Raw genomic sequence first — 115,343 nt, 5'->3', positions numbered from 1 at the left:
GTTGACAGATTCAACGTCACCTGTAGTCCATTTTGTAAACGTGTACAAATTTCTTCCTATAAAATAAAATCGGGTACTTTCAATTTGCTTGATGGGGGATTTTAGTGTGTAACCCAGTGAAACATTATCTAACTTAACAAAATCTCCTTTTTCCAAAAAGTAATCTGAAAGAAGTGTATAAGTTTCCGGATTAGTAAGTGCGGCATATTTCCCATTTCCATAAGCAGAGGCCAATACATTAGCGCCTCCCTGGGTAACTGGCGTGCCGGCATAAAATGCTTTGGTATTAAATATATCATATCCAAAAGCGCCTCTAAAATATACGCTCAGGTCAAAGTTTTTATAATTAACTGAATGTCCTAAACTTCCGGTAAATTTAGGAAGTCCATTTCCAACAAATTGCTTGTCCGCTGATGAAGCCTGATTCCCAGGAATGATATTTCCGGTTTTATCATATACCATCAATCTTCCGGTGGCATCGATACCTGCTGATTTCAGCATGTAGAAACTACCTACCCGCTTTCCTTCCTGAAGCCTTTGTGCTGTTCCTGGAGATCCGGGGCCAGGCATATCAACTAGGTCATTATAATTCAACCCTTGGTAAATATCGTTGGAAAAGGAAACAAACTTGTTGTTATTGGTAGCACCTGCAAAACTGACCTTATAATTAAGATCTTTAGTACTTAAAATAGTGGCATTCAATTGAAGCTCCAACCCTGAATTTTTCATGGTTCCCACATTCACAAAAGTACTATTCTGAACGTTAGGGGGTATAGGTACATTATAATAACCCAATAAATCTTTATTAGTTCTGTTATAATAGTTAATGCTGCCCTCCACTTTATTATTGAAGAATTCAAAGTCTAAACCGGCATTGAAATTCTGTGCTTTTTCCCATCTTAAATTATAGTTTGTATTTTGGTTAGGGCCCCAAACCTGATAATTGGTTCCATTATAGGAATAATATCCAAAACCGGAATAAACCGCTAAAGAAAGATAGTTGGCAAAATCCTGGTTGCCGGTTTCACCATAGTCAACCCTTAGCTTCAAATCATTAATCCATTTAACATTTGATAAAAATTGTTCATTTGAAATTCTCCATCCGGCAGATACCGCTGGAAAATTACCCCATTTATTATGTGGACCCATTTTTGAAGAACCTTCATGACGAATGCTGGCAGAAAAATAATACTTACCGTCAAAATCATAGTTTACACGACTAAAGAAGGCAATCAATTTTGAATCGTTTTTAAAACTGCCCACCGTTCTAAATGTGTAGTCGCCAGAAGATCCGTTTGTGGGAAGAGGAAGATTATAGGTGCCAGTTCCCAAATTATTATAAGTTAGTGCGTCTGAAGGGAAATTCTGATTTCCACCATTTAAACCAGCAGTATTAAAATAATTATAAGTATATCCACCCAATAATTTAAAGGTATGTTTTTCCATTCGCAAGGAATAATTGCCTATCCAGTCGAAGAATCTCTGGTCTCCATAATAATAATCTTGATTGGCAGAATTTCTCCCATTATTTCCATTGATGGCATTGGAATTATAAGAGGGTCTGAAATAATGATTATAGAATGTACTGGCCTGCTCACCCACAGTAACCTTGGTATCCAAATTTTTAAGAATATTCAATTTGAAAGATCCGCTCCAGTCAACATACCTGCCTTCACCCCCACTTAAAATTGTTGTCTGATCCTCAACCGGATTATAAGCACCGGCAAATCCATTATTAATATATAAATAATTGTTAGGATTTACAGGGTCTTTAACGGGCAGTGTCGGATTCAGGGTAATTGCCTGTTTAAAGGCATCCCAGCTGGCACTATTATAAAGGAGTTTCCGGGGAGCGATGTTTACAGATACGGAATACAAATCATTGGCTGACGTGTGGTTCAGGCTTATGCGGGCACCATATTCTTGTTTGGTGGAGCGCAGGTCAAGGCCGTTAGCATCCCGGTAATCAAATGAAGCATAATAGTTTGATTTTGCATTACCACCTGAGAAACTCAAAAAATGTTTGTGTTGATAGGCTACGTCTCTTCTTACTTCTTTAAACCAATCGGTTTTATAACCATAGTCCGTACCCCTGTTGTGGGCAACAAATTGGTCAGGGCTTAGCACTTTTATTTCGTTAGTTGGCGTATCAATACTAAAGTATCCATCATAGAAAGTTTTGGACTGAGCGGATCCTTTTTTAGTAGTGATAATGATAACCCCATTTCCACCACGGGTTCCATAAATAGCAGAGGCAGCGCCTCCTTTCAGTACATCTATTGATTCAATGTCACTTGGGTTAATATTATCCACATTTCCTCCGGGAATGCCATTAATTACATATAAGGGACCTAAACCTGCATTGCGCGAGGAAACACCACGAAGCTGCAGACTAGGGCTGGAATTTGGATCGGCAGGAGCTGTATTCACGACACTTAACCCGGCAACTTTTCCCTGGATGGCATTGAGCGCTCCATTGCCTGCAATCTGGAGTAAATCCTTTGAACCAATGTGGGTTATGGCGCTGGTAACCTCCTTTTTGTCAAGTGTTCCATACCCAATTACGACAACTTCACCAAGAGCCTCAAGGCTTTCTTTTAAGGTTATTGTAATGCTACTCTTTCCATTTATTGGTGTCTCAATGTTGGCATAGCCAATATAGCTTATTACCAAAACACCATTAGAAGGCGCTTTAATTTGGAATTTACCATCAAAATCAGTTATGGTTCCTTTGGTAGTGTTTTTAAGTAACACGGTTACCCCTGGCAAGGACTTTCCGCTTTCATCTTTTATCAAACCATTAACACTTATATCTTGCGCTTGAGCCAAGAATGAAAACAGTAATGATGAAAAACAAACAAAAAATAGTTTTGTTAATTTCATTTTTATAAAAATTTTGGTTAGTAATTCAAAGCAATATTAAAATATGTCCCGTTCTGAAATTACGGACACACAAAACAGATTGTTATGGAAGAAAACACCAATTATGTAAATAATACTAAACCAAATCTCAGGTGTAGTGTTATTATTTCTTTTTCTTAGATAATTAAGTTACTTCTTCTTCTTCTTCTTTTCAGTGGAATTTACAATTGGTATATAACAGCTTCATAGGGTCTTAAAAACCCATCTTTGGCAACACTTCCATAATTGTCAATTAAGACTTTTGCCTTTTTGATATTGAAACCGGTATTGGCTTTGGCGTTTTTGGCAGAAAAATTTAGTAAGACCAATACTTTTTTACCATCTAATTCTCGGGTATACGCATAAATATTTGGATTGTCTTTGTCCAGTAAGCTGTATTTTCCATAAATCAGAATGGGATTTGTTTTACGCAATTTTGTCATTTTTCTAAAATAATTCAAAACCGAATTAGGGTCTTTTTCCTGCGCTTCGGCATTGAGGTTAACGTGGTTGTCATTTACTTTTAGCCAGGGAGTCCCTGTTGTAAATCCGCCATTTTTTGAGCTGTTCCATTGAAAAGGAGTTCTTCCGTTATCTCTGGCTCCTCCTGTTTTTTGATTTTCAATAAATTCTTTTAAGTTTCCGCCGGCGATTTTTACTTTTTCATATTCTGCCAGCGTTTCAATGTCACGGTAGTCTTCGATTCGGTTAAATTTAGCATTTACCATTCCTATCTCGTCACCATTATAATAATAGGGTGTTCCTCTCATAGAAAGCAGAAAAGTGGTCAGTAATTTTGAAGAAACGGCTCTGAATTCCGGCACGTCATTTCCCCAACGGGAAGTCATTCGGGGCTGGTCGTGATTTCCTAAATAGATGGTTCCCCAGCCTTTCTTTTCATAGACTTTATCCCAATCAGAATAGATTTTTTTGAACTTAACTAATGAATAAGGACCCATTTTTTTGAAATAACCTGGGACATAACCCAAATCAGTCCCTTCAAAATGATACCCCATATTGAGTTCTTTACGGTCTTCATCTACAAAGTTTAAAGCGGTAGAAGTCAGCATTCCGGCTCCTTCGGCCAATGACATACAATCGTATTTGCTCAATACTTCGCGATTCATTTCTTGAAGGTAATCATGTAAATGTGGCCCGCTGGCCATATAAACACCCCAACTGCCATGGTAGTTTTTATTCAGTTCTTCCTGTGTAATCACCGGGAAAGTAGTGTCTTTTGAAATAAACGGAATTACGTCCATTCTAAATCCGTCGATTCCTTTTTGGAACCACCAATTCATCATACTGTAAATTTCCTGACGCAATTTTGGGTTTTCCCAGTTCAAGTCCGGTTGTTTGAAGTTGAAATAATGCAGGTAATAAGAATCGGTTTGTTTATCATAACGCCAACCGCTTCCATCGGCTTCAAAAGACCCTGGACGAAAAGCCGGTTTTCCCTTTTCGGCAGGCCACCAATGGTAATAATCTCTATACGGATTATCCCTTGATTTTCTACTTTCCTGAAACCATTGGTGTTCATCACTACTGTGATTGACTACCAAATCCATGACCAGTTTCAGCCCTCTTTCGTGCATTCCTTTTAATAATGCATCAAAATCTTCCATGGTTCCAAACTCCTTCATTATGGCTTTATAATCTGAAATATCATATCCATTGTCAGCATTGGGAGAGCCATAAATAGGATTGAGCCAAACGACATCAACCCCTAAACTTTTGATATAATCTAATTTCTGAATGATTCCCTTTAAATCTCCTACGCCATCACCATCGGTGTCTTTAAAACTACGTGGATAGATTTGATACACTACGGCTTCTTTCCACCATTTACGGTCTATGGTTGATTTGTTTTCTTGTGCTGTGGTTGAGTTTGTCAACAGTAATCCCAGGCAAAGAGAAGCGAGGGCAATGCACTTTGGAAAATGTAATTTCATTTGGTTGGTTTTTAGTTCTCGTTTTTAAATGAAATCGATTCATAAAAAAACAAAAAACAGGTTAGTGATGTTTTTCAATTTCGAACAAGTAAAATTAGGGGCTTTACATGCTCCAGATTTTTCTCATTATAAAAAAGTAGATTAAAACCCTGTTATTTAAACTACAATCATAAGTAAATCAATGTGTTACAAAAAAATAGTTGGTAAAAAAAAGTGGTGGTTTCAGAACGCAAAAAAAGGTCTTCAGGCTTATTTTTATCCTGAAGACCTTATTTATAAGTAATTTTTATTATTTTAAATTGGTTCCAATTTGCATTACTCTGGCCTCAAACTCTTCCCGGGATCCAACAGCCTTATTTTTGAGTTGGGAGCGATAGTTATAGATTGTCGATACAGAATAACGTAGAAAAACAGCTATTTTAGCACTGTCTTTGATGCCTAACCGGATCAATGCGAAGATTCTTAATTCGGTATTAAGCAATTCCCCTTCCTTCAATTGGGTTACTTCATCATCTACGAGTAAAGCAGAAAACTCTTTGATAAAGCCAGGAAAAAGGGATAAAAACGTTTTGTCAAAATTAGTGTAAAACTCCTTGAGTTCATTCTCGATAAATTCTTTTGATTTTACGGCACTCACCAGATCATTTATCTTCCCGGTTGTCGCCATAAGATTCAGTTTCCGGCGGTAGCCTTCTAATTTTCCTATATAGTCAGAGCACTGATCCATATAACGGCCTATATAAATTTCTTTTACCAGATTGGCTTCCGTAAGGGTGTTGTTGGCGGCATTCAACTTCTCATTAATGAGCTGCAATTCTTTGTTGAGTTCAGAAAGCTGGCCATTGGCCTGGCTGATTTCCTGTTTCGCTTTAGATAATTTTTTCATCTGTTTGAAAAGCAACAATAAAACTGACAACAGAAACAGCGATAAGATACTGGTACTTACCAAAAACAGGATCAGTTGGAATCGATTGGTCTCGTTTTGTTTTTCATACGCTTCGTTAATGATAGGAATCATCTTAGAAATTTCGTAGGTTCTCAGACGGGCATTACAGAAAATAGCGTCTTCCAGAGATCGTTTCATGTATTTATAGGCACGGTCTATATCTCCTTCTTCATACATTAGAAAAGCTAGAGAACGAAGAGAGATATATTCTTTTTTGGCTAACTGTAAGTCGGATATAGCCGAAATAGTCAGCCATTTTTTTTCCTCTTTTCGGTCTTTTTTTCCGTGATAGGATAGTGAAATAATATAAGCTATAATCGCCCGGTCTGGATTTTCAGGGGCAATTTCAGGGAAATAATCAAGCAATAAATTAAGTGTTTCATCATATTTTCCGCTTTCGACAAGTTTACTGGATTGGAAAATGAGATTTGATTTGGATGAAGCAGGAAAAGACAATAAGCAAGAATCCCGATATTGTTTACAAAGTAAAATATAGTTCTTTTTTTCTTGAAGCGAAGCAGTATAATCAGACATTAAATCATAGATGGTACTGTTTACTCCAAAATAAAAACCTTTAAGCTCGGGGGAAGATGCAATGTCAATATTATGGAGGATATCCGTAGCTTCCTTATACATTCCTAAAGTTCCCATGATGGAAGCCAGATTTAATTTTGCAGATTTAATTTTTGAGATATCCTTTAGTGTGCCTGCAATTTGTAAATTTCTTTTAGCATAATTTAATGCTGAATCCGATTGATACAATTTGTACTCTTCATATAACTTTCCGCAAATTTCATATTTTTGGAGATCTGTCGAAGTATATTTCAGCAGTCCCTTGAATGTATTGATTTTGCTTTCTTTCTTTTTAGAATATAGTTGGTAATTGTCAATAGTTTTGTCCAGATCATTCAACAGGGAATCAATAGTGTTTTGGGCAAAAAGAAGTAGCGGAAACAGTAAGACGATAAATGTCAAAAATCGATTCATTCTATTTGGATTTAGTTCCTGTAAAAATAATTAAAAATCCATTTGAACTTTTAGAACACGAATCTTATTCCTGTTTTTCATTTTATAAACTGATATCGATATTAGTAGCGTGCAAATGATTAAATTTGCAGCTTATTATATGATATGTTAGAAAAAGAAGTAATAAATTTTGAAAAAACGGTCATTGTTGGTGTTGTTACTCAAAATCAGAGTGAAGAAAAACTCAATGAGTATCTTGACGAATTAGAGTTTTTGACCTTTACTGCAGGTGGTCAGGTGGTAAAACGTTTTTTTCAAAAAGTAGATAAACCCAATCCTAAAACTTTTTTGGGAACAGGAAAAATAGATGAGATAAACCTTTATGTGAAAGAAAACGGAATTTCGACCATCATATTTGATGACGAATTAACGCCTTCGCAACAAAAAAATATCTCCAAAATTATCGATTGTAAAATCCTGGATAGAACCAATCTTATCTTGGATATTTTTGCACAACGTGCCGAAACTTCTTATGCAAGAACTCAGGTAGAATTGGCTCAATGTATCTATTTATTGCCGAGACTTTCAGGATTGTGGACACACTTAGAACGTCAAAAAGGGGGTATTGGGATGCGTGGTCCCGGAGAAACTGAGATTGAGACCGATAGACGTATTGTGCGGGACAGAATTTCGTTGTTGAAAGAAAAAATCAAGCTTATCGATAAGCAAATGGGAACCCAACGCAGCAATCGAGGTGCGATGGTTCGTGTGGCTTTAGTAGGTTATACCAATGTGGGAAAATCAACTTTGATGAACGCCATTGGGAAAAGTGATGTTTTTGTTGAAAACAAATTGTTTGCTACACTGGATACTACCGTTCGAAAAGTGGTGATTAAGAACTTGCCTTTCTTGCTTTCGGATACCGTAGGTTTCATTCGAAAACTACCAACACAATTGGTGGATTCATTCAAGAGTACTTTGGATGAGGTTCGCGAAGCCGATTTGTTGTTGCATGTGGTTGATATTTCGCATCCTGATTTTGAAGATCACATTGCTTCGGTAAACCAAATTTTATTAGACATTAAAGCAGGGGACAAACCCGTAATTATGGTCTTTAATAAAATTGATGCTTACCAATATTTGACCATTGACGAAGACGATTTAATGACCGAAAAAACTACCAAACATTATACACTTGAAGAGTGGAAATCTACTTGGATGAGTCGTGTAGGTGAGGAGAATGCCTTGTTTATTTCGGCAACCAATAAACAAAATTTTGAGGAATTTAGAGAAAGAGTCTATGAAGCTGTAAGGCAAATTCATATTACCCGTTTCCCATACAATAAGTTTCTGTATCCTGATTACAAGGATGCGATTGAAAAAGAAGAAAAAGAATAATTTTCTCAAAATAAAACTACTTAATCCCTTTTGAATTTTTCAGGAGGGATTTTTTTTTGGCATGCCCCAGCTTCCACTGCGTTCCAGCTGGGTCGGGCTGTTCGCTTTATCTTTTGTTTCGTTAGCACTCCACAAAAGGATACCGCTACCATCCCTCATGCAGTCGTTTTAATGTTGCAATTGATTTCTTGAGTATTGCTATTGAAATTTAATTAACAGCCGTATATTTGGCGTACTCAAAAACCTACTATGAGAAAATTGTCCCAATCTATTTTGCTTTTTAGTCTTATTGTTTTATCATCTTGTAAATCGTCTAATTATAAGTATTTTGCACCCACAGTGAATCCTGTATTGTTCAATAATAAAGGTGAAGTGCATGTGTCAGCTGAAGTAAGTTCTTCGGGTTTCACTTCCAAAGGGGCTGTGTCTCTTACAGAACATTTTGGTGTTATGGGAATGTATAATGCTGGAGGGATGAATAATTATCGTTCTCATGAAGGGGAAGTTGCCGCAGGATATTTTGCAAAAAACGTATATGTATCAGGAGGAATTGGCTTTGGCTCTAACTTTGCTTATACAGATACTACACATGTAGCTAAGCGATATGAAGGAAACTTTCGCCGCCCTTTTGTACAGCTCAATGCAGGTATCAGTGGAGGTGAAATTATTGGAGGAATCAAGGGAGATGCTATATTTTGCTTAAAAAACAGTTATTTGTTTTATGAGGGAAACCATTTAAACACAACTAAAGATCGTATTCATTCCGAATATTTTGTAGTAGAACCTGGATTTCTGTTGGGCTTAGGTTCTAGGGCTTTTCGTTTTGATTTTCTTCTAGGATTTCCTATTCATTTTACGGATAATCCGCTTTCGCCTTATTCCAATGCAAGGACTTATCCGTTGAATGTTGGTTTTGGTATTCGTTTTGTATTTGGACAGAAAAAGAATGTAATTTGATACTATAAAAAATCCCTTTTGAAAAATTTCTCAAAAGGGATTTTTAAGTGATTAGATTGGAAACTAAAAACCGTAGTTAATGCCTAATCCAAAAACTTCTTTTACCTGAACGGCTTTTATTGAATTGTCATCGTAGATGGTTTGTACAGCAATGTTTGCCGATAGGTATTTGTTGATTTTCATAACCACGTTCATTTGGTAATTGACGTCAACATTTTGTGGGTTATCTAAATAGTTTGAATATAAATTCAAGATATTTTCGATAGAAACATTAGTAATGGCATTGAATTTATAATAGGCCGAAATGCTGGCTCCAAATTCCACACGAGAATTGTCTCCTTGTAAAACTCCAAAAGAAGGTACTAATTCGGTAAAATGTTTGTGAACCAAAATTAATTTTGCTGCCGCAGGAGCAAAGTTAACACTTGCATTATTGTCTTTTTTCCATAAGAAACCAGGGCCAAATTGGAAATAAGCAGGAGAGAAAAAATGAGATATTTTTACATTGTTTTTGTCAAGACCAGTATCCATTTGCGATTTGAAGTTAAAATACATCGAATAGTACCAGTTTTTAGTCCCAGATTGTTTACCCCAAAGTGAGTTCAATTCGAGGCGGTCATCAGTTTTAGCTGTTCTTTCGTTGCCTTTTATTTTACTTAATCCGTAGGCTAGAATGAATTTGTTGTCCCAAACCACATCTCCTTTTTTATAATTGAAGTCGTAGTTTAAACCAAAATTCCCGGCAACGTTTGAGGTACCGCCACCAAGCCATTCTTTGTTATAAGCCGATTGACTTAATAATAGAGACATATTGCCTTTTTTTGTCCAGACTTTTGTAGTGTCTTTTAGGTCTTCTTGGGCTTTTAACGAAAAAATAGAAAATGTAAATACGAATATTAGAAGTAGCTTTTTCATATTTAAAGTAGTTTTTGAATAGTAAATATAAAAAAAATGCTACTTGTAAAGTAGCATTTGATTCAATAAATATAGTATTTAGGCTTTTTTAGGCGCTTTGTATAGTGGAACTGCCGAGCAGGCTTCTCCATACATAATACTTCTGGCAAAAGGTTGTAAATGATGTGCTGCCAAAACATAAGCACGCATGGGCACCGGTTTTTTAGAACAACCTTTAATAATCACCGATTTGTTGTCATAAGCGGTATAATCCAGTTTAGGAAGCAATTCTTCATACAAGGCAGCGTCCAAATCTTCGCTGTTTCCATTGATGATTTTTTTTGCAAAAGGAGCCAATTGTATTGCAACTAAGATGGAAGCCCAGGCCGGAACTATAGCGTCAGTACTGCAATAAATGGCAACATAGTGGTCTTGGTATTGCGACCAATCATGATTTTTTAAATCTTCTCTGAAATCTTTTTCTTTTAATAAAAACCCTTCCAGTAACCATTGCGAAATATCAATTTGCGTACGAATGCCCTTTGGATAGTAATCTTCTAAATCGAATACTTCCAAGGCACTATTAGCCACTTTGTTAATGATCTCTTCCATTTTAAAAGTTTATAGTTTGTAGTTTATAGTTTGAGGTTCAAAACAACAAACCATAAACAAAAAACAAATTAACGGATTATAGCATTCCTAGTTCTAGTTTCGCTTCTTCACTCATTAAATCTTTGCTCCAAGGCGGATCGAAAGTGATTTCTACTTCGGCACCTCTTACATGCTCAATCGATTTTATTTTTTCTTCTACTTCTCTAGGTAAACTCTCGGCTACCGGACAGTTTGGAGAAGTAAGTGTCATAAGGATTTTTACTTCGTAATCCGTATTTACCATTACGTCATAAATCAATCCTAGTTCGTAAATGTCTACAGGAATCTCAGGATCGTAAATGGTTTTTAACTTCTTTACAATTGCTTCCCCTAGTTCGTTGGTGTCTATTTCTTGTTCCATTTTATGTCTATTTTTTGAACCATATAAGTTCATTTGTGTTTTTGTTTTATCCTCTAGTGTTGAATGCCAAAGCATACATTTTAATATTCTTTATCATTGATACAAGACCATTTGCTCTTGTAGGTGATAAATGTTCTTTTAAGCCTATTTCGTCAATGAAACCCATTTCGGCATCAATGATGTCTTTTGGAGTTTGATTTGAAAAAACACGAATTAATATAGCAATTATTCCTTTGGTTAAAATTGCATCACTATCGGCAGTGAAGACTATTTTATCTTCATTTTGTTCTCCTTGTAACCAAACTTTTGATTGACAACCTTTAATTAAATTTTCATCAACTTTGAATTCTTCTTTGATTAACGGAAGATTTTTTCCTAACTCGATGATGTATTCATAACGCTGCATCCAATCATCAAACATCGAGAATTCGTCAACAATTTCTTCTTGTATATCTTTAATTTTCATTATTTTGTTTTGCAAATGAATTTATTTTAGTCACTATTCTTTTTATTTCATAAGGAGGGAACCCATGGTCAAAACTTTGTGATTCATAGTTTTTTCCTTTGTAATTTATTTTCAAATTAGCAATCGCCGCACCATCATAAAAGCGTTTTTCAGTAGGTGATTTTAGGTCTTTTATTTCTTCTAAATCGACTTCTTGAAAAAGTTTAACCAGCTCTTTCCAGTCTGCATCTGATATTTTAGTTTGAACGGCTTTTCCTTTTCTATTGTTTTTTACGCTAGCAATATGATTTTTGATGATTATTTCCTGATAATAACCTCTAGTGTTCGCTGTGTATATAATTTCTGCTGTTGCAATATTTTGTTTTACATTATCTTCACAGCCTTTCCCTAGAAAAATGGTCAATATTAATAGCGATAGTAATTTCATATTTTAGTTTTAGGATAACATTAATTGGGCTTTTTTAACGGCATCAACTAAGGCATCAATTTCTTCTTTGGTGTTGTAAAACGAGAAAGAAGCTCTTATGGTTCCTGGGATTCCAAAGAAATTCATAATGGGTTGTGCACAATGGTGACCTGTTCTTACTGCGATTCCTAATTTATCAATAATACTACCAATATCATAAGGGTGAATTCCTTCGATATTAAATGAAATAACCGAAGTTTTTGCTTCGGAATTACCGTAAATACGCAAGCCTTCAATTTCTGACAAACGTTCGGTTGCGTAAGCTAATAATTCTAATTCTTGTTGTTGAATGTTTTCAAAACCTACTTCATTCAAATAATCAATTGCTGTTCCCAAAACAATTCCTCCTGCAATATGTGGTGTTCCCGCTTCAAATTTATGAGGCAATTCGGCATAAGTAGTTTTCTCGAAAGTAACTTCCTTAATCATTTCGCCACCACCCTGATAAGGAGGTAATTTATTTAACCAAGCTTCTTTTCCGTACAAGATTCCGGTTCCTGTTGGTCCACACATTTTGTGTCCCGAAAAAGCATAAAAATCGCAATCTAAAGCCTGAACATCGGGTTTTAAATGCGGCACTGATTGTGCTCCGTCTATCAAGATTGCAGCTCCTACTTCGTGCGCTTTATCAATCATGTATTTGATTGGGTTGATAGTTCCCAAAGCGTTCGAGATGTGATTTACCGTTACAATTTTGGTTTTATCCGAAAGCAATTTATCATATTCAGCCATAACCAACTCTCCGTTTTCATTCATCGGAATGACTTTTAGAGTAGCTCCGGTTTTCTCGCATAACATTTGCCAAGGCACAATATTACTATGGTGCTCTAAATGCGAAACAATCACTTCATCACCTGGTTTTAAAATCGAAGCAAAACCATTGGCAACCAAATTGATCCCAAAAGTAGTTCCTGAAGTAAAAAGTACTTCATGAGCGTGTTTGGCATTAATGTGATTTTGAACTTTGCCACGGGCAATTTCGTAGGCATCAGTTGCCAACTGACTTAAGGTATGAACGCCACGGTGAATATTGGCATTAATTTCCTGATAATATTTTGAAATGGCATCTATAACCACCTGAGGTTTTTGCGAAGTAGCTCCGTTATCGAAATATACTAAAGGTTTTCCGTTTACTTTTTGTTGTAAGATGGGAAAATCAGCTCTTATTTTTTGAATGTCTAACATAATTATTTAGAAAAAATCTTAATACAAAAGTACTAAAACTAAAATTGTTTTCTACTGCAATTATTTGTTTTGATTGATTGTAGTATCATTTAAATCTATAGCAAGAGAATGATGTCTTTTTTTAGCTTTAAGTTTTAATGAAAAAAAACGCAAAGCTTAAATAAATTAAACTTTGCGTTTGTTGTGTCTGTTTTTTCAAAACAATTATAAGTCAAATCCTAATTTCACGCCTAATTTATTGGCGATAATAGTAGTGATTCTTTGTTTTAATTCTGGTATTTTGATGTTTTCGATAACGGCATTAGAGAAAGCATACATCAACAAAGCTTTGGCTTCTTTTTTAGGAATACCTCTTTGTTGCATGTAGAATAAAGCGGTTTCGTCTAATTGTCCAACGGTACAACCGTGAGAACATTTTACATCATCGGCAAAAATTTCCAATTGTGGTTTTGCGTTGATGGTAGCTTTATCACTCAATAAAATGTTGTTGCTTTTTTGGAAAGCATTGGTTTTTTGAGCTTCTTTCTCTACATATACTTTTCCGTTGAAAACACCTGTTGAACGATCAGAGAAGATTCCTTTGTAATCCTGAAAACTCTCACAATTTGGCTCAGCATGATTTACTAAGGTGTAATGATCTACGTGTTGGTTTTCGCCAATAATCGTAATTCCGTTTAACGTACTCGTCAATCTTTCACCGTAATGGTAGAAATTCAAGTTGTTTCTTGTTAGGTTTCCACCAAAAGAAAAAGTATGAACATAAACATGACTTTCTTTTTGTTGTGAAACGTAAGTATTGTCAATTAAATTAGCTTCGAGACTGTCGTTTTGGATTTTATAATAATCCACAATAGCACGTTTTTGAGCAAAAATTTCTGTAACCGAATTAGTTAAAACTGGATTCTCGCTTAAACTTTGGTGACGCTCAATGATTTGTACATGAGAATTCTCACCTACAATAACTAGGTTTCTAGGTTGAACCATTAATGCTGATTCATTTCCTGTTGAGAAATACATAATCTCAATAGGTTTGTCTGCAACCTTGCTTTTTGGAATATTGATGTAAGCTCCTTCATTGGCGAAAGCCGTATTTAATGAAGTCAGGCTGTCGTCTTTGCTCGCAATTTTGTTAAAATAGTTATCAATAACCATTTTGTATTTTGGTTTTGTCAATGCCGAAGACATTAAACAAACATCGATTCCATCGTGTGTGGTTGAAGATAGGTGAGAGCTAAAAATGCCGTCAATAAAAACAACTTTGTACGTATCGATTTCGTGAATAAAGTATTTTTTTACCTGGTTGAATTCTATAGCGCTGTCTTTTTTAGGAAAAACGGTAAAGTCATTTTTTAGAATGGCATTTAGCGAAGTGTATTTCCAAGCTTCCTCTTTTTTAGTAGGGAAGCCTTTGTTTTCAAAGTTTTTTATTGCCGAAGTTCTCACGTCATGAAGTTGTGATTGGACATCAACACGCTCTTCAAAAGCCATAAAAGACGATAATAATTTTTCTTTTAATTCCATTTTTATAATGTTTATGGTTTACGGTTTTTTGTTTGTTGCCCAAGTAGGAACAACAAGCTATAAACTATAAACAAATTTTAATTTTCTCCTTTAATCCAGTCGTATCCTTTATCTTCTAACTCATGTGCTAATTCAGCTCCACCAGATTTTACAATTTTCCCATTGTATAATACGTGAACAAAATCAGGAACGATATAATCTAATAATCTTTGGTAGTGCGTGATTAGGATGATAGCGTTTTTGTCGCTTTTCAATTTGTTAACACCATTGGCAACAATTCTTAAAGCATCGATATCTAAACCAGAATCGGTTTCGTCAAGGATCGCTAATTTAGGTTCCAACATAGCCATTTGGAAAATCTCGTTACGTTTTTTCTCTCCACCAGAGAAACCTTCGTTAAGAGAACGAGATAAAAACTTACGGTCGATTTCTAATAATTCTGATTTTTCACGAATTACTTTCAGCATTTCGTTAGCTGGCATCTCTTCCTGACCGTTAGCTTTACGTGTTTCGTTGATAGCAGTTTTCATGAAGTTTGTTACCGAAACACCAGGGATTTCAACCGGGTATTGGAATGAAAGAAACACTCCTTTGTGTGCTCTTTCTTCAGGAGCTAATTCAGAGATGTCTTCGTTTTCTAATAGGATTTCACCTTGAGTTACCTCATAATTTTCGTTTCCTGCAATAATTGCCGAAAGAGTACTTTTTCCAGCTCCATTTGGTCCCATTATCGCATGGATTTCTCCTGCTTTTACTTCTAAATCGATTCCTTTAAGAATTTCTTTATCACCTATTGAGGCGTGTAGATTTTTTATTGATAACATTCTTTAATGTGTTTTTCTTTATTTAATAATGTCCTTTTAATGAAAATATGCTTAAAATATCAATCGTATTCTCGTCTATAATTTCATATATAATTCTATGTTCTTTATCAATTCTTCTTGACCATTTTCCTGAAAGCTCGTGTTTTAAAGCTTCGGGCTTTCCAATTCCATCATAAGGATGAAGTTGTATATCTTCAATTAATGTATTAATTTTTCGTAAAATGGTTTTATTACCAGATTTGACCCAAAAATCTAAATCTTTTTTAGCTTTTGGAGTAAATACTATTTGCATAAAGCTTGTATTTCCTCCAGGGTCATTTTTATACCTCTTCCTTCCTGAAGATCTTTTTGACCTTGTAAAATTTCTTTCACAAATTCTTCATTGTATGGCTTTTCTTCTTCAATTGTAATTTCAAATCCAAGCGATTTTGCCAGTGATTTCAATACTGGAAAATCTTTTTTCTTTACATTTTTTAAAACAAGATCCATGACTATTCAGATTTAAAAATTATCCTACTGATCCTTCAAGAGAAATTTCTAATAATTTTTGTGCTTCAACAGCAAATTCCATTGGCAACTTGTTTAATACATCTTTACTGAAACCGTTTACAATTAAGGCAATGGCTTTCTCAGTTGGTATTCCACGTTGGTTGCAATAGAAAACTTGGTCTTCACCAATTTTAGAAGTGGTTGCTTCGTGTTCTATTTTAGCAGTTGGATTTTTACTTTCGATATAAGGGAAAGTATGTGCTCCACAATTGTTACCCATCAATAATGAGTCACATTGAGAAAAGTTACGGGCGTTATCAGCTCTTGGACTAATTTGTACCAATCCTCTATAACTGTTTTGCGATTTCCCAGCCGAAATACCTTTAGAAATAATGGTCGATTTAGTGTTTTTACCTAAATGAATCATTTTTGTTCCTGTATCGGCTTGTTGATAATTATTTGTAACGGCAATCGAATAGAATTCTCCTATTGAGTTGTCTCCTTTTAAAATAACAGAAGGATATTTCCAGGTTATCGCAGATCCTGTTTCAACCTGTGTCCAGGAAATTTTAGCGTTAGTTTCGCAGAATCCTCTTTTGGTCACAAAATTGAAAACTCCACCTTTACCCTCCTTGTTTCCAGGATACCAGTTTTGAACGGTAGAATATTTAATTTCGGCATTGTCCAAAGCGATTAGCTCAACTACAGCAGCGTGCAATTGGTTTTCATCACGACTTGGAGCCGTACAACCTTCTAAGTATGATACATAACTTCCTTCGTCAGCAATAACCAGTGTTCTTTCGAACTGTCCAGTTCCTGCTTGATTAATACGGAAATAAGTAGATAATTCCATTGGACATTTTACGCCTTTTGGAATATAACAAAACGAACCATCAGAGAAAACAGCCGAATTTAAAGCGGCATAAAAGTTGTCTCTTTGAGGAACAACGGTACCGAGATATTTACGAACTAATTCAGGATGTTCTTTGATGGCTTCAGAAATACTCATAAAGATAATTCCTTTTTCGCCTAATGTTTTTTTGAATGTTGTAGCTACAGAAACAGAGTCTACTACAATATCCATCGCCACATTATTCATCATTTTTTGCTCATCGACAGAGATACCCAACTTTTTGTACATTTCCAAAAGTTCAGGATCTACATCGTCCAAGGTTTTGTTTGGGTCTGCTTTTTTTGGAGCTGAGTAATAAGATATAGCTTGAAAATCCGGTTTTTCATATTTTACATTGGCCCAATTTGGCTCAATCATTTCCTCCCAAGCTCTGAAAGCTTCGATACGCCAATCGGTCATCCATTGTGGTTCACCTTTTTTCTGTGAAATGGCACGAACAATGTCTTCATTTAACCCAATAGGAAACGTCTCCGATTCTAGATTGGTGTAAAATCCGTACTCGTACTCTTTCGTTTCGAGTTCGATTTTTAAATCGTCTTCTGTGTATTTGCTCATTTTTTTAATTTAAAGATTACTTCGTCCGTCCGCCCATCAGGCTTGGGATAAAAATTTAAAGATTGAGAACCTCTTTAAATATTTTTTTAATCATTTATTTTCGATTCTAATTTCAGGATTTGATTCTTTTAATAATGGGTTTCAAATTCCTTAAAAAAGATTTAGTTTTTTATCAAAGATTTAAAGAGAAAAACTTTCTCCACATCCACAAGTTCTAGTTGCATTTGGGTTATTGAAAACAAATCCTTTTCCGTTTAATCCGCCTGAGAATTCTAAAATAGTTCCAGCTAAATATAAGAATGATTTTTTTTCTACGGCAATAGTTATGTCGTTGTCTATGAAAATTTTATCGTCTTCACCTTTGTTTTTGTCGAACTTTAAATCATAAGATAAGCCCGAGCACCCACCGCTTTTAACACCTACTCTTACATAATCTGTGGCGGCATCAAAACCATCATCTTTCATTAAGTCGATGATTTTCTTTTTGGCAGTATCAGAAACCTTTATCATTGTGTATTGATTTTGTCTAAATTAACTGCAAAGATAAGGCATAAAAACGGTAATGCACAATAGATAACATTTTTATAACTAATAAGCAAATAGATAATAGTTATTTATCCTACTTATTTAGAATGAATATATCTTATTTTGATTTATTAGTTAATAAATGATTTATTTTGTTTTACAAATACTTTCATTTTACATAAATTGCCATTGCTAATTATTTTAGAATTTTTAAATAAAAAATATGAAGTTATATCCCATAGAAACAGGAAATTTTAAATTGGACGGAGGTGCTATGTTTGGCGTTGTGCCAAAAACGATTTGGAGTAAAACCAATCCTGCCGACACTAATAATTTAATTGATATTGCTGCCCGTTGTTTATTGATAGAAGGCGACAATCGATTGATTTTAATTGACACCGGAATGGGTAATAAGCAATCGGAGAAGTTTTTTGGTTATTATTCTCTTTGGGGAACGCATTCTATGGATAAATCCTTGGCACAATTTGGTTTTCATCGTGATGATATTACCGATGTATTTCTAACGCACTTGCATTTTGATCATTGTGGAGGTTCTATTCAATGGAATGCCGATAAAACGGGCTACGAACCTGCTTTTAAAAACGCTAAGTTTTGGTCGAATGAAAATCATTGGCAATGGGCTACGAAGCCTAATTCCCGTGAAAAAGCCTCTTTCCTGTCGGAAAATATTTTGCCTATGCAAGAAAGCGGTCAGCTCAATTTTATCAAAAGAAATGAAACCGATTTTCTGGAAAAATCCGAATTGGATTTTGGAATTTTCTTTGTCGATGGACATACCGAAAAACAGATGATTCCGCATATTCAATACAAGGGGAAAACCATCGTTTTTTGTGCCGATTTATTGCCAACAGCAGGACACATTCCTATTCCGTATGTCATGGGATATGATACCAGACCGCTTTTGACAATAGATGAAAAAACAAAATTCATGAATGCTGCTGCCGATAATAATTACTATTTGTTTATGGAACACGATGCACACAATCCAATAATCACTGTGAAACATACTGAAAAAGGAGTACGTTTGAATGAAGTTTTTACTTGTGAGGATATCTTGTAAGCTGTGGTTATTTTAAACGAAAAAACTCCATTTTATATTAATTTTAAAATGGAGTTTTTTCGTTTTTAGATGTTTCACTTTTCATAAAAAGCGTATAATAAAAAGGCAAATTTATGTTAGTGATTGTGTATTAATTTGTTTTAAATTTCCATGTTTGTCCCATCGTTTCCCCTCCTTTGTTGTCTTTAACTACTACTTTCCAAAAATATTCTTTTGAAGGATTTAAAGTTACGTCAACTGATGTTACTGCAATATTTTCACTTATTTTTGATGTTGGAGGATTGGCGGTACCAAAATAAACATCGTAAGTAAGAATGTCGGTTTTATCTACATCAATGGCAGTCCAGCTTAATTTTGCAGTTGTTGTATTTAATACGGAATTTATTGTTGGTTGTACCAATTCTGGCAAAAAAGGCAAATGATTGATTACCGCTTCGCCGGCAGTGTAAAATTTGAATGTTGTAGAATATTCGCTTAATAAACTTTGATTATCTGTTGCTTTTATTCTCCAATAGTAAGCAGTATTTTTTTCTAATGCGATAGTTTGCGAATTAGAAGTTCCCTCAGCACTTTTTACAATTTGCGAAAATTGACTGTCTTTTGCAATCTGTATTTGATAGCTTGTGGTATTTTTATTTGCATCTACAGGTATATTCCACTGAAAGCTAACCGAATTATCAATACATAATATATTATTTGCAGGAGCAATTAAAGTAGGGGCTATTGGTGCTGTATCAGTTGAATCATCACCGCCGCTACTGCAAGAAATGAATAAAAAACTAATGAGTGTATAGTATATAAAATTCTTCATTTTTATTTTTTTATGATTTTTAGATATTTGGGTTGAGTCAGGTATATTTTTGCAATATAAACTCCTGAAGCTTGATTTTCAAGATTGAGAAGAACACGTCCATTAACAGGAGTATAGGTTTCTTTCGAAATAATTTTAGAATCCATGGTGTACAAATCGATAACAATCTCTTTGATTGAAATTGGTATTTCAATCTCAAACTTTCCGCTTGTGGGATTTGGATGAGCCAAAACGGATTCGAATACATCGGTATCTATTTCTTTTAAATAAATTCTTTCACAGGCTTTAGCTGTTTTTATTTCTAAAAAATCTCCTTTGTTAACTCCTACCGAAAAAGTATCCGAAGCGGTTTCGAATTGTTCTTCCCCATTTACAAAAACGGTATAAGGAGCTGTACCTTCTGTTATTTCAACAGCAGCCATGCGGGAAGAAACAGTTGATTTTGCTGTAATAGTAGCTCCTTTTGGAATTGTAACAGTGAAATTTTGTTCGAAAAGTTCTCCCGTAATTGTAATGGATACATTGTAGACAGCCGGTGCCAAACTGGAAACTTTTAAACTATTATTTACTAAGGGATATTTCGTTCCGTTTATATTAGCTACATAGTTATAGCTGGCTTTGGCAGAAATGTTTATTTCTCCGTTGTTTTGATTTAAACAGCTTTCTCCTTTTGATTCGATGGTGAAGTTGTTTGAAGGAAGTGATATAAAGACAGTAATCATATTGGTAACTGTCTTTGTATTGCTACCCGCACCGTTTGTAGCGGTGAGTTTTACAGTATAAGTTCCAGCATCCACAAAGGTGAATGTAGGGTTTTGTAAGGATGATGTAAGTGTAGTAGAACCTGTTCTGGTAATTTCCCAAGCCCAAGAGGTAGGTGTATTTGTAGAATTGTCCTTAAAATTAATGCTTTCATTAGTGTTTATAGCAGTGGTAGATGCCGTAAAATTGGCTAAAGGGATTAGTGTTGGTGGAGTCACCGTAATCATATTAGTAACTGTCTTTGTATTACTACCCGCACCGTTTGTAGCGGTAAGTTTTACAGTATAAGTCCCAGCATCCACAAAGGTGAATGTAGGGTTTTGTAAGGAGGATGTAAGTGTAGTCGAACCTGATCTGGTAATTTCCCAAGCCCAAGAGGTAGGTGTATTTGTAGAATTGTCTTTAAAATTAATGCTTCCATTACTGTTTACAGCAGTGGTTGCTGCCATAAAATTAGCTACAGGGATTAGTGTTGGTGGAGTTGCATCTTTTACGGTTACTATTTGTGTAGCTGTTGCGATATTGTTGCTTGCATCTTTTACAGTCCAGGTTACAGAGGTGTTTCCTAGTGGAAAAGTGGTTGGGGCATTATTAGTTACAGAAGTTACAGAACAATTATCAGCCGTTACAGGTGTTCCTAATATAACTCCTGTGGCTGTACCATTCGAATCTGCATTTATAATTACAGTTGGCGGAGCAGTAATCGTAGGTTTAGTTGCATCTGATACAACAATTGTTTGAATCGCTGTTACAGTATTACCACTAGTATCTTTTACTGTCCAGGTCACCTTGGTGATTCCTAAAGGGAAAGTCGTTGGAGCGTCATTGCTTATTGAAGCAACGGAACAATTATCCGCTGTTACTGGTGTACCTAATACGACTCCTGTTGCTGTGCAGTTTGAATTTGTGTATGCTGCTTTTGTTGCCAGAGTTGAGATAGTTGGTAAAGTAATATCTTTTACGGTTACTATTTGTGTAGCTGTTGCGATGTTGTTGCTAGCATCTGTTACAGTCCAAGTTACGGTGGTGTTTCCTATAGGGTAACTAGAAGGGGCATTATTCTTTACTGAATAAACTGTACAGTTGTCCGCAGTAATTGGAGTCCCCAATGCAACTCCGTAGGCTTTACAATCTGAAACAGCATTCACTATTTTGTCTGCTGGAGCAGTGATGGTTGGCAAAGTAACATCTTTTACAGTAACTATTTGAGTAGCCGTTGCGGTGTTATTATTTGCGTCTTTTACTGTCCAGGTTACCGTAGTATTTCCTACAGGGTAAGTTGTTGGGGCGTTATTAGTTACCGAAACAACGGAACAGTTATCAGCGGTTACCGGAGTTCCTAATACAACGTCTGTGGCTGAGCAATTTGAGGTTGTATTTACTGTTATTGCTGCAGGAGCAGTGATAATAGGGTTTTGAGTGTCGGTATTTGTACTTACAATAAGACTCTTGCTTATGGTTGCTGAATTGGCATCTGTTACTTTGCAAGAATAAGTGCCGGTACTTAATCCGGTAATTGTTTCCGTAGTAGCCCCATTTGACCAAAGATAAGAATACGGACTTTTGCCATTAGAAACCGAGATTGAGGCTGAACCGTCAAAACTGTCAGGACAAGATGTGTTTGTCGGAGTAGCTGTTGCATTTAATGCTGTCTCATTGTATTCTCCTTTTAAACGTATTAAAAATGCAGAATTATTATCTCCTTTATACCCAGTAAAGCCTCCTCCCACAATTAATTTGCCATCGGGTTGTAGATTTAGAGAATATACTGCAGGAATATAGTCACCAGAATAAATAAACTCTTCCAAAAAATTTAAAGTAAACAGGGCACCTACATTAAATGACAGATCTTTACTTCCATCAGAATTCAATCGGGCTAAACGATCATAAGTGTAAATTTCTTGGAAACGGACAAAGCCCCCAGCCACTATTATTTTTCCGTCTTCTTGTAAAACAATGGAATAAATATAATAATCAAATCCTGTTCCGATGTTAAAGGATGTATCTTTGCTGCCATCTGAATTTAAACGAATCAAGTAATTGTTGCTATTTCCCTGATAGTATTTAAATTGCCCACCAACTAGTATTTTTCCATCAGGCTGTAAGACAATAGTTTGGATGGTTCCTAGTGTGTATTGACTACCAAATCCAGTTCCTATATTAAAGGAAGTATCTTTGGTGCCATCTGGATTTAAACGAATCAAATAGTTTTGACTAGCGCCCTGATAGTTTTTAAAGTTTCCGCCTACAATTAATCTTCCGTCAGGCTGCAAGGCAACTGCTAAAACAGAACCATCAAACCCTGTTCCTATATTAAATGAACTGTCCTTACTCCCATCCTTATTCAGGCGGATCAAACGATTTTGGCTGCTCCCTTGATAGGTAGTAAATTCTCCATTTACTATTATTTTATCATCGGATTGTATTGTTAAACCTCGAACATTTCCGTTAAATCCTGTTTTTATGTCAAAAGAGACATCTCTGCCTCCATCGGCATTTAAACGAGTCAAATAATTTTGAGTCACATCTTGATAGGTAGTAAATAGTCCTCCTACAACTATTTTTCCGTCGGATTGTTGAGCGGTTGAATAAACAGAATCATTAAATCCCTTTCCTATATTAAAGGAGCTGTCTTTGCTTCCATCAGTATTAAAACGAATTAAATGTTTTTGAGGATTTTCTAGATAAGTAGTAAATTTTCCTCCAACCAGTATTTTTCCGTCAGTTTGAAGAGAAGTAGTATAAACTTTGTTGTTAAATCCGCTTCCTTTGTGAAAGGTAGTATCCTTGCTGCCATCGGGATTTATACGAATGAAATATCTTTCCATAATTTCTTGGTAAAAAGCAAAATTTCCACCAACTAATATTTTTCCATCGGATTGGATGGCTATAGAATTTACGTGAATACCATTTGAACCACCAAATCCAGTTCCTGCGGCGAAGGTTGAATCTAAGCTCCCATCAGCATTTAGACGAAGTAAATTAGATGGAAAAAATGTCCCTCCTATAAGTATTTTTCCATCAGATTGAACAGCTACTGTTTCAACTCCACCAGGATAGAAGTTACTTTTAAAAACATTAAAAGATGTGTCTTTGCTCCCATCTATATTTAAACGGATTAAACTATCTTGAGTTTTTCCATCATAATTATCAAACCATCCTGCTACCAATATTTTTCCATTATTTTGTAGAGTTATAGTAAAGACTCGAGAATCAAATCCCATTCCAATCCTAAAGGAAGTGTCTTCACTTCCATCTGGATTTAAACGAATAATATAATTTTGAACTAATCCTTGGTATTTTGAAAAATCTCCACCGACTAATATTTTTCCATCGGTTTGAAGGGTAACAGTATAAACAGTGCTATTAAATCCACTACCTATATTAAATGTGGTATCTTTACTTCCATCTGGATTTAAACGAATCAGATGATTTTCAGTGGCTCCCTGAAAACCAATAAAGTCGCCTCCTACTATAATTTTCCCATCACTTTGTATTGTTATTGAACGAACAGTTGCGTCACTAGGAAAATTTGCTTTATCCTCAATAAATCCAGTTCCTATGTTAAAAGATGTATCTTTGCTGCCATCAGAATTTAATCGGATTAATCCATTTTGATTAGCTCCTTGAAATTTAGTAAAATAACCGCCAACTAATATTTTTCCGTCAGCTTGTAAGGCTACTGCATAGAGACTCGCATCAAATCCAGTTCCTGTATTAAAGGTAGTATCTTTGCTCCCGTCAGTATTTAAACGGATTATCCCGTTTTCTATAGCCCCCTTGTATGATTGGAAGCTACCAACAACTATTATTTTTCCATCAGATTGAATAGCTATAGATTTAATATCTTCATTACTAAATCCTGGAAATGGACCAAACTTGCTTTCAATATTCGTAGGATTTTGTGAAAGGAGTATGAAAGATTGTAAAATACAAATTAATAGTAAAATTTTCCTCATATTATAAGGTTTAGAGCTTGTTATGATTTTGATTATACGTGTAATTTTTTTATTACACAATATTACAATAAATATTACTTTTCCTATGAATTTTTGTAAGAATTCATTCTTTTTTAATTTGATTAAACTTTATAAAAAGAAATAGAGGCTGTGAGTATTATACATAAGCCCACAATTACCCTGGAAACATACCGAAAAAGAAGTGAGGATATCTTAATCTAGTGTTAATCCTGATGTTTTTCGAATAGAAAAATTATTTTTAATCTATATTTGAAATGGACTAAATAATTAATGTACATGAATACGATAAAACCCATCTGTCTTTCTGTTTTCTCTGCTTTGGTTTTAGCAGGATGTGGAGCGCAAAAACTGCCTAATTATAAATCGCTAACGGAAATAACAGCACCGGTAAACATAAAGAAAAATAAGGCTTTGACTGAAACCCAATTGAAACATTGGAATCAATACGATATTGTTAAAGATACGGTTCCGGGGATGAGTGTGGACAGGGCTTATGCTGAATTATTGAAAAACAGAAAGAGTAAGAAAGTTATTGTTGGAATTGTTGATTCGGGAGTAGATATAGAACACGAAGATTTGAAATCGGTGATTTGGACGAATCCTAAAGAAATTCCCGGAAACGGAATTGACGATGATAAAAACGGCTATGTAGATGATATTCATGGCTGGAATTTTCTGGGTGATATTGTTAAAGAGCATTTAGAATACGAAAGAATTATTAAGGATAAGAGTTTGGTAGACGAGGCTACTTATCAGGAAGCAAAAAAACAATACGATAAGAAAATAGCCGATGCGGAGGGAGAAAAAAGTTATTTTACTAAAATGATTACCGATGTAACTAATGCTGATAAAACGATTCAGAAGCAATTAGGAAAAGGAGTGTATACTGTTGACGAATTGAAAACGGTAGAATCTAAAGATACTTTGGTTCAAAAAAGTAAGGCAATTGTAGAGAGAATGTTCTCGTATGGAATGCCTGTTGTCGATTTTAAAAATGAGGTTCAAAAACAAATAGATGCTAAAGACGAACTGTTAAAAGAACAGGACAAGTTTGATGTTGATTATAGAAAAGTTCTTGGCGATAATCCCAACGATATTACAGCTACCAATTATGGTAACAATAACGTGACAGGACCAGATAAGGAAGAGGCACTTCACGGAACTCACGTGGCTGGAATTGTTGCTCAGCTAAGAAATAACAATATTGGGGGTGACGGGATTGCCGATAATGTAGCTATTCTTACCGTTCGTGCCGTTCCTGATGGCGACGAATACGACAAAGATATTGCTCTGGCTATTCGATATGCTGTGGATAATGGAGCAAAAGTAATTAATGGAAGTTTTGGAAAAGCATTTTCACCACATAAAAATTGGGTTTTTGATGCCATTAAATACGCCGCTAAAAAAGATGTGCTAATCGTTCATGCAGCAGGAAATGATGCTAAAAACATCGATTATTATGATAATTTTCCAAATGATTCAGAGGATAAGAAAACAGAGATTTCAGATAATTTAATTACTGTTGGTGCTCTGAATTTTGAGTATGACAAAAATATTGCCGCTCGTTTTTCAAACATTGGTAAAATCAATGTGGATGTTTTTGCACCTGGGGTGAAAATTTATGCTTCTATTCCTGATAATAAATATCGATTTTTGCAAGGAACTTCTATGGCTGCGCCAAATGTGGCTGGAGTTGCAGCATTGATTCGTTCCTATTATCCAAAATTAACCGCTTCACAAGTAAAACATATTTTGATGGATTCGGGAGTAGCAATTAATATGGATGTTGTTGTGGGAGGAAATCCGAAAGATATGCGTGCTTTTAGCGAATTATCAAAAACAGGAAAAATAGTAAACGCCTACAATGCTATTTTGATGGCCAATAAAATGGCTAAAAAATAATTTGACAAGTCATTAATCTAATGGAAGGACAAACATCCTTCCATTTTTTTATTATAAACGAATGAGAAAAATCCTTTTACTGTCGTTGATTTTATCAAACACTTTTTTTCTATTTGCCCAAAGTTCCTCTTATTGGCAACAAGAAGTTGATTATAAAATGGAAGTGTTTATGGATGTTAAACATTTTCAATACAAAGGAACACAGGAGTTGGTTTATACTAATAACTCATTGGATACTTTGAAGAAAGTATATTATCATTTGTATAATAATGCTTTTCAACCGGGTAGCGAGATGGATGCCAGATCGCAAAGCATTAAAGATCCTGATGCCAGAATGGTGAAAAAAACCAAAGTAGATGGCGTAGAGGTAAAAGAAAACCGAATTCAAAATTTGAAACCCAACGAAATCGGTTATTTAAAAATCAGCAATTTTAAGCAAGATGGTGCTGAGGCAAGAACAAAAACGATTGGAACTATTTTAGAAGTTGTTTTGGCAAAGCCAATTCTGCCCAATTCTAAAACTACTTTTACCTTAGATTTTGACGGACAGGTTCCAGTGCAAATTCGTCGTTCGGGCAGGAATAATTCAGAAGGAGTGGCATTGTCCATGGCGGAATGGTATCCAAAAATAGCCGAATTTGATTTTGAAGGTTGGCATGCCGATCCGTATATAGCCAGAGAATTTTATGGAGTTTGGGGCAATTTTGATGTAAAAATTACGATTGATAAAGACTATACACTTGGCGGTACAGGCTATTTGCAAAATCCTAACGAAATAGGTCATGGCTATCAGGAAAATGGAGTTGAGATTGTGTATCCAAGAAAAACGAAGAATCTAACTTGGCATTTTGTTGCGCCAAAAGTTCATGATTTTACCTGGGCTGCCGATAAAGAATATTTGCATGATGTAGTCAAAGGACCAAATGATGTCGATTTACATTTTTTATATAAAAACAATCCAAAAATACTTGAAAACTGGAAAAATGTCCAACCTTTAATGGTTAAGGCAATGGATTTGTACAATAAAAATATTGGCAATTATCCATACAAACAATATTCTTTTATTCAGGGTGGCGATGGCGGAATGGAGTATGCCATGTGTACGCTGATTTTAGGAAACGGAACGCTTCAAGGGATTTGCGGTACGGCAACGCATGAGTTGGGGCATTCCTGGTTTCAGCATGTTTTGGCTTCCAATGAGTCGAAACACGCTTGGATGGATGAAGGTTTTACAACCTATGTTGAGAATTTGGTTAAGAATGAAATGGCGGTTAAAAAAGTAGAAAATCCGTTTAAGCTGAATTATACAGCCTACGTTGATTTAGTAAATACAGGTAAGGAACAGCCGCAAACCACCCATAGCGATCGATACGATGAGAACCGTTCGTATAGTGTTTCGTCTTACCTCAAGGGAAGTATTTTCTTGTCGCAATTGGGGTATTTAATTGGTCAGGATAAAGTAGCCCAAACCATTAAAAGGTATTATCAGGATTTTAAATTCAAACATCCTACACCAAATGACATTAAGCGAACTGCCGAACGCATTTCGGGAGCGGAACTCGATTGGTATTTGAACGAGTGGACCGAAACCACAAATACCATTGATTACGGAATTGCAGCGGTTAAAGATAATGGAGAAAATACGACCGTGAGTTTAGAACGAATGGGCAGAATGCCAATGCCTATTGATTTGCAAGTGGAATATGTGGATGGAACAGTGGAGAGTTTTTACATTCCGTTGCGAATGATGTATTTTGAAAAAGAAAATCCAAATTCGGATGTTAAAAGAACGGTTTTAGGAGATTGGGCTTGGGCAAATCCAAAATATGAATTCAGTATTCCAAAACCTAAAAACAAGATCAAAAAAATAACCATTGATCCAAGTAGTTTAATGGCTGATGTAAAACCAGTGAATAATACATATGAAGTGAAATAGTTTTTATTTCTTACTTTAAGTCAAAAACCCGACAGCTTTCGAAAGTTGTCGGGTTTTTTATCCTAAATGCAGTAATGTTAGAAACGTTGATTACTTCCCCTCCTTTGGAGGGGTGCCTGAAAGGCGGGGTGGTTAATTATTTGCTTAAAGACAACAGGTGTGATAACCAAAAGTAGTTTGTTTTTATGACTATACTTTTTTGGAATTTCTTTGTGGGCACAGGCAAATGCCTGCGCTAAAGTTTGCCTATATCTGAGCGGTCGGGTTCTAAAAGTCTACGATAATGGGAAGTCTGCACCATCAGGGTTGCTATTTATAAAATTGGTATCCAAAATTATAGCTTTGTAAACATCCGAAATTAGTAGATTTTTAATATAAGAATTAAATCGTGGCATCATCTTAAAAATTACCTATTATTACATACTCTTTTGTTTTATTCTTTTTCTCTACCACTGATTTTAAAAACTGTTTCAACTCATTAGTTAGTGGTAATTGATTTTGACTACTCCAAAATTCTTCAGAATATGAAAAATTAGCTTTGAATAAATCTTTGTTTTCTGGGAAATTTTTTTTGACAATCTTATTAGTAAAACTATTGGTAGTCACCAAGTCATAGGTAGCTTCATAATTTGATTTTACTTGGTCAGTAACGATTTCAAAGCTGTTTTTTAGATATGAATTCCCAATATAATATTTGTTTTTTTGAATGTCTTTATTAAACATAATAAATAGTGTTAAGCCAGTTGTTTTCAACTTAGAAGAACCTCCTCGAGAATAGGGACTATTCTTATAATATTCTACGATTTCATAAGCTACTTCTTTTATAGCTTTTTCATTTTTGTCAATAAGATAATAACCTTTTTCAGGTAAACAATCTTTATTCTCATCATTTTTTACAAATTCAATTTTTCGATATTGCAAATCGTTTGATGGGACTTCTGTAAATACATATTCTTTTGGCTTCAAGATGATAGCTGAAAACCATAAGAATAAGGTTTTGTAACTTGGAAATTGAATGTATGGAATTTTGTTTCTCTCAGAAAGTTCTACTTTTCTTAAATTTAGAATTTCTAATCCATATTTGATTTCATCTATTGATTTTTTTGGATAAAAAGTATTTCTCCAAATTTTTCCGGAAATATCCTGTACTCTTACAATTTTATCTTCTTTTTTTAACAGGCATCTTAAGAAAAAATCCTCATTGTAAGGCTCTAAAGGATAAATTTTCCATACATTTTTATAGACTTCTTTAAGAAAACTTGTGGGATTATTTACTGTAATTTCATCTAAATTTATTGCATTTGCAATCATGAAAATAGTGTCTTTTTTTTCAATTTCTTCAAAAGTGGTATGTATGGTTTCATATCCAACATAACTAATAGTAATATCTTTTTCTTTTGAAAAGAAGAGGAATTGACCGTCTTTATTTGTTATTGTATTGTCTGTTTTATTACTGATATTGGCATATTCCAAAGGGGTCTTTGTTTTGCTGTCAATAATCGTATTTTTTGTTTTTAAAGTTTGTCCTTTTGCAGTATTAATAATAAATAATACTATTACTATTTTAGAATATTTTATTAGCATAATTTTAGGATGAATAAAACAGTGTAAACTTTATAAAGAGATTTTATTTTTTTTCATCTAATTGCCTTTCTAAAGTTTCGGAATTCCTTTGTTCATTAATATATTTTCCAACAAATCTAATAAAAAACTTCTTACATACATCTGTTGTTATTCTTTACTTAAAGAAGTATAAGGAATATGATTTACTTTGTAACTTTGCGCTTTAATGAAAAAATGGATGAAAAATAAAATAACATACTTTCTTTTTTTGCTGGTTCTGCTTGCTTCATGCAAAGAGGACAATCAAAAAAGAATTGCCGAGAATGCAAAAGACACCCAAAAGAAGGAACTTATTTTTGCCAATATCAAAAAAGGCTGGGATTTCTATGACGAGCCTATTAATGAGGCTACCGAGGAGAGTGTGAAAATTTGGAGCGATTTGCGTGCATTTATGCAGGAATTGGGGCAAAAGCCCAAGAAAACAATTGGTGCTTTTCAGCAAAAAGCAGCGGCTATTTCTAAAAAAGCGATGGCATTAAATAACAATATTCCAGAGCTATTTAATAAACCACAAATAAAAAGCAGAGTTTCTGTCTTGATTACTAAGGTAAGATTGTTCGATATGTATATTCATTTGGACAATATTCCTGATAAAAAAGTGGTGCAATTAGTGGGAGAAATCAACAAGGAATTAGCGACTTTACAACGCCAAATGGATATTCTTACCGAAAAAAGCAAGATTCCTGTTGAGGAAGGGGAAGACGAAATGAGAAAAATGTTGTTGGATTCGGCAAGAGCGATTCCTAATAATCCAATGATGCCCAATCAAACGGTTATTCCGGCTAGTACAAGAGCAATAATTAACCCAAACGACGCAAGAGTTGAGTAAATCTGCCTTATATACCATCTACGATACTTCGCCAAAAGTTATACAAATTACGGCTGCTTTACAGGAAAAAAACACAGCAAAATTGCATCTTAGCGGTTTGCTTGCTTCGTCGATTTCCTTTGTTATTCGTTCGTTGTTTAAAAAATCCGAACTTCCTTTTTTGGTCATTTTAAATAATAAAGAAGAGGCAGCTTATTATTTGAATGATTTGGAGCAGATGGTAGGCGAGCAGGATGTGTTGTTTTATCCAAGTTCCTATCGTCGTCCGTACCAAATTGAAGAAACCGATAATGCTAATGTTTTGCTTCGTGCCGAAGTATTAAACCGCATCAATTCCCGTAAAAAACCAGCTGTAATTGTTAGTTATCCCGAAGCGTTATTCGAAAAAGTGGTGACGCGTCGCGATTTGGATAAAAATACTTTGAAAGTAAGCGTTGGTGATAAGATTTCGATTGATTTTATAAATGAAGTCTTATTCGAATATGAATTCAAAAGAGTTGATTTTATTACTGAACCAGGAGAATTTTCGGTTCGTGGAGGAATTGTCGATGTATTTTCTTTTTCGAATGATAATCCGTACCGAATTGAGTTTTTTGGTGATGAGGTCGAAAGTATTCGAACTTTTGATGTGGCCACACAATTGTCATTGGCACAACAAAAGAAAATCACGATTATTCCCAATGTAGAAAACAAGGTTTTTCAGGAAAATAGAGAGAGTTTCTTAGATTATATTTCGGAGCAAACGGTTATTTTTATTCAGAATACCGAAGATTTATTATCGCAATTAGACAAGCAATTTGCTCGAGCCGAAGAAGCTTTCGAGAAATTGTCTAAGGATATTAAACACGCTACTCCGGAACAATTATTCTTGGATCAAAAGGCTTTTGTAAAACGAGCTTTGGATTTTTCAATTGTCGAATGGAGTTCGAAAGCTATTTTCAGAACAACCAAGAAATTTGAATTTCACATTCAGCCGCAGCCTTCGTTCAACAAACAGTTTGATTTGTTGTTGAATAATTTGAGTGAGAATCATTTTAATGGTTATAAAAATTATTTGTTTTGTTCGAATGAAGCGCAGGCAAAGCGTTTTCATGATATTTTTGAAACTTTGGATGAAGCCAATTCGGAGAATATTCGCAAGCAATACAACACCATAGTTTTGCCTTTGTATCAGGGTTTTATTGACGAAGAAAACCAAATTTCCTGCTATACCGACCACCAGATTTTTGAACGTTATCATAAATTCAGCATCAAGAATGGTTATTCGAAAAAGCAAAATATCACACTAAAAGAATTGACTACACTTTCGGTGGGCGATTATGTAACGCACATTGACCACGGAATTGGGAAATTTGGCGGATTGCAAAAAATCCAAGTCGAAGGAAAAACCCAGGAAACCATTAAGCTGGTGTATGCCGATAATGATATTGTGTATGTGAGTATCCATTCGCTGCACAAGATTTCGAAATACAACGGAAAAGACGGAACACCTCCTAAAATATACAAATTAGGCTCGAATGCCTGGAAAGTTTTAAAACAAAAAACCAAGGCGAGAGTCAAGCATATCGCATTCAATTTGATTCAGTTGTATGCCAAAAGGCGATTGGACAAAGGCTTTCAATTTGCGCCAGACAGCTATTTGCAAAACGAATTAGAAAGTTCGTTTATCTATGAAGATACGCCAGATCAAACCAAATCAACTCAGGAAGTAAAAGCCGATATGGAAAGCGATCGCCCGATGGATCGTTTGGTTTGTGGAGATGTAGGTTTTGGAAAAACTGAGGTGGCTATTCGTGCGGCTTTTAAAGCGGTTGACAATAGTAAACAGGTAGCGATTTTGGTGCCAACAACTATTTTGGCTTATCAACACTATAGAACTTTTACCGAAAGACTAAAAGACATGCCGGTTTCTGTTGGCTATTTGAATCGTTTTAGAACGGCCAAACAAAAGTCGGAAACCTTAAAGCAATTAGCCGAGGGGAAACTCGATATTGTTATTGGAACGCATCAATTGGTGAACAAGAATGTGGTTTTTAAAGATTTAGGTTTGCTGATTGTGGATGAAGAACAAAAGTTTGGAGTGAACGTAAAAGACAAACTCAAAACCATTGCGGCTAATGTTGACACCTTGACATTGACGGCAACGCCAATTCCGAGAACCTTACAGTTTTCGTTGATGGCGGCGAGGGATTTATCTGTAATTACTACGCCTCCGCCCAACAGATATCCTATTGAAACCAATGTGGTAGGTTTTAGCGAAGAAGTGATTCGAGACGCTATTTCGTATGAAATTCAGCGTAACGGTCAGGTTTATTTTATCAATAACCGAATTGAAAATATCAAGGAAGTGGCAGGAATGATTCAGCGTTTGGTACCCAATGCCAAAGTTGGAATTGGTCACGGACAAATGGACGGTAAGAAACTCGAAGAACTGATGTTGGCTTTCATGAATGGAGAATTTGATGTTTTGGTTGCGACAACCATTATCGAAAGTGGATTGGATGTACCTAATGCGAACACGATTTTCATTAATAACGCTAATAATTTTGGTTTGTCTGATTTGCACCAAATGCGTGGTCGTGTAGGTCGAAGTAATAAAAAAGCGTTTTGTTATTTTATATGTCCGCCTTATTCGTCCATGACTGAAGAGGCTAGAAAACGTATTCAGGCTTTGGAACAATTTAGTGAGTTGGGCAGCGGATTTAATATTGCAATGAAAGATTTGGAGATTCGTGGTGCCGGAGATTTATTGGGTGGTGAACAATCCGGTTTTATCAACGAAATTGGTTTTGATACCTACCAAAAAATCATGAACGAGGCTATCGAAGAATTAAAGGAAAACGAATTCAAAGATTTGTATCCTGTAGAAAACAATATTGAGACCAAGGAATACGTAAAAGATTTACAAATTGATACCGATTTTGAGTTGTTGTTTTCGGATGAATACATCAATAATATTTCGGAACGTTTGAATTTGTATAACGAATTGAGTGCGATTAAAAACGAAGAAGAATTGGTGGTTTTTCAAAATAAATTGATTGACCGTTTTGGTCCTTTGCCTCCTCGAGCTAATGCTTTAATGAATAGTATCCGAATTAAATGGGTGGCAACCCGTGTGGGAATCGAAAAATTAGTAATGAAACAAGGAAAGATGATTGGCTATTTCGTGTCTGATCAGCAGTCCGATTTTTACCAGTCAAATCGTTTTCATAAGGTGTTGCAGTTTGTGCAAAAACATCCTTCGCTTTGTAAAATGAAAGAAAAACAAACCGCTAACGGCTTGCGTTTATTATTAACTTTTGACAACGTAAAATCAACCAGAAGAGCTTTGGAGTTGATGGAGATGTTGGGTGGGAAAGAAGGATAAAAAAGTAGTATTTCAATTGAAATGTGATTTTTCTTTTATTTGCAGATTGTTTTTGAATTAATTATTTGAATTTCTATTGCATTTTATATATTTATAGTGTTAAAAATGAAATAATTCCTAAACGAGTTTGACAACTTATTTTTTTCATAAATTTAATTGCTTTTTAACCTAGATACTTTGTATTGAAATTTATGACATTAAAAAAAACGTCCCCAAAAATACTTTTTTTAATAGTTTCCTCTAGCGTGGTTTTTTTATTGCTGTATGCAGCTTTGTTTTATTATATCAATAAGACAGAAAAAGAAGCATATCAAAATTCCGTTGAATTATTTGAAAGCAAAATCAATCAATTGTTATTATTGGAATCAAAGCCAATTTTAACAGCTATTAATAATGATACCAACTGGGATGAATTTGTAGATTTCGTTTCAACAAAGAATTTAACTTGGTACGATGAAACCATTAGTAATGAGTTAAAGATATATGCAGCTGATTATTTAGGGGTTTATGATAGTAATAAACAATTTATAACACGAACTCCAACTCCAGTAATTAAAACGCTTGATTTTATCCCGAAACAAGCTATGGAGTATTTGGATAAAGTAGGTATTGGGAAATTCTACCTTCAAATTCCGGAAGGAATTGTAGAAGTAACCGGGGCAAGAATACACGCTTCTGACGATCCATTAAAGAATAAAACTAAAACTTCGGGTTATTTCTTTGCTGCGCGATTAATCAATTCTAAATTCATCAAAAATTTACAGAATATAACTTCTTCTAAAATTAAAATTCTAGGCATTAGAGAAGTTGTTCCTGAACAAAGACACGTTGTAAGTGCTGTTTATCCTTTGAAAGATTTTCAGGGGAAAAGGATTGGTGAACTGCTGTTTGAGAGAAAATTTGAAGTTTATTTTGAAAATACAATTAACATTTTATATGTTATAATTGTAGTTTTTATACTCTATTTGATTGTAAGTGTTTTGTATACTCAAAAACTAGTTTACAGGCCACTTTATTTGGTTAGAAGGGTTCTCGAAAAAGGAAGTGGATGTGCTATAGCTGAGTTAAAAAAGTCAAGCGGAGAGTTTAGTTATATAGGGAATTTATTTGAAGAGAATAACAATCAAAAATTAGCATTAATAAAGGCAAAAATCAAGGCGGAAGAAGGCGATTTGCTAAAAGCTTCTTTCTTGGCGAATCTATCTCACGAAATTAGAACGCCAATGAATGCTATAAATGGCTTTACCGAACTTATTTTGAATACCGAACTTACCGAAAAGGAACGTGTAGAGTATCTTAATGTGATACAAAATAATGGTAAAAATCTGGTTTCTATTATTGATGACTTAATAGAAATGTCTAAAATAGATGCCAATCAGATTGCGCCAAATTTCAGCGAAATTAATCTAGAATCCTGTATAGTTGAGCTTTATAAAACCGTTAAAGTAACGATTCCAAAAAGCAAGCCTGTAAAAATTAAGTTGATAAAAAGTACGCTTCCAGCTGAGTATGATATTATTACAGATGAAATTAAATTAAAACAGGTTATCATTAATTTATTGACAAATGCAATCAAATATACCGATGAAGGTCTTGTAACTTTTAGTTATGAGATTAATAAAAAGGAAGGTTTAATTCATTTTACAATTCAAGATACAGGCTCGGGAATTGATGAAGATGATCATAAACATGTTTTTGATCGGTTTAAGCGTGTGGAAAATGATAAAACAATAAAGGCCGGTGGTTTAGGATTAGGGCTTTCTATTTCAAAAGCCTACATAGAAATCCTTGGAGGTGAAATTGATTTAGAATCAGAAGTTGGAGTTGGTTCCACTTTTTATTTTTCAATTCCGTTGAAATATGCTAAAGTAGATCATATAGTAGTAAAGTCTATTCGGGAAAAAGAATTAGTAAAATCAAAAAACAAAGTTATTTTGATTGCTGAAGATGATAATATCAATTTCTTGCTGTTTCAAAAAATGATGCAGAATAAAGATTATGAAATTATTAGAGCTTTTAATGGTCAGGAGGCAGTTGATATTTGCATCAACAATTCGAATATCGATTTAGTGTTAATGGATATTAAAATGCCTGTTATGAATGGCTTTGAAGCTATTGAACAGATAAGACCTATTCGTTCTCAGCTGCCTATTATAGCACAAACAGCTTATTCTTCTTCAGATGATAAAGTCAAAATTACCAAAGCAGGATTTGATGATTATATAACAAAGCCTTTGAATAGAGAACGCTTGTTTGAGTTGATAGATAAATTTTAGAATAAATTAATTTGCATGAAAATTAACAGAAGGATTTCAGTTTTAATTTTAGGTTTTGTGTCGTTTGTTTCTCTTTCACAAGAAAAAGAACAGCTTAAAGATACAGTAGAAGAAAAAAAGCTCAGTTTGAATATTGATTTTGTGAGTCGCTATCTCTGGCGAGGACAATGTTGGGGCGGCGATTATGCTGCAATTCAACCTACAATTGAATATGCTGTTTTGCCAAAATTGTCATTAGGTGCATGGGCAACTACAAATTTTAAAAATCAATATTTCTATGCTGATGGTGAAACTCTCTATAAGGGATATCAGGAAATTGATTTTTATGCTACTTATCAAATCAATGATTTTTTACAATTCCAACTTTGGGATTACTATTGGCCTTCAGTGTCCAAGGTAGAAGGTGTGAGCAATAAATTTTTTGAATATGGCCCAACAAGTTCACAAACTGTGGATGTGATATTTTATTTTGATTTTTCAGAGGGTTATAAATATCCTTTTAATGCAACCATAAGTACGCTTATAGCTGGAAATGACTATCGCTATGATAATAATGATATCCCAAAGCACAATTACACCACTTATTTAGAACTGGGGTATACCTTTAATTTATTCGAAAATTCGACTCATAAAGCAATTCAAAATATAGAATTAGCGCCTTCAGCAGGGGTTGTGTTAAATAACAAGGCCCAATACTATAATTTTGCCAACTATGATAAACCGTCTTTAGTGAACTTAGCAGTAAAAGCAACTAAAGAATTTGATTTGGGAAGCGGAATCGCAATGCCATTGTCGTTAAATTATATTCACAATGCTGCAACAAAAAACACTGACTTTTTCGGTAAGGATTTCTTAGTGGCAGGAATTAGTTTTGGGTACTAATCACTTTTTCTCTGAGTAAAGAGCAATAAAAAACGGCTATCAAAATTATTGTTGATAGCCGTTTTTGTTATTTATAAAATTCAATTAATTCTTCAAATCTTTGATTACTTTGAAAGCAACATCTACCTGCTCCTCACTAACCAGAATGGTGAATTCATTTGAAGTAGAAATTACCTCGTTGATGATGATTCCTTCCCAAGCCAAACGTTGGAAAATGAAATAATAAATTCCGGGAATTACAATGTTTTCTTTTGGTAATTTAACTGTTATAGAAGCCAGATTGTCTAATTTCTGAATCAGTTTTTCGTTAGAAAAATGTTTGTCTACCAATTTGTTAACGGTATTGCTTACTACAATGTTGATTTCGTTTACTCCTCTTGACGAAGTATAAAAAACATCCGGAAAACCATTAATGTCCGAAATTAACTCAGCCTGTTTGTTTAAAACAGTTTCAGAAACTGCAAAAGTATAATCAGTCAAAGCCGAACGAACGGTAATTTCACCTATATTTTTGATGACTTTGTTGATTTTGTGATTCAGTCTAAAATCCAGTTCTTCTGTTAATCGTTTTAAAGACATTACAACAGCTCCCTGTTTTACTTCTTTTCCAAATTCACTCTCTAATTCCGACATGATGTTTCTGGAAAGAGAGGTTAAATTGATGATCCCAAGTGACAAAGCATTTAATAAAAATGGTTTTGTTTTGATGTAATTTTCGACAATTGAAGAAACAGTTTTCATAATCAAATAGGTGTTTTTACTTAGTTTTTTGCGTCGATTTACTTAGTTAAATCGTTAAAAATATGGGCAAATATAATTAAAAAAACAATTTGTTACAAAAATAACATAAAAAATTATCGTTAAAAGTGATAAAAAGCATCTGTAAGGTGTTCAATTACAAAAGATTTCTCCTTTTTTTGGATGGCAATGATGTCAAAACGGACGTTGATATCGAGGTCTTTTTCGACTACGTAGTTGTCTACGGCTTTCGTAAGTAGTTTTATTTTTTTTGGATTTACAAAGTCTTGAGGGAGACCAAATTCAATCGAAGAACGGGTTTTTACTTCGATAATAGCCAGAGTGTCTTCTTTTTGGGCAATAATGTCCACTTCGGCTTTTTGAAAAGTCCAATTGGTTTCTAAAATAGTGTAGCCGTTCTTTTGTAAAAAATCAACAGCCAATTCTTCTCCTAGTTTTCCTAATTCGTTGTGTTCGGCCATTAGAAATAGTGTTCAGTAGTCAGTATTTAGTGTTCAGTTATTTAGTCGGAATTGATGTTTCAGTATTTAATTAAAATTTAAATTGATTTTTACCATTGATATTGTCATTGCTATTGAAATCGATTAATCTTCAAATTTTAATGTGCTTTTTTCCGGAGTAACTTCCATAGATACCGTGCTTCCTAAAATTAACGCTCTATTGTCCTGAATGTGTCCTGCCGGGAAATTATAAATAACAGGGATTTTGTACTTTTTAGTCACATCTTCAATGATTTCAACGGCATTTTTTCCCCATGGAATTTCGTTGTCTTTCATCTTGGTCATCGAACCTACAATAATTCCTTTAATGCTTTCCAGACAGCCGTTGCGTTTTAAGTTCATCATCATACGGTCGATATGATATAAATATTCGTCTAAATCTTCGATGAATAAAATTTTATCATGACAGTCAATCGCCGATGGAGAGCCAAACAAACTATACAGAATAGATAAATTTCCGCCTACGAGTTCGCCAGTTGCGCTACCCATGCGGTTCATTGGGTCAGAAGGGATTTCGTAACTTAAAGGTTCTTCAAATAAAGCTTGTCTTAAAGTTTCGATGGCTTCCGGAGTTGCTCTTGGAGCAGTAACAGGCATAATGCCATGAATGGTTTTATAACCTAAGGTGTTGAGGTGATTGTGCAAAACGGTAATGTCGCTAAAGCCCACAATCCATTTTGGGTTTTGTTTGAATTTGGTAAAATCCAATGTGTCAATGATGCGTACCGTTCCATAACCGCCTTTTACACACCAAATGGCTTTTATGTTTGGGTTGTCCAGTTGTGCTTGAAAATCGGCAGTTCTTTCTTCGTCAGTTCCTGCCAGTTGATTGTTGTCTAGTCCAATGCTTTTGCCAATAACTACTTCAAGTCCCCAACTATGCATCAAATCAATGGCGGGTTGTAGATTGTTATCAGTATATTTTCTGGCTGTGGCTACAATGGCAATGGTGTCTCCTTTTTGTAAAGCGGCTGGTGTAATCATGTGTTGTTGGGCTTGACTATTGAAAGTTTGAAAAATAGAAATCAGGAATAGGGATATGCTAAACGTTCGGTTTGTAAATAAAAATCGAGAAGTAGGCATGTTAGTGTTTTTCCTGGGTAAATAAAATTTGAAAATGCCTTTGTGAGACATCAAAACAAAGATAACCAAATTCAAAAAAAATCTACAGATAGTTGTGTAAAATGAACTAAATTTACTAAAGTCCTTTAAATCTGGTGAGTTATGAGAAAGCTAAGATTGATTGTAGTGTTTGCTTTTTTGTTTTTGTTTCGAATTGGATTTTCGCAGCAAAAAAGCTATCGGATTCATACATTGGCATTTTATAATTTCGAAAATCTTTTTGACACCATCAATAATCCTGATACCAATGATGATGAGTGGACACCACAAGGAACACAACGTTGGACTTCCAAAAAATACCATCAAAAATTAGAAAATCTCGCCCGGGTTGTACTCGAAATAGGTACGGCTGAAAATGCTAATTCGCCCACTTTTATTGCTTGTTCCGAAATAGAAAATCGAGGCGTACTCGAAGATTTAATACAACAACCTAAAATGGCAATGCAGGATTATGGAATTATTCATTTTGACTCACCCGATAAAAGAGGAATAGATGTGGCCTTGTTGTTTCAAAAAAAATATTTCAAGCCTACTTCTTATGCTAATATCCCACTTTATATCTATCAGAATAAAACACAACATCAGGAGTTGGCCTCAACTTCAGAAGAACAGGATGATGAGGTCGTGAGTACTTTTCAGAATCGGGTTTTTACACGTGATCAACTTTTGGTTACCGGTTTTTTAGATGGCGAAGAAATAAATATTATTGTCAATCACTGGCCGTCGCGTGCTGGAGGGGAGAAAAAATCAAGTCCGTTTCGGGAAGAGGCGGGAATTTTGAATCGAAAAATAATCGATTCTTTACAAAAAATAAATCCCGATGCCAAGGTAATTACACTGGGCGATTTAAACGATAGTCCTTTTAATAACAGCATCAAAAAAGCACTTGGGGCTAACTCACAAAAACAAGATGTACCTGAATTTGGAATCTACAATCCTTTTGAAGAAATGGCTAAAAAAGGTTTGGGAACTATTGCGTTCAGAGATTCCTGGGATATTTTTGACCAAATTATGGTCACTAAATCCCTGATTAAAAATGATTTTTCGACTTATCAATATTGGAAAGCGGGCATTTTCAATAAGAGTTATTTGATTCAGAGTTCGGGGCAGTATAAAGGCTATCCTAAACGACATTCGGCTACCGAAGTGGGTTTTAGTGATCACTTTCCCGTTTATATTTATCTGATTAAAGAAGCTAAATGATTTTTTTGTTTGTTTTTTAGCTTGTTACACAAAGATTCGCAAAGAAAACGCAAAGTTCCGCTAAAATTTTTGAAAGGATTTTTCTTTGTGTGTCTTTGCGGTTTTCTTTGCGAATCTTCGTGAAACCAAAATTGAAACTAAAATTCTTTTTTTTCGTACCTTAGCTTTTCTTTAAAACAACTCAAAATGGCAATTTCAAGACCTTTTAACCTTACCAAATGGATTGATGAAAATCGTCAATTGCTAAAACCACCTGTTGGCAACAAGAATTTATATGTAGATTCAGGTGATTATATTGTGATGATTGTGGCGGGTCCAAATGCCCGAAAAGATTTTCATTACAACGAAACCGAAGAGTTATTCTATCAGCTGGAAGGTTCAATCCAGATTATCACTCAGGAAGATGGCGAGCGTCATGTTTTGGAACTCAATGCCGGTGATATGTACCTGCATCCGGCGACTATTCCGCATTCTCCTGTTCGTTCCGAAGGTTCCATCGGTTTGGTTATCGAACGAAAAAGGGCTAAACAAGGTTTTGTTGACGGTTTGTTGTGGTATTGCGACAACTGCAATCACAAGTTGCACGAAGTTTATTTTGAACTCAACGATATCGAAAAAGATTTCTTGCCCCATTTTGAGAATTTTTACAATTCAGAAAAACTACGAACTTGCGAAAAATGTGGAACTGTTATGGAAACAGATACCAGATTTACAGCCAAAAAATAATTTTTTTCAGGAGCCATTCCCGTTTTCCGCTATATCTTTATGTCCTTAAAGAAAGGACATAAAGGATGCCGCTCCTACCGGGGTTAAAACACAAACGCACTAATTATCATGACAACAATAGCAGCACAATTCGGTATAAAAGCCGCTTTAGAACAATTAGGAATCCATGATGTAAACGAAGGAACATCAACAGGAACAAACTCTTTTTCAACCGGAGCAATCCTGGAAAGTTATTCGCCAGTGGATGGTCAATTGATTGCAAAAGTAAAAACCACTTCGGCAGCCGATTACGAAAAAGTAATGCAAGCGGCTACTGAAGCTTTCCAGTCTTTCCGATTAATTCCGGCGCCTCAGCGTGGAGAAATCGTTCGTCAGTTTGGAGAAAAATTGCGCCAGAATAAAGAAGCCTTGGGCAAATTGGTTTCTTACGAAATGGGGAAATCATTGCAAGAAGGCTATGGCGAGGTTCAGGAAATGATTGATATTTGTGATTTTGCCGTTGGACTTTCCCGACAATTGCACGGCTTGACCATGCACTCTGAAAGACCCAATCACCGAATGTATGAACAATACCATTCTTTAGGGGTGGTTGGAATTATTTCTGCATTCAATTTTCCGGTTGCAGTTTGGTCCTGGAATGCTGCACTGGCTTTAGTCTGTGGTGATGTTTGTGTTTGGAAACCATCAGAGAAAACACCGTTGTGCGGTATCGCCTGTCAAAATATTTTGGCGCAGGTGTTACAAGAAAATAAGCTGCCGGAAGGAATTTCGTGCTTAATCAATGGCAATTATCAATTGGGTGAATTATTGACTAAAGATTCCCGAGTTCCTTTGATTTCGGCTACTGGTTCTACCCGAATGGGAAAAATTGTGGCGCAAACCGTTGCTGCCCGTTTAGGGAAATCTTTGTTGGAATTAGGGGGTAATAACGCTATTATTGTCACTACAGATGCCGATATTAAAATGACCATTATTGGAGCTGTTTTTGGCGCAGTAGGAACTGCCGGACAACGTTGTACTTCTACTCGTCGTTTAATTATTCACGAAAGTGCGTATGACAAAGTAAAAGATGCTTTGGTTTCAGCTTACCAACAATTGCGTATTGGAAATCCTTTGGACGAAAAAAACCATGTTGGTCCGTTAATCGATACCGATGCTGTCGAAAAATACAATAAAGCCTTAGAAAAAGCAGTTTCCGAAGGAGCCAAAATTCTGGTAAATGGTGCAGTGCTTTCGGGAGCCGGCTACGAAAGCGGATGTTATGTACAGCCTGCTATTGTTGAAGCCGAAAATACTTTTGAAATTGTGCAATGCGAAACTTTTGCTCCTATTTTGTATTTGTTAAAATATTCAGGAACAGTTGAAAATGCTATCGCTATTCAAAACAGCGTGACACAGGGATTGTCTTCGGCAATCATGACAACCAATTTGCGTGAAGCCGAATTATTCCTGTCGGTTTCAGGTTCTGATTGCGGAATTGCCAATGTTAATATTGGAACTTCCGGTGCCGAAATTGGCGGTGCTTTTGGCGGTGAAAAAGAAACCGGCGGTGGTCGGGAATCAGGTTCAGATGCATGGAAAGTCTATATGCGAAGACAAACCAATACTATTAATTACGGCAGTACTTTGCCTTTGGCACAAGGAATAAAATTTGATTTGTAAATTGTTGTTAATCAATGAAAATAGCTCACATGAATAATAAAATATTCTTTTGTATCAATTTGTTAGTGGTTTTGTTTTTATATAGTTGTAAAAAAGAACCATTAGAGCCGAAAAGAGCATTAAAGACTGAAGAATCAAATAATAGTATTGAAAATGGTGAGCAAATTGAAAAGATATTAACTGCATTTTATACATCTTATTTGGAACAATTTTCAAATCAAAACTTGAAAGAATCGGAGAAAAAGTTAGATTCTATTAAAGTTAAGTATTGTACGAAATCTTTATTGGATGGTATTTCGAATGAATTTGAAAATAATGAATTGGATTACGATCCATTTATTAAAGCTCAAGATGCATCGTCAGATATGATAGAAACTTTAACCGTAAATAAAATAGCAGGTTCTGAAAATAAATTTCATGTACAATATCTCGATAAATATTCAGGTCATAAAACCGATATTCTAGTTACTGTTGTTGATGAAAATGGGAGTTTTAAAATTTCTTCATTGAAGTAAAATTGTTTTTTGCCTTAAAAGTTGTGGAGATAGATTATAAAAGCAAAAAAGGCAATTGAATCAATCCAATTGCCTTTTTTTATGTCTAAAATCTTGATTTTACAAATTAAACGAAGCTCCAATATTAAACGTAAATTGGTTGTTTAAGCGTTCAAATCCAGTTGCTTCTGGTTTGTATTTGGCAATAGGAACACCTATTTCGCTCACTATTCCAAAACCCTCTGTAAAGAAATAACGAACGCCCAAATGTGCACCAAAATTTCTTAAACCTAAATCTAATCCTGGGTAGATATCTACTTTTTCGTCAATATTGATAACATTACCTAAATTGGCATTAAATCTAGCTTTAACGTCTACTCTGTCTCCAAAATCAGGTTTGTTGTCCAGTTTGTCTCTGCTTACAGATAATAAATAGGAACCAACAATTCCAATAGAAATATTTTCTCCTAATCCATAATCGTTAGAAAGACGAATTCCAGAACCTCCGTTTTGAAGGTTAGCGGCTATATCAAATTTGATGTCTTCTTTTCCCTTAAAAGCTTGTGCGTTAATGAAACTTGTTGTAATCAAGACAATTAATGTGAATGCGTTTTTCATGATAATTTTTTAGTGTTAATGTGTTTAATTTCTTCCTTTTTCTTCGAAATATAAGTTGTTCAATGGCTCACTTTGCCAGAATTCTTTGGTGTTAATATCCATTATGGTTAGTGGACCTTTGAAAGCAGCTCCCGTATCAACATTCCAAATACAAGCTTTGTTTACTGGAACGGTTTCCCCAATTCGGGTAACAGGAGTGTGACCAATGTAAATTTCGTTGTACAAGGTAAGTCTTTTCGGATACAATAAATCGGTAGCAAGCATGTTTTTATCTAAAGCTAATGCCGTTTCCCATAAGGTTCGATCCCAATAAAATAATCTGGGGAAATATTCAAAGTTAACTCCGTTCATATTAGTAAAACCAGCGTGGATAAATAAGCGTTGTTGGTCGTCCAGATAATAATCTTGTAAGGATTGTAAAAACGCAATATGGACTTGCTTGGTTTCGTTGTTTACTTTTTCATAAGCTATTACTGTTGCTTCGCCGCCGTGATTGTACCATAAAAGATTGTCAGTACTGTCTTTTAACCAATGCAGTAATAATTCGTCATGATTTCCTCTAATGAAAACGCAATCATTTTTAGCGTTCAATGCTATTAAATAATCGAGTACTTGTGGCGATTGGCTCCAGCCATCAACATAATCGCCCAGAAAGATTAGCTTGTCTTGTTTGGTAACTTGGGCTCTTTCCATAATTTGATGCAAGGCACGTAAACCACCATGAATATCTCCTATAACTAATGTTCTCATTTTTTGAAATCTGCTTTTAGATTCTAATATAATAAAAATAGCTAAAAGAGATAGAAAAAAAGCAGCAGCTTTCTTTATTTTTTGTTTTTATAATGTGAATAAAGGATTTTTAGCTTGAAGTACTTATTGCATGTCGTATTTCATTTTTCGTAAAATACGCATGGCTTCTTTAAAAGATAAGTAAACGGAAGGAAATGCTTTTAAGTGTGCTTTGGCATCAATTAATTTTCTTTTGGCGTCTTCAAAACCGTTGAGGTAACAAATCATAAAGGTTGAAGGTAGGTTTTCGAGATCTTTTTGTTCTCTGGGAGTCAATTGAATTCCTTTTTTAAGCTTGTTTATTAATGCTTCGTTGTTGTTGTAAATATGAAAAAGCATTTTTTTGTTGAATGCAGGAGGTTCAAATAACATCTTGCTTTCAATTTTGTAATAACCATTTTCGAAAAAATAAATGGTTTGTTGTTCTAATGGATAATAACTGGTTTTATCATTTAGACCCAGTGGAACATATTCGATAATGGTAAAAGTATCTTCGTTAAAAGAAATGGTAATAACGTCTTGAGCCGAATAAAATAGTTTGATGTGTTCGTTAATTAGCTCAATATCTACACGGGATAAAAAAGTTTTATCTCGTACGGTTTTAGGGATTCCTGCCCAACAAATGATAAACAATTCTTTGAAAACCTTGTATTTTGGCGCCATGTCTTTGTGCCTGAAATTCATGAAATCAAAAACGCCGTCCAAGGTATACTTGATGTTGTTGCGCGAATTGTTTTCCAGATCAATTACAGTTTCGGTATTTGGGTAGTTTTTTTCTATTTTTTCTTCAATAGGAGTGGTATTGCTTCCGCGTCTAACAAAAACACTATGAGCAGGAATGGTGTGAATTCCTTTTTTGAAAGACGAGATTTTATTCTTTGGTTTAATGGTTACTAATCCAATAACCTTGTCTTTAGAAAGGTTTGGAAATGGAACATTTTCGTATTGTATTTTAGGTGGGTTTTCTAAGTAAGCGTTGATCAGATTTTGAATGTGACTGTCGTCAAAAAAATCGACACCTATAATTTCATTGTCTTGATCTTCCACGCCCACAACAATATAGGAATTATTGGCCGGATTAGAATTAGATAAAGCACAGATGTGTTTTAAGAACTTTGCTTTGCCCTCTTTTGTATGCAAATTCAACTGACGTTTTTTGTCGTAAAAACTATTTTCGTCGTTGTGAGCTAATAGGTTTTTTATTAATAGACGCTTGTTAATCATGTGTTAAATTGGCAAGGATTTTTTATAAAAAAATACTAATCCGTAACTTTAAACGTTAATACTAGATGTAATTAATTTAAATAACGGAAAGATATGAAAAAGATTAAATTTTATGCGTTAAGTTTTAGTTTAATAGCATTTATATGTTTGTCGTTAGTTGGATGTAATTCAAATGATGATTCGGAACAAACTTCAAGACTTTCGGTGCGTATGACTGATGCTCCTGGAGATTATGATGCTGTTTATATTGATGTACAGGATGTTTTAATAAAGTCTGGTACAGATAATAACGATGACGAAGGTTGGGTTAGTATAGGAGATGTTACTCCCAAAGTCTATAATTTATTGGATTTAACAGGTGGAGTAAACGTCTTGTTAGCTGACGAAATAGTTCCTTCAGGTTTTTTAGGCCAAGTTAGATTGGTTTTGGGAGATGATAATACTGTTGTTAAAGATGGTGTGACTTATCCTTTAAAAACACCAAGTGCCCAACAATCAGGATTGAAATTAAAAATTAATCAAACCCTGGTGGGAGGAGTAATGTATGATTTCTTATTGGATTTTGATGTTGAACATTCCGTAGTTAAGGCGGGTAACTCAGGAAATTATAATTTACACCCGGTAATCAGAGTTTCAACGATGGCTACTTCAGGGGTGATAAAAGGAAGAATAAGCCCAGTTTTGGAGGGTTTCCAAGTGCTAGCTTCAGTTCAGGTGGGAACTACTACTACTGTTTCTGCTTATGCAGATGAATTTGGTGCGTTTCAACTTAACGGAATTCCCGCTGGAACTTATGATGTCAAATTAACTCCAGCAGTAGGTTCAGGAAAAGCTGAAAAAACAATTACTGGAGTAGTGGTAGTAAATGGGGAAATAAAGGACATAGGTAGTGTCACTTTAGATGCAATCCCAGTCCCATAGTTTGAGAATTGGATTTTTAAACAAAAAAACAGCTAAATTACAGCTGTTTTTTTGTTTGTAAATAACCGCTTTAAATTAAAATCAGTCTTTTTTCACTATCGAAAATGAAGCCTGTGCGGTACACATCACCACAAGATCGGCAATGTTTACATGATACGGTCTTGAAATTACAAAGTGAATAATATCAGCAACATCCTCGGCTTTTAAAGGAGTGAATCCTTTGTAGACATTCGAAGCTCTTTCATTGTCTCCTTTAAAACGTACTTGGCTAAACTCAGTTTCAACCATACCGGGATGAATAGCGCCTACACGAATTCCGTGCGGGTTTAAGTCAATTCGCATACTTTGATTGATGGCATCAACGGCGTGTTTTGTGGCACAATAGACATTTCCATTGGCATAAACTTCCTTGGCTGCAGTCGAGCCAATGTTGATAATGTGTCCTGATTTTTGCGCAATCATTTTAGGAATTATTGCTTTCGAAACATATAAAAGTCCTTTTAGATTAATGTCAATCATGGCATCCCAATCATCTATGTTACCGTCTTGAATGGGTTCAAAACCATGTGCATTTCCAGCATTATTAATTAAAATATCAATTTTAGAAAAAGCTTCTGGCAAAGAATTGATTTTTTCGAAAACGGCTTTCTTATCTCTAACATCAAATTGAAGACAGTGAATATTGGTAAACGGACTCAGTTCTTTTTCGAGTTCTTCCAATCGATCCTGACGTCTTCCGCAAAGAATAATATTATAATTATTTTGAACTAACAGTTGAGCAGTTGCTTTGCCAATTCCGCTGGTGGCACCGGTTATTAATGCTGTTTTATTCATGTTTTTTTAATCTGTTGTGACATCTAATTTCTGAAACGACTTGAAACTTCTGACAAACCTAAACTAAAAAGAATTGTTTTTTTTTTTTAGGCTAACTCAAAATGTACTTTTGCTTCTAAAATGAGGTGATTTTTAATGCGTATAATTGGTGTTGTTTGTACGCTTCTTTAGGCTTCTTTTTTTAGAACGAAAACGATTTTTATTCCTTTTGAAAGGATAATTCTTAAAGTTCTTAAAATTATGGAAATTGTATCATAATTCGTCCTTAAAATTGTAGTATTGGCAGAAGTTTTAACCATTTTTTAACATCTTACCTTTAAAAAAAAATTCAATTTGCACTCTCAAAACTAAGGCATTAAATTCAAGGTATTAAAAATAATTTTATGGAAGAGAATACAGCGACTTTAGACATTAGAGCAATCAATGAAAAGATAGAAAGAGAGAGTGCTTTTATAGACCTTCTTACTATGGAAATGAACAAGGTGATTGTGGGTCAAAAGCACATGATTGAACGATTATTGATTGGATTACTAGGACAAGGACACATTTTGCTGGAGGGAGTTCCAGGATTAGCAAAAACATTAGCTATCAATACACTTTCGCAAGCAGTTCACGGATCTTTTAGTAGAATCCAGTTTACACCCGATTTATTACCTGCTGATGTTGTAGGAACAATGATTTACAACATCAAGCAAAATGAATTCTCGATTAAAAAAGGACCTATTTTTGCTAATTTCGTTCTTGCCGATGAGATTAACCGTGCGCCAGCTAAGGTGCAATCGGCATTGTTAGAGGCCATGCAGGAAAAGCAAGTTACTATTGGTGATACTACTTTTAAATTAGAAAAACCATTCTTGGTTTTAGCTACGCAAAACCCAATCGAGCAAGAAGGAACATATCAATTGCCAGAAGCGCAAGTCGATCGTTTTATGTTGAAAACGGTAATCGATTATCCAAAAATGGATGAAGAGCGATTGGTAATTCGTCAAAACCTAAGCGGAAGTTACAGCAAGGTAAATCAAGTAGTTTCTGTTGAGCAAATTTTACGTGCACAAGAAGCGGTTCGTGAAGTGTACATGGACGAAAAAATCGAGAAATACATCTTGGATATTATTTTTGCTACTCGTTACCCAGAAAAATACAAATTAGCTGATTTGAAACCATTAATCAGTTTTGGTTCTTCGCCACGTGGAAGTATCAATTTAGCTAATGCGGCTAAATGTTATGCGTTTATCAAACGTCGTGGTTATGTAATTCCTGAGGATGTACGCGCTGTTGTTCATGATGTATTGCGTCATAGAATTGGTGTTACTTATGAGGCAGAAGCTGAAAATATCACTTCGGTTGACATCATCAATAAAATTATAAACGAAGTAGAGGTACCTTAAAAAGATTTTAGATTTTAGATTACTGATTTTAGATTTTAGATCTGAAATCAGCAATCGTTAATCAACAATCAACAATCAAATGGATACAAAAGAGCTTTTAAAAAAAGTACGAAAAATAGAAATCAAAACCCGAAGATTGAGTGATCACATCTTTTCAGGGGAATATCATACTTCTTTCAAAGGGCGTGGAATGACTTTTAGTGAGGTACGTCAATACCAATATGGAGACGATATTCGAAATATTGATTGGAACGTTACTGCTCGTTATAATGAAGCCCACGTAAAAGTTTTTGAAGAAGAACGGGAGTTAACCATGATGTTAATGGTTGATATTTCAGGTTCGGAGAGTTTTGGTTCTAAGAATCAATTTAAAAAAGACATCGTAACAGAAATTGCTGCAACGATGGCTTTTTCGGCTACACAAAACAATGATAAGATTGGATTGATTTTATTTTCGGACCAAATCGAATTGTATATTCCACCTAAGAAAGGAAGGTCTCACGTTTTGCGTATCATTCGGGAATTGATCGAATTTGAACCACAAAGTCATAAGACGGATATTGCTCAGGCATTGAAATTTTTGTCGAGTACTCAAAAAAAGAAAGCCATTGTTTTTATGATTTCTGATTTTATGTCGGATGATTACGAGCAAACTTTGAAAATTGCCGCTAAAAAACACGATGTAACTGGAATTCGTGTGTATGATATTCGTGAAGAGAAAATGCCAAATCTAGGAATGGTTCCTATGTTGGATGCCGAAACAGGAGAGACGCAATTAGTAGATACAGGTTCAAAAGCAGTTCGAATGAATTATGAGAAATACTATCATGAACAACTGAATTATTTCAAAGAAACCTTTAGTAAATCAGGTTCTGGTGTAGTAAATACCAGAGTTGACGAAAGTTATGTAACTAAATTATTGGGCTATTTTAAATCGAGATAAAGATTTAAAATTGAAGATTAACGATTCTTGATTTCAGATTTAGTTGGAATAGAGAATTAGAATTTAGATTTTTTGAACTAAAATATTGTTAGAAATGAATAAAGAAGAACTGGAGAATAGATTGATAGATTTTGCAGCAACTATAATAATTGTTGCAGGTAATTTTGAAAAAAATTATGCAGGAAATCATTTAGCAGGTCAAATTATTCGTTCAGGAACATCTCCAGCTTTAAATTATGGAGAAGCCCAAAGTGCCGAAAGCAGTAAAGATTTCGTTCATAAAATGGGGATTTGTTTAAAAGAATTAAGAGAAAGTTTTGTTTGTTTAAAAATTATTGAAAAAGCGAATTTAACAACAGATTTGAAGAATTTATCGATTGCAAAAATAGAAGCCAATGAGTTAATTTCTATTTTCGTGTCAAGTATTAAGACTGCTAAATCAAATATGAAATGATTTTGAAATAAAAATGATTCAACAGTTTCGTGAGATATCTGAAATCAAGAATCGTTAATCTTCAATCTGAAATCAAAAGTTCCCAATTAAAGGATGAAAAAAATAATATTATTACTGCTACTTTCTACAGCCATTTTTGCGCAACAAAAAAGAGTAGAAACAAGTATCGATACTACAAAAAATAAAATTGGAGCCGAGTTTAAATTAACCTTAAAAACATCGGTAGATACTTTGTCGAAGGTTGTTTTTCCAAATTTAAAAAACATCGGTGCACTCGAAGTCATTCAATCCTATCCTGTTGATACCGTTAAAAATAACGACCGTTATGAGTTAATTAAAAGATATGGCTTGACTCAATTTGATTCGGGACGTTATGTAATTCCCAGTATCAAGGTACTTATCAATAACAAGGCCTATCAAACAGAATCAATTTCTGTTGAGGTAGCTAATGTTAAAGTAGATACTTTACAACAAAAAATGTATGATATTAAGGATATTCAGCCTGCTAATGATACTATTGGCAATTGGTGGAAATACCTTTTAGGATTGCTTGTGATTCTTGGAATTGGTACGGGAGTGTATTGGTTTCTTAAAAATAGACAAAAGAAAAAAATAGAAGAAGAAGTCTATAAAACACCTATAGAAAAAGCTACAAGTTTATTGAATAACTTAGAAAAGAAAGAGCTTTGGCAAAAAGGAGAAATAAAAGAATACTATAGTGAATTGACTGATATTGCTCGAAATTATATCGAAGAAGCAATTGAAATTCCAGCGATGGAAAGTACTACTTCGGAGTTGATTGAGGGATTAAGAGCGGCTTCGGTTAAAAAGAAAATGACAGTTTCTCAGGAAATTATTGGAAACCTTGAAAGAGTTTTAAAACAAGCCGATTTAGTAAAATTTGCCAAATCAAAACCGCTGGAATATGAAATAACTGAGGATAGAAATAAAATCCAAAAAGCGATTTTAACCTTAGACAGTTCGATTCCTGTTGAAGTTCCAGTTGAAGAGGATATTTTATTGAATGAAGCGCAAAGACAAAAACAAATTGCAATTCAGTTAAAGAAGAAAAAAAAGCAACGCATTATTACTGCGGTTGCAACGGTTGTTTTTTTAGTAATGGCAACAACCATTTTCCTGATGGTTACCAAAGGATTTGATTATGTAAAAGACAATATCATCGGGCATCCATCAAAGGAATTATTGGAAGGCGAATGGGTGAAAAGTGAGTATGGAAATCCGGCTGTAAAAATTGAAACTCCTAAAGTACTTAAGCGTACTGATTTGACAAAATCGTTGCCAAAAGAAGGTTTGGCATTGGTTAAAGAAATGCAATCTTTTGCTTACGGTAGTTTGATAGACAATTTCTATTTGATGGTTTCAACTTTGAAATTCAAGCAGGAAACTCAAATTGATTTGAAGAAATCGATGGAAGTTTCATTGCAAACAATGGAATCTCAAGGCGCACAAAATATGATTGTGAAACAAGAAGATTATGAAACCAAAGAAGGAATTACAGGATTAAAAGCATACGGTACTTTTTCACGAATAAATGCAACAACAAATGATAAAGAAAGAATATATTATGAAGTACTGTTGTTTAGCCAAGAAGGAGGATTGCAACAAATTTTAATTCTACATCAAGAAGGAGATAAGTATGCAAATGAAATTTCAGAACGAGTGTTAAGCTCAGTTGAATTAAAACAAGAAGGTAGATAATGGCAAAAATAACTTTTTTAAATCCAGAGTTTTTTTGGTTGTTTCTTTTGATTCCGCTAGCCATTATTTGGTTGGTTTTAAAGAGAAACCAGCAATCGGCGACTTTAAAAGTAAGTTCGATTAAAGGTTTTAAATCGTCCAATTCTTTATTGGCAAAATTAAAACCCTATTTGAATGTCTTTCGATTACTAGCGCTAAGTTCTTTAATTGTGGCTATGGCAAGACCCAGAACGGTTGATATTAGCAATAAAACTAAAACGACTAAAGGGATTGATATTGTGATGGCGGTGGACGTTTCGGGAAGTATGCTTGCCAAAGATTTGAAGCCCAACCGTATGGAAGCTTTGAAAAGAGTGGCGGCTGATTTTGTCGAGCAAAGACCGAATGATAGAATCGGATTGGTTGTTTATGCTTCTGAAGCCTATACTAAAACACCGGTAACCAGCGATAAAGCGGTAGTAGAGCAAGCCATCGAAAGCATAAAATACGATAACGTTTTACAGGATGGAACTGGAATTGGGATGGGATTGGCAACAGCCGTAAACCGATTAAAAGACAGTAAAGCCAAGAGTAAAGTAATTATTTTATTGACTGACGGGGTGAATAATGCTGGTTTTATAGAGCCAGAAACTGCTGCTGATATTGCGAAACAATACGGAATAAAAGTATATACTATCGGAATTGGAACGAATGGAATGGCTGAGTTTCCTTATGCAATTGGTGCAAATGGACAGTTTTTGTTCCAAATGATGAAAGTAGAAATCGATGAGCGATTGATGAAAAGTATTGCTCAAAAAACCGATGGAAAATATTTTAGAGCCACCAGTAATGATAAATTGGCGGAGATTTATGCCGAAATCAATAAACTGGAAACTACTGAAATAGAAGAATTGAAATTTTATGATTACGACGAAAAATACAGAGCTTTTGTATGGTTAGCCGGATTTTTAGTTTTAGTCGAAGTAGGATTGAGAAACACGGTTTACAGAAGTTTTATTTAGTGCTTAAACACGAAGTTCATAAAGGACATAAATGGGACTTTATAAAGAGAAATTAATATAGTGTACTTTGCGATAAAACTTAGTGCCCTTTGTGGTTAAAGAAATATGGAATTAGACGAAAAAAAATATTTATACTTACTTTTTATACTACCCATTGTAGTGTTGCTTTTCCTGTTGACCATGTATTGGAAAAGAAAAAAACAACAGGAATTTGGGGATTTAGAAATCATAAAAAGATTAAGTCCGGAGCGTTCAGTTTTTAAACCGGTTTTCAAATTGGTTGTTATTTTATTGGCATTGCTAGGGTTGATTATTGGATTGGTAAATCCTAAAATTGGAACAAAACTAGAAACGGTTAAAAGAGAAGGAATCGATATTGTTTTTGCAATGGACGTTTCTAAAAGTATGCTTGCCGAAGATGTAGCGCCAAATAGATTAGAAAAAAGTAAACAAGTTGTTTCGCAAATTATCAATCAATTAGGAAATGACCGAATAGGGATTGTAGCTTATGCAGGAAGCGCTTTTCCGGTTTTGCCTATTACTACTGATTATAGCGTGGCCAAAATGTTTCTGCAAAGTATGAATACTGATATCGTTTCTTCACAAGGAACATCATTGGATGAAGCCATAAAACTATCAGGAACTTATTTTGATGACAAAAGTAAAACCTCTAAGTTGTTGATTCTGATTTCGGATGGAGAAGACCATTCTGAAGGAGCTCAGGATGCGGCTGAAGAAGCGAACAAACTGGGAATGCGTATTATCACTGTGGGGATTGGAACCGAAAAAGGAGGAACTATTCCGTTAAAAAGAAATGGTGTAATACAAAGTTATAAAAGAGACCAAAATGACCAAGTTGTTATTACAAAACTGAATCAACCTAGTTTAGAAGCAATTGCAAAAGCCACAAAAGGAGGTTATGTAAGCGGAAATAACACCAAAGAAGTAGTAGAATACATTAAGAAAACATTAGATACTATTCAGAAAACGGAATTCGAATCGACTCAAATGGCCGATTTCCAATCGCAATTTCAATGGTTTTTAGGATTTGCCTTTGTGCTTTTATTTCTGGATTTATTCCTTTTAGAGAAAAAGACCAATTGGGTGAAGAAGTTAAACTTATTTAATGAAGAAAAATAAATGTCAGTTCCTTTGGGAAAGAACATAAAGAAATGAAAATGAAGAATTTTATAAAATACGGATTTACTTTTTTTGCACTCCTGTTCTTAGGATTGGGAGGGGTTTTTGCACAGGAAAAAGATAAAACTTTGCCTAAAGCAAATGAGGAGTATAGCCAAAGTAAATATGCCGATGCAGAAGCCGACTATAGAATATCGAATTCAAAATTCCCAAATCGTTCTGTTTCACCTTATAATTTAGGGAATGCTATTTATAAGCAAAATCAAGCTTCTGAGGCAAAATATGCTTATGCAAAAGCCTTAAAAAATGCTAAATCCCGAATTCAAAAACACAAAGCCTATCATAATTTAGGAAACGTGTTTATGAAAGATAAAGATTACACTCAGGCGGTAGAAGCTTATAAAAGTGCCCTGAGAAACAATCCTACCGATGAGGAAACCAGATACAATTTTGCTTTGGCTAAAAAGATGCTAAAAGAAAATCCTCCAAAAGACAATAAGGATAAGAAAGATAAAAATAAAGACAAGAACAAGGATAAGAACAAGGATAAGAAGGATCAGGATAAAAACAAAAAAGATCAGGACAAGAAAGACCAAGATAAAAAGGATCAGGATAAGAAAGATCAAGAAAAAAAGAATCAGGATAAGAAAGACGGAAAAGACAAGCAAGATCCAAATCAACAGCCGAAACCACAGCCCGGAGGAATCTCTAAAGACCGTTTAGAAAATCTTTTGGATGCTGTTAATAATGAAGAAAAGAAAATTCAGGATAAGGTAAACGCTAAAAAAGTAAAAGGAAGACCTGTTCAAACAGAGAAAGATTGGTAGATTAATTTAAGAATTTTCCAATTAGACAATGTACAACAGATGATAGATAATTAGGATTTTTAAATAACAATATAATATACTCCGTTTTGGCTCCCTCTCCTTTGGAGAGGGCTGGGGAGAGGAAAAAAATGAAAAGATATTTAATATTATTACTGTTAAGTTTTCACGGACTTTGGGCTCAAGTACAATTTGAAGCCAGAGTAAGCAAGAACACGCTTGGTCTCAATGAAAGGCTACAAGTAGATTTTTTCATGAATATTGATGGAGATAATTTTAATGAACCTTCTTTTGATGGGTTTCGAGTTGTAGGAGGGCCAATGCAGCAAGTAAGTCAGTCATGGATAAACGGAAGGAGTTCTTTTGAAAAAGTATACACTTATTATCTTTTACCTAATCAAAAAGGAAGTTTAATCATTAAGCAGGCTACGATTGAATATAATGGGAGAGTATATAAAACTTCGCCAGTAAAAATTAATGTTACAGCGGCAATTGAACAACCTAAAGATCCTAATGATACTAGTGTTTCTGCTGATACTAATTTGTATTTAGTAGCCGATATTTCTAAAACAAATCCTTATGTAAACGAGCCTATAACGGTAGTCTACAAACTGTATTTTAGTTACAACATCGGAATTAGGAATTTTAAAGAATTGAGCAAGCCAAAGTACAATGATTTTTGGAGTCAAAATATCGATGTCAAGCAATTGGTTCTGGAAGAAGGGATGTTTAAAGGCGAAAAATTTCGTTATGTAGTTTTGAGAAAAACGGTTTTATATCCTCAAAAATCAGGTAAGTTAACCATTGAGCCACTTTCATTAGATATTGATGTAGAGTTGCCTACCAATCGTAGAAATATCTTTGGACAAATGCAAATAAAACAAGATAGTAAGCGAGTTTCGGCTGGTGCCAAAACTATTTCTGTAAAAGCATTACCTGAAGCTGGAAAACCAGCTGATTTTTCAGGTGCTGTAGGACGTTTTGATTTTAAAGTGACACCATCAAAAACCGAACTTAAAAATGGTGAAAGTTTGGATTTAGTGGTAAGTGTAGCGGGTAAAGGAAATTTGAAATTATTTACTTTACCAAAACCGGTAGTGCCTAATGCCCTAGAAATGTACGATGCTGTTCATAATGAGCAGGTAAATACACCACTTTCAGGAATGGTTGGGAAAATATCCGACAGTTATACCATTATCCCGCAGTATAAAGGAGATTATCCTATAAAACCAATGCAGTTTTCTTATTTTGATTTGAATTCGGGTAGCTACAAAACAATTAGTTCTAAGGAAATAATTGTAAAAGTACTCGATGGACCGACGGCTACTAATGCTACAGCACCTAATTCGGGAGTTCAAAAAAATCAGGTGGTGGCTAATGAGCAATTCAAGTATGTCAAGTTGGAAACAAAGCTGGAGCCTATTGCGCAGAATGATTTCTTTGGATCTAAATTATTCTATGGTTTATTGTTGATTCCTTTTGGATTGTTACCAATAATTGTATTGGCTAAGAAGAAAAAAGAAGCTATTGATGGCGACGTTGTTGGAAACCGAATCAAGAGAAACAACCGCTTGGCTAAGAAATATTTATCAGAAGCGAAGAAACAAATTAATAATAAAGAGCCGTTTTATGTGGCACTTGAAAAAGCCATGCATAATTTCCTGAAGGCTAAATTGCATATTGAAACCTCAGAAATGAGTAAGGACAATATCAAAGAAATTTTATTGTCTAAAAATGCTAATTCGGAGGCTGTAAATGAGTTTATTGCACTTACTGAAAATTGTGAGATTGCCAGATATGCACCTTCATCAAGTGCAACTATTCAGAAAGATTACGAAAAAGCAGTAAGCATCATTTCTGATTTGGAAAAACAGCTTTCTTAAAAAATTAACCACTAAGGACACGAAGAAGGCACAAAGAGCACAAAAAAATATGACTGAAAACGAAATATCAAAAATAGTATTTGAGAGTGCTTTGAAAGTTCATAAAGTTTTAGACCCGGGATTGTTAGAAAGTGCTTATGAGGAATGTTTGTTTTATGAACTTAAAAAATTTAATTTAAAAGTTGAAAAACAAAAAGCATTGCCATTAGTTTATGAAGATGTAAAGTTGGATGTAGGTTATAGAATTGATATCATTGTTGAAGATAAATTTATTGTAGAAGTTAAATCTGTCGAAACATTAAATGATGTTCATTTAGCTCAATTATTAACATATTTAAGATTGTCAGATTGTAAATTAGGATTATTAATCAATTTTAATGTCAAATTACTCAAAGAAGGAGTCAGAAGAGTGGTTAACGGAATACTTTAAAATAGTGAACTTCGTGCCTTCTTTGTGGTCTTTGTGTTTAAATAGTTTTATGAAAAATATAGTTTATATAGTATTGTTGATAAGTCAGGTTTTCTTTGCCCAAAATGGCTTCGAAAAAGGAAATGATTTGTATAAAAACGGCAAATATGAGCAGGCAATTGATGCCTATACATCAGAGTTGACTGCTAAGAAACAATCGGCGGAGTTGTATTTTAATCTGGGGAATTGTTATTATAAGTTAAATAAAGTAGCACCGGCAATTTACAATTACGAAAAAGCGTTGGTGTTGAAACCTAATGATAGCGATATTGCCAATAACTTGAGATTCGCTCAAAAACGTACCGTGGATGAGATAAAAGTGGTGCCTAAAGTAGGTTTTGCAAAACTGCTACGTGATTTCACGGCTAATTATCATTATAATACCTGGGCTTGGATTTCGGTTGCTTTTTCAGCCTTATTTTTAGTATCCTTTTTGGGATACTATTTTTCGGCGTTGACACTCAATAAAAGATTATTTTTCTTTGGAATGTTTGTCATGCTGTTGTTGTTGCTTATTAGTGTTTCCTCAGCTTTTTTCGAAAAAAGTCATTTTATAAATGAAAGACCAGCAATTGTTTTTGCCGAAATGACTGATGTTAAAAGCGAACCTCAAAATAAGGGTGCCAGCGTTGTAATTCTACATGAAGGAACCAAAGTTTTCGTAAAAGAAACAGTAGATAATTGGAAAAAAGTTCAATTAACCGATGGAACCGAAGGTTGGATTGATAGTAATGCTATACAAGAAGTGAAGTAATTTTTAGATTTACGTCACTTCGAGATATAATTTTTTTGTATAAAAAATTATATCTCGAAGTGACGTTTTTATTATTACTTTTTCTCTGCTTTCAAATTCCCGTACCATTTTGTAATAGAAGGATACATAAAACCCGCTGTTTTTTGAATTGGATTGTAAAAAATGGATTTATCAAGCGTTTCTTTTTTGGCAAAAAAGTGATTGTAATTTATTTTTTCGAAAATAGAAAAGACAAGTCCAACAATCAATACCGTTTTTAAAACACGAAATAATCCTCCACCTGCTTTGTTAATCCAACCTAAAAAGGCAAAATCAGCAATTCCGGTGAGGATTTTTGCTAAAAAAGTAATACCGACTACAACCAAAATAAACGTAAGAATAAAAGCAATTACCTGAATCGTATTGGGATTCCAATGTGCAAATCCTGAAAGAATATCTTTGGTAATAACCGAGAATTTAACAGCAAAATAAACCCCAATCATTAAGGAAAGAAAGGATGCCAATTCGAGAAAAAGCCCGTTTACAATTCCTTTATACACTGCAAACGCCAGTAAAGCGCCTAAAATAATATCTAAAAAACTCATTGATTAATATTTAATTAAAAAAGAACAAAGGTAAAAGAATATTCTAAAGTCAAAAAGGGACTGCTTATCTTTGTCGAAATAATTTTATGTTTTTGTGAGCGCATAACTCACAACTCATAACACATAATTGAAAAAATGTCAAGAGACACACAACTTAAAGAGCGCTGGGAAAAGCTCGTCGATATACTTTCTAATCAATTTTCGCAAGGTGAAGATTTAGATTTAGACGCCATTATTTTTCTAATTGGAGTTCAGGAACTAGGGAAATTTCACCGTGAATATAAAAAAGACGAGAAACTAAACCTGATGCATATTGCTATTTGTCGTTTGTTAGAACCTTATGGTTTTTATGAATTCGAATTTTTTGATGAAGATGGATGGCCACATTACAAAGTGAAAGACGAACTACCGCCTTTAAAAGCAGGGGAACAAACTGTTTTAATGAAAGAGGCAATCGTAAGTTATTTTATAGAAAAACAATTGATTGATTAATGATTGTAGAGTAACGATTGCAGACCCGAGCGATAGCGAACTGGCGAAGCATTTTAGATTTGCTTCAAAAACTCGTGACTCATAACTCATAACTCACAACTTTTGCTTAAATTTGCACACTCAATTATTGGATGAAAATGATAGATAAGATAAAAGAATATATTGGTGAAGCTCAAGCTTTTTCAACACAAGATACTGCCGAATTAGAATCATTTAGAATTAAATTTTTAGGAAGTAAAGGAATTCTAAAAGAATTTTTTGCTGAATTTAAAAATGTGCCTAACGAACAAAAGAAGGAATTTGGTCAGGTAATTAACCTGCTTAAAACTTCTGCAGAAGAAAAAGTAAAAACAATCCAGGAAACTTTAGAAAGCAAAGAAGAATCTAAAGGACTTTATGGCGATTTGACTCGTGCTGCTGAACCAGTAATTATTGGTTCCCGTCATCCTATTTCTATTGTAAAAAACCAAATTATAGATATCTTTTCAACTATTGGATTCAACGTTTCTGAAGGTCCGGAAATTGAAGACGATTGGCATAATTTTACCGCATTGAATTTGCCAGAATACCATCCGGCGCGTGATATGCAGGATACGTTTTTTATCCAGACTAATCCTGATACTTTATTGCGTACCCATACTTCATCCGTTCAGGTGCGTTATATGGAAAACAATAAACCGCCTATCCGAACTATTTCTCCGGGACGTGTTTTCCGTAATGAAGCCGTTTCATCACGTTCACACTGTATTTTCCACCAGGTTGAAGGATTGTATATTGACAAAGACGTTTCTTTTGCCGATTTGAAACAAACACTTTTGTATTTCACAAAAGAGATGTTCGGAAAGTCAAAAATTCGTTTGCGTCCTTCTTATTTCCCGTTTACGGAGCCAAGTGCCGAAATTGATATTTATTGGGGACTAAAAACCGAAACCGATTATAGAATTACCAAAGGAACCGGTTGGTTAGAAATTGGTGGTTGCGGAATGGTAGACCCTAATGTTTTGAAAAACTGTGGTATCAATCCTGACGAATACAACGGATTTGCTTTTGGAATGGGAGTAGAGCGTATTGCGATGTTGTTGTACCAAATTGGAGACATCCGTATGTTTTATGAAAACGATGTACGTTTCTTAGAGCAATTCAAATCGATAATATAATTTTAAAAAAAGTCCTTAGTATTTAGTCTTTAGTGAAATATTTTTTGCTAAGGACTAAGTACTAGGGACTCTTCACTTAATATATGAAAGCTGATATTACAATCCCCGAAGTTGAAAACGTATTTATTGCTGCCGTTCAGGAATGGAGCGATGATTTTATGGAGAAAGTTTGGTATGCTTATTTAGTAAACGACAGCGATTTTAACATTGAAAGTGCCATGGTGGTTTCTAAAGCTTTTGGAACTATCGATGGCGAAATGAAGAAAACCTCAATTTTACGTCATGCTTTTGTTGAAGTTCCTGCTGTTTCGGTAGTAAAAATAGAAATGGTAGAGAAAAGTGTTTTGGCTTTGAATAACGAATTCATGCTGACTTTCTTTATTGGAAATACTTTATACGACAAGAAATTTATCTTTAAAGCCAATTCCATTAACGAAAACAATACCGAAGAAGTGCCGATTCTATTTGTAGAAGGGGTAATTGTTCGATAAGCTATTAGCTGAAAAAATATTGACCGCAAATTCGCAAATTTTTAATGTGTGAATTTGCGGTTTTTTTTATTTTATTCTTTGTAAGTATATTTTCTATGTTTGAGTCGGAATAAAGTTTGACAAATCAGATCTGATTTAGCCTAAATCGGGTCGATTTGTGCTTTTTTGTTAGATATATAAAAGTTATAAGTAATTTAACGCAACCTTTTACAGAGTTAAGCATCTATAAGAAAACAGTAAATCTAACATCAATGAAAAAATTGAATATCCTATTTGTAGCGTTAATTATTTTATTTTCTTGCTCAAATGATGATCAAAATTTACAGAAAAATTATCAAGGAAAATGGAAACTTACACAAATGAGTGGAAACCTTCAAAATTCCGAAACAACTGGTTCTGATATGGAATGGCAAGAGTTCTACATATTAAATGCAGATGGAACATTTAAAAAATCAAGAGATAGAAATGGAGTTATAAAGGATGTTTCTGGAACATATAATTTAATTAAGTCTTCAAACGAAATGTATTTAGAACTTATTTTTAATAACGAAAGTGAAATTATTGGTTCTTGTTCTTCAAACTTAAAAGAAGAAATGCTTTTTCAATCTGAAAATACGTTTTCAAGTACTTGGCAAAATTGTGATGGTCCAGGTCTAAAATATGAAAAGGTGAATTAAAAACTGCTTACAACACTCGACCGTTCGATTTACCACAATCGTTAGCTTAGTTTTTTAAACTGTTTCAAAAAATATATAAAAACAAAACCGCAAATTCACACATTAAAAATTTGCGAATTTGCGGTTATTTTATTTAGTTGTAGAGGAAAAATTAATCCAGTTTATCCACTAGTTTTTTAAATACGGCTTTGGCATTTTTACCTTCGTACAAAATTTCATGAACGGCGTCTATAATTGGCGTTTTGGCACCATAGCCTTGATTGAGTTTGTAAGCACTTTTAGCGGCATAATAACCTTCGGCAACCATGCTCATTTCCATCATCGCACTTTTTACGGTGTAGCCTTTCCCAATCATGTTTCCGAACATTCTGTTTCTTGAAAAAACCGAATAACCTGTAACCAATAAATCGCCCAAATAAGCCGAATCATTGATGTTGCGTTTCATCTTGTGTACTTTTCGAATGAATTTTTTCATTTCTCGAATCGCATTACTCATCAAAACCGATTGAAAATTATCGCCATAACCTAAACCATGTGCAATTCCGGCTGCAATAGCATAAATGTTTTTAAGCATAGCAGCATATTCAGTACCAATAATGTCGTCAGTAATTTTAGTTTTGATGTAATTTCCAGCCAGATTTTTAGCTATATTCTTTGCTTTTTCGGCATCGCCACAAGCAATAGTCAGATAAGATAAACGCTCTAAAGCGACTTCTTCGGCGTGGCAAGGACCAGTAATTACGCCAATATTATAATAAGGAATGTCGTATTGAAAATGAAAATGTTCCCCAACAATCAAACTCGTTTCGGGAACAATTCCTTTAATGGCAGAGAAAATGATTTTATCTTTTAGAGAAACGGTTAGTTTTTGCAATTCGGTGTCTAAAAAGGCAGAAGGAATAGCAAAAATAAGGTAGTCTGCATAAGCAACCGCCTCGTTGATATCGTTAGTTAGTTTTAGTTTTTTGATGTCAAACTCCACTGAACTAATGTAGTTTGGATTGTGTTTGTGCGTTTTTATATGCTCAATTGCCGATTCATTACGCATATACCATGAAACTTCAGAAAGATTGACACATAACATTTTTGTAATGGCTGTTGCCCAGCTTCCACCACCAATTACTGCAAACTTTATATTTTCACTCATCTTTTTATAGTTTAACCAAAAGTACTTAAAAATGTAGTAATGAAGCAAGAGGAATCGTTTGGAATTGGATTTTAGTTTGTTGAAAGAATCTTTTTTTTATATTTTTTTTCTTCGATGATACAATAAAAAGTATAATCTTTTCGTTCTAATATTCTATGTATTAGTAATTTGAGTTTTGTAGAATGTTAGTATTAGTTAATTTAGTTTTGGTGTTATTTAAAAGGCGTCTAAGATTGTATTCGAAGACGCCTTTTTTGTTGAATTAGAAAAAAAATAGTTGCTTAGTAGCTCATTTCTACAATGGCTTTCAGTTTTTCTAAAGTAATATTTTGTCTTTCTCCCATAGCTTTCCAGCCTCTTTCGTCAAAACGATTAACGATAAAATCGGCAGTTTTGCTGTAATCATCAGTATATTGCGATAGTTTGGTGTCCATTCCCATAGTGTGGAAAAACTCAACCGTTTTGTTGATGGCTTCATTAGCAATTTCATCAACCGTTCCGGATAAATTAAAGATGCGTTTTCCGTATTGGGCTAATTTTTCTTTTTTGGTTTCGAATAAAACGCGGTATAAATTAGGTCCAATAATAGCCAATGTTCTGGCATGATCGATTCCGTATAATGCTGTTAATTCGTGACCAATCATGTGTGTTGCCCAATCATTAGGAACTCCTTTTTGGATTAATCCGTTTAAAGCCATGGTACAACTCCACATAAAGTTAGAAGCCAAAGCATAATCAGCAGGATTGTCAACCACTTTTGGCCCTACTTCGATTAAAGTTTGCAAAATTCCTTCGGCAATTCGGTCTTGTAAATAACCTTCGTGTGGATAGGTTAAATATTGTTCCATTACGTGTGTAAAAGCATCAACTACTCCGTTTTGCAATTGTCTTTTTGGTAAAGATTGAATCACTGTTGGATCACAAATGGAGAATTGCGGAAACAAAGCTGAACCTCCAAAAGCCAGTTTTTCTTGCGTTGCGGCAATAGTCACCACCGAACCAGAATTCATTTCGCTTCCTGTTGCAGGCAAGGTCAAAACCGTTCCAAAAGGCACAGCATTTTCTTTTATTAATAAATGTTTTTGAAGAATATCAATTGGATTTCCGTCGAAATTTACTGCACCTGAAATGAATTTAACGCCGTCAATTACTGAACCTCCGCCTACTGCAAGAATAAAATCAATTTTCTCAGCTTTTATCACTTCAACCGCTTTCATAAGGGTTTCAAAATGCGGATTCGGTTCAATTCCCGAAAATTCTACTATTTCAAATCCTTTAAGATTATCAATTACTTGTTGGTGAATTCCGTTTTTAAAAATGCTTCCACCACCATACGCCAATAAAATTTTAGCACCTTTAGGAACTAATTCGGAAAGTTTATTTATTTGTCCTTTTCCGAAAACCAGTTTAGTAGGATTGTATAATTCGAAGTTTAACATCTTATTTTTCAGTGTTTAATTGTTGTAATAATTTTTGTGCTACTAGTTTGGATGAGGCTGGATTTTGTCCTGTAATTAATAATCCATCTTCAACGGCATAAGGCTGCCAGTTTTCAGTTTTAGAATAAATTCCGCCATTGGCCTGAAGTACTTCTTCTAATAAAAACGGAACTACATTAGTTAATCCAACCGCAGCTTCTTCGGAGTTTGAAAATCCGGTTACTTTTTTTCCTTTTACTAAATATTCGTCTTTTATTTTTACGTCTTTTAGTACGCCTGGTGCGTGACAAACAAAAGCAATAGGTTTGTTGTTGTTGTAAAAAGATTCAATCAGTGCAATCGAATTTCGATCTTTAGTTAAATCCCATAATGGTCCGTGGCCGCCGGGATAAAAAACAGCATCGTAATCAGATTCTTTTACATGAGCTAATTTTAGCGTGTGTTTTAGTTTAGCCAATAATTCGGTGTCGGCATCAAATCTTTTGGTGTCTTCAGTAGCCGAAGCAGGATCAGCGCTTTTTGGGTCAATTGGTGGTTGTCCGCCTAGTGGAGTGGCAATGTCAATTTGAATTCCCTGATCGGATAATTCATAATAAGGAGCAGCCAATTCTTCGGTCCAAAATCCTGTTTTTTGTCCTGTGTTGCCTAGTTTATCGTGACTGGTAACTACAAATAATACTTTTTTCATCTTTGCGCTATTTTGTGCTGTTGCGGTAATACAACTTACAGTTAAAATTATAATCGTGAGTAATGCTTTTTTCATCATAATTGATTTTTGTTATTGCGAATTTACGGCAGATATGTTATTCGTAAAAATAATTTAAATTATGTTTGTGATAAATTTATTTATATCATGGTAAATCTAGAATGGTATCGAACGTTTAAATCGGTATATAAAAACAGAAATTTTTCTTTGGCAGCCAAAGAGTTATTTATCAGCCAGCCAGCGGTGAGTCAGCAAATTTCGATGTTGGAAGCCCATGTGGGTTATAAATTATTCAATAGAAAATCGAAAGGAGTTGAGCCGACGGAATACGCTAAGTTACTCAATAACTTAATCATAGAAGCCTTAGATCGTTTAGAAAATGTAGAAAATGGCTTTCGCTCTAAAGCATTTGATGCCAATAGGTTAATTACGGTAGGTATTTCGAAACATTTGTTTAATAGTATGGCGAGTCTTTTGATTTCCAAATTCGATTATATCGATTTTAGCTTTCACCATAACGATGCGCTTTTCGAATTGGTAAATACTAAAAAGATTGATTTTGCTATTGTGACTAAAAAATACGACACCTTTGACACTGTGCAAAAAAAGTTGGGTGACATTCGACAAATCATCGTAGGTTCAAAGAATATTGATGCAACAAAACTACAATTGGATATTCAGAATAGTGATTATAACGCCATTGAAAATTGGTTAAACGATCAAAAATGGTACAGCCATGATTCAGGAATTCCTCATATCAAATTGTTTTGGTTGCACGTTTTCAATAAAAAACGACCTTCGATGGTTCCAAATTACATCATTCCATCCGAGTTTGAAATGCTGGAAGTGCTTTCTAAAAATTCAGGTGTGGCTGTGACTTGGGATATCAATGCACGTTCTTTTATTCAAGACGAAAAATTACAATTGTTGTGGAAAACAGAGCAAATGCCTGAAACTACAGCCTATCTTTTGTCAGCGAAAAATACAGGTTTTAATTTGGTTGCTGAGGAAATCGAATCAGAATTGAAAAAGCTTTTGAGTTGATTTACTTTTTATAAAATAAATTATGATCAATATATTCCCAAACTTTAGTGGGAACTAAAGGGCGAACATTTTTACCTAATTTTATGTTTTCCCGAATAGCAGTCGAAGAAATTTCAACAACCGGAGCATCAATCATGCGGATTTTTGGATGGTTTTTATCCCGAAAAGTCGGGACTAAATTCTCGGCTTCGGTAGAAATACGTGGATAAACATAAATCTCATGATGCGCTAAAATAGCTTCATAATTTTTCCATTTGTGCAAAGACTTTAGATTGTCTTCGCCCATAATCAAAGAAAATTCATGATGCGGATATTTTTCTTCCAAATGCACTAAGGTAGTTACCGTATAATTAGGTTGTGGAAGCTTGAACTCAACATCGGATGGTTTGAGTTTTGGATAGTCTTCTGTGGCGAGATAAACCATCTGCAAGCGATGGTAATCGTCCAGCAGTGTACTTTTTTTCTTCAAAGGATTGTGAGGTGTAACCACTAACCACACTTGATCTAAGTCGGAATGCTCAGCCATGTGATTGGCAATAATGAGATGTCCAACATGAATGGGGTTGAAAGTGCCGAAATACAATCCTATTTTCATACTTGAAAGTTAAGGGTTTTTCGTTAAAAGTTAAAAGTTACGAACGAATAACCCTTAACAAATAACCTTTTTATTTTACAAAGTTTCGTACCAACTGAGTCGCTTCTTCTAATGCTACTTCTAAATCATAATTTTTTATAACCACATCAAATTGTGGAGCAGTAGCCAATTCTACGTGAGCTTTAGCAATTCGCATATTGATTTTTTCTTCGCTTTCGGTAGAGCGTTCTTTCAAACGTCTTTTTAGTTCGTCTACGCTAGGTGGTTTTACAAAAACAGCCAAAGTTTCTTCGGGGAATTTATGTTTGATACGCAATCCACCAGCCACATCAATATCAAAAATTACGTTTTTGCCCAAAGCCCAAATACGTTCTACTTCGCTTTTTAAAGTTCCATAAAAGTTATCTCTGTAAACTTCTTCCCATTCAACGAAATCTTCGTGTTTGATATGCTTCTTAAATTCGTCCAAAGAGATGAAATAGTAATCTTTTCCGTTTACTTCTTCGCCTCTGGCTTCACGGGTTGCTGCCGAGATAGAAAACTCTAAATTCAAGTCTTCTTGTTTTAATAAATGCCTAACTATAGTTGTTTTTCCGGAACCTGATGGCGCCGAGAATACGATTAATTTTCCTTTTTTCATCCCCTCCTAGCCTCCCCAAAGGGGAGGGATATTACGTTAATATTATGATTTATAGCCTCCTACTGCTCCTCTTTTGCTTCGCCAGTTCGCTAAGCTCGTGTGGGGGTTAGGGGGATTACAACACGTTCAAAACTTGTTCTTTAATTTTTTCCAATTCGTCTTTCATCATCACGACTAATTTTTGCATTTGAGCATGATTGGATTTAGAACCCATGGTGTTGATTTCACGCCCCATTTCCTGAGTAATGAAACCTAATTTTCTTCCATTAGCTTCTGTTCCGTTGATGGTTTCCAGGAAATAATCCAAATGATTGGTCAAACGCACTTTTTCCTCAGTGATGTCTAACTTTTCCAAATAATAGATTAATTCTTGTTCAAAACGGTTTTCGTCAACATTTACTTTTAACTCATCAATGGCAGTTTGCAAACGGTCTTTGATCGCTTGAACGCGTTCCGGATCAAGAGCCAACGCATCATTCATATATTGACGGATGTTTCCAATACGCAATTGGAATTCTTTTTCCAGCGAAAGACCTTCATCTTTTCTAAAAGAAAGAATATTATTTAAACTATCGTTGATGACATTTTTTATCTGAGCCCATTCATTTTCGTCAATTTCCTCTCTTTCCACTTTCATGGTGTCGGGCATACGCACGGCCATTTTCATCAATTCGGTTTCATCGGCATCAGCATACACTTCTCTCAATTGATTGATGTAGGCTTTTACGATTGGAACATTCACTTTGGTCGAAGTTTGCTCAGCGGTACTTTCGATATAAATAGAAAAATCTACTTTTCCTCTTTCTAGTGTTGAGGCAATTTGTGTACGCAATCCCAATTCCATTTCGCGGTAAAGCGAAGGCATTCGTACATTTAAGTCCAGGCCTTTACTGTTTAAAGATTTGACTTCGACTGTTATTTTTTTGGTTGGTAATTGCAAAGTGGCTTTACCAAAACCTGTCATAGATTGTATCATATTGTTTTCTAAAAAGTGCTCAAAGATACTAAAAAAGTATTCAGTAGTCAGTGTTCAGTTTGCAGAGTAGAAAAGGTCTAAATATTAGTTTAACCATTAAGTAATTAAGAGAGTTTAGATTTAATGCTCCTTAAATTTCTTAATGGTTTGTATGGAATAGGAAATTATTTGTTTCCCAATGCTTTCATTACTTGCAGCATATTTTGTTGGCTGTTGCCAATAAAAATTTTGCCATCAATAATAAAAACCGGGCGACTCAAAAAAGTGTAATGTTCTAAGATGTATTTTTTAAAATCCTTTTCGGTTAAGCCTTTGTCTTTTAATCCCATCGATTTGTACAACTGTGCTTTTTTGCTAAAAAGCGCTTCGTAACTTCCCGAAAGAGCATACATTTCTTCCAGTTCTTCAACAGTAATTGGATCTTGTTTGATGTCGTGAAAAGCTAAATTATTGTCTTTTGGTAATGATTTGATGATTTTTCGACAAGTATCGCAAGAAGCGAGATAGTATATTTTGTTAGCCATAATTATTATTTCTTTATGCAAAGAAAAATCATTTAGAACGTTAAATGCTTATTTTTACGCCAAAATTTACAAATTCAATACAATGAAAGATATTTTAGAAATTACAAAAACCAGCAGAAACATGGTTTCTAAATTGATTCAAGGTTTTACTTTAGATCAATTGAATAAAGTTCCGGCAGGTTTTAATAACAATTTGATTTGGAATGTGGCTCATATTGTGGTTACGCAGCAATTGTTAGTTTATAAGTTGGCAGCTTTGCCTGTGATGGTTTCTGAAGAAATGATAGAGAAATACAAAAAAGGAACTAAAACAGAGCATGAGGCTACTCAGGAAGAAGTAGATGAAATTTTGTCGTTATTACACAAAACAGTCGCTCAAACGGAGATTGATATTGACAATAATTTGTTTCAAAATTTTAACGAATATCCAACATCTACAGGGTTTGTTTTAAAGACTAATCGTGATTCAATGTCTTTTAATAATTTTCACGAAGGGATACATATAGGCGTTATTTTGGCTATTCGAAAATTGGTGTAATATCCATTCGATTAAAAATATTTTATAGCAAAAGAGCTTTCACTGGAAGCTCTTTTTTATTTTGTAATTAGATAGTAATTTGCTTCTTCGTATTTGATAAGTAAATCTCTGGAACCATCTACATAAGCAGCAATTTCGTAAGGATTATAATGAAGTACGATGCCTTCGTTGGTGAAAAATATATTTTGTGCGACTTGAAACACATCGTTTTCAAATTGCATTCCCGTACTGTTTATCGGTTGGTCTCTATGGATTTTGTATTTGTTTCTGAATTTTGTTTCGGCAAAAACTTTAAAGAGTTTCCAGTTTTTAAATAATTTTTCGTTTGGAATTTTTTTGCCTGTTTTTGGGTCAAAAATCAAAGAACGCAAACCGGCATAACCATGAGCACCGCCAGTAAAAGTATAATGATTGATTTCGATGTTTATAATGTTCTCCGAGCTGTATTTTAGTTTTCCTTCAATTTTAGCTTCCCATCCAAAACGATCTTTAGGAAAGTCTCTTTTTAATTTTTCATACGCTTTAATGAACGAACTGGCTAATTGCTCATAATTAGTCGAATTATTGGGCTTGTCTCCAAAATCGATAATTGATTTAACAGTGGTAAAAACGGCGTTGTTAATGCTGTCGGCAATGAGGTTTGAATTTTTAGCAACAGGAATTTTTAGTTGTATGGTTGGACAGTTTTTGTTGCAGTCTACAGTGGTTGTTTTTTCAAAAGATTGAGTTTCAAATTTCAGTTCTTTTGAACAACTAATACATAACAGAAATAATATAGGAAGTAAGTAGTTTTTCATTTTTTATTCGAGCAAAAATTAAGTTCCAAAGCTTTTTTCATTGGTTTTAGAAAAAGTCTTGAATCTTAAAGATAGTGGTTTATTGCTGAAAATAAAAAATCAGAAGTTTATTTAACAACTATTGCAAGTAGTAAATATAACCTACGTTTAACCAAACAAGCCAATCATTAGCTTTGTTTTCTTTATAAAGTGCCGGATTTGGTTTTAAACCATCAACCCAGTCAGAGAAGTAATATTGGAATCGTAAATCAATCATTAAATCGCTTAGTGGGGCCAGTTTGTAGCGTGTTCCTACACTTGATACAATAGACCAAACGCTGCCACCTTCGGTAGAAAAGCCATATTGGCGATCATCTGTTGGAGTCAGGTATTTTGGGTAGGTTGTTAAAGGCGTTCCTAAAGGACCCAGAGTAGAATGGGCTTCGGCATTGTAGTAACTAAACTGTGCTCCAAGGCTGACAAAAGGTCCTAAGCTCCCTATTGTTGCAGAAAAGTCTCGGATGCTTAGAGGAAAATATTCTAATTGCGCTCCTAAGTTGGTTACAGAGGTGCTCCCTTTCATAGCACGAAGTTGATTAGCTGCAAGGGAAGTTCTAGCTGGGCTAACCCATTCGCCAAAGTGCTCTAATTCGGTTTTGTTGTATGATAATTCGCTTCTTACTTTGAAGTGATCGTTAAAATAAGTTTCAGGACTGTAACAATCACATTCTGCAGTATAGGAAAAATTTATATAATGAATAAGACCAATACCAATGCCTGTATTTCCTAAATTGGTACTAAAATCATGACGTTCACCATAATCAGATTGAAAAGCAACTGGTCCGGCAATAGCTCCTATTTCATGCGAGAAACCATATTGCGCATTTATTCTATTGGATATTCCAAGCAATAGAAATAGGGAAAATAATAATGTTAGCCAATTATTTTTGAGCATGTTGATAACAATTCGAGTATGAACAAAGATATGAAAAAGCTTATTCAACTACTGAAATAATTGGGAAACTAGATGAAATGGATTTTTTTAAGATGAATGGCTTTATTAAGAAAAGGTTCTACTATTATTTTTTAAAAATAACAAGACTATTCTTTGTTTTGTGTGTAGATTTTGAATAGAATCTTTGTATAAAAATGTATATTTGTGAGAGGAGTAAAATGTTTTTAAAACTAAAAAATCCAAAGTATTATGTCTCAAGCTATCAAAGATTTTGTAAATGGGGTTGCTCTTAAAAATCCCAACGAACCTGAGTTTTTACAGGCAGTTTTAGAAGTCGCTGAAACGGTAATTCCTTTTATTGAAGAGAATAAAAAATACCAAAATAAGATGCTCCTGGAGCGAATGGTTGAAGCCGAAAGAATTATTTCTTTTAGAGTGGCTTGGGTAGATGATAAAGGGCAAATTCAGATAAATAGAGGATATCGTGTTCAAATGAATTCGGCTATTGGGCCTTACAAAGGAGGACTTCGATTTCATCCGACGGTGAACTTAAGCGTTTTGAAATTTTTGGGTTTTGAACAAACTTTTAAAAACAGTTTGACAACCTTGCCTATGGGTGGCGGAAAAGGAGGTTCGGATTTTGAGACCAAAGGAAAATCAGATATTGAGGTGATGCGTTTTTGCCAAGCTTTCATGACCGAATTGTGTAAACATATTGGTGCTGATACCGATGTTCCTGCTGGAGATCAGGGAGTAGGAGCTAGAGAAGTGGGCTATTTGTTTGGTCAATATAAAAAAATCAGAAATGAATTTACCGGAGTTTTAACGGGGAAAGGAATTTCTTTTGGAGGATCGTTAATCAGACCTGAAGCTACAGGTTATGGCGTGGTTTATTTTGCGCAAAACATGTTGGCTACTAAAGGGAATGATTTGAAAGGCAAAATTGTTGTCGTTTCGGGTTCAGGAAATGTGGCACAGTATGCTGTTGAAAAAGCCACTCAACTGGGAGCGAAAGTAATTACAATGTCGGATTCTGACGGTTATATTTATGATGCCGATGGAATTGATGCCAAAAAATTAGCCCATGTAATGCATTTGAAAAATGAACTAAGAAGCCGAATTAGTGATTATGTGACAAAATATCCAAAAGCAAAATATATTGCAGGAGCAAAACCCTGGGAGCAAAAATGTGATGTTGCATTGCCTTGTGCTACCCAAAACGAATTGGATGAAGAAAGTGCCAAAACATTAGTTACTAACGGATGCATTTGTGTTGCCGAAGGAGCGAATATGCCTTCGACTTATGAGGCAGTTGCTGTTTTTCATAATGCTAAAATGTTATTTTCTCCTGGAAAAGCATCTAACGCGGGTGGGGTAGCCACTTCAGGATTAGAAATGTCGCAAAATTCCTTGCGAATGAGTTGGACGGCAGAAGAAGTTGACGAAAAACTAAAAACCATTATGCTCAATATTCATGCTGCTTGTGTGAAATATGGTGCCGATGGTGATGGTTATGTAGATTATGTAAAAGGAGCAAATATTGCCGGTTTTGTAAAAGTTGCCGATGCCATGCTAGCTCAAGGGGTGGTTTAGTCCTTAGTTCTTAGTGCATAGTCCCTAGTGTTTAACAATAAGTATTAGGGACTTTTTATTTTATAAAGCTAAGGCTTATCGACTAAAGACTAAGGACTCTTTTTCACTATTTTTGCAATTCATTTCTGTAAATTAAAATTCATGCAAATTAAAACCAAAGCAATTGTTATTTCGGCTTTAAAATACCAGGAAAAAAGCTTGATAGTAAAATGCTTTACGTTGTCGCATGGATTAAAATCTTATTTTGTTCGTGATGCTTTTTCGAGTCGGAAAGGCTCCCGAAGTGTCGGGACAAAAATGGCTTATTTCCAGCCGATGACTATTCTTGAAATCGAAGCCAGTCACAAGAACAAAGGCACTTTAGAGCATTTTAAAGAAATTAAAATTGCAGCGCCATTCCAGTCAATACATTCTGATATTTACAAGAGTACGATTGTGATGTTTATTTCTGAAATTCTGCATCATTCCATTCATGAAGAAGAAAAAAACGAACCGCTTTTTGTATTTCTAGAAGCTGCCTTGCATTGGTTAGACGAACACGATGATATGGCTAATTTTCATCTGATTTTAATGTTGGAAATGACCAAGTATTTCGGTTTCTATCCTGATGTTTCAGATATTGACATGCCTTTTTTCGAAATGAACGAAGGTGTTTTTACTCCGTTTCATGCTATTGGTTCTTTGACCGAACATGAAAGCAATTTGTTTAAAAAACTCATTCAGTTAAAATTTGATAATAGTCAAAAAGTGTTTCATGTTATCGAAAGACAATTGGTTTTAAAAATCCTCATTGATTATTATTCCTATCATTTGGATGGTTTTAAAAGACCAAAATCGCTTGATGTTTTAAAAGAGGTCTTTGCTTAAATCATTTTTTTAAAGATTTGATTTGTTTTTTTGGGTCAATTTTTAATTTAATTCCTAATGAAATGATATCCAGTTCTTGTTCGAATGAGGGATTCGTCAAATTATAACTGTAAACATATTGGAGTTGGAATTTTAAATTTTCTGAACCTGCTTGAATAGTAAGGGCGGGTTCCAGTAGCCAATAGGCGTTATTTGTTTTTAAATAATTAGGGTCAAAACCTTCTAGATTTCCATTTGCATTGATGTCTTTGTATTTGAGATGGACAATTCTTGAAGAAAGAGAAGTTGTGAAGTGTTTTCGATTGTAACTTAAGCTTGGTTGGATTCCAACACGGTTGAATTTGGCGGATAAATTATTGATTCCAGACTTGTTGTTTTCAAGTTCAATTTTTCCAAAAGCAAGTAATCCGTAAGTTTCAAATGTAAAATTTCGAGCGATGTCTTTAAAATAACCTGCACCAATTTCTAACATTTTTCCTTTTGCTTTGAGGTCTTCAGAGGCATCGCCTAAATATCCTTTCTTTCCATTTTTAACCCAATCACCATTTAATAGTAAGGCGAAGTGATTGGTAATGGCATGAGCAGCTTGAAATTCAAATCCTCTGGTATAGTCACTTTCATTATAGCCAATACCTAAATTAGTTTGACCTTTTGATTTCATAATAGGTATATTTTGAGAATTGGGCACATAGTATTCGGGGCCACATCCTAAGGTAAGGATTGTAATGATAAATAAAATTGTTTTCATGATGTTAGTTTTTAAATTATGTTATTGATTTTGAATAGGAATAGTCAAAATCTTATTGGATGTTTTTGTTTTTTTCTTTAAATATTTCAATCCATTCGTGAAATATTATTATTAGTGGATTATATGATTTTATGTTTTTTGGCAATCCATATTTAATTTGAACTTCTTTTAACTCCGCTTGAAAAGTACCAAACAAACGATCGAATAGTATTAACACATTGCCATAGTTTTTATTTATATATTCCGGATTGGATGAATGATGTACACGATGATGGGAGGGTGAATTGAAGATGGAATCAAAGACCCAGAAATTTTTAATTATTTGAGTATGTTGTATAAATGAGAAGAGGAATCCTATTGTTTCAACTGAAAAGATCATAATTGGATTAAATCCGAGAAATAAAAGAGGAATCCAGAAAATATTATGTAAAATTAAATTGAGAAAAGGTGTTCGGGCTGCTGTTGTGAAATTGAAAAACTCAGAGGAGTGATGGTTCACATGTATGGCCCATAATAATCTTTTCTCGTGACTAAGTCTATGAAACCAGTAATAAACAAACTCATTTATAAAAAATAGAATTAAGTATGTTGTTACAGTTTCGGGTAATTTTATTGCTGAATATTGATATAAAAATGTCCATATTGCAATCCATACTCCTTTTGTTAATGCCCGGCTAATAACAGTTGATAAGCCGAAAAATACATTAACAAGGCAATCTTTAATGTTATATAAATTGAGCTTGTTACGAAGATTATAAAAAATTTCAATAGTAACAGCTGAAATATATATTACAAGAAAAATATAAAACGAAAAAGGTACACTATTATTCATGACTCTATTTTTAAATATTTTTGACGATTGAATTTGGTTGAAAAATCATTGGTGTTAGATGTATTAGTTTTAAGTTCAACTGTTTTAAAACTAAGTCATCTATAATTTTTAATGTAAGATTGAAGCGCTGTTTTGGAAATAACTAACTCTTATCTCTAACGTGCTTGTTGTTGCACTCGCCGTACATTATCTAATTCTATCTGGGAGTAGTTCGTGATTTCGATTTCCGATGTTGTATGACTTAAATTTATTGACATGACTGTTAGCAATCATTTTAATAAAGAAGGCAGGCAGCAACTTATCAATAACCAAAAATAGTTTGTTCATGAAACCAGGAATAATAATCTCATCTCGATTTAATAAGCCTTTAATAGCTATTGATGCAACCTGTTCCGGATTCATGATGGATTGGCGTGCCAACCAATGATTTGACTTATTGGTCATTATTGTTGTTGGATTCGTATTCATGCCTCCAGGGCAAATTACACTTACATTGATACCGTCGGAACTCAACTCAGCACGCAGGCTTTTTGAAAAAGAATAAACATAAGATTTAGTAGCACCGTATACTTGTTTTTTAGCCAGATAAAAGAAACAGCTCAGACTGCTTACATTTAAAATATGAGAAGGCATATTTGTTTTTAACATATCTAGAAACAGGCTGCTAAGTAATGTAGTTACCATCACATTTAATTTCACTTGTTTTTGATAAAAATCGATATTTCCTTCTTTGAAGAACATGGTGCTTCCTAAGCCCACATTGTTGATGAGCATATTAACTGAAAGATTCATTTGCTCAACTTCTTTGAAAAGCATCATGCAGTTCTCTTCAATAGAAAGGTCTTTCTCGATAGGAATCACATCAACGTTGTAATTTTGAATTATAAATTCGGCCAGTTGGTTGAGTCCGGAATCAGCTAATGAAACAAGGATTAAATTCATTTTTCTTTTGGCACATTCTATTGCCAATGCTTTTCCGAATCCTTCGCTGGAACCGGTTATCAGGGTGTAAAGTTTAGTTTTCATGATTTTGATTTTTAAGTGAATAAATTGTGTGTTGCAGGCCTTCGGTGATAGGAGTGATTTTGTATCCTAAATGCGTGATGGCCTTATCACTGCTGAAAATTTTATTGCAAAAGATTTGTTTGATACTTTTATTGGTGATAAATGGTTCTTTACCTATTGTGTAAAATTGAATCCATTGGAATACCGATAAAATTTTAGCAAAGATTTCAGGGATTTCAATAAGTTTTGTTTTTGTTTCAGCAATGTTTTTTATCGTATGGAAAAAATCTTTATAAGAAATATTTTCGCCGCCCAAAATATAATTCTCTCCTGATTTTCCTTTGTTTAATGCCAGAATATGACCTTCAACCACATCGTCGATAAAACAGTAATTTGAAATTAGATGACTGGGTTTTGGGATAAAAGTGATTTTGCCGTTTATGAAATTTTCAATCACTTTATTGATAGATATATCTTTTGTTTCCCTACAACTATGTCCGTAAATTTTTGAAGGAGATACTATTACAGTATGTAGTCCTTTTGAAGCGTATTCTTTGACAAGTTTCTCTGCTTGTGATTTTGTGGTGTCATAATCACAGGAAAAAGCTGTTGTTCGCGAATCGTTTTCTGTTAATGCTTTTCCATCAGATGGTCCAATAACGCTGCAACTGCTGGTAAACAGAAATTTTTCTACTCCTGTTTCCAGAGATTTTTGAAGTAAGTTTTGGGTTCCTTCAACATTAATTTTGTAAAATTGAGTAGCATCGCTATTAAATATTTTTACCATAGCAGCAACATGATACACTTGTTTACATCCTTTGATTGCTGCAGATATGGATGGAACATCGGTTATGTCACCTTGAAATACCCTGATATTTTTGTGTTTAGGAATATTGAAAGAATTGGGGTTTCTAACCAATATATGTATTTCATTATTTTGTTCGGCTAAGGTAAGTGCCAGCTTGTGGCCAATTTGTCCTGTAGCTCCAGTGATTAAAATTTTCATGACTTTAATGTTTTTAATCGTGTTAAATCTAATCGGTAGAAATTGATCTCGTAGGCCAATGAAAATGCTATATGCAGCATTATGGCCGGCCAAACAGCATTAAATAAGAAACTAAATAAACAGGCTGTAATTCCGAAAGGGATACAGGCTAAGATTTCTTTTCGGCTGTTGAACATGTGTAATAGAACATAGAGAAAGATGTTGAGCGTAATGGCTAAAGGTCTTCCTGTAGCTGAGGCAGTTTCGAAAAGTAAATCTCCTCTAAACCATAATTCATAAGAAAACAGGAATAAGGCTCTTGTTATGAAATAAGTTGTAAAAAAGAGAGCTGATAGCTGAAAAACATTTTCTGAGTTGTCTTTTTTTTCGTGGGCAGATTTACTTTCTTTAAAAGCAATAAAAAGGATTACAATAAGAGTTAGAGCATAAAGCAGTACGTTTTCTATTTCTATTGTTTGAAGGTCAATCAATGCATTTAAAAAGAAATCTTTTATCAGGAATATCGGAACTAATCCGAGCCAAATGATACCAATAAAATGTGCATATAACAACTTTTTGGGTTTTGATGAAAAATCTCCGTTGTCATCAATCAGTCTTTGACTACCATCTTTTATGCTTTTTCGGTTAAATACAAAAAAGAGAGTATAACTAATGAGGTATAGTAAAAAAGTAGTTGTAGGTTGCATGATTTTCTTTTTAATATTTAATAATTATTTCTGCGATATAGAATTTATGTTGCATCTTAACTTTAACACAAATGCCTTCTTTGTAGTAGTAGCAGTTGTAGTTCCCATTTGGGAATTTCATTCGGTATCCTCCGTCATCTGCTTTTGATAATTTGATAAAACGTTGTTGGTTCTCACAATACACTTCTTCAGCGTTTTTAGGTTCCTGAAAGAAGAGACTTAGCAAATTGGTGTCAATTTTAGGGCACGAAAGTTTGGTTTTTTTGTCATTTTCGATAATCTCATATTCATTTTCGACAAATCGGATTTCTTTGTTAAGATTGGTCTTGCCGTTGGTTTTTCTGAATTGTGAAGAATAAATCAGTTTGCCGTTTTCATAAGTCGATGTTTCTTTGGAAAACACAGTGATTGGAAAAATAAGATTGGTTTTAATTTCAGAGACCAATAGTAGATCAGATTTATTTCCGACGTCATTTTTTTCAAGTCGAAGCCAGCCAATGTTGTTGCCACTAAACATTACTTTGTAATCAAGTCGTGAGTTCTGAGAAAAGGATATAAGGGGTAAAAAGGCTATTAGTGTTATGCAAAAACAAATTAGAAGTTTAGTGATAATAGTTTTTAAGTATGAAGCTATTCTTGAAGAGTTCGTTATTATATTTTGGGTGATATATTTTTTAAATAAAGTGTAACAGATAAATAGTAACATGATTTCCAGGATTTAATTTTTGGAGAATGTAAAATCGTCAAAAACAAAATCGCTGTTTAAAGTTTCTATTGGGATTGTAATAGGGAGTTCAAAAGAAATTATAAATTCTACTTCTTTTAGAAAAGTTTTGTTTTCTGTTTTGATTTCTGAAATTAGAGTGGTTTTTTGAATATTGTATTTTGATACAATTAAGGAGCTGTCATTTACTGATAATAGTTTAGTTGTTTCAAATAGAAGTATTTGATTTACTATGAAATTTTTACCAGTAAATAAGGGAGTGTCTTTCGAATCGATAGCTGCATAGGTATGGCAACTTTGGATAAAGAAAGAAATTACGATTAAAGGTGAAATAGGAGTTTCCATAACTTTGAGATTTTAATTTCTATCTCAAAATTATAGCTGGCAAAAAGAAGCAGTATCCCAGATTGTCTATTTTACAGAAATCAGGATGCATTGAATAATATAGGACTACTTAGTCTTACATTTCTTTGTATTCTGAAGGAGTTTGGGAGGTGAATTTTTTAAAAGCGGTGTAGAAAGTTGATTTGGAGTTAAAACCACATTCTAATCCAATAGCCACGTTAGTGTAAGCTGAATAATTTGGGTTTGTTAAATATTTTTTGGCCTTTTCGACCCTTAAATAATTGATATAATCCGAAAAATTATAACCACTTTCCTGATTTATTAAGTGTGATAGTTTACTGGTGCTAATATTCATTTCAGAAGCCAATTTCTCTAAACTAAAAGAGGGATCAATATAGCGTTTGTTTTTTTCAATGTATTTTTTAATTGGCTGGAATTTGTTGTCATTAGGCTGGCTGATGTAAAGGTTGTTTTCCTTACTTTTTTCTTCAATTAAGATGGCTTTTCTTAATTCAATTCGCTCTGTCATTAGAGAATAATTATAAAATCCCTGATAGCTTATCCAATATAATAATGTAGTAGTGCTCAGACGTAAGGGATAATAAATTAAAACTTCGGGATTTAATGTTTTGTTTAAATTTAATAAAATAGCGCAAACCCACATGAGGATAATGATACCCCCTAAAAACATTAAATTTCGTAGCCATTTTAAATTGTCAAAAGCTAATATTTGTTGGTATAAATCGGTGTATCTAAATAAGATTAATAGGGTTTTTGTAAAAATGAATATAGAATAAGAGGCATTTATGATTTCTTCTATTTGCACATATTTTGCGATAAACATGTTTTTATCCAGATGATAATAATATGGGAATAAAACAATTCGGATGAGTATTTCTATAATAAATATGGAGAAAGAAATGTATACATAGGAAGAAATCTTCTTTTCAATTTTTAGATAATGGGTTAAAAAAACATAAAAGGAGGGTACAATTAAAACATACCACGGAATTTGTAATCTTTTTATAAAAAATGGTGCATCCATTAGAAATGTTTCAAGTGAAAAAGCTTGAAGATTATTAAGTATTAAAAAAGCAATAACAAGATTGAGATAAAGGATAGCCTTATCTGTTTTCTTTTTGAAGCATAGTGTTGTGATTATGAATATAATCCCAAGTAGTACTCCAGATATCATTACAAAATCAAATACTTTTTTCATCTTTTTTAGAATTAATTGATTCCATTAGATCCTTGTGCAAAGAATACATTATAAAAACACTGATAGTTATAGTTTAAAACGGTATGCTGCACTCAATTTAATAAACGAACCGTCCACTCTGCTGGTTTCATTGATTGTATTGCCGTTTTCTGTGGTGCTGGTTCTAATTTTTCTAAAAAGACTCCAGCCCGGTTCTATGGTAATGCAAATAGGTTTTGTCAAATAATAATCTAAAAATAAAGAGAGTTGGTTGTCATATAGCGTTACATATTGTTGGTTGCTTATTCGGTAGCTGTTCATCGGGGCACGAAAAGTAAATCCACCGTAAAATTTCGTATTCCATTCATGTTCGAATGTTAGTCGGCCGGGTAGTAATCCAAAAATATAATTGGAGTTATTTATTTGCCAATTCAAACCTGCTAAAGGGATTATAAACCAGCCGAAAAATTCTTTATTTGCATAGATGCCAAAACGAATTTTTTTATTTGCTTTTTTTGAAAAAGTAGTAAAAAGGATAGTGCCAAATTGAAAACTGTCATCCGTAAATAATTTTTCGCCATTCCAACTCAACATAGTTAATAAAGTAAGTGACCATTTTGAATTTCCTATCGGAGTGATTATACCCATTGGTAAACGCAATGATTGTATCGTAGGGAATTGATGGTTAGTATCTTCCAGATTGATTTGAGTGTTGCTGTAAAATGGACTGATAAGAAAATAATTGTTGTTCTTTATTTTGATGGGGAGTTCGCTGCTTATTTCTGAAATTTTAAAAAGAGAAGTTTTGTATTGGTTGTTTTTAAATGCATTTGTATGCCTAACTTGAAGTGGTTCAAAGTAGGATTGTGAAAAAAGAGGTGTTGTGAACAATATGATTAATAAACTTCGTAACATGATTTGAGTTTTATTAGTGATAGAATTCTCCTTTTCAATATTTCTAACCCATTGTTTTTAGGGGTTAAATGTTAAAATTGCAGCTATATAATGTCTTAGTTTCTTAATTTTTTTATTTATATGAGGTGTTTATCAAATTTAGTCATAATAAATTGAAATTTAATATTTTATGTACAAAACTGAATTCGAGATCAACGAAGGTGTTTTACTTCGTTTCATGCCATTGGTTCTTTGAAGGAACATGAAAACAATTTGTTCAAAAACCCGATTCAGTTAAAATTCGATAGCAATCAAAAAGTGTTTAGTGTTATCGAAAGACCAAAATCACTAGAGGTTTTAAAGGAGGTTTCTTCTTGGAAATTTGGGCGTGACCCTACGTAAAAACTTCGGGTCGGGCTTTCCGCTATATCTTTTGTTTCTCTCGTTAAAAAAACGAGATTAACAAAAGGATGTCGCTACAATCCCTCACGCACAAAAACTCATAACTCATAACTCATAATTGATAACTATTTCTTATTTTCGCACCTCGATTTAGAAAAGGATAAAATGAGTACAAAATTTACTGAGTACAAAGGACTTGACTTGCCAACAGTAGCGTCGGAAGTTCTGGATTTTTGGAAGAAAGAAAATATATTTGAAAAGAGTGTAACTACTCGCGAAGGTGCTGAGCCTTACGTGTTTTTTGAAGGGCCACCTTCGGCAAACGGATTACCGGGAATTCACCACGTGATGGCGCGTGCGATTAAAGATATTTTTTGCAGATATAAAACTCAAAAAGGTTTTCAGGTAAAAAGAAAAGCCGGTTGGGATACTCACGGATTGCCTGTAGAATTAGGTACTGAGAAAGAACTTGGAATTACAAAAGAAGATATTGGTAAAACCATTTCTATCGAAGAATATAACGAAGCGTGTAAAAAAACCGTAATGCGTTATACGGACGTATGGAATGATTTGACCGAAAAAATGGGGTATTGGGTAGATATGGAAGATCCGTATGTGACTTACAAACCCAAATATATGGAGTCTGTTTGGTGGCTTTTGAAACAAATCTACGATAAAGGTTTGTTGTACAAAGGATATACAATTCAGCCTTATTCTCCAAAAGCAGGAACGGGATTGTCTTCTCACGAAGTAAATCAGCCGGGAGCTTACAGAGATGTTACTGATACTACAATCGTAGCACAATTTAAAACTTTGCCGGAAACTTTGCCAAGCTTTTTACAAGGTTTTGGAGATATTCACATTTTAGCATGGACGACAACTCCTTGGACACTGCCTTCGAATACAGCTTTGACCGTTGGGCCAAAAATCGATTATGTTTTAGTAAAAACTTTCAATCAATATACTTTTGAGCCAATTAATGTTGTTTTGGCTAAAAATTTAGTTGGAAAACAATTCGGGAAAGGATTTTTTGCAAGCGAAGACGACGCTGATTTTGACAAAGTTAAAAATGGCGACAAGCAACTTCCGTACAAAATTTTAGCAGAAGCAAAAGGGGCTGATTTAGTTGATATTCGTTACGAACAATTATTGCCATATACTTTACCATACCAGAATCCGGAAAATGCATTTAGAGTAATTGCCGGAGATTTCGTTACTACCGAAGACGGAACCGGAGTGGTACACACTGCGCCAACTTTTGGTGCTGATGATGCTAAAGTAGCCAAAGAGGCAAAACCAGAAGTGCCGCCAATGTTGGTTTTAGACGAAAACGGAACAGCAGTTCCATTGGTCGATTTACAAGGAAAATTCACTTCTCAGATGGGGGAATTGGCCGGTAAATATGTAAAAAATGAATATTACGATGCTGGACAAGCGCCAGAGCGTTCGGTTGATGTGGAGATTGCTATTCGATTAAAAGAAGAAAATAAAGCATTCAAAGTTGAAAAATACGTGCACAGTTACCCACACAGCTGGAGAACGGATGAGCCATTATTATATTATCCATTAGATTCCTGGTTCATTAAAGTGACTGATGTAAAAGATAGAATGTTCGATTTGAACGAAACAATCAATTGGAAGCCAAAATCTACTGGTGAAGGACGTTTTGGAAATTGGCTTAAAAATGCTAATGATTGGAACTTATCTCGTTCCAGATATTGGGGAATTCCATTGCCAATTTGGAGAACGGAAGACAAAAAAGAAGAAGTGCTTATTGGTTCTGTTGAAGAATTATACAATGCGATCGAAAAATCTATCGAAGCTGGTTTTCAAAAAGAAAATCCGTTTAAAGGTTTTGAAATCGGGAATATGTCTGAGTCTAACTATGATTTAATCGATTTGCATAAAAATGTTGTTGATGAAATCACATTAGTTTCGGCTTCAGGTCAACCAATGAAACGCGAAAGTGATTTAATTGATGTCTGGTTTGATTCAGGTGCCATGCCTTATGCGCAATGGCATTATCCTTTTGAAAACAAAGATAAAATTGACGAGAATAAAGATTTTCCTGCGAATTTCATCGCCGAAGGTGTAGATCAAACTCGTGGATGGTTTTATACCTTACACGCAATCGGAACTTTGGTTTTTGATAAAGTAGCGTATAAAAATGTAGTTTCGAACGGTTTGGTTTTGGATAAAAACGGACAAAAAATGTCGAAACGTTTAGGAAACGCAACAGATCCTTTTGAAACAATAAAAGAATATGGTCCTGATGCTACGCGTTGGTACATGATTTCTAATGCCAATCCTTGGGATAACCTGAAATTTGATATTGAAGGAATTGCTGAGGTGCGTCGTAAATTTTTCGGAACATTATATAACACCTATTCGTTCTTTTCATTGTATGCCAATATCGATGGATTTAAATATGATGAAGCTGAGGTACCGTTGAATGAAAGACCGGAAATTGACCGTTGGATTTTATCAGAATTACATACTTTAATCAAATTTGTTGATGAAGCTTATGCTGATTATGAGCCAACAAGAGCTGCTCGTGCCATTTCTGATTTCGTTCAGGAAAACTTGAGTAACTGGTACGTTCGTTTGTGTCGTCGTCGTTTTTGGAAAGGTGAATATGCTCAGGACAAAATCGCTGCTTATCAAACCTTATATACTTGTTTGTTAACGGTAAGTAAACTGAGTGCGCCTATAGCTCCGTTCTTTATGGACAAGCTTTACAGAGATTTAACTTTAGCAACATCTTCAGAGCAATTTGACAGTGTACATTTGGCGAAATTTCCAAAATACGTTGAAAACTTTGTTGATAAATCGTTAGAGAGCAAAATGCAGAAAGCACAGACCATTTCATCACTGGTTTTATCACTGCGTAAGAAGGAGATGATTAAGGTGCGTCAACCATTGCAAAAGGTAATGATACCAGTACTTGACGAGAAACAGAGAGCTGAAATTCAGGCAGTTTCTGACCTGATAAAAGCAGAGGTAAACGTGAAAGAAATCGAACTTTTAGACGATGCTTCGGGGGTGTTAGTAAAGCAAATTAAGCCTAATTTTAAAGCACTTGGGCCGCGTTTTGGAAAAGATATGGGGTTGATTTCTAAAGAGATACAAAGTTTTTCTCCGGAACAGATTAACCAATTGGATAAGGAAGGAAGCTTAAGTATTGTTATTGCAGGAAAAGACGTAACTTTATCATTAGAGGATGTCGAGATTACATCTCAAGATATTGAGGGTTGGTTGGTAGCCAATTCAAACGGAATAACCGTAGCGCTTGACATCACAATCTCTGAAGAATTGAAGAAAGAAGGAATTGCAAGAGAGTTAGTCAACAGAATCCAGAACATCAGAAAAGATTCAGGATTTGAAGTAACGGATAAGATTAAAGTCTATTTGCAAAACAATGCTGTTTTAGAAGCAGCAGTAAATGAAAACGATGGATACATCAAATCAGAAACACTAACCGAGGAGTTGGTTTTTGAAGGGCATATTGAGAATGGCACAGAAATTGAATTTGATGATATTAAAACGAAAATAACAATTACAAAATAATATTGATTATGGTAGATGAAGCAACACGATACTCAGACGCCGACTTGGCAGAGTTCAAAGAGATAATCCAAAAGAAAATTGAAAAAGCACAAGCTGATTTAGATTTGATAAAAAGCGCCTACATGAATGACTTGAATAACGGTACGGATGATACGTCGCCAACATTCAAAGCTTTCGAAGAAGGTAGTGAAACTATGTCTAAAGAAGCGAACTCTCAATTAGCTATTCGTCAGGAAAAATTCATACGCGATTTAAAGAATGCTTTATTCCGTGTAGAGAACAAAACTTACGGGATTTGTAAAGTAACTGGTAAATTAATTGGCAAAGAAAGATTAAAAATTGTTCCTCATGCTACAATGAGTATTGAGGCAAAAAATCTACAACGATAATCCATCTTTACTATAAAAAGATTTAACGCTCCGTAGGGAGCGTTTTTTTTGATAAAATTATTACTTTTACGCACTTAAAATTTTTAAAATGTCATTACGAAAAGCGTATCTACTCATCTTCGTTGTATTACTAGTTGATCAGATTTCTAAAATATATGTAAAAACTAATTTTATATTAGGAGAAGAAGTTGAAGTTTTCAATTGGTTTAAAATTCATTTTATAGAAAATGAAGGAATGGCTTGGGGAACTGAAATTCCTGGTGCTTACGGGAAATTGTTTCTTACTTTGTTTCGATTAGTTGCCGTTGGAGGTATTGGATATTGGTTGTGGGATTCGATAGAAAGAAAACACAGTAGTAATTATTTAGTTGTGGCAATTGCTTTAATTTTAGCAGGAGCGTTTGGAAATATTATTGACTCGGTTTTTTATGGGGTCATTTTTGACGATAGTAGTTCACAATTAGCAGCCTTATTTTCAAACCAGCCTTACGGTCAATATTTTCATGGAAAAGTAGTCGATATGTTTTACTTTCCGTTTTGGCATGGAAGTCTTCCAGAATGGTTACCGCTTTGGGGCGGAAGAGATTTTACTTTTTTTAATGCTATTTTTAATGTTGCCGATATGGCGATTTCAACAGGAGTAGGGATTTTGATTGTTTTCAACAAAAAAGCATTTCATCATAAAGAGGCATAAGCTTTAGGATTGCACCGAAGTATATAAAAAGAAAGACCTATTTCATTAATTGAGATAGGTCTTTCTTTTTATAGGATTATTTGTTTTGTCCTGGAGCATAACGTTTGGCGCTTTTTTCACCAGTAATCTTTTTGGCTTGTCCAGGAGGAAGTGGTTTCGATTTATAAGAACTTGTTCTTGACGTGGTACGAATTCCAATTGCGCAACTGGATAAAGAAATAGAAAATATTGCAATTAAAATAATGGCATATAATCTTGAATTTTGAATCTTTTTCATAAATATAATGAGGCTTTGTATTTTACGAAGGTACAGATTTAAAATGAAACCAATTCATTTGACCGATTTTCAAATTTTAACTCAAGTCATTTTTAGAATTTATGAATTTAAAAACGATAGATTTCATTTGGAGTCACACAGTAATTTAGTCGCATATCTCCTTCGTGTACATCGGCTATTAATTCTTCGGCTTCAAAGAATGAAAGACCAATTTTAATAGTTTCGGCTTGGCATTCGCTTAAAAATTTATCATAAAATCCTTTGCCGTAACCCACTCGATGTCCATTTTTGTCAAAGGCTAAAAGCGGTATAAAAACAACCTCTATTTTTTTAGAAGGAACTTCTATACCGTCGACTGGTTCAGGAATATTGTATTGGTTTTTCTTGATCTTGGTATTATCGGTTAAAAGATAATGTGTCATTTCCCGAGTTTGCTTCGCCTGTTCGCTATCGCTCGAGCCAAAATTAGATTTCGAAATAAGAATCTCTTTGTCTTTTCCTGAAAGTAAATGCAGGATAAATTCAGTATTGACTTCTTTTTGTTCTGTAATAGGTAAAAAAACATGAAAGTAGTTTTTGTCCCAAACAGGAAGTTTCAGTAATTGATTGGCAATAGCTAAACTCATTTCTTCTCTTTCGTTTTCAGAAAGTTGTTTTCGAAGGGTTTTATATTTTAAGCGTAATTCTTTTTTATTGTTGTTCATTAACTAATGTTTTTGAAATATGATAAATAGCATCTCCTTGGTAAACAATAGGCGAATGATTGGCATTAATAATATAACCGTCATTTGGTACTTTTATTTTTCGTTCAAATTTACCAAACGGATCGGTAATAGTGGCCAGTACCATTCCTTTTTTGACAAAAGTACCAATGCTGTTCGAATTGTGTAATAAGCCCGAATGATTGGCTCTGATCCAAGTCGATTTTTCTATGTAAATGCTATCTTCTTTACTTTTATTGACTTTGTGTTTAGGGTCTAGCATGTCCAGATGTTCTAAAAAACGTTTTACACCTTCTAAGCCAATATTAGCAATATCGTCATTAATATCTAATGATTTTCCGCCTTCAAAAAGCAGCATTTTTACATTGGATTTCTGACTTGCATTTCTAAACGAACCCGCAATATTTTTTGAATATAAGGTAAAAGGAGCGTTAAAAACATCAGCTAAGGTTTTAAGTGCTTCATTGTTTGGTTCGAGGCGTATTTGCGGAGCATTAAATCTACCCGCTCCACCAGCGTGAAAATCGACAGCGTAGTCTACAAAAGGCATGATTTCGGTTAAGATGTGATGCGCAAATTGACTAGCGAGCGAACCTTTTTTACTCCCCGGAAAAACACGATTTAAATCTCTGCCGTCTGGAAATTCTCTGGATTTATTAATAAACCCAAACATATTAATGATGGGAATACAAATGATAGTTCCTTTTTTAGGTTTATTAATTTTCTTGGTAATGATTTGGCGTACAATTTCAATTCCGTTTATTTCATCGCCATGTATTCCTGCCGAAAACAGTACCACAGGTCCATCTATTTTAGAACGCTGAATGATTATTGGGATTTTTAACTTGGCCGAATTGTGCAATTTAGCAATTTCCATATCTATGGTTTTGCTTTCACCAGGCAAAATAGTCTCTCCTAGGATTGTGATGGGTTTTGTGTTTCGCATTGCAGAATTAAAAAGTTAAATGTAGAAATAATTATTTGTAATTCGTAAATTTGATTAGAATTCAAATACTAGCTTTAAATCAGTGTGATTTTTGGCTTTTTTAATGTTTTCTATCTTTTTTGAAACAAAATTCTAATGCAAAAAATAGCTCTCGAACTTCAAATTCAAACTTTACCAGACGGCCCCGGTGTTTATCAGTATTATGATAAGGAAGGCAAAATCTTGTATGTAGGTAAAGCCAAGAATTTAAAAAAACGAGTTTCTTCTTATTTTAATAAAATTCACGATACGGCAAAAACCAATGTGCTGGTTAAGAAAATTGTAACCATAAAACACATTGTGGTTCCTACAGAGACTGATGCGCTTTTGCTGGAAAATAATTTGATAAAAACTCTTCAGCCACGTTATAATGTGTTGTTGCGGGATGATAAAAGTTATCCGTGGATTTGTATCAAGAAAGAACCTTTTTCGAGAATATTTTCTACTCGAAGAATGGTCAAAGACGGTTCGGAATATTTTGGACCTTACACCAGTTTTAAAACGGTTCATACGATTTTAGATTTAATCAAAGAATTGTATCCGCTTCGAACATGTAATTATGATTTGAGTGAATCGAATATTGAAAGTGGTAAGTTTAAGGTTTGTCTCGAATTTCATATTGGCAACTGTAAAGGACCTTGTGAAGGCTATGAATCATTAGAAGATTACCAAAAACAGATTAGTGCTATTCGAGAAATTCTGAAAGGGAATTTTAAAGATAGCATGAAAGATTTCAAAAAGTTAATGATGGATTTGGCACAGCAAATGCATTTTGAAGAAGCGCAAAAAATAAAAGAAAAGATAGAGATTTTAGAGAATTATCAGTCGCGTTCTACGATTGTGAATCCTAAAATTACCAATATTGATGTGTTTTCTATTGTTTCTGACGAAAGTGCCGCTTATGTCAATTTTTTACAAATTTCCCACGGTTCGATTATTCGTTCGCATACTATGGAAATCAAGAAAAAATTAGATGAAACCGATGAAGAATTATTAGAATTAGCAGTAATAGAATTGAGAGAACGATTCAAATTATTATCGAAAGAAGTAATTGTGCCTTTTGCAGTTGATTTAGGTGAAAATATAAAAGTTACCGTCCCACAATTAGGAGATAAAAAGCAAATTTTAGATTTGTCTATTCGAAATGCTAAATTTTATCGCATCGAACAACTAAAGCAATTACAAATTGTAGATCCTGATAGACATACCAATAGAATTATGGCGCAAATGAAAAAAGATTTGCATTTGCCAGTGGAACCAAGACATATTGAATGTTTTGATAATTCGAATATTCAGGGAACAAATCCAGTTTCGGCATGTGTGGTTTTTAAAGATGGAAAACCCAGTAAGAAAGATTACCGTCATTTTAATATAAAAACTGTCGAAGGTCCTAATGATTTTGCTTCGATGGAAGAAGTGGTTTATCGTCGTTATAAACGATTGTTAGATGAAGAGCAGTCTTTGCCACAATTAATTATTATTGATGGTGGTAAAGGGCAGTTGTCATCGGCATTGAAAAGTATAGACGATTTAGGTTTGCGAGGAAAAATCAGCATAATTGGTATTGCTAAAAGATTAGAAGAGTTGTTTTATCCGGGCGATTCGGTTCCGTTGTACTTGGACAAAAAATCAGAAACCTTGAAAGTGATTCAGCAATTACGAAATGAGGCACATCGTTTTGGAATTACACATCATCGGGACAAAAGAAGTAAATCGGCGTTGAATTCTTCGATAGAATCGATTCCGGGAATTGGCGAAAAAACGATGTTAACATTGATTCAGCATTTTAAAAGTGTTAAAAGATTGAAATTGGCAACAGAAAAAGAAATTTCTGACGTTGTAGGAGTATCAAAAGCCAAAAAAATTACCGATTTTTACAGAACCACAGCGAATTGATTTAAGTACAGGTGTTTAATGTCAAAAATGAAGACTGTTTTTATGAAAAAATATATCCTTTTATTGCTTGTTTTCTTTAGCGGCCTGACTCTATTTTCGCAAAAAAAAGATAGACCAAAAATAGGATTGGTTTTAAGTGGTGGGGGTGCGAAAGGATTTGCTCATATTGGAGTGATTAAAGTTATAGAAGAGGCTGGAATTAAGATTGATTACATTGGCGGAACTAGTATGGGAGCGGTTGTTGGCGGTTTGTATGCTGTGGGTTACAATGCGGCACAACTCGATTCGATTTTTAAAGCAACTAATTTTGACGAATTATTAAACGATTATATTCCCAGAGAAACCAAAAATTTTTATGAGAAAAGAAATGATGAGGTTTACTCGGTAGTTTTGCCATTTAATAAGTATAAAATAGGAATTCCGGATGCACTTTCTAAAGGCTTGTATAATTTTAATTTACTGAGTCGGATTACAAGGAATGTTAGACATCTAAGGGATTTTAATAAGTTACCAATCCCCTTTTTATGTATAGGTTCGGATATTGAAACGGGAGAGCAGGTAGTTTTAGATAAAGGTAATTTGGCAAGAGCCATGATTGCTAGCTCTGCATTTCCGTCTTTGTTTTCTCCAGTGGAATATCAAGACCGATTTTTAGTAGACGGAGGTGTTGTTAATAATTATCCTATAGATGAGATTAGAAAATTAGGTGCTGATATTATTATTGGAGTTGATGTGCAAAACGATTTATTGGACAGAAAATCACTCAATGATGCTACAAAAATTTTAGTTCAAATTACCAATCTTCATTCTATCGATAAGATGAAGGAAAATGTTTTAAAAACAGATATTTATATTCGACCTGATATTAGAGATTATGGAGTAATGTCTTTTGATAGTGGTCAGAAGATTTTAGGTAGAGGGGAAGAAGCTGCTTTTTCTGTTTTTGAACGCTTAAAACAATTAGGAGTAAAGTCTAAAAATTATAAAAAGCCAAAATTAAAAAATCAAGTTGATAGTTTGCAAATTGTAAATATCAATTGCAATAACTTAAAAAATTATACTAAGGAATATGTTTATGGTAAATTAAGATTCAAACCAGATTCTAAAATTAGTTATGGCCAACTGCAAACAGGAATTAATAACTTAAATGCAACACAAAATTTTAGCGCTATCGATTATTCATTTGAGGATAATAATGGGAAAGACAATTTGAATTTGGAATTAAAAGAGAATCCAACGAATACTTACTTGAAATTTGGATTGCATTATGATGGTCTTTATAAAAGTGCTGTCTTGGTGAATTTAACACATAAGAAAACATTTTTTAAAAATGATGTCACTTCTCTTGATGTCATTTTAGGGGATAATTTCAGGTATAATTTTGATTATTATATTGAGAACGGTTACAATATTAGTCTTGGTTTTAAGTCGTATTTAAATCAGTTTAATCGAAATATTGAAGGACAGATAAGTAATTTAAATTTTGATGATTTAGGGGTGAAAAGCTTAAATGTAGATTTGTTTGATTTGACTAATCAATTGTATTTTCAAACCTTATTTGCACAGCGTTTTTTGGTTGGAGGGGGTGTAGAATATAAATATTTGAATATAAATTCAGGAACCTTAAATGTAGATCCTGTAATCGATAAAAGTGATTATGTGAGTGTTTTTGGGAGGTTTAATTTTGATTCTATGGATGATAAATTTTTTCCAAGAAAAGGCTGGAGTTTTTCAGGAGATATGCATTCTTATCTTTTGTCTTCTGATTACACAAAAGAATTTATGCCGTTTTCAATTGCAAAAGCAAATTTTGGATTCGCTTTTCCTTTGTTTAGATCATTTGCAGCTAAAATTCAAACAGAAGCAGGATTTTCGATAGGCAATAAAAGCGTGTCTTTTTTTAATTTTATTTTGGGAGGATTCGGCTATAATGTGGCAAATAATTTCAGTCATTTTTACGGCTATGACTTTTTGAGTTTAGGAGGTAATAGCTATATCAAATCCACTTTGACCTTAGATTGGAAAATCTTTAAAAATAACCATATCAATTTTACGGCTAATTATGCTAATATAGGAGATGATATTTTTGAAACAGTTGATTGGATTTCGGTACCAAAAAATTCGGGTTATGCTATAGGTTATGGCTTAGAAACTATTTTAGGTCCAATTGAAATAAAACGAAGCTGGTCGCCAGAAACTAATAGTAGTTATACCTGGTTTAGTGTTGGATTTCCTTTTTAATACCTAAAAACAAAAAATCAAAGAAAATAATAGTAGGCTAAAAGTCGCGATTTTTGTCAAAAGTCGCGACTTTTTTTAGTTAACAAAAGGTCTTTGAGCCAGAAATAATTGGCTTTTTGATTTTTGATGTAAAAGTAAAATTAACACTTTAATTTTTTATTACTGTTTTTTTTATGATATGTAAAAAAAAACAGCTAGGCTTCCGAATCTTATTTTAAAATTATGTTAAACTGTATTTTTACTATAGAAATCGCATTTTCTTGCCGTATCTTTGTCATATCAAAACAAAAGGGGTGGTTTCCTTTTGGTTTATATAAATTTAATAATTTATAATTTTTTGGTTGGTTAATAGCATAAAAACTCAGTCATTATTTGACTGAGTTTTTTTGTTTTAATATATTTGGAACAAAATTTGCAAACTGAATCAATAAAAAAATATAGTAAATTATGAAAAAGATAATACTACTCTCATTATTGATTTTAACTACCAGCTTTGATTCTCATGCTGATGACTCATACAATGTAGGTGAGTGGTTTAAATTTCGTATTCATTACGGATTTGTCAATGCTGGATATGCTACTCTTGAGGTAAAAGATGCTACCGTAAATAACACAAAAGTTTTTCATGTTGTAGGTAAAGGTTATACTACTGGTTTGTCGCGCTTTTTTTTCAAAGTTGCAGATACTTATGAAAGCTATATTGATAAAAATACAGGAAATCCATATCAATTTGTTAGAAAGATTGATGAGGGAGGTTATACTAAAGATCAGGAAGGTTTTTTTAATCAATCAGCTAATGAAATAAAGGTGAAAGATTATAAAAGAAAAACGGAAAAGACTTTTGTTGTTCCTAAAAATACCCAAGACATATTGTCGGCTTTTTATTACCTGCGAAATTATCCTACAATCGATACAATTAAGCCTGGAGGGTATATTGCAATTGATATGTTTTTTGATGAAGAAACCACAAAATTTAAGTTAAAATTTATAGGACGTGAAGATATTACAACTAAATTTGGGCTTGTGTCTTGTATGGTTTTTAAGCCTTTAGTGCAATCAGGACGAGTTTTTAAAGAACAAGAAAGTTTAACGGTTTGGGTTTCAGATGATGAAAATAGACTACCAATACGCATTAAGGCAGACTTAGCGGTAGGGTCACTCAAGGCTGATTTGGATGCTTTCAAAGGATTGAAAGGTTCATTTAAAATAAAGCGATAATGAATGTTAATGAGAATACAGCAAGTATTTTAAAAGATATAGAACAAAAATACGCATCCATTCATCAAAAAACGGATACGCAGTTAGAGGGTTTACTTTGGTCAAAACCTACTACTTACTGGGACTATATTCAAACGGATGTGTTGTTGAACTTGCAAATTCAAAGAACAGTACTTCCTGATGAAATGGTTTTTATTCTCTATCATCAAGTGAATGAATTAATATTCAAAATGATTCTTTGGGAGATGAATCAGATTTCTCACACTCAAAATATTCAAGCCGATTTTCTTATTGATAGATTAACCCGTATTAGCCGTTATTTTGATATGTTAACTACTTCTTTTACTATTATGGAAAATGGTATGGATGTAGATCAATATATGAAATTTAGAAATACACTCACTCCTGCTAGTGGTTTTCAAAGTGCGCAATACCGTTTAATAGAGTTTTGCACTACTGATTTGGTTAATCTCATTGATAGTCGTTTTAGAGCATCATTTGATCATACTATTTCGAATGAAAATGCGTTTGAAATCTTGTATTGGCAAGCAGCCGGAAAAGAAGAAGAAACGGGAAACAAAAGCTATACTTTAGAAGAATTCGAAAAAAAATATAAAGCTACTTTTCTGAATTATATGGAAGAGTATAAGTCCATCAATATTTGGCAAAAATACAAACAACTTTCAGCTCAAGATCAAGAATTACAAGCTTTGAAAGAAGCTATGCGTCATTTTGATTTTACAGTAAATATTACTTGGGTAATGCAGCATTTAAATGTAGCTATTAAGTATATTGATCAAAGTGGTATGGGTGATGGAGAAGCAACAGGAGGAAGTGACTGGAAAAAATACATGCATCCAAAGCATCAAAAAAGAATATTTTTTCCAGAATTATGGAGTGAAGCTGAATTAGCAAATTGGGGACAAGAATAAGATGTAGAATACAATAAATAGATACAGTTTGAAATACTTTTTAACAATTATAATTGCGATAACTTTAGTCGTATCCTGTAAAAAATCGGATCATGAAAATGAAAAGAAACAGTTAGTTGAAAAACTAAATCATAAAAAAGACAATTCTGATTTTGGATTTAATTTTGCCGACTTTAATGTTGTTCAGGATACTGTAAAAAAAGGAGATACTTTTGGGACAATTATAAACAAACAAAATGTTGGAGACCGAAAAATCTATGAGATTGTAAATAATATTAAAGACACTTTTGATGTGCGCACAATTAGACCTGATAAGGCGTACACCATGTTGCGGTCTAAGGATAAAACAAATAAACTACAGGTTTTTATCTATGAGCCAAACGACTTAACGTATTATGTTTTTGATTTGCGTGATTCGCTGGTAGTTGCACATAAAAAAGTTAGACCAGTAACTTATAAGCGCCGAGTGATTACAGGAGTTTTAAAGGGTTCTCTATCTGAAACTTTAACGAATTCAGGCGTAGAAGCGGCTTTGGCAAGTCAAATCACAAAAATTTATTCTTGGTCAATTGACTTTTTTAAATTAAAAAAAGGAGACCGTTTTGGTATTGCTTTTAATGAACGCTACATCAACGATTCTATTTATAATGGAGTTAGCAATATAGAAGGCGCTTTTTTTGAGTACAAAGGTAAAATCATGTATGCCTTTCCGTTTGTACAAAATCAGGTTTCAGGCAAAGTCGATTATTATGACGAAGATGGAAAAACAATGAAAAATCTTTTCTTGAAATCGCCTATTAAATTTAGTCGAATTACTTCCCGATTTACAATGAACAGATTTCATCCCGTACAACACCAATGGAAAGCGCATAAAGGAACCGATTATGCTGCTCCTACAGGAACGCCTATTATGACAACGGCAACCGGAGTAGTCGAAAAAACAGGTTATACAGCAGGTAATGGAAACTTTGTAAAAGTAAAACACAATGGTACTTATGCTACTCAGTATTTACACATGTCAAAAATATTGGTGAGACGCGGTCAGCACGTAAATCAAGGAGATGTTATTGGTCGAGTGGGGAGTACAGGTTTAGCATCGGGGCCTCATGTATGTTATCGTTTTTGGAAAAATGGAGTACAGGTTGATGCATTAAAATTAAAATTACCTACTGGAACACCGATGGAGAGTGCAAACAAAGCGAGATTTATGAATACAATCGAACCTTTAAAACGGGAATTGGACAGCATCGGGAATTTATAGTTCAAAACATTGGTTTTTTAATCTGAAATTATAAGGGAGAAACAATTTATAGTGAATTGTTTCTCTTTTTTTATGCATAAACTGGTTGGCTTTTATAATTATATAGTTGGAATCTTTTCTGCAATTACAACTAATTTCAGTATTTTTACGACCAAATCTAAAACACTAAAAACTAAAATATAAATGGCGTTAAGTACTCTAAACCCAACTAAAACGGCTTCATGGACGAAGCTCGAAAAACATTTTGAACAATTACAAAGTGTTTCTATGCAGGAAATGTTTAAGCAAGACGGTTCAAGAGCAGAAAAATTCAGCATCCTTTGGAATGATTTTTTAATTGATTATTCTAAAAATATTGTCAATCAGGAAACAATGGCTTTGTTGCTTGAATTGGCTAATGAAATGGGACTTAAAAATGGGATTGAGGATTATTTTGAAGGAGGAATAATCAATCAAACTGAAAATAGAGCAGTACTTCATACTGCATTAAGAGCTAAAGAATCGGCGGTAATTAATGTGAATGGAGTAAATGTAATTCCAGAAGTTTATGAAGTAAAAAATAAAATTAAAGGTTTTACTAACGAGGTTACTTCAGGAAAAAGAACAGGTTATACAGGGAAAGCCTTTACTGATGTAGTTAATATCGGTATTGGTGGTTCTGATTTAGGACCGGCAATGGTGGTTGAAGCTTTACAATATTATAAAAATAATTTGAATGTTCATTTTGTTTCCAATGTTGATGGGGATCATGTGAACGAAATCATTAAAAAGTTAAATCCGGAAACGACTCTTTTTGTTATTGTTTCTAAAACGTTCACTACTCAGGAGACTTTAACGAATTCTGAAACTATCAGAAAATGGTTTTTACAATCGGCTTCGCAGGAAGATGTAGCCAAACATTTTGTGGCAGTTTCTACTAATTTGCAAAAAGTAACCGAATTCGGAATTAATCCTGACAATGTATTTCCAATGTGGGACTGGGTTGGAGGACGTTTTTCACTTTGGAGTGCGGTAGGATTGTCTATCAGTTTAGCAGTAGGTTTTGATAATTTTGAAGAATTATTAAACGGAGCTAACGAAATGGACGAACATTTTAAAACAGCTGATTTTGATAAAAACATACCAGTAGTTTTGGCATTATTAAGCGTTTGGTATAATAATTTCTTTGGAGCAGAAAGCGAAGCTTTAATTCCGTACACTCAATATTTACAAAAGTTAGCACCTTATTTACAACAAGGAACAATGGAAAGTAACGGTAAAAGTGTGGGTCGTGATGGTAAAGCTGTAGATTATCAAACAGGAACCATTATTTGGGGAGAACCGGGAACGAATGCCCAACACGCCTTTTTTCAACTAATTCACCAGGGAACTAAGTTGATTCCAACTGATTTTATTGGTTATGTACAGCCGTTGTATGGCGATAACAATCATCACGATAAATTGATGTCTAACTTTTTTGCACAAACGGAAGCTTTGTTAAACGGAAAAGAGGAAGCAAAAGTTCAGGCAGAATTTGATAAACAAGGACTTTCGGCTGAAGCAGCTCAATTTCTTCTGCCATTTAAAGTTTTTGCAGGAAACAAACCTACAAATACATTCTTGATTCAGAAATTGACACCTAAATCATTGGGGTCGTTGATTTCTTTATATGAGCATAAGATTTTTGTGCAAGGATTCATTTGGAATATTTTTAGTTATGACCAATGGGGAGTGGAACTTGGAAAACAATTAGCTAATTCTATCTTGGACGAAATCAATACGAATGAAGTAAAAAATCACGATAGTTCAACTGCTTCTTTATTGAGCCATTTTTTAAGAAATAAATAACATTTAGCTTGTTTTGTTTAAGTGGTTGATTTTCAGTTGTTATTTAAAAAATAACTGATTTAAATGAATATAAACCTCATTCGCTTTTAGCGGAATGAGGTTTTTTTTATACCTTTTTTGTTTATATTTGTTAAAAAAAATATCAAAAACATGTACGAATTCATTCAAAAATTTCATTCAGGTTGGGCTTATTTAGCACTTTTATTATTAGTGGTTGCAGTGGTTAACGCTTTTGTAGGTTTAGCTTCCAAACAAGAGTTTACTGCTAAAGATAGAAAGATTGCAATTTTTGGATTAATAGGGACACACACACAATTATTAATTGGTTTGATTTTATATTTTGTTTCTCCACTTGGATTCACCTCTTTGGGGCAAATGTCAGACAAAATGTTAAGATTAACTTCTTTAGAACATCCGTTAATTAATATTATTGCGATTACTTTAATTACAATTGGTTGGTCTAAGCATAAAAAGTTAACTACAAGCGAATCAAAATTCAAAACCTTTTCTATTTTTTACGGATTAGGATTATTGCTTATACTAAGCAGGATTCCCTGGTCGTTATGGTTTAAATAAAAACTTAAAAAGTCCTTTTTAGGACTTTTTTTATCTGTTTTTTGTTTTAAATAGATTCGAACTAAAAAGTTAATATGAAAAAATCAATAACATTATTATTACTTCTTAGTGTAGTTTTTGTAAATGCTCAAAGTAGGGCTAGACAAAAAACTACATCAGCAAAAACTGTTTTGTCAAAATCATCTGTTTCAAAAGGAAATTCATCTAAGGATAGCTTGAATAAAGATAACAAAGCTTTTGCTTTTGTGGCTAAAAATGAAATAGTAAAAGATACGATTCAGAATGAAGTAGTAGGTAAACTAAAAGTGTATAAAAAAAGTGTTCATGCTTCTTATTATGCAGATAAATTTAATGGACAGCGTACTACAAGTGGAGTAAGATTCAGTAATAATGATTATACTGCAGCACATAAAAAATTCCCCTTTGGAACCAAACTGAAAATTACCAATGAGGCCAACGGAAAATCAGTTATTGTTGAGGTTATTGACAGAGGTCCATTTGTAAGATCAAGAGAAATTGATTTGACTAAAAGAGCTTTTATGGAAATTGCTAAAAACAAAGGATCGGGTTCTATGATAGTTACTATCGAAGAAATTGTTCAATAGTTTTTTACCAGTTTTTGTATGGATTTTTGCTTAAATACGAATTGTAATAGCGTTCATCATTCGTCACTTCTGCTCCTAACCAACTCGGTTTTTCAAACATTTCTGTTTCTGTTTGAAGTTCGATTTCGGCCATTTCTAAACCTTCATTTTCGCCGTAAAATTCATCCACTTCATAGGTGTGATTGCCCACTTTTACCTCAAAACGAGTTTTGTCGATTACTCCTTTTTCGCAAAGCAATAATAAATTTTCGGCTTCTTCTACTGGAATTTCTTTTTCCCATTCAAAACGAGACATGCCTGTTGTATTAGACCTGCCTTTTATGGTTAAATAAGCCTTGTTTTCTTTTATTCGAACTCTAACAGTGCGCTCAGGATTTGAGTTTAAATAGCCCTGGATAATGCGTTTTTTTGAAAAAGCTTCTTTTTTATAAGAATCTGAAGTGACTAAAAATTTTCTTTCTATTTCTAACATTTTTATGCAAATTAAAGTAAGGAGCTTTTTCAGCTGTTCGCTATGTCTTTTCTTTTAGGTCTGGGCTAATTAAGAGCTCCAAATGTATCAAATATTTAAGTGCAATTGATTTCATTTTGACAAATTGACCATAAATTTGTAACATGTCCGAAATGAATCCAAATAGAAAAATCATACACATCGACATGGATGCTTTCTATGCTTCCGTGGAGCAAATGGACAATCCCGAACTTCGTGGAAAGCCCCTTGCTGTAGGAGGTTCAGAAAACCGAGGTGTTGTTGCTGCGGCGAGTTATGAGGCTAGAAAGTTTGGTGTGCGGAGTGCTATAAGTGGTGTCTTGGCGAAGAAATATTGTCCAGAACTTATTTTTGTGCGACCACGATTTGAGCGTTATAAGGAAATTTCGACTCAAATTCATAAGATTTTCCGTGATTATACTGATTTGATAGAGCCGCTTTCGCTTGACGAAGCTTATCTGGATGTAACCCAAAATAAAAAAGGAAATCCAAGTGCTAGTTTATTGGCTCAAGAAATCCGCAACCGTATTTTTAATGAGATAGGACTAACAGCTTCTGCGGGAATTTCGATCAATAAATTTGTTGCCAAAATTGCCAGTGATTACAATAAGCCCAATGGGCAAAAAACGGTGACTCCTGATGAAGTGATTCCTTTTTTAGAAGTGTTGCCTATTCGAAAATTTTATGGTGTGGGGAAGGTAACGACCGAGAAAATGTACCAATTGGGGATTTTTACGGGATTGGAATTAAAAAGTAAATCTTTGGAATTTTTGGAAAAACATTTTGGGAAATCTGGGAGTTATTATTACTATGTGGTGCGTGGGATTCATAATAGCGAAGTGAAATCAAGTCGCATTGCAAAATCAGTTGCTGCCGAACATACTTTTGATGTTAATCTTTCTTCCGAAATTTTTATGTTGGAACAATTGGAACTCATAGCCAATAGCTTGGAACGAAGACTTAAAAAGCACAATGTTTCTGGAAAAACGGTAACCCTGAAAATAAAATATAGTGATTTTACTCAGCAAACACGAAGCAAAACCTTGCAGTATTTTATTGCCGATAAAGGATTGATTCTGGAAACAGTAAAAGAATTATTGTATCAGGAACGAATGAAAGATTCGGTTCGTTTGCTCGGAATTTCGATGAGTAATTTAAATACCGAAGTAAAGAAAGCGGTTGTCGCAGTACAGTTAAAATTCGATTTTTAATTTTTCTTTTTTAATGAGTTTATTAAGCAATCGAGACTTAATTTCTTAATGGTTTTTACATAAAAAGAAACCCTTCTTTTTGAGAAGGGTTTGAATTTGATATTTATTTTGCAATTATTTTTTACTTGAAAGTTTAGATAACAATCTTAGGAATTCAATGTATAACCAAACTAGGGTGATCATCAATCCCATAGCGCCAAACCATTCCATGTATTTAGGCATTCTTTGTTGTACTCCTTGTTCGATTCGGTCAAAGTCTAAGAATAAGTTTAAAGCGGCAATTACAATTACAAAAACACTGATTCCAATGCTCATCATTGAGTTTCCGTAGTGTACAGGCTGATAACTTGTAAACATTGAAACTAACCAGGAGATTAGGTAATAAGTAGCAATGGCTAATGTTGCAGCCACCACAACCGATTTGAATTGCTCTGTTACTTTTACAATCTGGAACTTATAAAGTCCTAAACAAACCGCAAAAGTTACAAAAGTAGCTCCTACCGCCTGAATGACAATTCCGGGATATTGTGCTTCAAAAATAGCAGAAACTCCTCCGATAAATAATCCTTCAAACAAGGCATAACCCGGAGCTAAATAACCCGAATATTGTGGTTTGAAAGCAGAAATTACTACCAAAACTAAGCCTACAATGGCGCCACCAATTGCTGGCACAATAGGATTCATACCATTAAATGTCATCCACCAAATAACCATTGCCGATGCCGTAAGCAACAAGAATAGTAAAATGGTTTTGTTAATGGTTCCTGAAAGTGTCATGTCTTGGTCGTAACCAATAACTGTTGCTTCATGAACTTGCTCTGCTTTAGATGTAGGCGAGAAGCTTTTATTGTTTAAAAAAGGGTTTTTAGATTTAAAATTCATAATAGATTTCATTTTATGTTAGCCAAATATAAAAGATATTTTTCAAGATTGCTGTTTAATTCTTCTTAAATTTTTTGAAAGCAATTTTTTATAAATTAAGATTATACAAATAGCTAAAAAGAAGTATTGTATTACTTATTTTAAAAGTGTTAGTGTGTTTTAATTTATTACTTTTTTGTTTCTTTTTATTCTTTTGTAATGTGTTTGACGAAGATTTTTATCTCCAGAAATGATGCTGATATTTCCATCAATTTCCAGCATTGCCAACTTTACATCTGAGAAATGTTCGATTCCATGTTCCCGAATGGCTTCTTTTAATTCATTAGAAGTAATGTTTAATTTACTCAATGTTTTGAAATACATTTGACCGTTGTGGATTAATATTTCTGGTTTTTCTTGTATAAAGGCACTGAATTTCGGAAACATAAATATTAATTTTTTTAAAGTGAAATTGATAATAAATAGTACTGCAGCTGCAGCTAAACCACCAAAAAGGCTCACGTTGTTTCCTACCATCGCATTTTGAACTGAGTTGCTAATTAGTAGAATCAAAATAACATCGGCAGTATTTAGTTGAGATAATTCTTTCTTGCCAAACATTCGGAGAGCGATTAACATAAATAGATATACAGAAGCACTTCGAATAATAATATCAAAATACGGGTTCATTTTTGTAATTTATTATGAGTTAAGAAATAATAAGTTTAAGTCGTGATTCAAATTAACAACAAATCTACATTAGAAAACAACAAATCTTCGTTTAGTTGATAAAACCAGACAGATTTTTAAGTTATAAAATATTTTGCTTTTCTCTCTTATATGCTTGATGTAATTAAATTTTGAACGAAAACAAGATGAGTTGATTGGAAAGCTAGGAAAATCTAAAGATTAAGTAAGAAAAATTATTGCAGAATTATAGTTTGGAATGTTTGTTAAAACAAAAAAATCCGTCTCGTTATTTAAACAAGACGGATTTTATATTTTGAAAAAAAAACAGCTTTTTTAGTTAATTTCAGAAACTCTCATAGTGTTTACCATTCCTTTTTCTGTAATAGGCATAGAAGCTAAATTGATGATGTAATCACCATTTACAACATGTCCTTTTTCTTTAGCGATTCTGTTAATGTCAGTTACTGTAGTATCTGTACTTTCTTCTTTATCGTAGAAATAAGTTCTAACTCCCCAAAGTAAGCTTAATTGTGTAAGGATTCTTTTGTTTGAAGTGAAAACTAAAATTTCAGCTGTGTTAGGTCTCCAAGCTGATAATTGGAAAGCAGTATAACCACTGTTAGTCATTGTAGAAATAGCTTTTGCCTCAATAGAGTTAGCCATAGTTGCTGCATGACGACAAATTGTTTTAGTGATAAAACGGTTTGTTTTGATTTGTGGTGTGTTTTGTGGAACTTGGATTAGTGGAGAGTTTTCTACCGCTTCCAAGATTTGAGTCATTTTTTGAATTACTTGTACTGGGTAATTTCCAGCAGCAGTTTCTCCAGAAAGCATCACAGCATCAGCACCATCCATTACTGAGTTAGCTACGTCATTTACTTCGGCTCTGGTAGGAGTCAAGCTAGTGATCATAGTTTCCATCATTTGTGTAGCTACAATTACTGGGATACGAGCAGTTTTAGCTCTGCGAATCAAGTCTTTTTGTACCAATGGTACTTCGTGCGCAGGAAGTTCAACTCCTAAGTCTCCACGAGCTACCATTAAAGCATCACAATAAGCAACAATTTTATCCATGTTTTCTAATGCTTCTGGCATTTCGATTTTGGCAATAATTGGAATTTTATTTTCAGCGTGTTCAGCAATTAAGTCTTGAAGATCTTTTAAATCTTGTGGTGTTTTTACAAACGAAAGTGCAATCCAGTCTACTTTTTGCCCAATAGCAAAAATAGCATCTGCGATATCTTTTTCAGTCAAAGCTGGAAGAGAAATTTTAGTATTAGGAAGGTTAACTCCTTTTTTAGATTTTAATTCACCACCTTGGATTACTTTAGCAACAACTTCAGTTTTCTTGTCAGTAGATACAATTTCGAAAATTAATTTTCCGTCATCTAATAAGATTCTTTCGCCTGGATTTACATCGTTTGGAAAGTTTTGGTATTTCATGAAAACTCTTTCGGCAGTACCTACAATGTCTTCAGCAGTAGTGAAAGTGATGATATCGCCGTCATTAACAACAACACCGTCATTCATCATTCCAACACGAAGTTTTGGTCCTTGTAAGTCGGCAAGTATCGCTGTAGTATAACCAAACTCTTCGTTTAGATCACGAATAATTTGGATTCTGTTTTCTACATCGGCATAATCAGCATGAGAGAAATTAATTCTAAATACGTTTACACCTGCTTCAACCATGTCCTTTATGATTTCTCTTGTGCTGCATGCAGGCCCAAGGGTAGCCACAATTTTAGTTTTTTTGTTTGTAGTAATCATTTGCATTAAAAAATTAGATTGTTTTTAGATTTTATTTGTTTTGTTTCAACAATATAGACTGTTGTTATGTTGTCTATAGTATTTAATATCGTTTTTATTTGATTGACATCTATGCTGTCATCGGTATTGTCTATTTTTAAAAAATAATCCGCTTTTTTAAATTCAGGCAATAGATACACTTTTGTCGAAATGCCTTCAGTCGAATTTGAAAATAGGTCTTGAACTTGGTCGTTTTTTTCTTGAACGACTTCGTTTTTATTTTGAACTAAATTCCAAGCTACCGTATTTTCTTCGTCATAAAAATAAAATCTCGAAAATTTTGTTTCTCCTTCTTTGATATTTATTTGAACTTCATCAGCACTCTTCGCTAGATTTATAGGAAGTTTTTGATTGATAAAATATGCCAATCGGTAATCTTCTAAAGAAGTATGAATTGCGATAAGATTGTAATCAATTTCATCAAATTCGTCAAGACTTAATTTATGAATAGCCATCTTCATTAAAAATAAAGATGTAAATATACTATTTCTATCGAAGTTTAAGTGTCGAAAATATAATGATTTCGTTAAATTTAAAACGAAAACGTTGTAGTTTTGAGGAATTTAGTGTTATTTCTTGCTCATTTTTTCTTGAAATACAAAATAAGCACGTTGAGAGGCTTTTTCTTCGGCTTTCTTTTTAGAAGTTGCTCTTGCTTTTGCAATTACTTTTTCGTCAATGCTCAATTTAACTCCAAACAGACGTTGTCCATCTATAGCGTTGTCCTCAAAAATGTCATAATGAAATTGTTTTTTTTCTTTTTGACACCATTCGATAATTAAACTTTTGTAGCTTATTACCTTTCCTTCGAGTCTTGAAATATCAACATAAGGAATGATTACTTTTTGCTGAATAAATTTTTCGCAAAAAGCATAGCCTTTGTCCAGATAGATTGCTCCAATAAGAGATTCGAAAATATTTCCATGTATGTTTTCGCCAAAATGCTGTACGGGAACTTTGCTTTCTACAAAGCGAATTAGGTCTAAGTCTTTTCCTAATTCATTCAAATGTTCTCTACTTACAATTTTAGAACGCATTTTAGTAAGGTAGCCTTCATCGCCGTATGGTGCTTCGTTAAATAAGTGCGCAGCAATAACAGAGCTCAACATAGCATCTCCTAAAAATTCCAAACGCTCATAACTAATAGGGTTGCCGGTAGAATCCACTTTTCCAGAAGAGCGGTGGGTAAAGGCTTTCTGGTAATGAATTAATTTACCAGGAGGGAAGCCAAGGATTTTTTGGATAGCATCAAAAAAAATCCCGTCTTCTTGAGAACGGGATTTTGTAAATATTTTTTTGAATATACTCATAGTATAAAATTAGAATCCTAATTTTTTTACTAATACACAAGCATTGTGACCTCCAAAACCAAAAGTGTTACTCATAACTACGTTCATTTCTCTTTTTTGAGCTACGTTGAAAGTGAAGTTTAACTTTGGATCTATTTTTTCATCATCTGTAAAATGATTGATTGTTGGAGGAACTATTCCGTGTTTTATAGATAGGATAGCAGAAATTGTTTCAATTGCTCCAGCAGCTCCTAATAAGTGACCTGTCATAGATTTTGTTGAATTCAAGTTCATGGTATAAGCATGTTCTCCAAAAACTTGTTCGATAGCTTTACTTTCGGCCATGTCTCCAAGAGGTGTTGATGTTCCGTGCATATTCACTCCGTCAACATCAGTTGGTTTTAAACCAGCATCTCTCAAACAGTTTAACATCACGTTTTTTGCGCCCAATCCTTCTGGATGTGGAGCTGTAATATGATGCGCATCTGCTGACATTCCACCACCACCAACTTCGCAATAAATAGTTGCTCCACGGGCTATGGCATGTTCGTATTCTTCAAGTATTAAAGCACCGGCGCCTTCACCTAAAACAAAACCGTCACGGTCTTTGTCCATAGGTCTGGAAGCGGTTTTTGGATCGTCATTTCGTGTCGAAAGGGCGTGCATCGCATTAAATCCTCCCATTCCAGCAATTGTTACTGCAGCTTCTGAACCACCAGTTACCATTGCATCTGCATGACCCAATCGAATGTAATTGAAAGCGTCAATAATGGCATTTGTTGATGAAGCACAAGCCGAAACGGTTGTGAAATTTGGGCCTCTAAAACCGTATTTAATAGAGATATGACCACCAGCTATATCGGCAATCATTTTTGGTATAAAGAAAGGATTGAATTTTGGTGTACCATCGCCAGCTGCATAATTAAGAACTTCTATTTGAAAAGTTTCTAAACCGCCAATTCCTGAACCCCAGATTACACCTACTCTGTCTTTGTCTAATTTTTCAAAATCGAAACCGGCGTCTTGTACGGCTTCCTCGGCTGCAACCAATGCATATTGTGCATAACGGTCCATTTTTCGAGCTTCTTTTCGGTCTATAAAGTCTTCAACATTGAAGTTTTTTACTTCGCAGGCAAAATGGGTTCTAAACTTTGAAGGGTCATAATATGTTATTGGAGCAGCTCCGCTAACTCCGTTAATAAGCCCGTTCCAATACTCCTCAATATTGTTTCCAATAGGAGTAAGAGCACCTAGGCCTGTTACAACAACTCGTCTTAATACCATATATTCTGTATTTTGTTATCTTTAAACAAACAAACCCCACGCTTTCTTTTGTGTTTTAGTACCTAAGAGCCATGGGTGTTGTATTATGTATAATGGATTGAAATTCAATCGTACTTTAAATTTGAAAAATAATAACACCCGATTTTTAATAAATTTGAGATTTTTAAAAATCGGGTGTGTGTGTATTATTTTTTAGCTTCTTCGATGTAAGAGATAGCTTGACCAACAGTAGCAATGTTTTCAGCTTGATCGTCTGGAATTTGAATGTCAAATTCTTTTTCGAATTCCATAATAAGCTCAACAGTGTCTAATGAGTCAGCTCCTAAATCATTAGTGAAGCTTGCTTCTGTTACAACTTCGTTTTCGTCAACGCCTAATTTGTCTACGATAATCGCTTTTACTCTTGATGCAATGTCTGACATAATCTTTAATTTTAGAATTTAATTGGTGGCAAAAATAAAAAACTTTATTTTAAAATAACCAATATGTTGATAAATGTGATGTCTAAAATAGAAAATAATTTTGAACAAAGACTTCCTAATACTATTTAATTTCGTTTTTTATTCTTTTTTTTGTGTGACTTAAACGAGATGAACTATGAAAAAAATTGTTGTTTTTGCTTCTGGATCTGGTACAAATGCTGAGAATATCATACAGCATTTCAAAGGAGGGGCTATTGGTAATGTAGTATGGGTTTTTACAAATAATGCAAAAGCAAAAGTAATTGACAGGGCTAAAAATCATGCTGTTCCTGTTGAGGTTTTTACAAAGTCAGAATTATATGAAAGTGATTTAGTACAAAAAATAAATGCCATTCAGCCGGATTTGATAGTTTTGGCAGGATTTTTATTGAAATTCCCCGATGCTATTGTTGCAGCTTACCCTGATAGAATAATAAATATTCATCCTGCGTTGTTGCCAAAATATGGAGGAAAAGGAATGTATGGTATGCATGTGCACAGAGCTGTTGTTGAAAATAAAGAAAAGGAAACAGGGATAACGATTCATTATGTGAATGAAAATTATGATGAGGGGACTATTATTTTTCAAAAGCAAGTGACGGTATTGACAACCGATACACCAGAGGTGGTTGCTGAAAAAATTCATGAATTAGAGCAAAAATATTTCCCCAGAGTTGTTGAAGATTTGTTAAAAGCTAAATCATAAATTTGGATTATCAAGTACATATATATACCGATGGAGCCGCAAAGGGAAATCCTGGTCCGGGTGGTTATGGGGTTGTTATGGAGTTAGTGGGAACTGCGCATAAAAAAGAATTCTACGAGGGTTTTCGTTATACTACTAATAATAGAATGGAATTATTGGCAGTAATTGTAGGATTGGAGAAACTAAAAAATCCAAATATGAAGGTTTTAGTAGTTTCAGATTCTAAATATGTGGTCGATTCAGTGGTTAAAAAATGGGTTTTAGGTTGGGAAAAGAAAGCTTTTGCAGCGAGAAAAAATGCCGATTTGTGGAAGCGATTTTTATTAATTTATAGAAAACATCAGGTTGATTTTAAATGGATAAAAGGACATAATAATCATCCTCAAAATGAACGTTGCGATGAATTGGCAGTGTTTGCTTCTAATCAAAAATCCTTGTCTATAGATGTTTTTTATGAGAAAGAAGAGGGTAAAATTTTATGATAATTTTGCCACTTTTAACTTTTGCAACTATGGAACTTATGAACTATCTTTGCATCTTTAATTTGAAATTCATAAAATGAATAAATTATTGATTGTTGGAACGGTCGCTTTCGACGCAATTGAAACCCCTTTCGGTAAAACCGATAAGATTTTAGGTGGAGCGGGTACTTATATAGGGCTTTCAGCAGCTTTTTTTAATTTACAATCAGCTATTGTATCTGTAGTAGGTGATGATTTTCCTCAAGAATATTTAGATTTATTGACCGATAGAAATATTGATATTTCTGGTCTTGAAGTGGTAAAAGGAGGTAAGACTTTCTTTTGGAGCGGTCGTTACCATAACGATTTGAATTCAAGAGATACATTAGATACTCAATTAAATGTTTTGGCAGATTTTCAGCCAAAAGTTCCTGAAAATTATAAAAATGCCGATGTAGTGATGTTAGGAAACTTACATCCATTAGTACAAAGCGGTGTTTTAGATCAATTGGAAAGCAAACCAAAATTAGTAGTTTTAGACACTATGAATTTTTGGATGGATTGTGCATTACCTGAATTGTTAGATGTAATTAAACGTGTTGATGTTATTACAATTAATGATGAAGAAGCGAGACAACTTTCGGGAGAATATTCTTTAGTGAAAGCTGCAGCAAAAATTCATGCTATGGGGCCTGAATTTGTAGTGATTAAAAAAGGAGAACATGGAGCGTTATTGTTTCATGATAGTCAGGTTTTCTTTGCACCGGCTTTGCCATTAGAGGAAGTTTTTGATCCAACAGGAGCTGGAGATACTTTTGCAGGAGGTTTTGCAGGATTTATTGCTCAGAGTGAGAATGTCTCTTTTGAAAACATGAAAAATGCGATTATATATGGTTCTAATTTAGCTTCCTTTTGTGTAGAGAAGTTTGGAACTGAACGAATGGTTAGTTTAGATAAACAAGAGGTTGTGTCTCGATTAAAGCAGTTTAAGTCATTGACACAATTTGATATAGAATTATAATGCTTTGAAGCCTCGGAAACGAGGCTTTTTTCGTTCAATGTCTAAATCTAACTGGATTTCTTAATCTAGGTTAATTGATGCAAAATAAAAAAGTTAGAACTTTGAAACTTAAAATAAGAAATATTAAAATCTATTATAATAGAGTTTAATAATTATAGAATAACACAAACACAACAAATATAACTACAATGAGCGACGCTTTAAAACATGAATGTGGAATAGCTTTAGTTAGACTACTTAAACCGCTTGAATTTTACAAAGAGAAGTATGGTTCTGCTTTTTACGGAATCCAAAAGATGTATCTTCTTATGGAGAAACAGCACAATAGAGGTCAAGATGGTGCTGGGCTTGCAAGTATAAAACTAGATGTTGAACCAGGTGAACGATATATTAGCCGTGTGCGTTCTAATCAGGCGCAACCTATTCAAGATGTTTTTGCTCAAATTAATGAGCGAATTAATGAAGAAATGGCGAATCATCCTGAATATGTAGATGATGTTGCGGCACAAAAAGCAAATATTCCTTACATAGGTGAGTTGTTTTTAGGGCACGTTAGATATGGTACTTTTGGTAAAAATAGTATTGAGAGTGTGCATCCTTTCTTGCGTCAAAATAACTGGATGCATCGAAATTTGATTTTGGCAGGAAATTTTAACATGACCAATGTTAAAGAACTTTTTCAAAATCTTATTGATTTAGGTCAGCATCCAAAAGAAATGGCAGATACCGTTACGGTGATGGAGAAAATTGGACATTTTCTAGATAATGCTGTAACTGATTTGTACCAAGAATGTAAAAATGAAGGGTATAATAAGCGTGAAGCTTCACCAGTAATTGCTGAAAGATTAGATATTGCCAGAATTTTAACCAGAGCATCTAAGAATTTAGATGGAGGTTATGCAATGGCAGGTCTTTTAGGTCATGGAGATGCTTTTGTTTTTAGAGATCCGGCAGGAATTCGTCCAGCTTATTATTATCAAGATGATGAAATTGTAGTTGTAGCTTCAGAAAGACCAGTTATTCAAACTGTTTTCAATGTTCCGTTTGATCAAGTAAAAGAAATTGATCCAGGAAATGCTTTGATTATTAAGAAAAGCGGATTGGTTTCTATGAAAGAAATTTTAGCTCCAACAGTTAAAAAGGCTTGTTCTTTTGAGCGAATTTATTTCTCAAGAGGAAGTGATGCTGAAATTTATCAGGAAAGAAAGAAATTAGGGAAATTGATATTGCCAGCAGTTCTTGAATCTATTGATCAGGATACTGATAACACGGTATTTTCTTATATTCCTAATACTGCTGAAACTTCTTTTTATGGATTAGTTGAAGCGGCACAGGATTTCTTAAATCAAAGAAAGAATAATTATATTTTAGCTAATAGAAATACTTTAACTGCTGAAACTTTACAGGAGTTATTAGCTGTAAAAATTAGAACTGAAAAAGTAGCTATTAAAGACGCTAAGCTTAGAACTTTTATTACAGAGGATAGTAGTCGTGATGATTTAGTTGCTCACGTTTATGATGTAACTTACGGAGTAATTAAGCCTACTGATAATTTGGTTATTATTGATGATAGTATTGTTAGAGGTACAACTCTTAAAAAGAGTATCATTAAAATGATGGATCGTTTGAATCCAAAACGAATTGTTATTGTTTCTTCGGCGCCACAGATACGTTTCCCTGATTGTTACGGAATTGATATGGCAAAATTAGAAGGTTTAGTTGCTTTTAGAGCGGCATTGGAACTTTTGAAAGAAAGAAACTTATATCATATTGTTGATGAAGTGTATGCAAAATGTAAAGCACAGGAAAGTTTCAAAGACACTGATGTAGTAAATTATGTAACTGCAATTTATGAGCCGTTTCAACCACAAGAGGTTTCGGATAAAATCGCTGAAATGTTAAGTTCACCAGAAATTAAGGCTGAAGTAAAAATCATTTTCCAAACCGTGGAAGATTTGCATATTGCTTGCCCTAAAAATCTTGGAGATTGGTATTTTACAGGTGATTATCCTACGCCAGGAGGTAATAGAGTGGTTAATCGTGCTTTTATGAATTTTTATGAAGGTAAAGATGCGAGAGCTTATTAATTGATAATTTGAGTTATTTATCGGTTTTTTAGGTTGTTTGTCTTGAATATTTGTGCATAACTTATAACTAACATAACTTTGCTATACCATAATATTAGTAGGTTAAGTTTATGGTAGATTTGGGGCAAAAAAGGTGGAAGCAATTCCACCTTTTTTATTGGAATAAAGTCAAGGTTTCAGATTGCGGAGTTCAGATTGCAGAATTTAGATTTAGCAACTGACTAAAAAAAACAGATAAACATACTTTCAGGTCTATTGGTCTTTTATCTAAAAAGTCTTTTTTGTTAACTTGGTATTATATCCAGTTTCGGCTCCCCTCTCCTTTGGAGAGGGCTGGGGTGAGGATAAAAAAAATAGACGAACTACCTTTCGGCTGTTCGTCTATTCTCAATATTCTTTATTTTATGTTCTTATAGAAAGATTATTTCTCTAAAGCATATCTTCTAGATACTTCAGTCCAGTTGATTACATTGAAAAAAGCTTCAATATAGTCAGGTCTTCTGTTTTGGTAGTTTAAGTAGTAAGCGTGTTCCCAAACGTCCATTCCTAAGATTGGAGTTCCACCGCATCCAACACCTGGCATTAATGGATTGTCTTGATTTGGAGTTCCGCAAACATCTAATTTCCCTCCTTTTTGAACACATAACCAAGCCCATCCTGAACCAAATTGTGTAGCTCCAGCTTTGCTGAATTTAGCTTTGAATTCTTCAAATGATCCAAAAGCAGCTTCGATAGCAGCTAATAAATCTCCTGTTGGTTGTCCACCTCCGTTAGGAGTCATAACAGTCCAAAAAAGATTGTGATTGTAGAAACCTCCACCATTGTTACGAACTGCACCATTTGTTAAATCAAGATTAATCAAGATGTTTTCAATAGTTTTACCTTCCATATCGGTACCAGCAATAGCAGCGTTAAGGTTAGTTGTGTAAGCATTGTGATGTTTTGAATGGTGAATTTCCATTGTACGTGCATCGATATGTGGTTCTAGTGCGTCATACGCATAAGGTAATTGAGGTAATTCAAAAGCCATGATATTTTTTATTTAAAGATTTATAAAATAATTTATCCAAAATTAAACATTTAAGTTTGGAATTCGAAATACTTGTTCGTTAAATAAATTAAATAATGCGGTTTTTTGTTATTTTTAATGTTCAAAACACAATTGTTTTCGAATAACAATTATGTAGCTATTTACTTTAGGATTGTGCCATTGCCATGCAAATAATGCTGATTTTAGTTCCGGGGATTTTTAATAAGGCGTGTCCGCAGGCTTCAAGAGTGGCGCCTGTTGTGATTACATCGTCAATAATAACAAAGTGTTTGTTGTGGTCTTTCTCAGTAAAGTGAACATCAAAAATGGATTCTATGCCTTCACTTCTGCCTAAAAGATTCTTTTTAGATTGCGTTTTCGAATATACTTTTCGAAATAAAAGAGTTTCATTATAATTCAAATTTAATTTTTCAGCAAGAGATTGACCAAAAGTAGTCACCTGATTATAGCCTCTTTCTCTAAATTTTTTAGGATGTAAAGGAACTGGAATTATTTCATCGGCTTTTAAAGAGTTTAATGTTTCTTTTAAATCTTCGGTGTACCATTCACCTAAAAGTCTGCCTATTTCCTCGTGGCCTTTGTATTTTAAGTTGTGAATCAATTTTTGGACAATCCCTTTTTTATGGAAATATAGAAATGCTGAGGCATATTCGACAGGAATTCGACCATAAAACTTTTTAAAGGCTTCGTTTTCTGCTAATAAATGATGATTGGTAAGCGGAATATGGTGTCGGCAAACGGTGCAAATTACTTTTTCGTTGGCTAATAAAATCGCATCGCAACCAGAGCAGCTTTTTGGAAAAAATAGATTTAGGATGCTTTTTAACATGCGAAGTGGTTTTTATTCCTAAAAATATAAAAATCAAGGCTTCAAACTTTATTTTTTTTCTTTTTTTTAAATTCACTTTTTATATTTTTGCACCACTATGGCAAAACAAGAAGATATATTTAAGAATGTAGTTTCGCACGCAAAGGAGTACGGATTTATTTTTCCGTCAAGCGAAGTATACGATGGTTTAAGTGCAGTGTATGATTATGCACAAAATGGAGTGGAGTTAAAAAAGAACATCCGCGAATATTGGTGGAAAGCAATGGTTCAGATGAACGATAACATTGTGGGACTTGACGCAGCAATATTGATGCATCCAACTACCTGGAAAGCTTCAGGACACGTAGATGCTTTTAACGATCCATTAATTGATAATAAAGATTCGAAAAGACGATATAGAGCCGATGTTTTAATTGAAGATTATGCCGAAAAGCTTAATCAAAAAGCAGTTAAAGAAATCGAAAAAGCAAAAGTTCGTTTTGGAGATGCTTTCAATGAAGCTGAATTTGTTGCTACAAATGCCAGAGTGGTTGAGTATAAAGCTAAAGAAAGAGCTATTTTAGAAAGAATGGCTCGTTCTCTAGGAAATGAAGATTTAGCTGATGTAAAAGCGTTAATAGAAGAATTAGAAATAGCTTGTCCAGAATCAGGTTCCAGAAATTGGACCGAAGTGCGTCAATTTAACTTGATGTTTGGTACAAAATTAGGTGCTTCTGCCGATTCAGCTATGGATTTGTATTTGCGTCCGGAAACGGCTCAGGGGATTTTTGTAAATTTCTTGAATGTTCAAAAATCAGGAAGAATGAAAATTCCTTTTGGAATTGCGCAAACTGGAAAAGCATTTAGAAATGAGATTGTAGCAAGACAATTTATTTTCCGTATGCGTGAGTTTGAACAAATGGAAATGCAGTTTTTTGTACGTCCAGGAGAAGAAATGAAGCACTACGAATTCTGGAAAGAAGCTCGTTTAAAATGGCATTTGTCTTTAGGTTTAGGAAGAGAAAATTATCGTTTCCATGACCATGAGAAATTAGCTCATTATGCTAATGCTGCTGCTGATATTGAGTTTAATTTCCCTTTTGGATTTAAAGAATTAGAAGGAATTCACTCCCGTACTGATTTCGATTTAAAAGCACACGAACAATATTCAGGTAGAAAACTGCAATATTTTGATGCCGAATTAAATCAGAATTACGTTCCTTATGTGGTGGAAACTTCAGTAGGATTAGACAGGATGTTCTTGGCCGTTTTTGCTACTTCTTTAAAAGAAGAAACTTTAGAAGATGGATCTACAAGAACAGTTTTAAAATTGCCTACAGTTTTAGCTCCAACAAAAGCAGCTGTTTTACCATTGGTTAAAAAAGATGGCTTGCCGGAAATTGCACATCAAATTATTGCCGATTTAAGATGGGATTTTAATGTGGCTTATGATGAGAAAGATGCTGTTGGTCGTCGTTATAGAAGACAAGATGCGTTAGGTACGCCATTTTGTATTACAGTAGATCATCAAACTGTCGAAGATCAAACGGTGACTATCCGACATAGAGATACCATGAAACAAGATCGTGTTAAAATTACCGATTTGAAATCAATTATTGAAAATGAAGTTTCAATGAAAAACTGGTTAATGAAAATGTAATTTTTTTTCAAACAAATAGCAAAAGGCTCTCCATTTTGGAGAGCCTTTTTTGTTTTTCTGCTGATTTATGTAAGTAATGACTTTAAAATTTAGGAGCTGGAAAAGAGGGGGTTGTGCCCTTGGTCGGATTTATTTACCCTTTATCAATTAGTATTTACACTTTATCGATTTCTATTGTTAACCAAATAAATGAATAAGTTAAATGTTTATTTTTAACCTATTAAAATGGTGCTTTTTTTGTTAAAAAATCATTTTTTTGAGTTAGTCATTTAGTTTCTGTATTTTTATGTCTTTAAAAACAGTCGTTATGGAAGTATTTGAAGGACAAAGCATACTAAACTTTATAAAAGAATTGCCAAATGATGAAGCTTGCAAAG

106 protein-coding genes (1 of these 106 running past the window's edge) are annotated in these 115,343 nt (G+C 34.1%); 49 read left to right on the top strand and 57 right to left on the bottom strand.

The window, feature by feature from the left end; all coding sequences use genetic code 11:
* The 3 genes from GTZ96_RS06795 to GTZ96_RS06785 all read right to left on the bottom strand — a co-directional run.
* A protein-coding gene (locus GTZ96_RS06795; RefSeq protein WP_161642195.1) for a SusC/RagA family TonB-linked outer membrane protein crosses the window boundary here: on the bottom strand, positions 1-2,883 show its 5' portion. 90 nt of this gene lie to the left of the window's left edge; 2,883 of the gene's 2,973 nt are visible here — the first part of the coding sequence; the start codon lies at positions 2,881-2,883; its stop codon lies beyond the left edge, outside the window.
* A 200-nt stretch (positions 2,884-3,083) separates the two neighbouring features.
* Complete coding sequence (locus GTZ96_RS06790) at positions 3,084-4,853, bottom strand: glycoside hydrolase family 13 protein (protein ID WP_161642193.1); 1,770 nt, start codon at positions 4,851-4,853, stop codon at positions 3,084-3,086.
* Between the two features lie 289 nt (positions 4,854-5,142).
* Positions 5,143-6,786: a DUF6377 domain-containing protein gene (locus GTZ96_RS06785; RefSeq protein WP_181033154.1), complete on the bottom strand. Its 1,644-nt coding sequence runs from the start codon at positions 6,784-6,786 to the stop codon at positions 5,143-5,145.
* A 144-nt stretch (positions 6,787-6,930) separates the two neighbouring features.
* Between GTZ96_RS06785 and hflX the strand changes: the two genes are divergently transcribed.
* Together hflX and GTZ96_RS06775 are read left to right on the top strand one after the other, a co-directional pair.
* On the top strand, positions 6,931-8,163 hold the full coding sequence (gene hflX / locus GTZ96_RS06780; protein WP_161642189.1) for a GTPase HflX: 1,233 nt from the start codon (positions 6,931-6,933) through the stop codon (positions 8,161-8,163).
* A gap of 249 nt (positions 8,164-8,412) precedes the next feature.
* Positions 8,413-9,120 carry a hypothetical protein gene (locus GTZ96_RS06775; protein ID WP_161642187.1) on the top strand — a complete coding sequence of 236 codons (708 nt, stop codon included), beginning with the start codon at positions 8,413-8,415 and terminating at the stop codon, positions 9,118-9,120.
* Positions 9,121-9,183: 63 nt separating this feature from the next.
* On the opposite strand, the gene GTZ96_RS06770 is transcribed toward GTZ96_RS06775, so the two are convergent.
* The 12 genes from GTZ96_RS06770 to GTZ96_RS06715 form a co-directional block, all read right to left on the bottom strand.
* On the bottom strand, positions 9,184-10,035 hold the full coding sequence (locus GTZ96_RS06770) for a DUF3078 domain-containing protein (protein ID WP_161642185.1): 852 nt from the start codon (positions 10,033-10,035) through the stop codon (positions 9,184-9,186).
* A gap of 78 nt (positions 10,036-10,113) precedes the next feature.
* Positions 10,114-10,626, bottom strand: coding sequence for a DUF2480 family protein (locus GTZ96_RS06765; protein WP_161642183.1), 513 nt, complete (start codon positions 10,624-10,626; stop codon positions 10,114-10,116).
* A gap of 76 nt (positions 10,627-10,702) precedes the next feature.
* On the bottom strand, positions 10,703-11,026 hold the full coding sequence (locus GTZ96_RS06760; protein ID WP_161642181.1) for an SUF system Fe-S cluster assembly protein: 324 nt from the start codon (positions 11,024-11,026) through the stop codon (positions 10,703-10,705).
* Between the two features lie 46 nt (positions 11,027-11,072).
* The gene (locus GTZ96_RS06755) at positions 11,073-11,492 is read right to left on the bottom strand and encodes a SufE family protein (protein ID WP_161642179.1); all 420 of its coding nucleotides are present in this window, start codon (positions 11,490-11,492) and stop codon (positions 11,073-11,075) included.
* Positions 11,482-11,919 (bottom strand): hypothetical protein, encoded by a 438-nt coding sequence (locus GTZ96_RS06750; RefSeq protein ID WP_161642177.1) that lies wholly within the window; start codon positions 11,917-11,919, stop codon positions 11,482-11,484. Before GTZ96_RS06750 ends, GTZ96_RS06755 begins: the two co-directional genes overlap by 11 nt.
* Before the next feature lie 9 nt (positions 11,920-11,928).
* Positions 11,929-13,143, bottom strand: coding sequence for an aminotransferase class V-fold PLP-dependent enzyme (locus tag GTZ96_RS06745; protein WP_161642175.1), 1,215 nt, complete (start codon positions 13,141-13,143; stop codon positions 11,929-11,931).
* Between the two features lie 204 nt (positions 13,144-13,347).
* Positions 13,348-14,664, bottom strand: coding sequence for a Fe-S cluster assembly protein SufD (gene sufD, locus GTZ96_RS06740; RefSeq protein ID WP_161642173.1), 1,317 nt, complete (start codon positions 14,662-14,664; stop codon positions 13,348-13,350).
* Positions 14,665-14,741: 77 nt separating this feature from the next.
* Positions 14,742-15,488 (bottom strand): Fe-S cluster assembly ATPase SufC, encoded by a 747-nt coding sequence (gene sufC, locus GTZ96_RS06735; protein WP_161642171.1) that lies wholly within the window; start codon positions 15,486-15,488, stop codon positions 14,742-14,744.
* A 22-nt stretch (positions 15,489-15,510) separates the two neighbouring features.
* Entirely contained in the window at positions 15,511-15,780 is a 270-nt protein-coding gene (locus GTZ96_RS06730; RefSeq protein WP_161642169.1) for a Txe/YoeB family addiction module toxin, read from the bottom strand.
* Entirely contained in the window at positions 15,771-15,977 is a 207-nt protein-coding gene (locus GTZ96_RS06725; RefSeq protein ID WP_161642167.1) for a DUF2683 family protein, read from the bottom strand. The genes GTZ96_RS06730 and GTZ96_RS06725 overlap by 10 nt, the downstream gene beginning before the upstream one ends.
* 19 nt (positions 15,978-15,996) lie before the next feature.
* Positions 15,997-17,445, bottom strand: a complete 1,449-nt coding sequence (gene sufB / locus GTZ96_RS06720; RefSeq protein WP_161642165.1) for a Fe-S cluster assembly protein SufB — start codon at positions 17,443-17,445, stop codon at positions 15,997-15,999.
* Positions 17,446-17,625: 180 nt separating this feature from the next.
* Positions 17,626-17,955, bottom strand: coding sequence for a HesB/IscA family protein (locus GTZ96_RS06715; RefSeq protein ID WP_073242352.1), 330 nt, complete (start codon positions 17,953-17,955; stop codon positions 17,626-17,628).
* Positions 17,956-18,193: 238 nt separating this feature from the next.
* Here GTZ96_RS06715 and GTZ96_RS06710 point away from each other — a divergent pair, with 238 nt between their 5' ends.
* A complete protein-coding gene (locus tag GTZ96_RS06710; RefSeq protein ID WP_161642163.1) occupies positions 18,194-19,051 on the top strand; it encodes an MBL fold metallo-hydrolase in 858 nt (285 codons plus the stop codon).
* A 130-nt stretch (positions 19,052-19,181) separates the two neighbouring features.
* On the opposite strand, the gene GTZ96_RS06705 is transcribed toward GTZ96_RS06710, so the two are convergent.
* Entirely contained in the window at positions 19,182-19,862 is a 681-nt protein-coding gene (locus GTZ96_RS06705; protein WP_161642160.1) for a glycoside hydrolase family 78 protein, read from the bottom strand.
* A gap of 2 nt (positions 19,863-19,864) precedes the next feature.
* Positions 19,865-24,583, bottom strand: coding sequence for an HYR domain-containing protein (locus GTZ96_RS06700; protein WP_161642158.1), 4,719 nt, complete (start codon positions 24,581-24,583; stop codon positions 19,865-19,867).
* A 297-nt stretch (positions 24,584-24,880) separates the two neighbouring features.
* On the opposite strand from GTZ96_RS06700, the gene GTZ96_RS06695 reads away from it, so the two are divergent.
* Positions 24,881-26,506: a S8 family peptidase gene (locus GTZ96_RS06695; RefSeq protein WP_161642156.1), complete on the top strand. Its 1,626-nt coding sequence runs from the start codon at positions 24,881-24,883 to the stop codon at positions 26,504-26,506.
* A 61-nt stretch (positions 26,507-26,567) separates the two neighbouring features.
* Positions 26,568-28,442 carry a M1 family metallopeptidase gene (locus GTZ96_RS06690; RefSeq protein ID WP_161642154.1) on the top strand — a complete coding sequence of 625 codons (1,875 nt, stop codon included), beginning with the start codon at positions 26,568-26,570 and terminating at the stop codon, positions 28,440-28,442.
* Between the two features lie 399 nt (positions 28,443-28,841).
* Here the strand turns inward: GTZ96_RS06690 and GTZ96_RS06685 are convergent, their stop codons facing one another.
* Positions 28,842-30,026: a carboxypeptidase-like regulatory domain-containing protein gene (locus tag GTZ96_RS06685; RefSeq protein ID WP_161642152.1), complete on the bottom strand. Its 1,185-nt coding sequence runs from the start codon at positions 30,024-30,026 to the stop codon at positions 28,842-28,844.
* Between the two features lie 217 nt (positions 30,027-30,243).
* Between GTZ96_RS06685 and GTZ96_RS06680 the strand changes: the two genes are divergently transcribed.
* From GTZ96_RS06680 to GTZ96_RS06665, 4 genes are all read left to right on the top strand, one after another.
* Entirely contained in the window at positions 30,244-30,894 is a 651-nt protein-coding gene (locus GTZ96_RS06680; protein ID WP_161642150.1) for a hypothetical protein, read from the top strand.
* Entirely contained in the window at positions 30,887-34,261 is a 3,375-nt protein-coding gene (gene mfd, locus GTZ96_RS06675; RefSeq protein WP_161642148.1) for a transcription-repair coupling factor, read from the top strand. Before GTZ96_RS06680 ends, mfd begins: the two co-directional genes overlap by 8 nt.
* Positions 34,262-34,452: 191 nt before the next feature.
* Positions 34,453-36,537, top strand: coding sequence for an ATP-binding protein (locus GTZ96_RS06670; RefSeq protein ID WP_161642146.1), 2,085 nt, complete (start codon positions 34,453-34,455; stop codon positions 36,535-36,537).
* A gap of 15 nt (positions 36,538-36,552) precedes the next feature.
* Positions 36,553-37,419, top strand: coding sequence for a TorF family putative porin (locus GTZ96_RS06665; RefSeq protein ID WP_161642144.1), 867 nt, complete (start codon positions 36,553-36,555; stop codon positions 37,417-37,419).
* An 84-nt stretch (positions 37,420-37,503) separates the two neighbouring features.
* On the opposite strand, the gene GTZ96_RS06660 is transcribed toward GTZ96_RS06665, so the two are convergent.
* The 3 genes from GTZ96_RS06660 to GTZ96_RS06650 form a co-directional block, all read right to left on the bottom strand.
* The gene (locus tag GTZ96_RS06660; RefSeq protein WP_071184243.1) at positions 37,504-38,160 is read right to left on the bottom strand and encodes an aspartate kinase; all 657 of its coding nucleotides are present in this window, start codon (positions 38,158-38,160) and stop codon (positions 37,504-37,506) included.
* Positions 38,161-38,279: 119 nt separating this feature from the next.
* Positions 38,280-38,639: a YraN family protein gene (locus GTZ96_RS06655; protein ID WP_161642142.1), complete on the bottom strand. Its 360-nt coding sequence runs from the start codon at positions 38,637-38,639 to the stop codon at positions 38,280-38,282.
* A 123-nt stretch (positions 38,640-38,762) separates the two neighbouring features.
* Positions 38,763-39,662: a S66 peptidase family protein gene (locus GTZ96_RS06650; protein ID WP_235972880.1), complete on the bottom strand. Its 900-nt coding sequence runs from the start codon at positions 39,660-39,662 to the stop codon at positions 38,763-38,765.
* Positions 39,663-39,902: 240 nt separating this feature from the next.
* On the opposite strand from GTZ96_RS06650, the gene GTZ96_RS06645 reads away from it, so the two are divergent.
* From GTZ96_RS06645 to GTZ96_RS06630, 4 genes are all read left to right on the top strand, one after another.
* The gene (locus tag GTZ96_RS06645; RefSeq protein WP_161642138.1) at positions 39,903-41,003 is read left to right on the top strand and encodes an endonuclease/exonuclease/phosphatase family protein; all 1,101 of its coding nucleotides are present in this window, start codon (positions 39,903-39,905) and stop codon (positions 41,001-41,003) included.
* Between the two features lie 186 nt (positions 41,004-41,189).
* The gene (locus GTZ96_RS06640) at positions 41,190-41,729 is read left to right on the top strand and encodes a 3-hydroxyanthranilate 3,4-dioxygenase (protein ID WP_161642136.1); all 540 of its coding nucleotides are present in this window, start codon (positions 41,190-41,192) and stop codon (positions 41,727-41,729) included.
* Positions 41,730-41,837: 108 nt separating this feature from the next.
* Complete coding sequence (amaB, locus tag GTZ96_RS06635) at positions 41,838-43,391, top strand: L-piperidine-6-carboxylate dehydrogenase (RefSeq protein ID WP_161642134.1); 1,554 nt, start codon at positions 41,838-41,840, stop codon at positions 43,389-43,391.
* Positions 43,392-43,420: 29 nt separating this feature from the next.
* Positions 43,421-43,906 (top strand): DUF3828 domain-containing protein, encoded by a 486-nt coding sequence (locus GTZ96_RS06630; RefSeq protein ID WP_161642133.1) that lies wholly within the window; start codon positions 43,421-43,423, stop codon positions 43,904-43,906.
* A gap of 99 nt (positions 43,907-44,005) precedes the next feature.
* Here GTZ96_RS06630 and GTZ96_RS06625 read toward each other — a convergent pair whose 3' ends face one another.
* From GTZ96_RS06625 to GTZ96_RS06615, 3 genes are all read right to left on the bottom strand, one after another.
* Positions 44,006-44,503, bottom strand: a complete 498-nt coding sequence (locus GTZ96_RS06625) for a DUF6646 family protein (RefSeq protein ID WP_161642131.1) — start codon at positions 44,501-44,503, stop codon at positions 44,006-44,008.
* 24 nt (positions 44,504-44,527) lie between these two features.
* Positions 44,528-45,253 carry a metallophosphoesterase gene (locus GTZ96_RS06620; RefSeq protein WP_161642129.1) on the bottom strand — a complete coding sequence of 242 codons (726 nt, stop codon included), beginning with the start codon at positions 45,251-45,253 and terminating at the stop codon, positions 44,528-44,530.
* A gap of 123 nt (positions 45,254-45,376) precedes the next feature.
* Positions 45,377-46,516: an ATP-binding protein gene (locus GTZ96_RS06615; RefSeq protein WP_161642127.1), complete on the bottom strand. Its 1,140-nt coding sequence runs from the start codon at positions 46,514-46,516 to the stop codon at positions 45,377-45,379.
* 93 nt (positions 46,517-46,609) lie between these two features.
* Here GTZ96_RS06615 and GTZ96_RS06610 point away from each other — a divergent pair, with 93 nt between their 5' ends.
* Positions 46,610-47,437, top strand: a complete 828-nt coding sequence (locus tag GTZ96_RS06610; protein ID WP_161642125.1) for a DUF4382 domain-containing protein — start codon at positions 46,610-46,612, stop codon at positions 47,435-47,437.
* Between the two features lie 81 nt (positions 47,438-47,518).
* On the opposite strand, the gene GTZ96_RS06605 is transcribed toward GTZ96_RS06610, so the two are convergent.
* Positions 47,519-48,271 carry an SDR family NAD(P)-dependent oxidoreductase gene (locus tag GTZ96_RS06605; RefSeq protein WP_161642123.1) on the bottom strand — a complete coding sequence of 251 codons (753 nt, stop codon included), beginning with the start codon at positions 48,269-48,271 and terminating at the stop codon, positions 47,519-47,521.
* Positions 48,272-48,654: 383 nt separating this feature from the next.
* Here GTZ96_RS06605 and GTZ96_RS06600 point away from each other — a divergent pair, with 383 nt between their 5' ends.
* The 10 genes from GTZ96_RS06600 to GTZ96_RS06555 all read left to right on the top strand — a co-directional run bounded on the left by GTZ96_RS06600 (position 48,655) and on the right by GTZ96_RS06555 (position 58,846).
* The gene (locus GTZ96_RS06600; protein WP_161642121.1) at positions 48,655-49,659 is read left to right on the top strand and encodes an AAA family ATPase; all 1,005 of its coding nucleotides are present in this window, start codon (positions 48,655-48,657) and stop codon (positions 49,657-49,659) included.
* 79 nt (positions 49,660-49,738) lie between these two features.
* On the top strand, positions 49,739-50,602 hold the full coding sequence (locus GTZ96_RS06595; RefSeq protein WP_161642119.1) for a DUF58 domain-containing protein: 864 nt from the start codon (positions 49,739-49,741) through the stop codon (positions 50,600-50,602).
* A 94-nt stretch (positions 50,603-50,696) separates the two neighbouring features.
* Complete coding sequence (locus tag GTZ96_RS06590) at positions 50,697-51,056, top strand: four helix bundle protein (protein ID WP_161642117.1); 360 nt, start codon at positions 50,697-50,699, stop codon at positions 51,054-51,056.
* A gap of 93 nt (positions 51,057-51,149) precedes the next feature.
* Positions 51,150-52,775 carry a phenylalanine--tRNA ligase subunit alpha gene (locus GTZ96_RS06585; RefSeq protein ID WP_161642115.1) on the top strand — a complete coding sequence of 542 codons (1,626 nt, stop codon included), beginning with the start codon at positions 51,150-51,152 and terminating at the stop codon, positions 52,773-52,775.
* Positions 52,775-53,776: a vWA domain-containing protein gene (locus GTZ96_RS06580; protein WP_161642113.1), complete on the top strand. Its 1,002-nt coding sequence runs from the start codon at positions 52,775-52,777 to the stop codon at positions 53,774-53,776. Before GTZ96_RS06585 ends, GTZ96_RS06580 begins: the two co-directional genes overlap by 1 nt.
* A 105-nt stretch (positions 53,777-53,881) precedes the next feature.
* Positions 53,882-54,916: a VWA domain-containing protein gene (locus tag GTZ96_RS06575; RefSeq protein WP_161642111.1), complete on the top strand. Its 1,035-nt coding sequence runs from the start codon at positions 53,882-53,884 to the stop codon at positions 54,914-54,916.
* Positions 54,917-54,954: 38 nt separating this feature from the next.
* Entirely contained in the window at positions 54,955-55,743 is a 789-nt protein-coding gene (locus GTZ96_RS06570; RefSeq protein WP_161642109.1) for a tetratricopeptide repeat protein, read from the top strand.
* 128 nt (positions 55,744-55,871) lie between these two features.
* Positions 55,872-57,623: a BatD family protein gene (locus GTZ96_RS06565; protein ID WP_161642107.1), complete on the top strand. Its 1,752-nt coding sequence runs from the start codon at positions 55,872-55,874 to the stop codon at positions 57,621-57,623.
* A gap of 49 nt (positions 57,624-57,672) precedes the next feature.
* Positions 57,673-58,053 carry a GxxExxY protein gene (locus GTZ96_RS06560; RefSeq protein WP_161642105.1) on the top strand — a complete coding sequence of 127 codons (381 nt, stop codon included), beginning with the start codon at positions 57,673-57,675 and terminating at the stop codon, positions 58,051-58,053.
* A 49-nt stretch (positions 58,054-58,102) separates the two neighbouring features.
* Positions 58,103-58,846: a tetratricopeptide repeat protein gene (locus tag GTZ96_RS06555; protein ID WP_161642103.1), complete on the top strand. Its 744-nt coding sequence runs from the start codon at positions 58,103-58,105 to the stop codon at positions 58,844-58,846.
* 74 nt (positions 58,847-58,920) lie between these two features.
* Here GTZ96_RS06555 and GTZ96_RS06550 read toward each other — a convergent pair whose 3' ends face one another.
* Positions 58,921-59,430, bottom strand: a complete 510-nt coding sequence (locus GTZ96_RS06550) for a CvpA family protein (protein ID WP_161642101.1) — start codon at positions 59,428-59,430, stop codon at positions 58,921-58,923.
* Positions 59,431-59,565: 135 nt separating this feature from the next.
* Between GTZ96_RS06550 and GTZ96_RS06545 the strand changes: the two genes are divergently transcribed.
* From GTZ96_RS06545 to GTZ96_RS06530, 4 genes are all read left to right on the top strand, one after another.
* Positions 59,566-59,922 (top strand): hypothetical protein, encoded by a 357-nt coding sequence (locus GTZ96_RS06545; protein ID WP_161642099.1) that lies wholly within the window; start codon positions 59,566-59,568, stop codon positions 59,920-59,922.
* Positions 59,923-60,059: 137 nt separating this feature from the next.
* Complete coding sequence (gene pheS / locus GTZ96_RS06540; RefSeq protein ID WP_161642239.1) at positions 60,060-61,079, top strand: phenylalanine--tRNA ligase subunit alpha; 1,020 nt, start codon at positions 60,060-60,062, stop codon at positions 61,077-61,079.
* A gap of 83 nt (positions 61,080-61,162) precedes the next feature.
* The gene (locus GTZ96_RS06535; protein WP_161642097.1) at positions 61,163-61,570 is read left to right on the top strand and encodes a hypothetical protein; all 408 of its coding nucleotides are present in this window, start codon (positions 61,163-61,165) and stop codon (positions 61,568-61,570) included.
* 251 nt (positions 61,571-61,821) lie between these two features.
* Positions 61,822-62,247 carry a hypothetical protein gene (locus GTZ96_RS06530; protein ID WP_161642095.1) on the top strand — a complete coding sequence of 142 codons (426 nt, stop codon included), beginning with the start codon at positions 61,822-61,824 and terminating at the stop codon, positions 62,245-62,247.
* Between the two features lie 151 nt (positions 62,248-62,398).
* Here the strand turns inward: GTZ96_RS06530 and GTZ96_RS06525 are convergent, their stop codons facing one another.
* The 3 genes from GTZ96_RS06525 to GTZ96_RS06515 form a co-directional block, all read right to left on the bottom strand.
* Entirely contained in the window at positions 62,399-63,394 is a 996-nt protein-coding gene (locus GTZ96_RS06525; protein ID WP_161642093.1) for an NAD(P)H-dependent glycerol-3-phosphate dehydrogenase, read from the bottom strand.
* 281 nt (positions 63,395-63,675) lie between these two features.
* Positions 63,676-64,833 (bottom strand): iron-containing alcohol dehydrogenase, encoded by a 1,158-nt coding sequence (locus GTZ96_RS06520; protein WP_161642091.1) that lies wholly within the window; start codon positions 64,831-64,833, stop codon positions 63,676-63,678.
* Between the two features lies 1 nt (position 64,834).
* Positions 64,835-65,599: a type 1 glutamine amidotransferase domain-containing protein gene (locus tag GTZ96_RS06515; protein WP_181033153.1), complete on the bottom strand. Its 765-nt coding sequence runs from the start codon at positions 65,597-65,599 to the stop codon at positions 64,835-64,837.
* 87 nt (positions 65,600-65,686) lie between these two features.
* Here GTZ96_RS06515 and GTZ96_RS06510 point away from each other — a divergent pair, with 87 nt between their 5' ends.
* Entirely contained in the window at positions 65,687-66,583 is an 897-nt protein-coding gene (locus GTZ96_RS06510; protein WP_161642089.1) for a LysR family transcriptional regulator, read from the top strand.
* 1 nt (position 66,584) lies between these two features.
* Here the strand turns inward: GTZ96_RS06510 and nadD are convergent, their stop codons facing one another.
* The 4 genes from nadD to GTZ96_RS06490 form a co-directional block, all read right to left on the bottom strand.
* On the bottom strand, positions 66,585-67,178 hold the full coding sequence (nadD, locus tag GTZ96_RS06505) for a nicotinate (nicotinamide) nucleotide adenylyltransferase (protein WP_161642087.1): 594 nt from the start codon (positions 67,176-67,178) through the stop codon (positions 66,585-66,587).
* 70 nt (positions 67,179-67,248) lie between these two features.
* Positions 67,249-67,818 carry a guanylate kinase gene (gene gmk, locus GTZ96_RS06500; protein ID WP_161642085.1) on the bottom strand — a complete coding sequence of 190 codons (570 nt, stop codon included), beginning with the start codon at positions 67,816-67,818 and terminating at the stop codon, positions 67,249-67,251.
* Between the two features lie 115 nt (positions 67,819-67,933).
* Complete coding sequence (locus tag GTZ96_RS06495; RefSeq protein WP_161642083.1) at positions 67,934-68,794, bottom strand: YicC/YloC family endoribonuclease; 861 nt, start codon at positions 68,792-68,794, stop codon at positions 67,934-67,936.
* A gap of 164 nt (positions 68,795-68,958) precedes the next feature.
* Positions 68,959-69,318, bottom strand: coding sequence for an arsenate reductase family protein (locus GTZ96_RS06490; RefSeq protein WP_161642081.1), 360 nt, complete (start codon positions 69,316-69,318; stop codon positions 68,959-68,961).
* 82 nt (positions 69,319-69,400) lie between these two features.
* Between GTZ96_RS06490 and GTZ96_RS06485 the strand changes: the two genes are divergently transcribed.
* Positions 69,401-69,856 carry a DinB family protein gene (locus tag GTZ96_RS06485; RefSeq protein ID WP_161642079.1) on the top strand — a complete coding sequence of 152 codons (456 nt, stop codon included), beginning with the start codon at positions 69,401-69,403 and terminating at the stop codon, positions 69,854-69,856.
* Positions 69,857-69,912: 56 nt separating this feature from the next.
* Here GTZ96_RS06485 and GTZ96_RS06480 read toward each other — a convergent pair whose 3' ends face one another.
* Positions 69,913-70,653 carry a DUF3298 and DUF4163 domain-containing protein gene (locus GTZ96_RS06480; protein ID WP_161642077.1) on the bottom strand — a complete coding sequence of 247 codons (741 nt, stop codon included), beginning with the start codon at positions 70,651-70,653 and terminating at the stop codon, positions 69,913-69,915.
* A gap of 118 nt (positions 70,654-70,771) precedes the next feature.
* Entirely contained in the window at positions 70,772-71,587 is an 816-nt protein-coding gene (locus GTZ96_RS06475) for a THC0290_0291 family protein (RefSeq protein WP_161642075.1), read from the bottom strand.
* Positions 71,588-71,836: 249 nt separating this feature from the next.
* Between GTZ96_RS06475 and gdhA the strand changes: the two genes are divergently transcribed.
* Both gdhA and recO read left to right on the top strand, forming a co-directional pair.
* The gene (gene gdhA, locus GTZ96_RS06470) at positions 71,837-73,180 is read left to right on the top strand and encodes an NADP-specific glutamate dehydrogenase (RefSeq protein WP_161642073.1); all 1,344 of its coding nucleotides are present in this window, start codon (positions 71,837-71,839) and stop codon (positions 73,178-73,180) included.
* Between the two features lie 141 nt (positions 73,181-73,321).
* A complete protein-coding gene (gene recO, locus GTZ96_RS06465; protein WP_161642071.1) occupies positions 73,322-74,047 on the top strand; it encodes a DNA repair protein RecO in 726 nt (241 codons plus the stop codon).
* A 1-nt stretch (position 74,048) separates the two neighbouring features.
* Here recO and GTZ96_RS06460 read toward each other — a convergent pair whose 3' ends face one another.
* From GTZ96_RS06460 to GTZ96_RS06420, 9 genes are all read right to left on the bottom strand, one after another.
* Entirely contained in the window at positions 74,049-74,795 is a 747-nt protein-coding gene (locus GTZ96_RS06460; protein WP_161642069.1) for a hypothetical protein, read from the bottom strand.
* Positions 74,796-74,847: 52 nt separating this feature from the next.
* Positions 74,848-75,627 carry a sterol desaturase family protein gene (locus GTZ96_RS06455; protein ID WP_161642067.1) on the bottom strand — a complete coding sequence of 260 codons (780 nt, stop codon included), beginning with the start codon at positions 75,625-75,627 and terminating at the stop codon, positions 74,848-74,850.
* A gap of 186 nt (positions 75,628-75,813) precedes the next feature.
* Entirely contained in the window at positions 75,814-76,653 is an 840-nt protein-coding gene (locus GTZ96_RS06450) for an SDR family NAD(P)-dependent oxidoreductase (RefSeq protein WP_161642065.1), read from the bottom strand.
* A complete protein-coding gene (locus GTZ96_RS06445; protein WP_161642063.1) occupies positions 76,643-77,638 on the bottom strand; it encodes an NAD-dependent epimerase/dehydratase family protein in 996 nt (331 codons plus the stop codon). Before GTZ96_RS06445 ends, GTZ96_RS06450 begins: the two co-directional genes overlap by 11 nt.
* A complete protein-coding gene (locus GTZ96_RS06440) occupies positions 77,635-78,324 on the bottom strand; it encodes a CPBP family intramembrane glutamic endopeptidase (protein WP_161642061.1) in 690 nt (229 codons plus the stop codon). Before GTZ96_RS06440 ends, GTZ96_RS06445 begins: the two co-directional genes overlap by 4 nt.
* Positions 78,325-78,334: 10 nt before the next feature.
* Entirely contained in the window at positions 78,335-78,841 is a 507-nt protein-coding gene (locus GTZ96_RS06435; RefSeq protein ID WP_161642059.1) for a DUF6134 family protein, read from the bottom strand.
* Between the two features lie 201 nt (positions 78,842-79,042).
* On the bottom strand, positions 79,043-79,393 hold the full coding sequence (locus GTZ96_RS06430; RefSeq protein WP_161642057.1) for a hypothetical protein: 351 nt from the start codon (positions 79,391-79,393) through the stop codon (positions 79,043-79,045).
* A 115-nt stretch (positions 79,394-79,508) separates the two neighbouring features.
* The gene (locus GTZ96_RS06425) at positions 79,509-80,612 is read right to left on the bottom strand and encodes a helix-turn-helix domain-containing protein (RefSeq protein ID WP_161642055.1); all 1,104 of its coding nucleotides are present in this window, start codon (positions 80,610-80,612) and stop codon (positions 79,509-79,511) included.
* Between the two features lie 66 nt (positions 80,613-80,678).
* A complete protein-coding gene (locus tag GTZ96_RS06420; RefSeq protein WP_161642053.1) occupies positions 80,679-81,506 on the bottom strand; it encodes a hypothetical protein in 828 nt (275 codons plus the stop codon).
* A gap of 546 nt (positions 81,507-82,052) precedes the next feature.
* On the opposite strand from GTZ96_RS06420, the gene ileS reads away from it, so the two are divergent.
* From ileS to GTZ96_RS06405, 3 genes are all read left to right on the top strand, one after another.
* Positions 82,053-85,454: an isoleucine--tRNA ligase gene (gene ileS / locus GTZ96_RS06415; RefSeq protein WP_161642050.1), complete on the top strand. Its 3,402-nt coding sequence runs from the start codon at positions 82,053-82,055 to the stop codon at positions 85,452-85,454.
* 8 nt (positions 85,455-85,462) lie between these two features.
* Positions 85,463-85,843, top strand: a complete 381-nt coding sequence (locus tag GTZ96_RS06410; protein WP_161642048.1) for a TraR/DksA family transcriptional regulator — start codon at positions 85,463-85,465, stop codon at positions 85,841-85,843.
* 88 nt (positions 85,844-85,931) lie between these two features.
* The gene (locus tag GTZ96_RS06405) at positions 85,932-86,537 is read left to right on the top strand and encodes a lipoprotein signal peptidase (protein ID WP_161642046.1); all 606 of its coding nucleotides are present in this window, start codon (positions 85,932-85,934) and stop codon (positions 86,535-86,537) included.
* Between the two features lie 76 nt (positions 86,538-86,613).
* Here the strand turns inward: GTZ96_RS06405 and GTZ96_RS06400 are convergent, their stop codons facing one another.
* The 3 genes from GTZ96_RS06400 to GTZ96_RS06390 all read right to left on the bottom strand — a co-directional run bounded on the left by GTZ96_RS06400 (position 86,614) and on the right by GTZ96_RS06390 (position 88,482).
* Complete coding sequence (locus tag GTZ96_RS06400; RefSeq protein WP_161642044.1) at positions 86,614-86,814, bottom strand: hypothetical protein; 201 nt, start codon at positions 86,812-86,814, stop codon at positions 86,614-86,616.
* A 107-nt stretch (positions 86,815-86,921) separates the two neighbouring features.
* Positions 86,922-87,518: a 5-formyltetrahydrofolate cyclo-ligase gene (locus GTZ96_RS06395; RefSeq protein ID WP_161642042.1), complete on the bottom strand. Its 597-nt coding sequence runs from the start codon at positions 87,516-87,518 to the stop codon at positions 86,922-86,924.
* Entirely contained in the window at positions 87,505-88,482 is a 978-nt protein-coding gene (locus GTZ96_RS06390; RefSeq protein ID WP_161642039.1) for a succinylglutamate desuccinylase/aspartoacylase family protein, read from the bottom strand. The genes GTZ96_RS06395 and GTZ96_RS06390 overlap by 14 nt, the downstream gene beginning before the upstream one ends.
* A gap of 135 nt (positions 88,483-88,617) precedes the next feature.
* On the opposite strand from GTZ96_RS06390, the gene uvrC reads away from it, so the two are divergent.
* The 8 genes from uvrC to GTZ96_RS06350 all read left to right on the top strand — a co-directional run bounded on the left by uvrC (position 88,618) and on the right by GTZ96_RS06350 (position 99,077).
* Entirely contained in the window at positions 88,618-90,417 is a 1,800-nt protein-coding gene (gene uvrC, locus GTZ96_RS06385) for an excinuclease ABC subunit UvrC (RefSeq protein WP_161642037.1), read from the top strand.
* Between the two features lie 42 nt (positions 90,418-90,459).
* Positions 90,460-92,658: a patatin-like phospholipase family protein gene (locus tag GTZ96_RS06380; RefSeq protein WP_161642035.1), complete on the top strand. Its 2,199-nt coding sequence runs from the start codon at positions 90,460-90,462 to the stop codon at positions 92,656-92,658.
* A 447-nt stretch (positions 92,659-93,105) separates the two neighbouring features.
* A complete protein-coding gene (locus GTZ96_RS06375) occupies positions 93,106-93,876 on the top strand; it encodes a DUF3108 domain-containing protein (protein ID WP_161642033.1) in 771 nt (256 codons plus the stop codon).
* The gene (locus tag GTZ96_RS06370; RefSeq protein ID WP_161642031.1) at positions 93,876-94,808 is read left to right on the top strand and encodes a tryptophan 2,3-dioxygenase family protein; all 933 of its coding nucleotides are present in this window, start codon (positions 93,876-93,878) and stop codon (positions 94,806-94,808) included. Before GTZ96_RS06375 ends, GTZ96_RS06370 begins: the two co-directional genes overlap by 1 nt.
* Positions 94,809-94,836: 28 nt before the next feature.
* Positions 94,837-96,069, top strand: a complete 1,233-nt coding sequence (locus GTZ96_RS06365) for a peptidoglycan DD-metalloendopeptidase family protein (RefSeq protein WP_161642029.1) — start codon at positions 94,837-94,839, stop codon at positions 96,067-96,069.
* Between the two features lie 183 nt (positions 96,070-96,252).
* Positions 96,253-97,896, top strand: coding sequence for a glucose-6-phosphate isomerase (pgi, locus tag GTZ96_RS06360; RefSeq protein ID WP_161642027.1), 1,644 nt, complete (start codon positions 96,253-96,255; stop codon positions 97,894-97,896).
* Positions 97,897-98,046: 150 nt separating this feature from the next.
* Positions 98,047-98,472 carry a hypothetical protein gene (locus tag GTZ96_RS06355; protein WP_161642025.1) on the top strand — a complete coding sequence of 142 codons (426 nt, stop codon included), beginning with the start codon at positions 98,047-98,049 and terminating at the stop codon, positions 98,470-98,472.
* 74 nt (positions 98,473-98,546) lie between these two features.
* Positions 98,547-99,077, top strand: a complete 531-nt coding sequence (locus tag GTZ96_RS06350; protein WP_161642023.1) for a septal ring lytic transglycosylase RlpA family protein — start codon at positions 98,547-98,549, stop codon at positions 99,075-99,077.
* Positions 99,078-99,081: 4 nt separating this feature from the next.
* On the opposite strand, the gene GTZ96_RS06345 is transcribed toward GTZ96_RS06350, so the two are convergent.
* Positions 99,082-99,549 (bottom strand): CYTH domain-containing protein, encoded by a 468-nt coding sequence (locus GTZ96_RS06345; RefSeq protein ID WP_161642021.1) that lies wholly within the window; start codon positions 99,547-99,549, stop codon positions 99,082-99,084.
* A 143-nt stretch (positions 99,550-99,692) separates the two neighbouring features.
* Here GTZ96_RS06345 and dinB point away from each other — a divergent pair, with 143 nt between their 5' ends.
* Positions 99,693-100,778, top strand: coding sequence for a DNA polymerase IV (gene dinB, locus GTZ96_RS06340; RefSeq protein ID WP_161642019.1), 1,086 nt, complete (start codon positions 99,693-99,695; stop codon positions 100,776-100,778).
* A gap of 114 nt (positions 100,779-100,892) precedes the next feature.
* Here the strand turns inward: dinB and GTZ96_RS06335 are convergent, their stop codons facing one another.
* From GTZ96_RS06335 to GTZ96_RS06305, 7 genes are all read right to left on the bottom strand, one after another.
* On the bottom strand, positions 100,893-101,660 hold the full coding sequence (locus GTZ96_RS06335) for a Bax inhibitor-1/YccA family protein (protein ID WP_161642017.1): 768 nt from the start codon (positions 101,658-101,660) through the stop codon (positions 100,893-100,895).
* Positions 101,661-101,819: 159 nt separating this feature from the next.
* A complete protein-coding gene (locus GTZ96_RS06330) occupies positions 101,820-102,329 on the bottom strand; it encodes a DUF421 domain-containing protein (RefSeq protein ID WP_161642015.1) in 510 nt (169 codons plus the stop codon).
* A 333-nt stretch (positions 102,330-102,662) separates the two neighbouring features.
* Positions 102,663-104,096 (bottom strand): pyruvate kinase, encoded by a 1,434-nt coding sequence (gene pyk / locus GTZ96_RS06325; protein ID WP_161642235.1) that lies wholly within the window; start codon positions 104,094-104,096, stop codon positions 102,663-102,665.
* 8 nt (positions 104,097-104,104) lie between these two features.
* Positions 104,105-104,593 (bottom strand): IPExxxVDY family protein, encoded by a 489-nt coding sequence (locus GTZ96_RS06320; protein WP_161642013.1) that lies wholly within the window; start codon positions 104,591-104,593, stop codon positions 104,105-104,107.
* Between the two features lie 114 nt (positions 104,594-104,707).
* Positions 104,708-105,448 (bottom strand): ribonuclease III family protein, encoded by a 741-nt coding sequence (locus tag GTZ96_RS06315; RefSeq protein ID WP_161642011.1) that lies wholly within the window; start codon positions 105,446-105,448, stop codon positions 104,708-104,710.
* A 9-nt stretch (positions 105,449-105,457) separates the two neighbouring features.
* The gene (fabF, locus tag GTZ96_RS06310) at positions 105,458-106,711 is read right to left on the bottom strand and encodes a beta-ketoacyl-ACP synthase II (protein ID WP_161642009.1); all 1,254 of its coding nucleotides are present in this window, start codon (positions 106,709-106,711) and stop codon (positions 105,458-105,460) included.
* A 185-nt stretch (positions 106,712-106,896) separates the two neighbouring features.
* Positions 106,897-107,133, bottom strand: a complete 237-nt coding sequence (locus GTZ96_RS06305) for an acyl carrier protein (protein ID WP_007137004.1) — start codon at positions 107,131-107,133, stop codon at positions 106,897-106,899.
* A gap of 175 nt (positions 107,134-107,308) precedes the next feature.
* On the opposite strand from GTZ96_RS06305, the gene purN reads away from it, so the two are divergent.
* The 4 genes from purN (at position 107,309) to GTZ96_RS06285 (ending at position 111,447) form a co-directional block, all read left to right on the top strand.
* Entirely contained in the window at positions 107,309-107,878 is a 570-nt protein-coding gene (gene purN / locus GTZ96_RS06300) for a phosphoribosylglycinamide formyltransferase (protein WP_161642007.1), read from the top strand.
* 2 nt (positions 107,879-107,880) lie between these two features.
* Positions 107,881-108,360 carry a ribonuclease HI gene (gene rnhA, locus GTZ96_RS06295; protein WP_161642005.1) on the top strand — a complete coding sequence of 160 codons (480 nt, stop codon included), beginning with the start codon at positions 107,881-107,883 and terminating at the stop codon, positions 108,358-108,360.
* Positions 108,361-108,436: 76 nt separating this feature from the next.
* Positions 108,437-109,360, top strand: coding sequence for a PfkB family carbohydrate kinase (locus GTZ96_RS06290; protein ID WP_161642003.1), 924 nt, complete (start codon positions 108,437-108,439; stop codon positions 109,358-109,360).
* A gap of 188 nt (positions 109,361-109,548) precedes the next feature.
* A complete protein-coding gene (locus GTZ96_RS06285; RefSeq protein WP_161642001.1) occupies positions 109,549-111,447 on the top strand; it encodes an amidophosphoribosyltransferase in 1,899 nt (632 codons plus the stop codon).
* A 421-nt stretch (positions 111,448-111,868) separates the two neighbouring features.
* On the opposite strand, the gene GTZ96_RS06280 is transcribed toward GTZ96_RS06285, so the two are convergent.
* Complete coding sequence (locus GTZ96_RS06280) at positions 111,869-112,477, bottom strand: superoxide dismutase (protein WP_161641999.1); 609 nt, start codon at positions 112,475-112,477, stop codon at positions 111,869-111,871.
* 166 nt (positions 112,478-112,643) lie between these two features.
* The gene (locus tag GTZ96_RS06275) at positions 112,644-113,327 is read right to left on the bottom strand and encodes a ComF family protein (RefSeq protein WP_161641997.1); all 684 of its coding nucleotides are present in this window, start codon (positions 113,325-113,327) and stop codon (positions 112,644-112,646) included.
* Between the two features lie 97 nt (positions 113,328-113,424).
* On the opposite strand from GTZ96_RS06275, the gene GTZ96_RS06270 reads away from it, so the two are divergent.
* The gene (locus GTZ96_RS06270) at positions 113,425-114,966 is read left to right on the top strand and encodes a glycine--tRNA ligase (RefSeq protein ID WP_161641995.1); all 1,542 of its coding nucleotides are present in this window, start codon (positions 113,425-113,427) and stop codon (positions 114,964-114,966) included.
* The last annotated feature ends 377 nt before the right edge of the window (positions 114,967-115,343 follow it).

The organism is Flavobacterium undicola, from assembly GCF_009909155.2.
Taxonomy (GTDB): domain Bacteria; phylum Bacteroidota; class Bacteroidia; order Flavobacteriales; family Flavobacteriaceae; genus Flavobacterium; species Flavobacterium undicola.
Note: the sequence above shows the minus strand (reverse complement) of the source record. Positions and strands in the feature narration are given on the sequence as shown.

Excerpts from the sequence above, each read along its gene's own strand:
- GTZ96_RS06460 (WP_161642069.1), bottom strand. The coding sequence starts at position 74,795 with ATGAAAACAATTTTATTTATCATTACAATCCTTACCTTAGGATGTGGC.
- amaB (WP_161642134.1), top strand. The coding sequence starts at position 41,838 with ATGACAACAATAGCAGCACAATTCGGTATAAAAGCCGCTTTAGAACAA.
- GTZ96_RS06690 (WP_161642154.1), top strand. The coding sequence starts at position 26,568 with ATGAGAAAAATCCTTTTACTGTCGTTGATTTTATCAAACACTTTTTTT.
- GTZ96_RS06335 (WP_161642017.1), bottom strand. The coding sequence starts at position 101,660 with ATGAATTTTAAATCTAAAAACCCTTTTTTAAACAATAAAAGCTTCTCG.
- GTZ96_RS06750 (WP_161642177.1), bottom strand. The coding sequence starts at position 11,919 with ATGAAATTACTATCGCTATTAATATTGACCATTTTTCTAGGGAAAGGC.
- gmk (WP_161642085.1), bottom strand. The coding sequence starts at position 67,818 with ATGAAAAAAGGAAAATTAATCGTATTCTCGGCGCCATCAGGTTCCGGA.
- GTZ96_RS06320 (WP_161642013.1), bottom strand. The coding sequence starts at position 104,593 with ATGGCTATTCATAAATTAAGTCTTGACGAATTTGATGAAATTGATTAC.
- GTZ96_RS06405 (WP_161642046.1), top strand. The coding sequence starts at position 85,932 with ATGTCATTACGAAAAGCGTATCTACTCATCTTCGTTGTATTACTAGTT.
- GTZ96_RS06410 (WP_161642048.1), top strand. The coding sequence starts at position 85,463 with ATGGTAGATGAAGCAACACGATACTCAGACGCCGACTTGGCAGAGTTC.
- GTZ96_RS06305 (WP_007137004.1), bottom strand. The coding sequence starts at position 107,133 with ATGTCAGACATTGCATCAAGAGTAAAAGCGATTATCGTAGACAAATTA.
- GTZ96_RS06545 (WP_161642099.1), top strand. The coding sequence starts at position 59,566 with ATGTCAAGAGACACACAACTTAAAGAGCGCTGGGAAAAGCTCGTCGAT.
- GTZ96_RS06285 (WP_161642001.1), top strand. The coding sequence starts at position 109,549 with ATGAGCGACGCTTTAAAACATGAATGTGGAATAGCTTTAGTTAGACTA.
- uvrC (WP_161642037.1), top strand. The coding sequence starts at position 88,618 with ATGCAAAAAATAGCTCTCGAACTTCAAATTCAAACTTTACCAGACGGC.
- GTZ96_RS06530 (WP_161642095.1), top strand. The coding sequence starts at position 61,822 with ATGAAAAAATTGAATATCCTATTTGTAGCGTTAATTATTTTATTTTCT.
- GTZ96_RS06485 (WP_161642079.1), top strand. The coding sequence starts at position 69,401 with ATGAAAGATATTTTAGAAATTACAAAAACCAGCAGAAACATGGTTTCT.
- GTZ96_RS06625 (WP_161642131.1), bottom strand. The coding sequence starts at position 44,503 with ATGAAAAACGCATTCACATTAATTGTCTTGATTACAACAAGTTTCATT.
- GTZ96_RS06280 (WP_161641999.1), bottom strand. The coding sequence starts at position 112,477 with ATGGCTTTTGAATTACCTCAATTACCTTATGCGTATGACGCACTAGAA.
- sufD (WP_161642173.1), bottom strand. The coding sequence starts at position 14,664 with ATGGAATTAAAAGAAAAATTATTATCGTCTTTTATGGCTTTTGAAGAG.
- gdhA (WP_161642073.1), top strand. The coding sequence starts at position 71,837 with ATGTCTCAAGCTATCAAAGATTTTGTAAATGGGGTTGCTCTTAAAAAT.
- GTZ96_RS06590 (WP_161642117.1), top strand. The coding sequence starts at position 50,697 with ATGAATAAAGAAGAACTGGAGAATAGATTGATAGATTTTGCAGCAACT.
- GTZ96_RS06350 (WP_161642023.1), top strand. The coding sequence starts at position 98,547 with ATGAAAAAATCAATAACATTATTATTACTTCTTAGTGTAGTTTTTGTA.
- GTZ96_RS06425 (WP_161642055.1), bottom strand. The coding sequence starts at position 80,612 with ATGAAAAAAGTATTTGATTTTGTAATGATATCTGGAGTACTACTTGGG.
- GTZ96_RS06330 (WP_161642015.1), bottom strand. The coding sequence starts at position 102,329 with ATGAACCCGTATTTTGATATTATTATTCGAAGTGCTTCTGTATATCTA.
- GTZ96_RS06695 (WP_161642156.1), top strand. The coding sequence starts at position 24,881 with ATGAATACGATAAAACCCATCTGTCTTTCTGTTTTCTCTGCTTTGGTT.
- nadD (WP_161642087.1), bottom strand. The coding sequence starts at position 67,178 with ATGAAAATAGGATTGTATTTCGGCACTTTCAACCCCATTCATGTTGGA.
- dinB (WP_161642019.1), top strand. The coding sequence starts at position 99,693 with ATGTCCGAAATGAATCCAAATAGAAAAATCATACACATCGACATGGAT.
- GTZ96_RS06665 (WP_161642144.1), top strand. The coding sequence starts at position 36,553 with ATGAAAATTAACAGAAGGATTTCAGTTTTAATTTTAGGTTTTGTGTCG.
- GTZ96_RS06555 (WP_161642103.1), top strand. The coding sequence starts at position 58,103 with ATGAAAAATATAGTTTATATAGTATTGTTGATAAGTCAGGTTTTCTTT.
- GTZ96_RS06435 (WP_161642059.1), bottom strand. The coding sequence starts at position 78,841 with ATGTTTAGTGGCAACAACATTGGCTGGCTTCGACTTGAAAAAAATGAC.
- GTZ96_RS06785 (WP_181033154.1), bottom strand. The coding sequence starts at position 6,786 with ATGAATCGATTTTTGACATTTATCGTCTTACTGTTTCCGCTACTTCTT.
- GTZ96_RS06700 (WP_161642158.1), bottom strand. The coding sequence starts at position 24,583 with ATGAGGAAAATTTTACTATTAATTTGTATTTTACAATCTTTCATACTC.
- GTZ96_RS06755 (WP_161642179.1), bottom strand. The coding sequence starts at position 11,492 with ATGAAAATTAAAGATATACAAGAAGAAATTGTTGACGAATTCTCGATG.
- GTZ96_RS06525 (WP_161642093.1), bottom strand. The coding sequence starts at position 63,394 with ATGAGTGAAAATATAAAGTTTGCAGTAATTGGTGGTGGAAGCTGGGCA.
- GTZ96_RS06575 (WP_161642111.1), top strand. The coding sequence starts at position 53,882 with ATGGAATTAGACGAAAAAAAATATTTATACTTACTTTTTATACTACCC.
- GTZ96_RS06315 (WP_161642011.1), bottom strand. The coding sequence starts at position 105,448 with ATGAGTATATTCAAAAAAATATTTACAAAATCCCGTTCTCAAGAAGAC.
- GTZ96_RS06515 (WP_181033153.1), bottom strand. The coding sequence starts at position 65,599 with ATGATGAAAAAAGCATTACTCACGATTATAATTTTAACTGTAAGTTGT.
- GTZ96_RS06430 (WP_161642057.1), bottom strand. The coding sequence starts at position 79,393 with ATGGAAACTCCTATTTCACCTTTAATCGTAATTTCTTTCTTTATCCAA.
- GTZ96_RS06390 (WP_161642039.1), bottom strand. The coding sequence starts at position 88,482 with ATGCGAAACACAAAACCCATCACAATCCTAGGAGAGACTATTTTGCCT.
- fabF (WP_161642009.1), bottom strand. The coding sequence starts at position 106,711 with ATGGTATTAAGACGAGTTGTTGTAACAGGCCTAGGTGCTCTTACTCCT.
- GTZ96_RS06375 (WP_161642033.1), top strand. The coding sequence starts at position 93,106 with ATGAAAAAGATAATACTACTCTCATTATTGATTTTAACTACCAGCTTT.
- pheS (WP_161642239.1), top strand. The coding sequence starts at position 60,060 with ATGATAGATAAGATAAAAGAATATATTGGTGAAGCTCAAGCTTTTTCA.
- GTZ96_RS06370 (WP_161642031.1), top strand. The coding sequence starts at position 93,876 with ATGAATGTTAATGAGAATACAGCAAGTATTTTAAAAGATATAGAACAA.
- GTZ96_RS06650 (WP_235972880.1), bottom strand. The coding sequence starts at position 39,662 with ATGATTACACCAGCCGCTTTACAAAAAGGAGACACCATTGCCATTGTA.
- GTZ96_RS06490 (WP_161642081.1), bottom strand. The coding sequence starts at position 69,318 with ATGGCTAACAAAATATACTATCTCGCTTCTTGCGATACTTGTCGAAAA.
- GTZ96_RS06640 (WP_161642136.1), top strand. The coding sequence starts at position 41,190 with ATGGCAATTTCAAGACCTTTTAACCTTACCAAATGGATTGATGAAAAT.
- GTZ96_RS06660 (WP_071184243.1), bottom strand. The coding sequence starts at position 38,160 with ATGAAAACTGTTTCTTCAATTGTCGAAAATTACATCAAAACAAAACCA.
- GTZ96_RS06680 (WP_161642150.1), top strand. The coding sequence starts at position 30,244 with ATGAAAAATAAAATAACATACTTTCTTTTTTTGCTGGTTCTGCTTGCT.
- GTZ96_RS06705 (WP_161642160.1), bottom strand. The coding sequence starts at position 19,862 with ATGAAGAATTTTATATACTATACACTCATTAGTTTTTTATTCATTTCT.
- GTZ96_RS06715 (WP_073242352.1), bottom strand. The coding sequence starts at position 17,955 with ATGATAAAGGTTTCTGATACTGCCAAAAAGAAAATCATCGACTTAATG.
- GTZ96_RS06345 (WP_161642021.1), bottom strand. The coding sequence starts at position 99,549 with ATGTTAGAAATAGAAAGAAAATTTTTAGTCACTTCAGATTCTTATAAA.
- GTZ96_RS06270 (WP_161641995.1), top strand. The coding sequence starts at position 113,425 with ATGGCAAAACAAGAAGATATATTTAAGAATGTAGTTTCGCACGCAAAG.
- GTZ96_RS06560 (WP_161642105.1), top strand. The coding sequence starts at position 57,673 with ATGACTGAAAACGAAATATCAAAAATAGTATTTGAGAGTGCTTTGAAA.
- GTZ96_RS06550 (WP_161642101.1), bottom strand. The coding sequence starts at position 59,430 with ATGAGTTTTTTAGATATTATTTTAGGCGCTTTACTGGCGTTTGCAGTG.
- GTZ96_RS06725 (WP_161642167.1), bottom strand. The coding sequence starts at position 15,977 with ATGGATCTTGTTTTAAAAAATGTAAAGAAAAAAGATTTTCCAGTATTG.
- GTZ96_RS06605 (WP_161642123.1), bottom strand. The coding sequence starts at position 48,271 with ATGAATAAAACAGCATTAATAACCGGTGCCACCAGCGGAATTGGCAAA.
- GTZ96_RS06400 (WP_161642044.1), bottom strand. The coding sequence starts at position 86,814 with ATGAAAAAGATTCAAAATTCAAGATTATATGCCATTATTTTAATTGCA.
- GTZ96_RS06520 (WP_161642091.1), bottom strand. The coding sequence starts at position 64,833 with ATGTTAAACTTCGAATTATACAATCCTACTAAACTGGTTTTCGGAAAA.
- GTZ96_RS06355 (WP_161642025.1), top strand. The coding sequence starts at position 98,047 with ATGTACGAATTCATTCAAAAATTTCATTCAGGTTGGGCTTATTTAGCA.
- GTZ96_RS06630 (WP_161642133.1), top strand. The coding sequence starts at position 43,421 with ATGAATAATAAAATATTCTTTTGTATCAATTTGTTAGTGGTTTTGTTT.
- recO (WP_161642071.1), top strand. The coding sequence starts at position 73,322 with ATGCAAATTAAAACCAAAGCAATTGTTATTTCGGCTTTAAAATACCAG.
- GTZ96_RS06275 (WP_161641997.1), bottom strand. The coding sequence starts at position 113,327 with ATGTTAAAAAGCATCCTAAATCTATTTTTTCCAAAAAGCTGCTCTGGT.
- GTZ96_RS06790 (WP_161642193.1), bottom strand. The coding sequence starts at position 4,853 with ATGAAATTACATTTTCCAAAGTGCATTGCCCTCGCTTCTCTTTGCCTG.
- GTZ96_RS06645 (WP_161642138.1), top strand. The coding sequence starts at position 39,903 with ATGAGAAAGCTAAGATTGATTGTAGTGTTTGCTTTTTTGTTTTTGTTT.
- GTZ96_RS06580 (WP_161642113.1), top strand. The coding sequence starts at position 52,775 with ATGGCAAAAATAACTTTTTTAAATCCAGAGTTTTTTTGGTTGTTTCTT.
- GTZ96_RS06420 (WP_161642053.1), bottom strand. The coding sequence starts at position 81,506 with ATGTTACGAAGTTTATTAATCATATTGTTCACAACACCTCTTTTTTCA.
- GTZ96_RS06380 (WP_161642035.1), top strand. The coding sequence starts at position 90,460 with ATGAAAAAATATATCCTTTTATTGCTTGTTTTCTTTAGCGGCCTGACT.
- GTZ96_RS06670 (WP_161642146.1), top strand. The coding sequence starts at position 34,453 with ATGACATTAAAAAAAACGTCCCCAAAAATACTTTTTTTAATAGTTTCC.
- GTZ96_RS06765 (WP_161642183.1), bottom strand. The coding sequence starts at position 10,626 with ATGGAAGAGATCATTAACAAAGTGGCTAATAGTGCCTTGGAAGTATTC.
- GTZ96_RS06770 (WP_161642185.1), bottom strand. The coding sequence starts at position 10,035 with ATGAAAAAGCTACTTCTAATATTCGTATTTACATTTTCTATTTTTTCG.
- sufB (WP_161642165.1), bottom strand. The coding sequence starts at position 17,445 with ATGAGCAAATACACAGAAGACGATTTAAAAATCGAACTCGAAACGAAA.
- GTZ96_RS06450 (WP_161642065.1), bottom strand. The coding sequence starts at position 76,653 with ATGAAAACTAAACTTTACACCCTGATAACCGGTTCCAGCGAAGGATTC.
- sufC (WP_161642171.1), bottom strand. The coding sequence starts at position 15,488 with ATGTTATCAATAAAAAATCTACACGCCTCAATAGGTGATAAAGAAATT.
- GTZ96_RS06290 (WP_161642003.1), top strand. The coding sequence starts at position 108,437 with ATGAATAAATTATTGATTGTTGGAACGGTCGCTTTCGACGCAATTGAA.
- GTZ96_RS06455 (WP_161642067.1), bottom strand. The coding sequence starts at position 75,627 with ATGAATAATAGTGTACCTTTTTCGTTTTATATTTTTCTTGTAATATAT.
- GTZ96_RS06440 (WP_161642061.1), bottom strand. The coding sequence starts at position 78,324 with ATGCAACCTACAACTACTTTTTTACTATACCTCATTAGTTATACTCTC.
- GTZ96_RS06535 (WP_161642097.1), top strand. The coding sequence starts at position 61,163 with ATGAAAGCTGATATTACAATCCCCGAAGTTGAAAACGTATTTATTGCT.
- GTZ96_RS06475 (WP_161642075.1), bottom strand. The coding sequence starts at position 71,587 with ATGCTCAAAAATAATTGGCTAACATTATTATTTTCCCTATTTCTATTG.
- GTZ96_RS06510 (WP_161642089.1), top strand. The coding sequence starts at position 65,687 with ATGGTAAATCTAGAATGGTATCGAACGTTTAAATCGGTATATAAAAAC.
- GTZ96_RS06685 (WP_161642152.1), bottom strand. The coding sequence starts at position 30,026 with ATGCTAATAAAATATTCTAAAATAGTAATAGTATTATTTATTATTAAT.
- GTZ96_RS06745 (WP_161642175.1), bottom strand. The coding sequence starts at position 13,143 with ATGTTAGACATTCAAAAAATAAGAGCTGATTTTCCCATCTTACAACAA.
- GTZ96_RS06615 (WP_161642127.1), bottom strand. The coding sequence starts at position 46,516 with ATGATTAACAAGCGTCTATTAATAAAAAACCTATTAGCTCACAACGAC.
- GTZ96_RS06565 (WP_161642107.1), top strand. The coding sequence starts at position 55,872 with ATGAAAAGATATTTAATATTATTACTGTTAAGTTTTCACGGACTTTGG.
- GTZ96_RS06730 (WP_161642169.1), bottom strand. The coding sequence starts at position 15,780 with ATGCAAATAGTATTTACTCCAAAAGCTAAAAAAGATTTAGATTTTTGG.
- pgi (WP_161642027.1), top strand. The coding sequence starts at position 96,253 with ATGGCGTTAAGTACTCTAAACCCAACTAAAACGGCTTCATGGACGAAG.
- GTZ96_RS06760 (WP_161642181.1), bottom strand. The coding sequence starts at position 11,026 with ATGGAACAAGAAATAGACACCAACGAACTAGGGGAAGCAATTGTAAAG.
- GTZ96_RS06495 (WP_161642083.1), bottom strand. The coding sequence starts at position 68,794 with ATGATACAATCTATGACAGGTTTTGGTAAAGCCACTTTGCAATTACCA.
- hflX (WP_161642189.1), top strand. The coding sequence starts at position 6,931 with ATGTTAGAAAAAGAAGTAATAAATTTTGAAAAAACGGTCATTGTTGGT.
- ileS (WP_161642050.1), top strand. The coding sequence starts at position 82,053 with ATGAGTACAAAATTTACTGAGTACAAAGGACTTGACTTGCCAACAGTA.
- GTZ96_RS06585 (WP_161642115.1), top strand. The coding sequence starts at position 51,150 with ATGAAAAAAATAATATTATTACTGCTACTTTCTACAGCCATTTTTGCG.
- GTZ96_RS06600 (WP_161642121.1), top strand. The coding sequence starts at position 48,655 with ATGGAAGAGAATACAGCGACTTTAGACATTAGAGCAATCAATGAAAAG.
- GTZ96_RS06445 (WP_161642063.1), bottom strand. The coding sequence starts at position 77,638 with ATGAAAATTTTAATCACTGGAGCTACAGGACAAATTGGCCACAAGCTG.
- GTZ96_RS06655 (WP_161642142.1), bottom strand. The coding sequence starts at position 38,639 with ATGGCCGAACACAACGAATTAGGAAAACTAGGAGAAGAATTGGCTGTT.
- GTZ96_RS06620 (WP_161642129.1), bottom strand. The coding sequence starts at position 45,253 with ATGAGAACATTAGTTATAGGAGATATTCATGGTGGTTTACGTGCCTTG.
- GTZ96_RS06595 (WP_161642119.1), top strand. The coding sequence starts at position 49,739 with ATGGATACAAAAGAGCTTTTAAAAAAAGTACGAAAAATAGAAATCAAA.
- GTZ96_RS06710 (WP_161642163.1), top strand. The coding sequence starts at position 18,194 with ATGAAGTTATATCCCATAGAAACAGGAAATTTTAAATTGGACGGAGGT.
- GTZ96_RS06570 (WP_161642109.1), top strand. The coding sequence starts at position 54,955 with ATGAAGAATTTTATAAAATACGGATTTACTTTTTTTGCACTCCTGTTC.
- GTZ96_RS06395 (WP_161642042.1), bottom strand. The coding sequence starts at position 87,518 with ATGAACAACAATAAAAAAGAATTACGCTTAAAATATAAAACCCTTCGA.
- GTZ96_RS06480 (WP_161642077.1), bottom strand. The coding sequence starts at position 70,653 with ATGAAAAACTACTTACTTCCTATATTATTTCTGTTATGTATTAGTTGT.
- GTZ96_RS06610 (WP_161642125.1), top strand. The coding sequence starts at position 46,610 with ATGAAAAAGATTAAATTTTATGCGTTAAGTTTTAGTTTAATAGCATTT.
- purN (WP_161642007.1), top strand. The coding sequence starts at position 107,309 with ATGAAAAAAATTGTTGTTTTTGCTTCTGGATCTGGTACAAATGCTGAG.
- GTZ96_RS06775 (WP_161642187.1), top strand. The coding sequence starts at position 8,413 with ATGAGAAAATTGTCCCAATCTATTTTGCTTTTTAGTCTTATTGTTTTA.